Source organism: Stenotrophomonas sp. 96582_Sma (assembly GCF_056480905.1).
The window spans coordinates 1,629,372-1,740,877 of the sequence record NZ_CM151122.1; the positions used below are offsets into that span (position 1 = coordinate 1,629,372).

General features: G+C 66.4%; 104 protein-coding genes, 6 tRNA genes, 1 pseudogene and 1 riboswitch (1 of these 112 only partly in view). Of the genes and pseudogenes, 69 read left to right on the top strand and 42 right to left on the bottom strand.

Annotated features, from left to right (window positions below):
- Window positions 1-619, bottom strand: the 5' portion of a protein-coding gene (locus ACZK2R_RS07590; protein WP_180837487.1) for an alpha/beta hydrolase family protein. 458 nt of this gene lie to the left of the window's left edge; 619 of the gene's 1,077 nt are visible here — the first part of the coding sequence; the start codon lies at window positions 617-619; its stop codon lies off the left edge, out of view.
- Between the two features lie 261 nt (window positions 620-880).
- Here ACZK2R_RS07590 and ACZK2R_RS07595 point away from each other — a divergent pair, with 261 nt between their 5' ends.
- Window positions 881-1,393 carry a P-loop nucleotide/nucleoside kinase family protein gene (locus ACZK2R_RS07595; RefSeq protein WP_180837488.1) on the top strand — a complete coding sequence of 171 codons (513 nt, stop codon included), beginning with the start codon at window positions 881-883 and terminating at the stop codon, window positions 1,391-1,393.
- 96 nt (window positions 1,394-1,489) lie between these two features.
- Window positions 1,490-2,323: an AraC family transcriptional regulator gene (locus tag ACZK2R_RS07600; RefSeq protein ID WP_032128928.1), complete on the top strand. Its 834-nt coding sequence runs from the start codon at window positions 1,490-1,492 to the stop codon at window positions 2,321-2,323.
- A 3-nt stretch (window positions 2,324-2,326) separates the two neighbouring features.
- Here the strand turns inward: ACZK2R_RS07600 and crcB are convergent, their stop codons facing one another.
- Window positions 2,327-2,719 carry a fluoride efflux transporter CrcB gene (gene crcB / locus ACZK2R_RS07605; protein ID WP_032128929.1) on the bottom strand — a complete coding sequence of 131 codons (393 nt, stop codon included), beginning with the start codon at window positions 2,717-2,719 and terminating at the stop codon, window positions 2,327-2,329.
- Window positions 2,720-2,801: 82 nt separating this feature from the next.
- Window positions 2,802-2,865: riboswitch (Fluoride riboswitch) on the bottom strand.
- Window positions 2,866-2,887: 22 nt separating this feature from the next.
- The gene (locus ACZK2R_RS07610) at window positions 2,888-3,289 is read right to left on the bottom strand and encodes a transcriptional regulator (RefSeq protein WP_010486043.1); all 402 of its coding nucleotides are present in this window, start codon (window positions 3,287-3,289) and stop codon (window positions 2,888-2,890) included.
- A gap of 111 nt (window positions 3,290-3,400) precedes the next feature.
- Here ACZK2R_RS07610 and ACZK2R_RS07615 point away from each other — a divergent pair, with 111 nt between their 5' ends.
- Together ACZK2R_RS07615 and ACZK2R_RS07620 are read left to right on the top strand one after the other, a co-directional pair.
- Window positions 3,401-3,610: a helix-turn-helix domain-containing protein gene (locus ACZK2R_RS07615; protein ID WP_032128930.1), complete on the top strand. Its 210-nt coding sequence runs from the start codon at window positions 3,401-3,403 to the stop codon at window positions 3,608-3,610.
- Window positions 3,611-3,963: 353 nt separating this feature from the next.
- Complete coding sequence (locus tag ACZK2R_RS07620) at window positions 3,964-4,200, top strand: hypothetical protein (protein WP_032128931.1); 237 nt, start codon at window positions 3,964-3,966, stop codon at window positions 4,198-4,200.
- A 1-nt stretch (window position 4,201) separates the two neighbouring features.
- Here ACZK2R_RS07620 and ACZK2R_RS07625 read toward each other — a convergent pair whose 3' ends face one another.
- Window positions 4,202-5,251 carry a 4Fe-4S dicluster domain-containing protein gene (locus ACZK2R_RS07625; protein WP_180837489.1) on the bottom strand — a complete coding sequence of 350 codons (1,050 nt, stop codon included), beginning with the start codon at window positions 5,249-5,251 and terminating at the stop codon, window positions 4,202-4,204.
- Window positions 5,248-5,535 (bottom strand): hypothetical protein, encoded by a 288-nt coding sequence (locus ACZK2R_RS07630; protein ID WP_010486039.1) that lies wholly within the window; start codon window positions 5,533-5,535, stop codon window positions 5,248-5,250. The genes ACZK2R_RS07625 and ACZK2R_RS07630 overlap by 4 nt, the downstream gene beginning before the upstream one ends.
- Before the next feature lie 179 nt (window positions 5,536-5,714).
- Here ACZK2R_RS07630 and ACZK2R_RS07635 point away from each other — a divergent pair, with 179 nt between their 5' ends.
- Complete coding sequence (locus ACZK2R_RS07635) at window positions 5,715-6,155, top strand: group III truncated hemoglobin (protein WP_032128934.1); 441 nt, start codon at window positions 5,715-5,717, stop codon at window positions 6,153-6,155.
- A 44-nt stretch (window positions 6,156-6,199) separates the two neighbouring features.
- Window positions 6,200-7,609, top strand: coding sequence for an oxygen-independent coproporphyrinogen III oxidase (gene hemN, locus ACZK2R_RS07640; RefSeq protein WP_125894748.1), 1,410 nt, complete (start codon window positions 6,200-6,202; stop codon window positions 7,607-7,609).
- A 23-nt stretch (window positions 7,610-7,632) separates the two neighbouring features.
- Here hemN and ACZK2R_RS07645 read toward each other — a convergent pair.
- A tRNA-Leu gene (locus ACZK2R_RS07645) sits at window positions 7,633-7,719 on the bottom strand.
- 130 nt (window positions 7,720-7,849) lie between these two features.
- Here ACZK2R_RS07645 and ACZK2R_RS07650 point away from each other — a divergent pair.
- The 4 genes from ACZK2R_RS07650 (at window position 7,850) to ACZK2R_RS07665 (ending at window position 11,928) form a co-directional block, all read left to right on the top strand.
- Window positions 7,850-8,284 (top strand): BLUF domain-containing protein, encoded by a 435-nt coding sequence (locus ACZK2R_RS07650; protein ID WP_032128935.1) that lies wholly within the window; start codon window positions 7,850-7,852, stop codon window positions 8,282-8,284.
- Window positions 8,285-8,426: 142 nt separating this feature from the next.
- Window positions 8,427-9,713, top strand: coding sequence for a nucleotide sugar dehydrogenase (locus ACZK2R_RS07655; protein ID WP_032128936.1), 1,287 nt, complete (start codon window positions 8,427-8,429; stop codon window positions 9,711-9,713).
- Window positions 9,714-9,768: 55 nt separating this feature from the next.
- Complete coding sequence (locus tag ACZK2R_RS07660) at window positions 9,769-11,391, top strand: FMN-binding glutamate synthase family protein (protein ID WP_049420983.1); 1,623 nt, start codon at window positions 9,769-9,771, stop codon at window positions 11,389-11,391.
- A 75-nt stretch (window positions 11,392-11,466) separates the two neighbouring features.
- The gene (locus ACZK2R_RS07665; protein WP_132809775.1) at window positions 11,467-11,928 is read left to right on the top strand and encodes a GNAT family N-acetyltransferase; all 462 of its coding nucleotides are present in this window, start codon (window positions 11,467-11,469) and stop codon (window positions 11,926-11,928) included.
- Between the two features lie 108 nt (window positions 11,929-12,036).
- On the opposite strand, the gene ACZK2R_RS07670 is transcribed toward ACZK2R_RS07665, so the two are convergent.
- A complete protein-coding gene (locus ACZK2R_RS07670) occupies window positions 12,037-13,284 on the bottom strand; it encodes a TIGR03862 family flavoprotein (protein WP_180837490.1) in 1,248 nt (415 codons plus the stop codon).
- On the bottom strand, window positions 13,271-13,705 hold the full coding sequence (locus ACZK2R_RS07675; protein ID WP_180837491.1) for an FKBP-type peptidyl-prolyl cis-trans isomerase: 435 nt from the start codon (window positions 13,703-13,705) through the stop codon (window positions 13,271-13,273). Before ACZK2R_RS07675 ends, ACZK2R_RS07670 begins: the two co-directional genes overlap by 14 nt.
- A 70-nt stretch (window positions 13,706-13,775) precedes the next feature.
- Between ACZK2R_RS07675 and ACZK2R_RS07680 the strand changes: the two genes are divergently transcribed.
- The 4 genes from ACZK2R_RS07680 (at window position 13,776) to ACZK2R_RS07695 (ending at window position 17,020) form a co-directional block, all read left to right on the top strand.
- The gene (locus tag ACZK2R_RS07680) at window positions 13,776-14,141 is read left to right on the top strand and encodes a DUF6164 family protein (RefSeq protein WP_049396360.1); all 366 of its coding nucleotides are present in this window, start codon (window positions 13,776-13,778) and stop codon (window positions 14,139-14,141) included.
- 317 nt (window positions 14,142-14,458) lie between these two features.
- Window positions 14,459-15,226, top strand: coding sequence for a sulfurtransferase (locus ACZK2R_RS07685; RefSeq protein ID WP_005408988.1), 768 nt, complete (start codon window positions 14,459-14,461; stop codon window positions 15,224-15,226).
- A 232-nt stretch (window positions 15,227-15,458) separates the two neighbouring features.
- Window positions 15,459-16,454: an LLM class flavin-dependent oxidoreductase gene (locus tag ACZK2R_RS07690; RefSeq protein WP_049449161.1), complete on the top strand. Its 996-nt coding sequence runs from the start codon at window positions 15,459-15,461 to the stop codon at window positions 16,452-16,454.
- Between the two features lie 68 nt (window positions 16,455-16,522).
- Window positions 16,523-17,020 carry a pyridoxamine 5'-phosphate oxidase family protein gene (locus ACZK2R_RS07695; RefSeq protein WP_005412916.1) on the top strand — a complete coding sequence of 166 codons (498 nt, stop codon included), beginning with the start codon at window positions 16,523-16,525 and terminating at the stop codon, window positions 17,018-17,020.
- Window positions 17,021-17,112: 92 nt separating this feature from the next.
- On the opposite strand, the gene ACZK2R_RS07700 is transcribed toward ACZK2R_RS07695, so the two are convergent.
- Both ACZK2R_RS07700 and ACZK2R_RS07705 read right to left on the bottom strand, forming a co-directional pair.
- Window positions 17,113-17,772 carry an exopolysaccharide biosynthesis protein gene (locus ACZK2R_RS07700; RefSeq protein ID WP_043034336.1) on the bottom strand — a complete coding sequence of 220 codons (660 nt, stop codon included), beginning with the start codon at window positions 17,770-17,772 and terminating at the stop codon, window positions 17,113-17,115.
- Window positions 17,756-19,060, bottom strand: a complete 1,305-nt coding sequence (locus ACZK2R_RS07705) for a hemolysin family protein (protein ID WP_180837492.1) — start codon at window positions 19,058-19,060, stop codon at window positions 17,756-17,758. Before ACZK2R_RS07705 ends, ACZK2R_RS07700 begins: the two co-directional genes overlap by 17 nt.
- A 292-nt stretch (window positions 19,061-19,352) precedes the next feature.
- Between ACZK2R_RS07705 and ACZK2R_RS07710 the strand changes: the two genes are divergently transcribed.
- Window positions 19,353-19,979, top strand: coding sequence for a DUF47 domain-containing protein (locus ACZK2R_RS07710; protein WP_004152833.1), 627 nt, complete (start codon window positions 19,353-19,355; stop codon window positions 19,977-19,979).
- 13 nt (window positions 19,980-19,992) lie between these two features.
- Entirely contained in the window at window positions 19,993-21,114 is a 1,122-nt protein-coding gene (locus ACZK2R_RS07715; protein ID WP_180837493.1) for an inorganic phosphate transporter, read from the top strand.
- 375 nt (window positions 21,115-21,489) lie between these two features.
- Here ACZK2R_RS07715 and ACZK2R_RS07720 read toward each other — a convergent pair whose 3' ends face one another.
- The 3 genes from ACZK2R_RS07720 to parE form a co-directional block, all read right to left on the bottom strand.
- The gene (locus ACZK2R_RS07720; protein ID WP_180837494.1) at window positions 21,490-22,986 is read right to left on the bottom strand and encodes a S10 family peptidase; all 1,497 of its coding nucleotides are present in this window, start codon (window positions 22,984-22,986) and stop codon (window positions 21,490-21,492) included.
- A 109-nt stretch (window positions 22,987-23,095) separates the two neighbouring features.
- Window positions 23,096-23,674 carry a GNAT family N-acetyltransferase gene (locus tag ACZK2R_RS07725; RefSeq protein ID WP_107432345.1) on the bottom strand — a complete coding sequence of 193 codons (579 nt, stop codon included), beginning with the start codon at window positions 23,672-23,674 and terminating at the stop codon, window positions 23,096-23,098.
- A gap of 146 nt (window positions 23,675-23,820) precedes the next feature.
- A complete protein-coding gene (gene parE, locus ACZK2R_RS07730) occupies window positions 23,821-25,710 on the bottom strand; it encodes a DNA topoisomerase IV subunit B (protein WP_019338185.1) in 1,890 nt (629 codons plus the stop codon).
- A gap of 172 nt (window positions 25,711-25,882) precedes the next feature.
- Between parE and ACZK2R_RS07735 the strand changes: the two genes are divergently transcribed.
- The 10 genes from ACZK2R_RS07735 to truD all read left to right on the top strand — a co-directional run bounded on the left by ACZK2R_RS07735 (window position 25,883) and on the right by truD (window position 33,776).
- Window positions 25,883-26,116, top strand: coding sequence for a hypothetical protein (locus tag ACZK2R_RS07735; protein WP_005416022.1), 234 nt, complete (start codon window positions 25,883-25,885; stop codon window positions 26,114-26,116).
- Window positions 26,117-26,516: 400 nt separating this feature from the next.
- Complete coding sequence (locus ACZK2R_RS07740) at window positions 26,517-28,181, top strand: CTP synthase (protein ID WP_032130113.1); 1,665 nt, start codon at window positions 26,517-26,519, stop codon at window positions 28,179-28,181.
- Window positions 28,182-28,270: 89 nt separating this feature from the next.
- Window positions 28,271-29,101 carry a 3-deoxy-8-phosphooctulonate synthase gene (gene kdsA / locus ACZK2R_RS07745; protein WP_014036736.1) on the top strand — a complete coding sequence of 277 codons (831 nt, stop codon included), beginning with the start codon at window positions 28,271-28,273 and terminating at the stop codon, window positions 29,099-29,101.
- Window positions 29,098-29,445: a hypothetical protein gene (locus ACZK2R_RS07750; RefSeq protein WP_032130114.1), complete on the top strand. Its 348-nt coding sequence runs from the start codon at window positions 29,098-29,100 to the stop codon at window positions 29,443-29,445. Before kdsA ends, ACZK2R_RS07750 begins: the two co-directional genes overlap by 4 nt.
- Window positions 29,445-29,774 carry a hypothetical protein gene (locus ACZK2R_RS07755; protein ID WP_049400376.1) on the top strand — a complete coding sequence of 110 codons (330 nt, stop codon included), beginning with the start codon at window positions 29,445-29,447 and terminating at the stop codon, window positions 29,772-29,774. Before ACZK2R_RS07750 ends, ACZK2R_RS07755 begins: the two co-directional genes overlap by 1 nt.
- A 96-nt stretch (window positions 29,775-29,870) precedes the next feature.
- Window positions 29,871-31,163: a phosphopyruvate hydratase gene (eno, locus tag ACZK2R_RS07760; protein WP_032130116.1), complete on the top strand. Its 1,293-nt coding sequence runs from the start codon at window positions 29,871-29,873 to the stop codon at window positions 31,161-31,163.
- 4 nt (window positions 31,164-31,167) lie between these two features.
- On the top strand, window positions 31,168-31,521 hold the full coding sequence (gene ftsB, locus ACZK2R_RS07765; protein ID WP_032130117.1) for a cell division protein FtsB: 354 nt from the start codon (window positions 31,168-31,170) through the stop codon (window positions 31,519-31,521).
- Window positions 31,518-32,216, top strand: coding sequence for a 2-C-methyl-D-erythritol 4-phosphate cytidylyltransferase (ispD, locus tag ACZK2R_RS07770; RefSeq protein ID WP_049400377.1), 699 nt, complete (start codon window positions 31,518-31,520; stop codon window positions 32,214-32,216). Before ftsB ends, ispD begins: the two co-directional genes overlap by 4 nt.
- 34 nt (window positions 32,217-32,250) lie before the next feature.
- Window positions 32,251-32,748, top strand: coding sequence for a 2-C-methyl-D-erythritol 2,4-cyclodiphosphate synthase (ispF, locus tag ACZK2R_RS07775; RefSeq protein ID WP_005409005.1), 498 nt, complete (start codon window positions 32,251-32,253; stop codon window positions 32,746-32,748).
- Window positions 32,745-33,776 (top strand): tRNA pseudouridine(13) synthase TruD, encoded by a 1,032-nt coding sequence (truD, locus tag ACZK2R_RS07780; RefSeq protein WP_180837495.1) that lies wholly within the window; start codon window positions 32,745-32,747, stop codon window positions 33,774-33,776. Before ispF ends, truD begins: the two co-directional genes overlap by 4 nt.
- A 69-nt stretch (window positions 33,777-33,845) precedes the next feature.
- Here truD and ACZK2R_RS07785 read toward each other — a convergent pair whose 3' ends face one another.
- Window positions 33,846-34,385, bottom strand: coding sequence for a Smr/MutS family protein (locus tag ACZK2R_RS07785; protein WP_180837496.1), 540 nt, complete (start codon window positions 34,383-34,385; stop codon window positions 33,846-33,848).
- Window positions 34,386-34,594: 209 nt separating this feature from the next.
- Here ACZK2R_RS07785 and surE point away from each other — a divergent pair, with 209 nt between their 5' ends.
- The 5 genes from surE (at window position 34,595) to ACZK2R_RS07810 (ending at window position 38,126) form a co-directional block, all read left to right on the top strand.
- Entirely contained in the window at window positions 34,595-35,374 is a 780-nt protein-coding gene (surE, locus tag ACZK2R_RS07790) for a 5'/3'-nucleotidase SurE (RefSeq protein WP_180837497.1), read from the top strand.
- Complete coding sequence (locus ACZK2R_RS07795; protein WP_010485977.1) at window positions 35,371-36,048, top strand: protein-L-isoaspartate(D-aspartate) O-methyltransferase; 678 nt, start codon at window positions 35,371-35,373, stop codon at window positions 36,046-36,048. Before surE ends, ACZK2R_RS07795 begins: the two co-directional genes overlap by 4 nt.
- A gap of 18 nt (window positions 36,049-36,066) precedes the next feature.
- Window positions 36,067-36,681 (top strand): YqaA family protein, encoded by a 615-nt coding sequence (locus ACZK2R_RS07800; protein ID WP_014036746.1) that lies wholly within the window; start codon window positions 36,067-36,069, stop codon window positions 36,679-36,681.
- The gene (locus tag ACZK2R_RS07805; RefSeq protein WP_258015755.1) at window positions 36,678-37,463 is read left to right on the top strand and encodes a peptidoglycan DD-metalloendopeptidase family protein; all 786 of its coding nucleotides are present in this window, start codon (window positions 36,678-36,680) and stop codon (window positions 37,461-37,463) included. Before ACZK2R_RS07800 ends, ACZK2R_RS07805 begins: the two co-directional genes overlap by 4 nt.
- Before the next feature lie 174 nt (window positions 37,464-37,637).
- On the top strand, window positions 37,638-38,126 hold the full coding sequence (locus ACZK2R_RS07810; protein ID WP_180837499.1) for a hypothetical protein: 489 nt from the start codon (window positions 37,638-37,640) through the stop codon (window positions 38,124-38,126).
- Window positions 38,127-38,153: 27 nt separating this feature from the next.
- On the opposite strand, the gene ACZK2R_RS07815 is transcribed toward ACZK2R_RS07810, so the two are convergent.
- Window positions 38,154-38,528 carry an Mth938-like domain-containing protein gene (locus ACZK2R_RS07815; protein ID WP_012510659.1) on the bottom strand — a complete coding sequence of 125 codons (375 nt, stop codon included), beginning with the start codon at window positions 38,526-38,528 and terminating at the stop codon, window positions 38,154-38,156.
- Between the two features lie 13 nt (window positions 38,529-38,541).
- Window positions 38,542-38,847: a ribosome assembly RNA-binding protein YhbY gene (yhbY, locus tag ACZK2R_RS07820; RefSeq protein ID WP_004152868.1), complete on the bottom strand. Its 306-nt coding sequence runs from the start codon at window positions 38,845-38,847 to the stop codon at window positions 38,542-38,544.
- 65 nt (window positions 38,848-38,912) lie between these two features.
- Between yhbY and rlmE the strand changes: the two genes are divergently transcribed.
- The 15 genes from rlmE to ACZK2R_RS07895 all read left to right on the top strand — a co-directional run bounded on the left by rlmE (window position 38,913) and on the right by ACZK2R_RS07895 (window position 54,299).
- Complete coding sequence (gene rlmE / locus ACZK2R_RS07825; RefSeq protein WP_005409014.1) at window positions 38,913-39,545, top strand: 23S rRNA (uridine(2552)-2'-O)-methyltransferase RlmE; 633 nt, start codon at window positions 38,913-38,915, stop codon at window positions 39,543-39,545.
- A gap of 69 nt (window positions 39,546-39,614) precedes the next feature.
- Window positions 39,615-41,549 carry an ATP-dependent zinc metalloprotease FtsH gene (gene ftsH / locus ACZK2R_RS07830; protein ID WP_010485966.1) on the top strand — a complete coding sequence of 645 codons (1,935 nt, stop codon included), beginning with the start codon at window positions 39,615-39,617 and terminating at the stop codon, window positions 41,547-41,549.
- Window positions 41,550-41,651: 102 nt separating this feature from the next.
- The gene (locus ACZK2R_RS07835) at window positions 41,652-41,837 is read left to right on the top strand and encodes a hypothetical protein (protein ID WP_121503759.1); all 186 of its coding nucleotides are present in this window, start codon (window positions 41,652-41,654) and stop codon (window positions 41,835-41,837) included.
- Between the two features lie 609 nt (window positions 41,838-42,446).
- Complete coding sequence (gene folP, locus ACZK2R_RS07840) at window positions 42,447-43,343, top strand: dihydropteroate synthase (protein WP_180838533.1); 897 nt, start codon at window positions 42,447-42,449, stop codon at window positions 43,341-43,343.
- The gene (gene miaA, locus ACZK2R_RS07845; RefSeq protein WP_180838532.1) at window positions 43,343-44,296 is read left to right on the top strand and encodes a tRNA (adenosine(37)-N6)-dimethylallyltransferase MiaA; all 954 of its coding nucleotides are present in this window, start codon (window positions 43,343-43,345) and stop codon (window positions 44,294-44,296) included. The genes folP and miaA overlap by 1 nt, the downstream gene beginning before the upstream one ends.
- A gap of 96 nt (window positions 44,297-44,392) precedes the next feature.
- A complete protein-coding gene (gene hfq / locus ACZK2R_RS07850) occupies window positions 44,393-44,668 on the top strand; it encodes an RNA chaperone Hfq (RefSeq protein ID WP_004152891.1) in 276 nt (91 codons plus the stop codon).
- Between the two features lie 14 nt (window positions 44,669-44,682).
- Window positions 44,683-45,993, top strand: coding sequence for a ribosome rescue GTPase HflX (hflX, locus tag ACZK2R_RS07855; RefSeq protein WP_032128411.1), 1,311 nt, complete (start codon window positions 44,683-44,685; stop codon window positions 45,991-45,993).
- A gap of 122 nt (window positions 45,994-46,115) precedes the next feature.
- On the top strand, window positions 46,116-46,610 hold the full coding sequence (locus ACZK2R_RS07860; RefSeq protein ID WP_010484249.1) for a CinA family protein: 495 nt from the start codon (window positions 46,116-46,118) through the stop codon (window positions 46,608-46,610).
- 34 nt (window positions 46,611-46,644) lie between these two features.
- Window positions 46,645-48,327 carry a 2-polyprenylphenol 6-hydroxylase gene (ubiB, locus tag ACZK2R_RS07865; protein ID WP_110714292.1) on the top strand — a complete coding sequence of 561 codons (1,683 nt, stop codon included), beginning with the start codon at window positions 46,645-46,647 and terminating at the stop codon, window positions 48,325-48,327.
- A 212-nt stretch (window positions 48,328-48,539) separates the two neighbouring features.
- A complete protein-coding gene (gene lexA / locus ACZK2R_RS07870; protein ID WP_032128412.1) occupies window positions 48,540-49,175 on the top strand; it encodes a transcriptional repressor LexA in 636 nt (211 codons plus the stop codon).
- Window positions 49,176-49,379: 204 nt separating this feature from the next.
- Complete coding sequence (recA, locus tag ACZK2R_RS07875; protein WP_010484252.1) at window positions 49,380-50,417, top strand: recombinase RecA; 1,038 nt, start codon at window positions 49,380-49,382, stop codon at window positions 50,415-50,417.
- Window positions 50,418-50,527: 110 nt separating this feature from the next.
- Entirely contained in the window at window positions 50,528-51,019 is a 492-nt protein-coding gene (gene recX / locus ACZK2R_RS07880; RefSeq protein ID WP_125895284.1) for a recombination regulator RecX, read from the top strand.
- Window positions 51,020-51,128: 109 nt separating this feature from the next.
- Entirely contained in the window at window positions 51,129-53,777 is a 2,649-nt protein-coding gene (gene alaS, locus ACZK2R_RS07885) for an alanine--tRNA ligase (protein WP_125895286.1), read from the top strand.
- 147 nt (window positions 53,778-53,924) lie between these two features.
- The gene (gene csrA / locus ACZK2R_RS07890; RefSeq protein WP_004152909.1) at window positions 53,925-54,128 is read left to right on the top strand and encodes a carbon storage regulator CsrA; all 204 of its coding nucleotides are present in this window, start codon (window positions 53,925-53,927) and stop codon (window positions 54,126-54,128) included.
- A 78-nt stretch (window positions 54,129-54,206) separates the two neighbouring features.
- Window positions 54,207-54,299, top strand: a tRNA-Ser gene (locus tag ACZK2R_RS07895).
- An 84-nt stretch (window positions 54,300-54,383) separates the two neighbouring features.
- Here ACZK2R_RS07895 and ACZK2R_RS07900 read toward each other — a convergent pair.
- Window positions 54,384-54,839, bottom strand: coding sequence for a DUF4189 domain-containing protein (locus ACZK2R_RS07900; RefSeq protein WP_180838531.1), 456 nt, complete (start codon window positions 54,837-54,839; stop codon window positions 54,384-54,386).
- 121 nt (window positions 54,840-54,960) lie between these two features.
- On the bottom strand, window positions 54,961-57,291 hold the full coding sequence (locus ACZK2R_RS07905; protein WP_180838530.1) for a TonB-dependent receptor: 2,331 nt from the start codon (window positions 57,289-57,291) through the stop codon (window positions 54,961-54,963).
- A 139-nt stretch (window positions 57,292-57,430) separates the two neighbouring features.
- Here ACZK2R_RS07905 and ACZK2R_RS07910 point away from each other — a divergent pair, with 139 nt between their 5' ends.
- Both ACZK2R_RS07910 and fauA read left to right on the top strand, forming a co-directional pair.
- A complete protein-coding gene (locus ACZK2R_RS07910) occupies window positions 57,431-58,369 on the top strand; it encodes a helix-turn-helix transcriptional regulator (RefSeq protein WP_049422688.1) in 939 nt (312 codons plus the stop codon).
- 111 nt (window positions 58,370-58,480) lie between these two features.
- Window positions 58,481-60,652, top strand: a complete 2,172-nt coding sequence (fauA, locus tag ACZK2R_RS07915) for a TonB-dependent alcaligin siderophore receptor FauA (RefSeq protein ID WP_180838529.1) — start codon at window positions 58,481-58,483, stop codon at window positions 60,650-60,652.
- A gap of 17 nt (window positions 60,653-60,669) precedes the next feature.
- Here the strand turns inward: fauA and ACZK2R_RS07920 are convergent, their stop codons facing one another.
- The 4 genes from ACZK2R_RS07920 to ACZK2R_RS07935 all read right to left on the bottom strand — a co-directional run bounded on the left by ACZK2R_RS07920 (window position 60,670) and on the right by ACZK2R_RS07935 (window position 66,741).
- Window positions 60,670-61,776 (bottom strand): YdcF family protein, encoded by a 1,107-nt coding sequence (locus ACZK2R_RS07920; protein WP_180838528.1) that lies wholly within the window; start codon window positions 61,774-61,776, stop codon window positions 60,670-60,672.
- Window positions 61,776-64,271, bottom strand: coding sequence for a TonB-dependent receptor (locus ACZK2R_RS07925; RefSeq protein ID WP_180838527.1), 2,496 nt, complete (start codon window positions 64,269-64,271; stop codon window positions 61,776-61,778). The genes ACZK2R_RS07920 and ACZK2R_RS07925 overlap by 1 nt, the downstream gene beginning before the upstream one ends.
- Before the next feature lie 86 nt (window positions 64,272-64,357).
- Window positions 64,358-65,515, bottom strand: coding sequence for an ROK family protein (locus tag ACZK2R_RS07930; protein WP_125895295.1), 1,158 nt, complete (start codon window positions 65,513-65,515; stop codon window positions 64,358-64,360).
- Window positions 65,512-66,741, bottom strand: a complete 1,230-nt coding sequence (locus tag ACZK2R_RS07935; RefSeq protein WP_180838526.1) for an MFS transporter — start codon at window positions 66,739-66,741, stop codon at window positions 65,512-65,514. The genes ACZK2R_RS07930 and ACZK2R_RS07935 overlap by 4 nt, the downstream gene beginning before the upstream one ends.
- A 189-nt stretch (window positions 66,742-66,930) precedes the next feature.
- On the opposite strand from ACZK2R_RS07935, the gene ACZK2R_RS07940 reads away from it, so the two are divergent.
- Complete coding sequence (locus tag ACZK2R_RS07940; protein ID WP_125895297.1) at window positions 66,931-67,413, top strand: LuxR family transcriptional regulator; 483 nt, start codon at window positions 66,931-66,933, stop codon at window positions 67,411-67,413.
- Between the two features lie 51 nt (window positions 67,414-67,464).
- On the opposite strand, the gene aceE is transcribed toward ACZK2R_RS07940, so the two are convergent.
- Window positions 67,465-70,137 carry a pyruvate dehydrogenase (acetyl-transferring), homodimeric type gene (aceE, locus tag ACZK2R_RS07945; RefSeq protein WP_125895298.1) on the bottom strand — a complete coding sequence of 891 codons (2,673 nt, stop codon included), beginning with the start codon at window positions 70,135-70,137 and terminating at the stop codon, window positions 67,465-67,467.
- A 244-nt stretch (window positions 70,138-70,381) separates the two neighbouring features.
- Window positions 70,382-70,681: a hypothetical protein gene (locus ACZK2R_RS07950; RefSeq protein ID WP_032128423.1), complete on the bottom strand. Its 300-nt coding sequence runs from the start codon at window positions 70,679-70,681 to the stop codon at window positions 70,382-70,384.
- Between the two features lie 138 nt (window positions 70,682-70,819).
- On the opposite strand from ACZK2R_RS07950, the gene ACZK2R_RS07955 reads away from it, so the two are divergent.
- From ACZK2R_RS07955 to ACZK2R_RS07975, 5 genes are all read left to right on the top strand, one after another.
- Window positions 70,820-71,335 (top strand): RNA polymerase sigma factor, encoded by a 516-nt coding sequence (locus ACZK2R_RS07955; protein ID WP_180838525.1) that lies wholly within the window; start codon window positions 70,820-70,822, stop codon window positions 71,333-71,335.
- Window positions 71,332-72,354, top strand: a complete 1,023-nt coding sequence (locus ACZK2R_RS07960) for a FecR family protein (protein ID WP_125895299.1) — start codon at window positions 71,332-71,334, stop codon at window positions 72,352-72,354. The genes ACZK2R_RS07955 and ACZK2R_RS07960 overlap by 4 nt, the downstream gene beginning before the upstream one ends.
- Window positions 72,355-72,495: 141 nt before the next feature.
- Window positions 72,496-75,429, top strand: coding sequence for a TonB-dependent receptor (locus ACZK2R_RS07965; protein WP_180838524.1), 2,934 nt, complete (start codon window positions 72,496-72,498; stop codon window positions 75,427-75,429).
- Between the two features lie 10 nt (window positions 75,430-75,439).
- Complete coding sequence (locus tag ACZK2R_RS07970) at window positions 75,440-77,035, top strand: alkaline phosphatase D family protein (RefSeq protein ID WP_180838523.1); 1,596 nt, start codon at window positions 75,440-75,442, stop codon at window positions 77,033-77,035.
- A 313-nt stretch (window positions 77,036-77,348) separates the two neighbouring features.
- Complete coding sequence (locus tag ACZK2R_RS07975) at window positions 77,349-78,311, top strand: IS110 family transposase (protein WP_478487931.1); 963 nt, start codon at window positions 77,349-77,351, stop codon at window positions 78,309-78,311.
- A gap of 40 nt (window positions 78,312-78,351) precedes the next feature.
- Here the strand turns inward: ACZK2R_RS07975 and ACZK2R_RS07980 are convergent, their stop codons facing one another.
- Window positions 78,352-80,460, bottom strand: coding sequence for a phosphocholine-specific phospholipase C (locus ACZK2R_RS07980; protein WP_180838744.1), 2,109 nt, complete (start codon window positions 80,458-80,460; stop codon window positions 78,352-78,354).
- Window positions 80,461-80,468: 8 nt separating this feature from the next.
- Complete coding sequence (locus ACZK2R_RS07985) at window positions 80,469-82,847, bottom strand: TonB-dependent receptor (RefSeq protein WP_121503741.1); 2,379 nt, start codon at window positions 82,845-82,847, stop codon at window positions 80,469-80,471.
- 150 nt (window positions 82,848-82,997) lie between these two features.
- Here ACZK2R_RS07985 and ACZK2R_RS07990 point away from each other — a divergent pair, with 150 nt between their 5' ends.
- Entirely contained in the window at window positions 82,998-84,527 is a 1,530-nt protein-coding gene (locus ACZK2R_RS07990; protein ID WP_180838743.1) for an OmpA family protein, read from the top strand.
- 12 nt (window positions 84,528-84,539) lie between these two features.
- Here ACZK2R_RS07990 and ACZK2R_RS07995 read toward each other — a convergent pair whose 3' ends face one another.
- Together ACZK2R_RS07995 and ACZK2R_RS08000 are read right to left on the bottom strand one after the other, a co-directional pair.
- A complete protein-coding gene (locus tag ACZK2R_RS07995; RefSeq protein WP_032128430.1) occupies window positions 84,540-85,466 on the bottom strand; it encodes a c-type cytochrome in 927 nt (308 codons plus the stop codon).
- Window positions 85,463-86,809, bottom strand: coding sequence for a c-type cytochrome (locus ACZK2R_RS08000; protein ID WP_180838742.1), 1,347 nt, complete (start codon window positions 86,807-86,809; stop codon window positions 85,463-85,465). Before ACZK2R_RS08000 ends, ACZK2R_RS07995 begins: the two co-directional genes overlap by 4 nt.
- A 185-nt stretch (window positions 86,810-86,994) precedes the next feature.
- On the opposite strand from ACZK2R_RS08000, the gene ACZK2R_RS08005 reads away from it, so the two are divergent.
- On the top strand, window positions 86,995-88,113 hold the full coding sequence (locus ACZK2R_RS08005; protein WP_180838741.1) for an alpha/beta fold hydrolase: 1,119 nt from the start codon (window positions 86,995-86,997) through the stop codon (window positions 88,111-88,113).
- A gap of 82 nt (window positions 88,114-88,195) precedes the next feature.
- Here the strand turns inward: ACZK2R_RS08005 and ACZK2R_RS08010 are convergent, their stop codons facing one another.
- Window positions 88,196-89,335: an MFS transporter gene (locus tag ACZK2R_RS08010; protein WP_180838746.1), complete on the bottom strand. Its 1,140-nt coding sequence runs from the start codon at window positions 89,333-89,335 to the stop codon at window positions 88,196-88,198.
- Between the two features lie 184 nt (window positions 89,336-89,519).
- On the opposite strand from ACZK2R_RS08010, the gene ACZK2R_RS08015 reads away from it, so the two are divergent.
- A complete protein-coding gene (locus tag ACZK2R_RS08015; RefSeq protein WP_180838740.1) occupies window positions 89,520-90,215 on the top strand; it encodes an alpha/beta hydrolase in 696 nt (231 codons plus the stop codon).
- Between the two features lie 147 nt (window positions 90,216-90,362).
- Window positions 90,363-92,567: a TonB-dependent siderophore receptor gene (locus ACZK2R_RS08020; protein WP_180838739.1), complete on the top strand. Its 2,205-nt coding sequence runs from the start codon at window positions 90,363-90,365 to the stop codon at window positions 92,565-92,567.
- Window positions 92,568-92,619: 52 nt separating this feature from the next.
- Here ACZK2R_RS08020 and ACZK2R_RS08025 read toward each other — a convergent pair whose 3' ends face one another.
- Window positions 92,620-93,321 (bottom strand): pirin family protein, encoded by a 702-nt coding sequence (locus ACZK2R_RS08025; RefSeq protein WP_180838738.1) that lies wholly within the window; start codon window positions 93,319-93,321, stop codon window positions 92,620-92,622.
- A 140-nt stretch (window positions 93,322-93,461) separates the two neighbouring features.
- Between ACZK2R_RS08025 and ACZK2R_RS08030 the strand changes: the two genes are divergently transcribed.
- Window positions 93,462-94,382, top strand: coding sequence for a LysR family transcriptional regulator (locus tag ACZK2R_RS08030; protein WP_180838737.1), 921 nt, complete (start codon window positions 93,462-93,464; stop codon window positions 94,380-94,382).
- Between the two features lie 582 nt (window positions 94,383-94,964).
- Here the strand turns inward: ACZK2R_RS08030 and ACZK2R_RS08035 are convergent.
- The 10 genes and pseudogenes from ACZK2R_RS08035 to ACZK2R_RS08080 form a co-directional block, all read right to left on the bottom strand.
- Window positions 94,965-95,041 (bottom strand) — tRNA-Arg (locus tag ACZK2R_RS08035).
- A 32-nt stretch (window positions 95,042-95,073) separates the two neighbouring features.
- Window positions 95,074-95,150, bottom strand: a tRNA-Arg gene (locus ACZK2R_RS08040).
- A 69-nt stretch (window positions 95,151-95,219) separates the two neighbouring features.
- Window positions 95,220-95,296: transfer RNA gene (locus tag ACZK2R_RS08045), tRNA-Arg, on the bottom strand.
- Window positions 95,287-96,213, bottom strand: a complete 927-nt coding sequence (locus tag ACZK2R_RS08050) for an alpha/beta hydrolase family protein (RefSeq protein WP_125895931.1) — start codon at window positions 96,211-96,213, stop codon at window positions 95,287-95,289. The genes ACZK2R_RS08045 and ACZK2R_RS08050 overlap by 10 nt, the downstream gene beginning before the upstream one ends.
- The gene (gene thiD, locus ACZK2R_RS08055; RefSeq protein ID WP_478487935.1) at window positions 96,210-97,019 is read right to left on the bottom strand and encodes a bifunctional hydroxymethylpyrimidine kinase/phosphomethylpyrimidine kinase; all 810 of its coding nucleotides are present in this window, start codon (window positions 97,017-97,019) and stop codon (window positions 96,210-96,212) included. The genes ACZK2R_RS08050 and thiD overlap by 4 nt, the downstream gene beginning before the upstream one ends.
- Window positions 97,020-97,083: 64 nt before the next feature.
- Complete coding sequence (locus ACZK2R_RS08060; RefSeq protein ID WP_049463692.1) at window positions 97,084-97,752, bottom strand: YoaK family protein; 669 nt, start codon at window positions 97,750-97,752, stop codon at window positions 97,084-97,086.
- Window positions 97,753-97,764: 12 nt separating this feature from the next.
- On the bottom strand, window positions 97,765-98,271 hold the full coding sequence (locus ACZK2R_RS08065) for a hypothetical protein (RefSeq protein WP_478487936.1): 507 nt from the start codon (window positions 98,269-98,271) through the stop codon (window positions 97,765-97,767).
- A 346-nt stretch (window positions 98,272-98,617) separates the two neighbouring features.
- Window positions 98,618-99,628 (bottom strand): annotated as a pseudogene (locus ACZK2R_RS08070) (PhoH family protein); the annotation flags it as partial.
- An 84-nt stretch (window positions 99,629-99,712) separates the two neighbouring features.
- Complete coding sequence (locus ACZK2R_RS08075; protein WP_032128846.1) at window positions 99,713-100,192, bottom strand: peroxiredoxin; 480 nt, start codon at window positions 100,190-100,192, stop codon at window positions 99,713-99,715.
- A gap of 79 nt (window positions 100,193-100,271) precedes the next feature.
- Entirely contained in the window at window positions 100,272-100,832 is a 561-nt protein-coding gene (locus tag ACZK2R_RS08080; protein WP_005409051.1) for a glycine cleavage system transcriptional repressor, read from the bottom strand.
- Window positions 100,833-100,996: 164 nt separating this feature from the next.
- On the opposite strand from ACZK2R_RS08080, the gene dapA reads away from it, so the two are divergent.
- Window positions 100,997-101,890: a 4-hydroxy-tetrahydrodipicolinate synthase gene (gene dapA / locus ACZK2R_RS08085; protein ID WP_049423505.1), complete on the top strand. Its 894-nt coding sequence runs from the start codon at window positions 100,997-100,999 to the stop codon at window positions 101,888-101,890.
- 32 nt (window positions 101,891-101,922) lie between these two features.
- Window positions 101,923-102,438: a hypothetical protein gene (locus ACZK2R_RS08090; protein ID WP_180838572.1), complete on the top strand. Its 516-nt coding sequence runs from the start codon at window positions 101,923-101,925 to the stop codon at window positions 102,436-102,438.
- Between the two features lie 220 nt (window positions 102,439-102,658).
- Here ACZK2R_RS08090 and fdxA read toward each other — a convergent pair whose 3' ends face one another.
- Window positions 102,659-102,982: a ferredoxin FdxA gene (fdxA, locus tag ACZK2R_RS08095; RefSeq protein WP_004153066.1), complete on the bottom strand. Its 324-nt coding sequence runs from the start codon at window positions 102,980-102,982 to the stop codon at window positions 102,659-102,661.
- A gap of 192 nt (window positions 102,983-103,174) precedes the next feature.
- Between fdxA and ACZK2R_RS08100 the strand changes: the two genes are divergently transcribed.
- Window positions 103,175-104,599 carry a sugar porter family MFS transporter gene (locus ACZK2R_RS08100; protein ID WP_125895933.1) on the top strand — a complete coding sequence of 475 codons (1,425 nt, stop codon included), beginning with the start codon at window positions 103,175-103,177 and terminating at the stop codon, window positions 104,597-104,599.
- Window positions 104,600-104,977: 378 nt separating this feature from the next.
- Here the strand turns inward: ACZK2R_RS08100 and ACZK2R_RS08105 are convergent.
- Window positions 104,978-105,052 (bottom strand) — tRNA-Glu (locus ACZK2R_RS08105).
- Window positions 105,053-105,104: 52 nt separating this feature from the next.
- Here ACZK2R_RS08105 and pcnB point away from each other — a divergent pair.
- From pcnB to pgi, 7 genes are all read left to right on the top strand, one after another.
- Window positions 105,105-106,484, top strand: a complete 1,380-nt coding sequence (pcnB, locus tag ACZK2R_RS08110) for a polynucleotide adenylyltransferase PcnB (RefSeq protein WP_032128849.1) — start codon at window positions 105,105-105,107, stop codon at window positions 106,482-106,484.
- A 3-nt stretch (window positions 106,485-106,487) separates the two neighbouring features.
- On the top strand, window positions 106,488-106,973 hold the full coding sequence (gene folK / locus ACZK2R_RS08115) for a 2-amino-4-hydroxy-6-hydroxymethyldihydropteridine diphosphokinase (protein ID WP_253145929.1): 486 nt from the start codon (window positions 106,488-106,490) through the stop codon (window positions 106,971-106,973).
- 34 nt (window positions 106,974-107,007) lie between these two features.
- Window positions 107,008-107,823 carry a 3-methyl-2-oxobutanoate hydroxymethyltransferase gene (gene panB / locus ACZK2R_RS08120; protein WP_005416119.1) on the top strand — a complete coding sequence of 272 codons (816 nt, stop codon included), beginning with the start codon at window positions 107,008-107,010 and terminating at the stop codon, window positions 107,821-107,823.
- The gene (gene panC / locus ACZK2R_RS08125; protein ID WP_125895697.1) at window positions 107,820-108,659 is read left to right on the top strand and encodes a pantoate--beta-alanine ligase; all 840 of its coding nucleotides are present in this window, start codon (window positions 107,820-107,822) and stop codon (window positions 108,657-108,659) included. The genes panB and panC overlap by 4 nt, the downstream gene beginning before the upstream one ends.
- A gap of 66 nt (window positions 108,660-108,725) precedes the next feature.
- A complete protein-coding gene (locus ACZK2R_RS08130; RefSeq protein WP_180838574.1) occupies window positions 108,726-109,223 on the top strand; it encodes a hypothetical protein in 498 nt (165 codons plus the stop codon).
- Window positions 109,224-109,310: 87 nt separating this feature from the next.
- Window positions 109,311-109,691, top strand: a complete 381-nt coding sequence (panD, locus tag ACZK2R_RS08135) for an aspartate 1-decarboxylase (protein WP_032128853.1) — start codon at window positions 109,311-109,313, stop codon at window positions 109,689-109,691.
- Window positions 109,688-111,202, top strand: a complete 1,515-nt coding sequence (gene pgi / locus ACZK2R_RS08140; RefSeq protein ID WP_180838575.1) for a glucose-6-phosphate isomerase — start codon at window positions 109,688-109,690, stop codon at window positions 111,200-111,202. The genes panD and pgi overlap by 4 nt, the downstream gene beginning before the upstream one ends.
- Window positions 111,203-111,506: the final 304 nt, after the last annotated feature.

Consider the following 111,506-nt stretch of genomic DNA (forward strand, 5'->3'; position numbering starts at 1 on the left):
CGTCGGCGATGCCCTGATAGAGCACTCCCTGCGGCAGCACGGCCGCTTCATGCGAAGCCAGTCCGGTGGCCGGCAGGCCTGCAGCGTTGGGGAAGAAGTAATCGAAGGCGACCAGCGTGGTCAGCAGATCTGCGGCGATCTGTTCGCCACTGAGATTGGCACCGCACAGCGAGACGCCACCGGTGTAGTGCTGCGGGAAGCGTTCGAGGCTGGCGAGTGTCACCGCGCCGCCCATCGAGAATCCGAGCAGCCAGGTGTGGCGCACGCGCTTGAGTTCGCCCAGCGCGTGCTGGCGCAGGCGCTCCATGTCGGTGATCGCATCGGCCACTGCCCAGCCCTGGCTGGCGTAGGCACTCTGCGCGACGGCGTAGCCTGCGGACAGCAGCGTTGCGGTGCTGTCATTGGCGGTCATCGGCGTAGTGCGTGGCACGCCCACCGGCTCGTAGCCGTGCGCCAGCATCACCAGGTCGCCGTTCCAGTCAGCCGGCACGTCCAGCCGCCAGGGGGCGCCCTGCAGCTCGCCGCTGAGCATGCGTGGTGCCGTGGGTGGCGCGGCCAGCAGCGATGCCGCAGGCAGCAGAAGGCCGAGGGCGAGGGCGCATCGAAGCAAGGGTCGCATCGTGGTCATTCCATGCGGGAATGGCGCCGAGCATAGATCCCCGCAAAACCTTGCGCGCGCTGCACTGCCGCAGGGGATTGCCCGCCGGCCAGGCTGCGCTCTACGCTGGCGGCATGGTCCTGCACAGCACCGCGTCGATTATCCGCATTCCCCACGGGAAGGCGGGATAGCGCGCGGTCGCCACGGCCATGCAACCCGCCCGGGAAGGCGGGTTGCATGCGGCGCTCTCCCGGGTACTGGAATCCATCGAGGAGAACGCAGATGCATCATCTTTCATCGACCGACAATGCGCCGACCCTGCACCTGGTGTGCGGCAAGATCGGTGCCGGCAAATCCACCCTGTCGCAGCAGCTGGCGGCGCAGCCACGTCACGTGCTGATCAGCGAGGACGCCTGGCTGGCCGCGCTGTATCCCGACCAGATCCATTCCGTTGCCGATTACCTGCAGCGCGCGGCCGCGCTGCGCGGAGCGCTGATGCAGCATGTATGCGCAATCCTGCAGGTCGGCGTTTCGGTCGTGCTCGACGTTCCGTTCAACACGCCGGCCGCCCGTGCATGGGGCCGCGAACTGTTCGAGTCGGCCGGTGTTGCCCACCAGCTGCATTTTCTCGATGTTGCCGACGCCATCTGCAAGGCGCGGCTGCATGCCCGCAACGCGCGCGGCGAGCACCCGTTCCAGGCCAGCGACCAAGCCTTCGAGCAGATCACCCGTCACTTCGTGGCACCTGCGCAGGAAGAGGGCTTCGTGGTGATCCGTCATTCACAGGAGGCTTGAGGGCGCAGAGAGGGCGGCGTTCAGTCGACCATCTCGGTGGCGATTCCGATACGATCTGTCGCATTGAGCTCGCCTCGCTTGACCCGGAGTCCCGTCATGGTCGACCGTCTCGCCATACTGCTTGAACGTTTTGCGGTGACCGCCTCGGTATTCCATGCCGGTGCGCTGTGCGGCATCAACACGCTGGAGGGCGAAGACGAGGCGGGTCAGCTGCACCTGGTGCGGCGCGGGCCGGTGCAGGTCAGCCACGGGCAGCAGACCGTGCAGGTCGAAGTGCCGAGCCTGCTGCTGTATCCGCGGCCGATGCCGCATCGCTTCAGCACCGACCCGCAGCAGGGCGCCGACATGGCCTGCGCCAACCTGCATTTCGAGGGCGGTCGGCTCAATCCGATCAGCGCCGCGCTGCCTGATTTCATCTGCCTGCCGCTGGCCGATCTGTATGGCGGCAACGCGGCGCTGGAACTGCTGTTCGAAGAAGCGTTCGAGCAGCGTTGCGGGCGGGCGGCGATGGTCAACCGGCTGTTCGAGGTGGTGATGATCCAGGTGCTGCGTCAGCTGATGGAAGGCGGCGAGATGCGTGGCGGCCTGTTCGCCGGGCTGGGTCATCCGCGGCTGCGGTTGGCGCTGGTGGCGATGCATGAAGCGCCGGCGCAGGCGTGGACGCTGGAAGACCTGGCCGAAGTGGCCGGCATGTCACGCAGCGTGTTCGCCGCCAGCTTCCGCGAGGCGATGGGCACCACGCCGGGCCAGTACCTGCAGGGCTGGCGGGTGGGGCTGGCGCAGCAGGCACTGCGCCAAGGCAGACCGCTGAAGCGGATTGCCGACGATGTGGGGTACGGCAGCGAAGCGGCGCTGTCGCGCGCGTTCAAGGCGCACACCGGGCAGTCGCCGCGGGAATGGCGGGGACAGGCCCGTGCCAGTGCGGCCTGAGCGTCAGCCGAGCACCAGCCGGGCCAGCTTCATCCCACCGAACAGGCCGGCCAGGCCCAGTGCCACCGAGCCGCCGGCATACAGTGCCGCCAGCCCATGCTGGCCACGCTGCAGCAGCAGGCCGATCTCCAGCGCATAGGTGGAAAACGTGGTGTAGCCGCCGAGGATGCCGGTGGCCAGCAGCAGGCGCAGCTGCGGCGAGGCGCCATTGCGCATCGCGAAGACCTCGACCACCACGCCCATCAGCAGGGCGCCGCTGACGTTGATCAGGAAGGTCGACCAGGGCCAGGGACTGCCGACGGCCACCCGCGCGCCGATCAGGTTGCAGGCATGGCGCAGGCAGGCACCGATGCCGCCTCCGACGAAGACCAGGAAATAATTGTTCAGTGTTTGCATGGCGTGCCTCGAATGCGGGTTCGCAGGGTCAATGGCGAACGCCGAGGGCAGGCACGACCTGCCGTCGACGAACACCGGGTTCGTCCTGGCAGGAGCCATCAGCCTTCTCAGGCGGTTATCGGGGGAGCCCCATCCCCATCGCGGTCCATGCTACCAGCGGCGGTGCATTCACGTCATCGAAGTCGTCAGCACGCGGGCGACCTTGCTGCGGCTGAAGCCATCCATCAGCAGTTCGAACGCGAGCAGATCCAACGCTGCATGGCGGCGATGGTCGATCTCCAGCCCGTTCTCGGCCACCAGGTGACTGACCAGCTCGTAGGCGTCCTGCCAGACATCCAGATGGGCCTGGCTGGGGATGTAGGCACTGCCAGGCTCACCGACGCCGAGCCCGCTGACCCCGTACAGCAGCTCGCGTGCGTCCAGCTTGGCCGCATCGGCGATGCGGAACAGCTGTTCGGCTTTCACGTGCGAGGCGCTCACGTGGTCGTTGAGCCAGTTGCTGATGGTTGCTGTCGTTGATTTGGCGGCGCGTGCCAGATCGGCCGGGCGTGGGTGCCCGGCCTTCTTCATGGCTGCCGCGAGTCGTTGGCCGAGAGTATTCATCTATGCAAGCCAGCTTAACGCGTGGATTGCGAAGAAGCCTTGTCGCAAGAATCAGTCTGGTTAACAGAAGGACCGACCGTGACCGAATTCTGGAGCAAGCGGCAGGTGCGCACCCGGCTGGGATTCCAGACCGATGCCGAACTGGCCCGCTTCTTTGGCATCAGCCGTTCCGCAGTGTCGCAATGGCCGAAGGATTTCCCGATTCCGGCCCTGCGGCAGTACATCCTGCATCAGCGCTATCCGAACCTGTTCCCCACGACAGAAGCGTCGGCGGGCGAATCCATCTGACTTGCGCCGCCTTTTGTCGCATTTAGCACGCTAAGCGCAATTTGCTAAGTATGCTTAGAAAAATAGGCAAGATCGATCGATCTGAGGGTCACAATCGGCGCCATCTACTGGAGTCATCGGTCCATGGTTCCCGCGGCCTGTCGGCTTCACCCCATCCGGGGGCCCCGGGGTCCCGTATGTGGTTTCGTGAACGATTAATAATTTCAATCGCGAAAGTCGCCGCATGTAATTGACCTGTCGTGAAATCTATGACTAATTGGAGTCAACCAGGCGTGAAGCCTGGGAGCCTTTCAGTAGCACGCAAGTGAGTCGGTAGACCGTCAACGATGCAGAACAAGTCCAACGGAGGTCGTATGGAATACGGCATGCATGGCTTGGCTGAACGGGTACGCCGCGAACTGGAAGCCAGTTACCACAAACACGGATGCGGTCCGGCGTTCTGGGATACCTACCAGCAGGTGCTGGACCGTCTGGTCCCGCAGGGGACCGAGCGTACCGAAGTCACCAACGAAATGGCGCTGATCATCGAACAGCTGGGCATCGTCCGGCGTGCGCAGCTTGTGCCGCCGCACGCCAGCGGGTCGCGTTGATTCAGAGCAGGCGCCAGGCGCCGCAGGCAAGCAGCGCCAGCAGCAAGGACAGCAGCGCCAACGTCCGGGGTCGCCACAGGCGCTTCGGTTGTCCGGCCATTGCCTGCGGACTGCAGTAGCGCACCAGCGCCGGACCGAAACCGGCCCGGTGCTGCTGTTGTGCGCAGGCCTCCAGGCAGGCACCGCAGGCCAGGCAATCGGCGTGCGGTCCCTGGCGGATGTCCAGTTGCATCGGGCAGGCAATGACGCAGGCCGCGCAATCGGTGCAATCACCCAGACGGTCGGCGCTGAAGGTCGGCATCGGTCCAGCCAGCAGCGGATGCGCGGCGCGGAATACGTAGTCCTGCGCAGTGGTCGGGTCGAGCAGGCCGCGGCCACGGCCCAGCACCCCGCCCAGGCCGGATGGGCGAGGTCCGCGTGGCTCGCCGCGGCGGGCGTCGTACAGCATGCGCGGCGTATGTGGATCGGTCAGCAGCGGCTGCATGCGTGCGAACGGGCACAGCGAACGGCAGACCTGCTCGCGCAGGAAGCCGGCGTTTGCCCAGGTGGCGGCGGCATAGAACAGCACCCAGAACGTTTTCCAGCCGCTCCAGCCGGCGTTTGGCGCGGCGGCCAGCAAGCCGGTGATCGGGCTGAACAGGCCGACGAAGGTAATGCCGGTCCACACTGACAGCAGTCCCCAGGCCAGCTGGGTGACCGGGCGTACAGCAGGTGCCGGCAGCATGCGGGCCGCGCTGCGGGCGATCCAGTCGAAGGCGCGCCGCCACAGCGTCTGCGGGCAGGCATGGCCGCACCAGATGCGTCCGGCGAGGTGGGTAAGCAGCGCCAGGCCGACGGCCAGCACCGCCAGCAGGCCGATCAGTACGCCGACGTCGCCGGGCCACAGGGTCCAGCCGAACAGGTCGAATCGCCGCGCGTTGATGTCCAGCAGCAGCGCCTGGCGGCCCTCCCAGCGCAGCCACGGCAGTGCGTAGAACAGCGCCAGCAGGGCGGCGCTGAGCGTGCCGCGCCAGTGCCAGGGACGGGGAGTCCGGGTACATGACGTGCTCATCCCAGCGGCAGCTCGTCGTCGTCATCGCTCGGCATGGGCCGCTGCAGGTACCAGGTGACCGCGCTGGACAGTGCCGTCACCGACCAGAACATGAAGAATCCCGCCGTGTAACCCAGTTCGCGGCTGATTGCGGTGCCCGGGAAACTGATGGCCTGCAGGCGCAATGGATCGACGAAGGCGAAGAACACCACGCTGGCCACGCCGGCGGCGATGAAGCTGGGCCAGAGGATGGCGCCCCACTGCTGGATCAGCCGCTGGCGGCGGTTGGGAGAAGGTCTGTTCATGCTGTCCCGGATCGAAAAGTGGGCGGCGCGTATACTTCGCCAGGGTCGGCGCCGCATCCGCAGGGCATGCTTCCTGCAAGCGTGCCAGCCTAGGCGCAGCGGACTGCGCCGACATTGATCTGGATCAACGGTGGTGATGGCCGGCTGCGGCACACTGCCGGCACGCTTTGGGTACCCCGATGAACGCAACACCGCCGCCTGTCCTCCCCGTCGCCTCGCCCGAGTTGTGCACCGAGCAGGAAGTGACCCGCCTGGTTCACGACTTCTATGCGCGCGTGCGCGAGGAAGAGCGGCTGGGGCCGGTGTTCGGCGCGCACGTCCACGATTGGCCCGAGCACCTGGCGCAGCTGGTCGACTTCTGGTCGGCGATGTTGCGCGGCACCCGCCGGTTCAAGGGCTCGCCGATGTCCAAGCACATGGCCATCGAGCTGGACAAGGACCTGTTCGACCGCTGGCTGGTGCTGTTCCGGATCACCACCGCCGAATGCAACAACCCGCCGATGCAGGAGCTGGCCAACGACGTGGCCGCGCGCATCGGTGACACCTTCTGGAAGCGCTACCAGATGCTGCGCTGGCCGCAGGTCGGCCTGCCGGTGCTGGGCATCCCTGCCAAGGATTGATCTGGGTCAAGGCGGCGCAGGCCGCCCGGCGCGATGCTGGCGGCATGGACACGTTCTCTCCCGCCGCTGGTGGCCTGGCCTGGACCTTCGACCCCGATCTTCTGCGCCGGCACGACCGGCCGGGCCCGCGCTACACCTCGTACCCGACCGCGCCGCATTTCCATGATGGCTTCGACGCGCCGGCACTGCGCCAGGCGATCGCCGACAGCAACCAGCTGGCCCGTGCGCTTTCGCTTTACGTGCATGTGCCGTTCTGTTCCAGCCCCTGCTTCTACTGCGGCTGCAACCGGGTGATCACCCGTGATCGCGGTCGTGGCCACAGCTACGTCTCACGCGTGCTGGCCGAGGCCGACCTGCTGGCGCCGCAGTTCGATGACGGCCGCGAGGTGATCCAGCTGCACCTGGGTGGTGGTACGCCGAACTTCCTCGATGCCGAAGCGATGACCACGCTGGTGGAAGGGTTGCGCCGGCGCTTCGATTTCAGTGATTCGCCGCAGCGCGATTTCTCGATCGAACTCGATCCGCGCTTCATCGACACCCGCGACGTCGCCATGCTGGCGCGGCTGGGGTTCAACCGGGCCAGCCTGGGCGTGCAGGATTTCGATCCGCAGGTGCAGGAATCGATCAACCGCGTGCAGGGCGTGCAGCAGACGCTGGACATCCTGCGCGCCTGCCGCGACAGCGGCATGCGTTCGGTCAACGTCGATCTGATCTATGGGTTGCCGGGACAGAGCCTGGAAGGCTTCGGTCGCACCCTCGAGCTGGTGCTGGCGCTGCGCCCGGACCGTCTGGCGGTCTACGGCTACGCGCATCTGCCGCATCTGTTCCGCGCGCAGAAGCAGATCGACGAAAGCCGCTTGCCGTCACCGGAAGACAAGCTGGCGCTGCTGGGCCTGGCGGTGGAGAAGCTCTCCGCGGCGGGCTACCAGTACATCGGCATGGATCACTTTGCGTTGCCGGAAGAGGATCTGTCGCGCGCACAGCGCGCCGGCCAGCTGCATCGCAACTTCATGGGCTATACCACCCATGCCGATACCGATCTGCTCGGCCTGGGCGTGAGTGCGATCAGCCACATCGGTGCCACCTACAGCCAGAATCCGCGCGACCTGCCGTCGTGGGAGGACGCGGTGGACCAGGGCCAGCTGCCGGTCTGGCGCGGCGTGGCGTTGAGTGCCGACGACCAGTTGCGCGCGGAACTGATCCAGCAGCTGATGTGCCAGGGCGAGGTGGATGGCGTGCTGCTGGGGCAGCGTCACGGCTTGGATTTCGAGCAGTACTTTGCCGAGGACCTGCGTTCGGTACAGCGGCTGCAGGAAGATGGCCTGGCCGAATACCGCGATGGCGTGGTGCGTGCCAGCGAACCCGGGCGACCGTTGCTGCGGTTGCTGGCGATGTGCTTCGACCCGTATCTGCGTGCCGCGCACGAGCAACCACGTTATTCGCGGGCGATCTGAAAGCGGGATGTGCTGCGTGCGTGTGGTGCCCGGAGCCGGAATCGAACCGGCATGGGGTTGCCCCCGGCGGATTTTAAGTCCGATGCGTCTACCAGTTTCGCCATCCGGGCCTGCAGCGCGGCGCCGATTGTAGCCCACCTGCGGTTCCGCAACCGGATTGCATCATGGCCGCGGCGTGCTTAACTGTCGATCGCATTCATGTCATAGTCCCTGCCATCGTTCCCAGGGGGGAGCCACCTGATGTCGCTGCACGCGATTGCCTATGCCAGTGAGGCCCGCGCCGATCTGCAGACAACCGATCTTGACCGCCTGCTGGCCGACGCCACGGCATTCAATCGTGTAGCCGGTGTCACCGGTGTGCTGATGTTCGACGGAGCGCGCTTCCTGCAGTATCTCGAGGGCCCGGAGGACGGCATCGATTCGGTGTTCCAGCGCATCCTCAATGCGCGCAGCCACGGGCAGCTGAAAGTGTTGTGCCGTGCCCCCGTGGTGCAGCGCGCATTTCCGCGCTGGTCGATGGGCACGCGGCGGATCGAACCGGAGCTGCTGGCACAGATCGTCGACGCCGCGTGGCCCGGCTTCCTGCTTGGCAGCGGTGGATTCGAGCGCCTGCTGCAGGCCTGGACCGGCGCAGACGGCGAACTGGAACCGGCCGCGGTGGCGTTGGGGTCCTGAGCCCGCCTTGGCGGCAGGGCGCCGGGGCCGGTAGGCTGTAGCCTTTCTGGCGCAGGTTTTCCGGAGTGGTGCAGCAGATGAGTGTGTTGGCCGAGGCCATGGCAGCGTATGTGCGATCGCATCCGTTGCGCGGGATGTGCCGATGAGTGCGCCGGTAGCGGCGGCCAGCGCACCCCGGTTTGCGGTGATCGGCCTGGGCTACGTCGGCCTGCCGTTGGCGGTGGCGTTTGGCCGGCAGTGGCCGACGTTGGGTTTCGATATCGATGCCGGTCGCATCGCCGAGCTGCGCAACGGCCAGGACCACACGCTGGAAATGGAATCCGACGAGCTGGCCAGTGCGCAGCTGCTGCAGTACGGCAGCGATCCGGCACTGCTCGATGCCTGCAACGTCTACATCGTCACCGTGCCGACCCCGATCGATGCTTACGAGCAGCCCGACCTGGAGCCCCTGCGTTCGGCGACACGGCTGATTGCCAGTCATCTTCGCGCCGGCGACCTGGTGATCTACGAGTCCACGGTCTACCCCGGTACCACCGAGGAAGTGTGCGTGCCGCTGCTGGAGCAGGGTTCGGGCCTGCGCTTCAACGAAGACTTCTATTGCGGCTACAGCCCGGAACGGGTCAGCCCCGGCGACCGCCAGCGGCGCCTGGCCGACATCCGCAAGATCACTTCCGGCTCGACACCGGAAGTTGCTGCGGTGATTGATGGTCTGTACCAGCGCATCATCGCCGCCGGTACCTTCCCGGCACCGTCGATGCGGGTGGCCGAAGCGGCCAAGGTGGTCGAGAACATCCAGCGCGACGTCAACATTGCGCTGGTCAACGAGCTGGCCCTGATCTTCGACAGGCTGGGCATCGATACCCAGGACGTACTGGACGCCGCCGGCAGCAAGTGGAATTTCCTGCCGTTCCGGCCGGGGCTGGTCGGCGGCCACTGCATCGGCGTGGACCCGTACTATCTGCTGCACAAGTCCGAGAGCGTGGGCTATCACCCGGACCTGATCCACACCGCACGACAGGTCAACAACCGCGTCGGCGAGCACGTGGCGGCGCGGGTGCTGGCGATGCTGGCCGAGCGTGGCCGTGCGCCGGCGGACGCACGCATCCTGGTGCTGGGCGTGACCTTCAAGGAGGATTGCCCGGACCTGCGCAACAGCCGCGCGCTGGAACTGGCGCAACGCCTGCGTGATGCCGGTGCGCAGGTGGAGGTCAGCGACCCCTGGGTCGGCCCGGCGGCGCTGACCGGCGAGGGCCTGGATTGGCTGGCCGATCCCGGGGCGGGATGCTATGACGCGGTGGTGCTGGCAGTGGCCCACGCCCGTTTCAAGGCGATGGATGAATCCGCAATCCGGGGCCTGCTGGCGCCGGGAGGCCTGGTCTACGACGTGAAATCGGCCTGGCCGCGCAACGTGGTTGACGATCGCTTGTAAGCCTTGGCAGCGGGTGGCGCGGTAGACTCGGGGGCAGTTGCAACCGAGGAAAGCCATGCACCGGTATATCGTCTACCTGCTCGCCATCCTGATGTTCCCGATATGCCTGTGGCTGGCCACGATCTGGCCGGCCTGGTATTGGGGCGTCGGCCTGACTGCCGCGATGGTGGCGCTGGGGACCTGGGACCTGCTGCAGAAGCGCAGCACGCTGCGCCGCAACTATCCGGTGATGGCGCACTTCCGCTACGGGCTGGAATCGATCGGCCCGGAGATCCGCCAGTACTTCGTGCAGAGCGACCTGGAAGACGTGCCGTTCTCGCGCCAGCAGCGTGCACTGATCTACCAGCGCGCCAAGAACGAGATGGACACGGTGCCGTTCGGCACCCTGCGCAGCACCTATGCGGTGGATTACGAGTGGATCAACCATTCGCTGGCACCGACCGCCATCGCCAAGCATGACTTCCGTGTGTTGATCGGCCCGAACTGTGCCAAGCCTTATTCGGCCAGCGTGTTCAACATCTCGGCGATGAGCTTCGGTTCGCTGTCGGCTAATGCCATCCGCGCGCTGAACGAAGGCGCACGCCGCGGTGGCTTCTATCACGACACCGGCGAAGGTTCGATCTCGCCCTACCACCGCGAGATGGGCGGCGACCTGGTGTGGGAGATCGGCTCGGGCTACTTCGGTTGCCGTGACGAGAAGGGCGGATTCAGCGAGGAACGCTTCGTTGCCAATGCCACCCATGATCAGGTCAAGATGATCGAGATCAAGCTGTCGCAGGGCGCCAAGCCCGGCCACGGTGGCGTGCTGCCGGCGCCAAAGGTGACCGCCGAGATCTCGGTGACGCGTGGCGTGCCGATGGGTGTGGACTGCGTGTCACCGTCGCGTCACTCGGCGTTCTCGACGCCGGTCGAGCTGCTGCAGTTCGTTGCACGCCTGCGCGAGCTGTCCGGTGGCAAGCCGGTCGGTTTCAAGCTGGCCATCGGCCATCCATGGGAGTGGTTCGGCATTGCCAAGGCGATGCAGGAAACCGGGCTGCTGCCGGACTTCATCGTGGTCGACGGCGCCGAGGGTGGCACGGGTGCGGCACCGGCGGAGTTCGTCGACCATGTCGGCGTGCCGATGCACGAAGCGCTGCTGTTGGTGCACAACACCCTGGTCGGCCTGGATCTGCGCGATCGCATCCGCATCGGTGCGGCCGGCAAGATCACCAGCGCGTTCGACATCGCGCGGACCATCGCGCTGGGGGCTGACTGGTGCAATGCCGGCCGAGGCTTCATGTTCGCGCTGGGCTGCATCCAATCACTGAGCTGCCATACCGACAAGTGCCCGACCGGCATCGCGACCCAGGACCCTGCACGCTGGAAGCATCTGGATGCACCGGACAAGGCCACCCGTGTGTACAGCTACCACGAGCACACGCTGCACGCCCTGAAGGAGCTGCTGTGTGCGGCGGGCCTGAACGATCCTGCCGAGCTGGGGCCGGAGCACATCCTGCGCCGCGTCTCACCGGTGGAAATCCGTTCGCTGGCCTCGCTGTACCGCTACCTGGAACCAGGCGAACTGCTGCACAAGGTGCCCGACCATGCGGTGTTCCATGCGTTCTGGGCCGATGCACGCAGCGACTCGTTCCAGCCGCCGCCGAAGATCCAGGCGCTGCGCGCCAGCAAGTCGCGATAACGATTCTGTAGCGTCGAGCCATGCTCGACTGCTTTTCCACGCAGTCGAGCAAGCTCGACCCTACAAGGAGGCGTCATGCAGTTCAGGACCGGCACCATGGATGATGTGGCCAGGCTGTGGGCCCTGCGTACGCGCTGCGTGCGCGAGATCTGCAGCAGCCATTACCCTCCCGAGGTCATCGCGCCCTGGTCTGCCTCGCCGCCACCGTCGCAGTACGCGCGGCTGTTGTCGCAGGGGGGCTGCGTGGTGGCCGAGGACGGGCAGGGTGTCCTGCTCGGGTTCGGCGTGTTTGATACCGATGCCAACGAGGTTGATGCGTTGTTCGTCGATCCGGATCGCGGCGGCAAGGGCATCGGCCAGGCGCTGATGCAGCGCCTGCTGGCGATGGCCGATCGTGATCGTGAGGTAGTGCTGTCGGCCTCGCTCAACGCCGTGCCGTTCTATCAACGGCACGGGTTCATCAGCGTGCGCGAGGAGACCTATCCGCATCCCAGTGGCGTCGCGTTGGCGTCAGTGAGCATGCGCCGGCCGTGGTGATGTAGCGTCGAGCTTGCTCGATGGTTTTTGTAGAGTCGAGCCATGCTCGACTGCTCTATCGCCTGAATCAAAAGCAGTCGAGCATGGCTCGACTCTACAACGCAGGTGTCACCGCGCTGCCAGCCACCCGATCACGCCTTCCGCAGCACGCAGGCCACTGGCGTAGCACGCGGTCAGCAGGTAGCCACCTGTCGGCGCCTCCCAGTCCAGCATCTCGCCGGCACAGAACACGCCGGGCACTGCCCGCAGCATCAGGCCATCATCCAGCGCATCCAGGCGCACGCCACCGGCGGTGCTGATCACCTCGGCCATCGGCCGGGGGCGCAGCAGGCGCAGGGGCAGGCGCTTGAGCGTAGCTGCCACGGCAGGCAGGTCGTTGCCCGCTTCCTTGCCCAGCATCTCGAACACCAGTGCGGCTTTCACTGCATCCAGGCCGGCCTGGCGGCGCAGGTGCTCGCCGAAGCTGCGACCCTTGCGCGGGCGTGACAGGTCGGCCAGCAGGCGTGCTTCATCGCGGCCCGGTACCAGGTCCAGCCACAGCATCGCGTGGCCATCGCGGTTGATGGTCTCGCGCAGGTCTGCGGCCAATGCGTAGATCAGGCTGCCTTCGATGCCGTACTCGCTGGCCACGCACTCGCCCTGCAGCGACTGCGGTTGTCCCGCCAGGTCCAGCCAGTGCGCGACCACCGGCTTCAACGGTGCGCCGGCATTGCGCTCGGCGAAGAACGGCGTCCAGTCCACGTCGAAACCGCAGTTGGCCGACTGCAGCGGTGCGATGTCCACGCCACGTGCCTGCAGTGGCGAGACCCAGGCGCCGTCGCTGCCCAGCTGCGGCCAGCTGCCGCCGCCCATGGCCAGCACGGTAGCATCGGCATGCACTTCAACGGCGCCGTCTTCGGTTTCAAATCGCAGGGCGCCGTCGTCGCTCCATCCGATCCAGCGGTGGTTGGCGTGCAGGCGCACACCCTGTTCTTTCAGGCGGCGCACCCAGCCGCGCAGCAGCGGCGCGGCCTTGCGGTCGACCGGGAACACGCGACCGGAGCTGCCCACATAGGTCTCCACGCCAAAACCGCCGGCCCAGTCGCGCAATGCCTGCGCATCGAAGCCATCCAGCCAGCGGCCCACGGTCGTGGACTGCTCGCGGTAGCGGCTGTCGAACAGCGGACGCGGATCGGAATGGGTGAGGTTGAGCCCGCCCTTGCCGGCGATCAGGAACTTGCGGCCGGGCGAACCCTTGGCCTCGTACAGGTCCACCTCCAGACCGGCGGCGCGCAGGCGCTCGGCGGCGAACAGGCCGGCCGGGCCGCCGCCGATGACGGCGACCCGCGGAAGCGGTGCGGCATTACGGTTTGACATCGAGCAGCTCGACATCGAACACCAGCGACGAACCGGCCGGAATCGGGCCAACCCGGCGGTCGCCATAGCCGTAATCCGGCGGGATCATCAGGGTGCGCTTGCCACCGACCTTCATGCCGGCCACGCCCTCATCCCAGCCGCGGATGACCTGGCCGGCGCCGAGCGCGAAGGTGAACGGTTCGCCGTGCTTGAAGGAGCTGTCGAAGGTCTTGCCGTGCTTGGTTTCGGTGCGGTTGTCGTAGATCCAGCCGGTGTAGTGCACGGTCACCTTGTTGCCGGCAACGGCTTCGGCGCCGGTACCCGGGACGGTATCGATGCGCTCGAATGTGGTCAGGGTGCCACCCGGCGGCGGGCCGGACGGTTCGGTCGAGCAGCCAACGGCGGCGAGGGACAGCAGCAGGGGAAGCAGCAGGCGGCGCATCGGGCGTCTCCGGAAGGGCGCAGGGCGAGGGCGGCAAGGGTAGCGCATCGGCGCCGGGTATCATGGGGGCATGGCAAAACTCCTGCTCAATCTGCGCAATGTCGGCGACGACGAATACGCCGATGTCTGCACGCTGCTCGACCAGCACGGCATCGCCTGGTATCGCACCGAACCCAGCCCCTGGGGCATTTCCAACGGCGGCCTGTGGCTGCGCGAGGACGCCGATCATCCGCGTGCAAAGGCGCTGATGGCGGAATACCAGGCCGAACGCGGGCCGCGCATCCGTGCCGAGCGTGAGCAGGCATTGCGTGATGGCACGGCGGAGACCTTCGGCAGCCTGTTCCGGCGCCGGCCGGTGTATGTGGTGCTGGTGCTGCTGGCGATGGCCGGTGCGGCGGCGCTGGTGCTGCTGCCGTTCGTGCTGTTGCGGGGGTAAGGGGGGCTTCTGGCCGGGTTGCACCCGGCACCCGCCGATGCCAGGGCAACTACAACAGCAACTACAACAGCAACAGCAACAGCAACAGCAACAGCAGGCAATCCGTGGTGGGCAGGGCGGTGTGGGCAGGCGGGACACGCCGTAAACCCGTCCATGGGGGCTCGATGGCGCCATCCATGGCGCCAACGGTCCCGCCTGCCCACACCGCCCTGCCTCTGACAGGTTCCGGGTGCCTGCCGGGGTCGGATCCCTCTGCCGTGCAGAGGGATCCGACCCCTGAATCTGTCCGTGCGGGCGGGAGGCGCTAAAATGGCGGGATGATCGCCAATACCGCTGCCTATCATTTCGCCGTCATCGACGCTCCCCAGGCCCTGTGCGACCAGTTGCTGGCGCGTGCCGAGGCGGCGCAGTTGCGGGGCACGATCCTGGTGGCGGGCGAGGGGCTGAACCTGTTCCTGGCGGGTGCGCCGGAGGCGGTCGAGGGTTTCTACGCGGCGCTGCGTTCTGACGTGCGGTTTGCCGATATGCGGGTCAAGACCAGCTTCAGTGAACATCAGCCGTTCGCGCGGCTGAAGGCCAAGGTGAAGGACGAGATCATCAGCTTCCGCCGTGACGACGGTCAGCCGCTGGACTATCCGCGGGCGCCGGCGGTCGATCCGGCCACGGTGCAACGCTGGTTGCGGCAGGGGCATGACGACGCCGGCAAGCCGGTGGTGATGCTCGATACCCGCAACCTGCAGGAAGTGGAGTACGGCACCTTCAAGGATGCGCTGGTGCTGCCGATTCACAAGTTCACCGACCTGCCCGAGGCGCTGGCGCCGCACCGCGAGGCGCTGAAAGACAGCACGGTGGTCAGTTTCTGCACCGGCGGCATCCGCTGCGAGAAGGCCGCGCTGTGGATGGTCAACGACGGCATGGACAACGTGCTGCAGCTGGACGGTGGCATCCTCGGCTACTTCGAGGAGGTGGGCGGCGAAGGCTACGAAGGCCGCTGCTTCGTGTTCGACGAGCGCGTGGCGCTGGATGCCGAACTGAAGCCAATGGTCGACCAGCCGCTGCCGGAGCCGCGCCCCAGCGCGTTCTAAGCCGGGACGTCGATTCCCCGGTAGAGCCGGCCGCTGGCCGGCTGCGAAGCGATCTACCTGCATGCCGGCCAGCGGCCGGCACTACCAATCGCGCTTGGCGCGGATCAGGGCACCCCGGATCGGTCCGGCGGGCCCTGAACCCGTCCCACGGGAATCAGCATCCCGCCACCGTCACTGGCCGCCGCGCCCGACCGACCCCATGCATGGGGGATCCTGTGACGGAAAACCGCTGATGATCCCGTTGTCGATCCTTGACCTGGCCCCGGTCTGCGAGGGCAGTGACACCACCGCTGCCTTCGCCAACATGCTGGAACTGGCCCAGCACGCCGATGCGCTGGGCTACCGCCGCTACTGGCTGGCCGAACACCACAACATGCCCGGCATCGCCAGCGCGGCCACCGCCGTGCTGATCGGCCACGTGGCGGGTGGCACAAAGCGCATCCGCGTCGGTGCCGGCGGCATCATGCTGCCCAACCATGCCCCGCTGCAGGTGGCCGAGCAGTTCGGCACGCTGGCTTCGCTGTATCCGGACCGCATCGACCTCGGCCTGGGCCGTGCACCCGGTACCGACCAGCCGACCGCGCGTGCGCTGCGCCGCTACTTCGACAGCGCCGACCAGTTCCCGCAGGACGTGCGCGAGCTGCTGCATTACTTCGAGCCGGTACAACCCGGGCAGGCGGTGCAGGCGGTTCCGGGTGGCGGCCTGCGGGTGCCGACCTGGATCCTCGGTTCGAGCCTGTTCGGTGCGCGCATGGCCGCCTCGATGGGCCTGCCGTATGCGTTCGCCTCGCACTTCGCACCCGACGCGATGGATGAAGCCCTTGCCGTGTACCGCCGCGAGTTCCGCCCCTCGGCCACGCTGAAGCAGCCGCACGCGATGCTGGCCCTGAACGTCGTTGCCAGCGACAGCGAAACCGAATCGCGGCGCCTGTTCACCAGCCAGCAGCAGAGTTTCGTGAACCTGCGTCGCGGCCGACCGGGCAAGATTCCGGCACCGATCGACGACATCGAGTCCTTCTGGGAGCCGCACGAAAAACTGGGCGTGGAGCGGGCGCTGGCCTGCACCGTGCTGGGCGATCCGCAGCAGGTGGCGGAGGGCATCGCCGCGTTCGTCGAACGGCACAAGCCCGACGAGCTGATGCTCACCGCCAACCTGTACGACCACCGCGCGCGCCTGCGCTCGTTCGAACTCACCATGCAGGCTTGGCACGCCCGCCACGCGGGCTGAACAATTGCGTCACGGCCCATTGCGGCCGAACCGCGTCTGATGGGGGCTCATATCGAAGGAGTCCCCACATGGCCGACACCCGTGCCGAACACATCGCCCAGCTGGCCGAACTGATCAAGGACGTGGAGGTGGCGATGTTCACCACCACCGGCGTCGACGGCCGCCTCTACAGCCGGCCGTTGGCCACCCAGCAGGTCGCCTTCGACGGTGACCTGTGGTTCGTGATCACCGGCGACAGCCCCAAGGTGGCCGAGATCGCGCTCGACCCGCGGGTCAACGTGGCGTATGCCTCGCCCTCGAAGAACACCTATGTGTCGGTGGCGGGGCGGGCACGCGTGGTCGACGATCGCGCGAAGATCGAAGAGTTGTGGTCACCGGCGATGAAGCTGTTCTTCCCCGGTGGCAAGGATGACCCCAACCTTCGCCTGATCCATGTGCGCGCCGACAGTGCCGAGTACTGGGACGGTCCGGGCACGCTGCTGGGCAAGGCGTTGACGTTCGTGCTGTCGGCGGTGCAGGACGAACCGGCGGCGCTGGCCGACAACGGGTTCATCGATCTTCGGTGATGACCGATGTCCGGTATTGGTAGTGCCGGCCGCTGGCCGGCAAACCTGGAAACGTGGCAGCCGGCCAGCGGCCGGCTCTACCGGATTCCGGATCAGAACCAGCGCTGGAACAGCTCCACCGTATAACCCACCAGCTGCCCCGAACTGAAACCGAAGAAGGCGATCGCTGCCACGGCGGCGATCCAGTTGAACAGCATCAGCGCGCCATCGCGTTCCAGCAGCGCCAGCGAGAACAGCAGCAGCTGGAAGCCGAACAGGAAATTGGTGAAGGGAATCGGCAACGACAGCAGCAGGCCCAGCAGCACCAGCAGCAGGCCGGTGAAGGCGTGCGCCATCAGCGGTGTCAGCAGTTGCGGCAGGCGGGGTTTCAGCATCTTGTCCAGGCGCCGCAGCGGGCGGTCGATGCGGTCCAGGAAACGATGCATGGTGCCGCGCTTCGGCCCGCGGCGGGCAATGAAGCCGGGCAGCCAGGGCCGGCGCAGGCAGAACAGCATCTGCAGGCCGATCAGGACCACCAGTGGGCCGCTGACCGCGCCGCCCATGCCCGGGATCGGGATGAACGACGGCAGGATCGCCACGAACAGGAACACGCCGAACGCGCTCTGCTGCAGGTTGCCGAGGATCTGGCCCAGCGGCATGTGCTCGGCGGGATCGCCAGAGGCGAACATCTCCAGCAGGGTACGGATGCCCTCGTTGCGGTAGGCCGGGCGTTCGTCGCCCGGACCCTTGCCGGCCTCAGGCGGTGAGCTCATCGGCCTGCTCGTCGGACAACGTGCGCAGCAGCAGCTTGTCCACGCGCGCACCATCCAGGTCAACCACTTCGAAGCGCCAGCCCGCCCAGTCGAAGTACTCGCCTGCGTGCGGAATGCGGCCGAAGTAATGGATGCACATGCCGGCCAGCGTGTAGTAGTCGCCGTCCTCGGCGTCGGGCAGGTCGTTGCTGCCGATCAGTTCGCGCACGTCTTCGATCGGCAGCGAGCCGTCCACCAGCAGCGAGCCGTCTTCGCGGGTCACCACCAGCGCGTCCTCGTCGGCGTTCTCCACCGCCTGCAGGCGGCCGACCACCGCGCCCATCAGGTCGCTGATGGTCACCAGGCCCTGGATTTCGCCGTACTCGTCCACCACCAGCGCCATCGACTGCTGTTCCTCGCGGAAGATCTCCAGCAGCTTCATCGCGTGGGTGGATTCAGACACGTACAGCGGTTCGCGCAGGGTCTGGAACAGCGCGTTGTCGCCGCGCGCCATGCGTGTGGCCAGCGATTTCAGTTCCAGCACGCCGACCACGTCCATGTCGTTGTCGCGCAGCACCGGGTAGCGCGAGAACTCGTGCTCGGCCATGATTTCCAGGTTGCGCTCCAGCCCAGCCTGGGTATCCAGCCAGGCGATACGGTTGCGCGGGGTCATCAGGCTGTCGGCGGTGCGGTCGCCCAGGCGCATGACGCGGTTCATCATGTCGCGCTCGTGGGCGTCGATCACACCGGCCTCGTGGCTCTCGGCCACCAGCATGCGGATCTCTTCTTCAGTCACCGAGGCGACTTCATCCTTGCCCAGGCCGAACAGGCGCAGCACCAGCTGGGTGGTCTTGGACAGCAGCCAGACGAAGGGCAGGGCCAGCTTGGCCAGCCAGCTCATCGGCATCGCCACCAGGCCGGCAATGGCCTCCGAGCGGGTCAGTGCCAGGCGCTTGGGCACCAGTTCGCCGAAGATCAGCGTGATGAAGGTGATCAGGCTGACCGCCAGCGTGGTACCGACGTTGCCGGCGTAGGCAAAGCCCGGCATCAGGCCCTGGATCCAGCCGGCGAAGGCTTCACCCAGTGCTTCACCACCGAGGTAGCCGGTCAGCACGCCGATCACGGTGATGCCGATCTGCACAGTGGACAGGAAGCTCTCCGGCTTCTCCGACAGCTCCAGCGCCTTGGCGGCACGCTTGGAGGTGGCGGCCATCTGCTTCAGGCGGCTCTTGCGCGAGGTCATGACCGACATCTCGGACATGGCGAAGAAGCCGTTCAGCAGAACAAGCGCGAAGACAATCAGGATCATTTCAAACACGGGCGTCGTCCCCGGTTGGTGGCAGGGAGGGCGGGTGCTTGCGATGGCGGCTGGCGCTCAGGAACAGGGTCCGGCGCGGCGCAGGGGGGTAAGGGTCGTCGTCCATAAGGTGCGCCCGAAGGCGCGCTGGCATCTTAGCAAAGGGGCATGGCAGGGTGGCAACCGCCTGTTCAGGTTGGGGCTTCCAGAGCCCCGGAAGGGGGCAGGGATACCCGTGATGGTCATCTAGCCGTCATAATTCCGTCTGGTGCCGTCCTTCCCGCGACGGCTGACAGGTTTCTCAATGTTCTCTCTGCAGACCATTTTCGGTTCCGGCAAACAGTTTTACACCCTGCTCGATGAGGCTGCCGTCGCGGCTTCCGACGCCGCCAAGGCGCTGCATTCCATGCTGCGCGAGGCCGACCGCCAGCCCGCGCTGGACGCGTTCAAGCTGGCCCGCCTGCGCGAACGCGCGGCCTCGGACAAGATCAGCCAGGCGCTGGTGGACAGCTTCATGACCCCGATCGAGCGCGAAGACATCGAAGCGCTGGGCTCGGCGCTGTACAAGATTCCGAAGCAGATCGAGAAGTTCGCCGATCGCTATTCGCTGGCCACGACCCACCTGGAGCACATCGACTTCGCGCCGCGCGCGGCGATGCTGGAACAGGCTGCCGGCGTGGTGGTGGAGATGGTGGCCGACCTGCGCCACATGAACCTGGACCGGATGACCGCGCTCAACGAGAAGCTGCGTTCGCTGGAGAACGAGGCCGACCGCCTGATGCTCGAGCTGTACCGCGACATCTACTCGGGCCGCCTGGACAACCTGCAGATGTTCCTGCTGAAGGAATTCTTCGAGATCCTGGAAAAGGCCATCGACCGCTGCCGCGAGGCCGGCGTGGTGGCGTACCAGATCGTGTTGAAGAACAGCTGACGGACGCCGCCGCATGTTGACCCTTGTCCTGGTGGTGATCCTGGCCGCGCTCGTCTTCGAGTTCATCAACGGCTTCCACGACACCGCCAACTCCATTGCCACCGTGGTGGCGACCAAGGTGCTCTCGCCCGGCTGGGCGGTGATGCTGGCCGCCTTCATGAACCTCATCGGTGCACTGACCGGTACCGCGGTGGCGCTGACCATCGCTTCGGGCCTGCTCAACACCAACGTGGTCGACGTCACCCCGCAGGTGATCCTGTGCGCCCTGCTGGGCGGCATCATCTGGAACCTGATCACCTGGTGGAAGGGGCTGCCTTCCTCGTCCTCGCACGCCCTGATCGGTGGCCTCTGCGGCGCCGGCCTGGCCGCTGCCCACAACAACTGGGACGCCCTGATCTGGTCCGAGCGCCTGGGCAGCTGGGCGCAGAACAAGGGCCTGCTTTGGAAGGTGTTCGTGCCGATGATCACCTCGCCGATCGCCGGCTTCCTGCTCGGCGTCGTGGTGATGGTGCTGCTGTGGGGCCTGATTGCCGGCCTGGCCAAGATTGGTGGTGCCATTGGTCGCCTGGCCCGCCCGCGCATCGTCAACGCCTTCTTCGGCAAAGCGCAGATCGCCTCGGCGGCCTACATGGGCTTCGCCCACGGCCACAACGACGCGCAGAAGACCATGGGCATCATCGCCATGACCCTGATCGGCGCCGAAGCGACCGGTGCGCTGGATGACCTGCCGTCGTGGCTGGCCTTCATGCACCCGGACGCCAGCGCCGGTGACGGCATCGCGATGTGGATCGTGCTGACCTGTGCGGTGGTGATGGCCGCCGGTACCGCCTCGGGCGGCTGGAAGATCATCAAGACCCTGGGCCACAAGATGGTCAAGCTGCACCCGATCCACGGCTTCGCCGCGGAGACCAGCTCGGCCACCATCCTGACCCTGGCCGCCCACTTCGGCATGCCGGTCTCGACCACGCACAGCATCTCCACCGCGATCATGGGCGTCGGCTTCGCCAAGAACCCGCGCTCGCTGAAGTTCGGCGTCATCGAACGCATCGTCTGGGCCTGGATCCTGACCATCCCGGCCGCAGGTGGTTGTGCGTACCTGATCCTGAAGCTGTTCGAGCTGTTCGGCTGGACCTGATCGCCGCGCCAAGGTGCACACGAAAAAGCCCGCCGGATACCGGCGGGCTTTTTTCATGGGCAGAGAATTCTTCCGGACACATCGTGTCGACCAAGGTCGACACCTACCAGAGCAGAAACAGGGATCCGCCCTCGTGCCGACCAACGGTCGGCACCCACCAACAGCGCACGGAAACTGTCGAAGGCGGGGTGGGATGGGCAGGCGGGGGCGCAGAGCGCCATGGATGGCGCTCTACGAGGCACGCAGGAGCAGTTTTTGCCGTCCCCCGCCTGCCCATCCCACCCCGCCAACCCACGGAATGCCAGCTCTTGCTGTTGCAGTGGCAGTTGATCCCCAGCGGGTGCCGGGCCGCAGGCCCGGCCACCACCACCACCCTCAGTTACGCTGGAACAACGCCTGCACATCCCTGCGGAACGCCGCCTGGCTGTCCGCCCGGCTGTAGAACATGTGCCCGCCCGGATAGCTGCGCACCTGCACCCGGTCCGGATTGCTGCCCATCGCCGGCATCTGGTCCACCGTCAGGATCGACCCCATGAACGGGCACGACAGATCATTCCAGCCATGCACGATCAGCACCTGCAGATGCGGATCGATCGCCACCGCCTGGCGCAGCTGGGTCACCGCGCCCTGGCGCAGCTCGCCGTTGCGGTCCCACAACCGGTTCACGTCGTAGTTCAGCGCCTGGTAGCGTGCATCCACCTTCCAGCCAACCACCCGCGTCACGAAGTCGACCATCGCAGTGGTGGTCGGCGCAATGATGCTGTCCAGCAGCGGATCGTTGGCGCGCTGCTCCGGATCGTTCGGGAACGGATCGAACGCGGTCACGTTGGAGTCGTAGCGGCTGCCCAGCGTGCCCTTGTCGCGGAACACCTCACGCAGATAGGCCTGCGTCTCCAGTCGGCCACCGGCGCGGCGCACGAACTGCGGGTCCAGCCCGGTCAGCTCGGTCACCCGGCGCAGCATCGCCTCGGTCGCCTGCGGATCGCTGCGGCCCTTCATCAGCGCAGTGGCGTAGTCGCCCCGGGTGTATTCCACCACGTCGCGCATCGCCGCATCGGTCAGTTTGCCCTGGCGCTCCAGGTGCGCTGCAGCGATCGACGGCAGCGTCTGCATCCACGCCATCGGCGAGACATCGGCGTTGTCTTCCAGGGTCGGGCTCAGGTACGGCGACACCAGCACCAGGCCGTTCATCGCCACGCCCAGCCGGGTCTGCAGGAAGTGGGTGATGCGCGGGCCGCGGTAGCCGCCGTAGCTCTCGCCGGTCAGGTACTTGCGTGCACCCATGCGCTGGTTGCGCAGCAGCCAGTCGTAGATCGAGCGCGACAGGTATTCGATGTCGGCGCTGGGGTTGTACAGCTGCTTCTTCGCCTCGTCATCGCCGATGCGTGCACGGCTGAAGCCAGTGCCGACCGGGTCGATGAACACCAGGTCGGTGAAGTCCAGCCAGGTGCCGGGGTTGTCGTGCAGGGTGGCCGGCGCCGATGCGCTGTCCCCCTCCGAACCAAAGGTGACCACCTTGGGCCCGATCGCGCCCATGTTGAGGTAGACCGACGATGCACCCGGGCCGCCATTGAGCGCGAAGGTCACCGGCCGGTCCTTGCCCGGCATCGTGTAGGCGGTGAACACCACGTCGGCGATCACCTTGCCCTTGGCATCGCGTACCGGCAGGGTGCCGACGGTGGCGGTGTAGTCCAGGGTGCGGCCGGCCAGGCGCATGCTCTGGCGGGCCGACGCATCGGCGGGCAGCGCGGGCGCTTCGGTCTTGTCGTCTTTCGGGTCGGGCGTGGCCTCGGCGTCAGGCGCGGCCAGCACGCTGGCAGGGGCGATGAGCAGGCCGACGCAGAGCGCGGCAGTGTGCAGCAGGGACTTCATGGCACCGGATCGGCAGCGGAAGGGGGTTCCGATGCTAGGCCGGTGGAGGGCATGTCGTATGTGTCCAAAGGCATGGCCGCGCGTCGAGGCCGCCAGTGGCCAGATTGGGTCAAGCGGGCAGGGTGGTGCGCAGTTCGTCGTCAGCCAGCAGGCCGTATACCGCCGAATCGGACAGTTCGCCCTGGATGCGCCAGCGCTGCCGCAGCACGCCCTCCAGGTGGAAGCCCAGCCGTTCAAGCACGTGTGCCGAGGGCCGGTTGCGCGGGTCGACTTCGGCTTCCACGCGATGCAGGCGCAGGGTCTGGAACAGGTAGTCCAGCAGGTGCTGCAGCGCTTCGTGCATGTAGCCCTGGCCTTGCCTGTCGGGGGCCAGCAGGTAGCCGATCTCGGCACGAGCGGCATCGCGATCCAGGGCGAACACCACGCAGATGCCCAGCAACGGGCCGTCCAGCGTTTCGCGCACGGCCAGCTTGAGCTGGGTGCCGGTGGCCTGTGCAGCCAGGTCATCGTCGATCTGCGCGCGCGCTTCGGCCGGTCGTGTCCACGCCGGGTGGTTCCAGAACCGCATCACGTCCGGATCGGACTGGATCGCGAACAGGGCGGCCGCATCGTCGCGGCGGATCGGGCTCAGGACCAGGCGCGCGCTGTGCAGCGGCAGGCCCGGGAACAGCAGCGAGTGGCTGGCCAATACGATGGTCCACACAGATGGACGCGCATTATGGCGCCGCCGGGTTTGCCGATGGGGGCGTAATGCCAAGGCACATGAACCGGCATTACCGGGCGATGGGGCCAGAGCCGTTTCCCTGCAGGAAACGGATCCGGCCCCGCGTCGGGTCAGACTTCCAGCGAAGCCAGGTCGCCCTTGCTCTCCAGCCAGCCCTTGCGGTCGGAGGCGCGCTTCTTGGCCAGCAGCATGTCCATCAGCGAACGGGTCTGCTCGCCGTCGTCCACGGTCAGCTGCACCAGGCGACGGGTGTCGGGGTGGATGGTGGATTCACGCAGCTGTGGCGGATTCATCTCGCCCAGGCCCTTGAAGCGGGTGACGTTGATCGCGCCCTTGATCTTCTCGCGTTCGATCTTGTCCAGCATCGAGCGCTTCTCTTCTTCGTCCAGGGCATAGAACACCTGCTTGCCCACATCGATGCGGAACAGCGGTGGCATCGCCACGAACACGTGGCCGGCATCGACCAGCGCCGGGAAGTGCTTGAGGAACAGCGCGGTGAGCAGGGTGGCGATGTGCAGGCCGTCCGAGTCCGCGTCGGCCAGGATGATGACCTTGCCGTAGCGCAGGCCAGCAATGTCGTCCTTGCCGGGGTCGCAGCCGATGGCCACGGCCAGGTTGTGCACTTCTTCCGACGCCAGCACGCTGTTGGAGGACACTTCCCAGGTGTTGAGGATCTTGCCGCGCAGCGGCAGGATCGCCTGGAAGTCCTTGTCACGCGCCTGCTTGGCGCTGCCGCCTGCCGAGTCACCCTCCACCAGGAACAGCTCGGTGCGCGACAGGTCCTGGCTGATGCAGTCGGCCAGCTTGCCGGGCAGGGCCGGGCCCTGGGTGACTTTCTTGCGGACGACCAGCTTTTCGGTCTTCAGGCGCGCGCTGGCGCGCTCGATGGCGATCTGTGCGATCTTCTCGCCCAGCTCCACGTTCTGGTTCAGCAGCAGGCTGAACGCATCGTGGGCGGCGCCTTCGATGAAGCCGGCGGCCTGGCGCGAGGACAGGCGTTCCTTGGTCTGGCCGCTGAACTGCGGGTCGGTCATCTTCAGCGACAGCACGAACGACACGCGGTCCCACACGTCTTCCGGGGCCAGCTTGACGCCACGCGGCAGCAGGTTGCGGAAGTCGCAGAACTCGCGCAGCGCCTCGGTCAGGCCGGTGCGCAGGCCGTTGACGTGGGTGCCGTGCTGGGCAGTGGGGATCAGGTTGACGTAGCTTTCCTGCACCAGCTCGCCTTCCGGCAGCCAGGCCACGGCCCAGTCCACGATCTCGGTGTCTTTCTTCAGGTTGCCGACGAACAGTTCGGCCGGCAGCATCTCGCGATCGCCCAGCTCCAGCTTCAGGTAATCGCGCAGGCCGTCTTCGTAGTACCAGGTGTCGACTTCACCGGTGGCCTCGTCGGTCAGCTTCACGGTCAGGCCGGGGCACAGCACGGCCTTGGCGCGCAACAGGTGCTTGAGCGCGCGCACCGCGAACTTGGGCGTGTCGAAATACTTCGGGTCCGGCCAGAAGCGCACGCGGGTGCCGGTGTTCTTCTTGCCGACGCTGCCGACCACTTCCAGCGGGGTGGCGCGGTCGCCGTTGCGGAAGGTGATGCGGTGTTCGGCGCCTTCGCGCTTGATGTGCACTTCCACCAGGGTCGACAGCGCATTGACCACGCTGACGCCGACGCCGTGCAGGCCGCCGGAGAAGGTGTAGTTGTTGTTGCTGAACTTGCCGCCGGCATGCAGGCGGGTGAGGATCAGCTCGACGCCCGGGATCTTCTCTTCCGGATGGATGTCCACCGGCATGCCGCGGCCGTCATCGCTGACCTCCACGCTGCCGTCCTTGTACAGGGTGATCTCGATCGAGCGGGCGTGGCCGGCAAGGGCCTCGTCCACCGAGTTGTCGATCACTTCCTGCGCCAGGTGGTTCGGGCGCGCGGTGTCGGTATACATGCCGGGACGGCGCTTGACCGGGTCAAGGCCGGACAGGACTTCAATATCGGCGGCGTTATAACGGGCGTTCATCTGTCTTCGAAAGCTTGGAGCGACGGGCAAGTGTGGGGTCTGGCACGGGATTTTGCACGCCTGCGGTTCAGTCTCGGCGACGCAGAGGGGGTAAAATGGCAGCTGCTGGAATCTGAACACCGGCGACCCCCGTTGGGTCGAAACATCCAAGCCATACCGCGAGGAGGACCTCATGAAGAAGTTGCTGACCATTGCGATCCTGGCCGCTGCCGCCGTTGCAGTGCCGCTGGTGGTGGCGCAGAACGCCGGCCAGCCGGCCCCGCAGCAGGGTGACCAGGCCGACAAGGCGCAGGCCGAGGCCGATGCCAAGGCCAAGCGTCGGGCCCAGGCCAATGCCGAAATGAAGGCGCAGGGCCAGCCGGCCCCGCAGCAGGAAGAGGAAGAGGAAGCGCGCAAGAAGCGCTGATCCCGCCCCATGCCAGGCGCCCTTGCGACAAGGGTTGCGCTCCGGAACGCCCCGCTTTGCGGGGCGTTTCTTTTTAGTGGCGTGCCATCTGCCTCTTGGGTTGGCGGCCATCAATCTGTAAACTATGGCTTTCCGGGAGTAAGTGCGTGTCCACCATTTGCGAATGGGCTGGAGCGGCCAAGCGTGGCTTCCAGCATGGCGGGTCGCAGGTGACGGTCGATTTGACCGGCACGGCCACCCCGACCTCGCACGGTGGTCCCCGTCCGGCGCCTGCCGCCGCACGGATCAGCACCTCCCTCGCTGTCCCAGCGAACCGGAAAACCCCCTCTGAGCACCATGCCCGCCCTCCGGGTGCGCGTGGTGCTGCCGTTTTCCATTTCCAGACAGGATGCTTGCAGCCATGACTCCCTTGATTTTCGTAACCGGCGGCGTGGTGTCCTCGCTCGGCAAAGGCATTGCCGCCGCGTCGCTGGCCGCCATTCTCGAAGCCCGTGGCCTGAAGGTCACGATGATGAAGCTCGACCCGTACATCAACGTCGACCCCGGCACCATGAGCCCGTTCCAGCACGGTGAGGTCTACGTCACCGACGACGGCGCCGAGACCGACCTCGACCTGGGCCACTACGAGCGCTTCGTGCGCACCCGCCTGAGCCGCAAGAACTCGGTCACCACCGGTCGTATCTACGAGAACGTGATCCGCAAGGAACGCCGCGGCGACTACCTGGGTGCGACCGTGCAGGTCATTCCGCACATCACCGACGAGATCCGCCGCTGCATCGACGAAGCCACCGAAGGCTACGACGTGGCGCTGGTGGAGATCGGCGGTACTGTCGGCGACATCGAGTCGCTGCCGTTCCTGGAGGCGATCCGCCAGGTGCGCACCGAGCGTGGCCCGGAGAAGGCACTGTTCATGCACCTCACCCTGGTGCCGTACATCGGCGCCGCCGGTGAGCTGAAGACCAAGCCGACCCAGCACTCGGTGAAGGAACTGCGCTCGATCGGCATCCAGCCGGACGTGCTGCTGTGCCGTTCGGAACAGGCCGTGCCGGATTCGGAGCGCCGCAAGATCGCCCAGTTCACCAACGTTTCCGAGCGCGCGGTGATCAGCGTGCCGGACGTGGACGTCCTGTACCGCATTCCGTCAGGCCTGCATGCGCAGGGCCTGGACGAGATCGTCGTCAACCAGCTGAAGCTGGCCGACAAGGTCGGTCCGGTCGATCTGTCGATGTGGGAAGACGCGGTCGATGCGACCCTGCATCCGCTGGACGAAGTGACCATCGCCGTGGTCGGCAAGTACGTCGATCACCAGGATGCCTACAAGTCGGTCGGCGAAGCGCTCAAGCACGGCGGCCTGCGCCAGCGCACCAAGGTCAACCTGAAGTGGCTGGAAGCACAGGACCTGGAAGGCACCGACATGGCCGCACTGGCCGATGTCGACGGCATCCTGGTGCCGGGCGGCTTCGGTGACCGTGGTTTCGAAGGCAAGGTGCTGACCTCGAAGTTCGCCCGCGAGCAGCACGTGCCGTACTTCGGCATCTGCTACGGCATGCAGGCGGCCGTCGTCGATTACGCCCGCAACGTGGTCGGCCTGGAAGGTGCCAACAGCACCGAGAACGACCGCCAGTCGCCGAACCCGGTGATCGGCCTGATCACCGAATGGCGTACGGCAACCGGCGACGTCGAAAAGCGTGATGACAAGAGCGACCTCGGTGGCACCATGCGCCTGGGCCTGCAGGAACAGCGCCTGAAGCCGGGCACGCTGGCCCGTGAGCTGTACGGCAAGGACGTGGTTGCCGAGCGCCACCGCCACCGCTACGAGTTCAACAACCGCTACCGCACCCAGCTGGAGGATGCGGGCCTGGTGATCGCCGGCAAGTCGATGGACGACACCCTGGTGGAAGTGGTGGAGCTGCCGCGCGATGCGCACCCGTGGTTCCTGGCCTGCCAGGCGCACCCGGAATTCCTGTCCACGCCGCGTGACGGCCACCCGCTGTTCATCGGTTTCATCCGTGCCGCACGCGAGCGCAAGGCCGGCGGCAAGCTGCTGCAGGAAGCCCGCGCCTGACTTGTGATGGGGGCCGCCGGCCCCCATCTTGCACGCTTCAACCCCCAGCGCACCGGCCCGGCCGGTGCCGCGGACAACAAGGAAACGCCATGAAACTGTGTGGATTCGAGGTCGGGCTGGACCAGCCCCTGTTCCTGATCGCCGGCCCCTGCGTGATCGAGTCGATGCAGCTGCAGCTCGATACCGCCGGCAAGTTGAAGGAAGTCACCGACAAGCTCGGCGTCAACTTCATCTTCAAGTCCAGCTTCGACAAGGCCAACCGCACTTCGGGCACCGCATTCCGCGGCCCGGGCATGGAAGAGGGCCTGAAGGTCCTGGCCGAGGTCAAGAAGCAGATCGGCGTGCCGGTGCTGACCGACGTCCACGAATACACCCCGATGGACGAAGTGGCCTCGGTGGTGGACGTGCTGCAGACCCCGGCGTTCCTGGTCCGCCAGACCGACTTCATCCGCAAGGTGTGCTCGGCCGGCAAGCCGGTCAACATCAAGAAGGGCCAGTTCCTGGCGCCGTGGGACATGAAGCCGGTCGTGGAAAAGGCCAAGGCCACCGGCAACGAGCAGATCATGGTCTGCGAGCGCGGTGCCAGCTTCGGCTACAACAACCTGGTCAGCGACATGCGTTCGCTGGCGGTGATGCGCGATACCGGTTGCCCGGTGGTGTTTGACGCCACCCATTCGGTGCAGCTGCCGGGTGGGCAGGGCACCAGTTCCGGTGGCCAGCGTGAGCACGTGCCGGTGCTGGCCCGTGCCGCCGTGGCGGTGGGCATCTCCGGCCTGTTCGCCGAGACCCATCCGGACCCGTCCAAGGCGCTGTCCGATGGCCCCAATGCATGGCCGCTGGACCAGATGGAAGCGCTGCTCGAGACCCTGATGGAACTCGATGCGGTGACCAAGAAGCACGGCTTTTCGCGCTTCGCGTGAGTCGTGACCCGTGGCTGGCGCTGGAAACCCAGCGTCACCGCCGGCACTGGAAACAGTGGCCCTGGGGCGTGATCGCACTGGGTCTGGCCGTGCTGTTCACCGTGGGCATGTTCGGGCTGGTACTGATCGGCGCTGCGTCGGTGCGGCCCCCCGGTGATGGCAGCAGTGCGCTCGATCTGCGGGCGTACTTCATTGCGCTGCTGGTGGCGGAGCTGCTCGGTGCGGTGGGATGCGTCGCTGCCGCTGTGCTGGCCTGGCGGCTGAATCGCGGCAAGGTCACGGCTGGCCTGGCGATCATCCTGCTCTCGCTGTGGCTGGGCGCCCTGTTCTACGGATTGCTCTGATGAATACGACCACATCGGCGCGTGGCTGGCCCTGGGGCCTGATCGCCCTGGGGCTGTCCGTGTTGACCTGGATCGCCCTGGTGGTGGGCGTGCTGGCCTTCACGTCCGGTTTCCGGCCGCCGGGGGATGGAAACAACGGCGTGCAGGCCACGCAGTGGTGGCTGCTGGGCGCGCTGGTCACGATGGTGCTGTCCTTCCTGGGCAGTCCGGTGGCGATGGTGCTGGCCTGGCGACGGCGGCGTGGCCCCATCCTGGCAGCGATTGCCGGTGCATTGCTGGTGATGCTGGTGTCGATGATCCTGATCGTGATCGGGTCCAGTTGGGGCTGAAGCCGCCCACGCCATTTGGCAAGTGGCGGGCAGCCGGGGATAATCACGCGGCATTCGTTTTGTCGCCCCCTCTCCATACAGGTAACCGGCCCGACCATGAGTACGATCCGCAGCATCCACGCCCGTGAAATCCTCGACAGCCGTGGCAACCCCACGCTGGAAGCCGAAGTCATCCTGGAGGACGGTTCGTTCGGTCGTGCCGCGGTTCCCTCCGGCGCCTCGACCGGCACCAAGGAAGCGGTCGAGCTGCGTGATGGCGACAAGACCCGTTACCTGGGCAAGGGTGTGCGCAAGGCTGTCGACAATGTCAACACCACCATCGCCAATGCGCTGAAGGGCTTCGAAGCCACCGACCAGGCCGGCCTCGACCGTCGCCTGATCGACCTCGACGGCACCGAGAACAAAGGCCGCCTCGGCGCCAACGCGCTGCTGGGTGTTTCGATGGCCGCCGCGCACGCCGCCGCTGCATCGAACAAGCAGGCGCTGTGGCAGTACCTTGCCGCCAAGACCGGCGTGACCCCGTCGCTGCCGGTGCCGATGATGAACATCATCAACGGCGGCGCGCACGCCGACAACAACGTCGACTTCCAGGAGTTCATGGTGCTGCCGGTCGGCTTCACCTCGTTCTCCGAAGCGCTGCGCGCGGGCACCGAAATCTTCCATTCGCTGAAGTCGGTGCTGAAGGGCCACGGCCTGAGCACGGCGGTCGGCGACGAAGGCGGCTTCGCACCGGACTTCCGCAGCAACGTCGAAGCACTCGACACCATCCTCGAAGCGATCGGCAAGGCTGGCTACACCGCCGGTGAAGACGTGCTGCTGGGCCTGGACGTCGCCTCCAGCGAATTCTTCGAAAACGGCAAGTACAACCTGGTCGGCGAGAACAAGCGCCTGACCTCCGAGCAGTTCGTCGACTTCCTCGCCGACTGGGCCGCGCAGTACCCGATCATCACGATTGAAGATGGCCTGGCCGAGAACGACTGGGCCGGCTGGAAGCTGCTGACCGACCGCATCGGCAAGAAGGTGCAGCTGGTTGGCGACGACCTGTTCGTGACCAACCCGAAGATCTTCCAGGAAGGCATCGACTCGGGCACCGCCAACGCGATCCTGATCAAGGTCAACCAGATCGGCACGCTCAGCGAAACCCTGGAAGCGATCGCGATGGCCGACCGCGCCGGCTATGCCGCCGTCGTCTCGCACCGTTCGGGCGAAACGGAAGACACCACCATTGCCGATATCTCGGTGGCCACCACCGCCACCCAGATCAAGACCGGCTCGCTGTGCCGCAGCGATCGCGTGGCCAAGTACAACCAGCTGCTGCGCATCGAGGAAGCCCTCGGCGCCGGCGCGCGTTACGCCGGTCGTGACGCGTTCGTTTCGCTGAAGCGCTGAGCCGATGCGCGACTGGCGCTGGATGCTGCTGGTGCTGGCCCTGCTGCTGGGCTGGCTGCAGTACCGCTTCTGGTTCGGTCCGGGCAACTCGGGTGAAGTGATGATGCTCGAAGCCCAGGTCGCCAACCAGGAGCGGGACAATGAGGGTCTGCAGCAGCGCAACGACGCGCTCGCTGCCGAAGTGAAGGACCTCAAGGAAGGCCAGTCCGCCATCGAGGAACGCGCGCGCAGCGAGCTGGGCATGATCAAGCCTGGCGAGAAGTTCTACCGTGTGGTCGAGGATGCGCCGGTCCACCCGGCGCAGCCTGCTGCCGGCGTCACTGCCCAGGCGGGCGAACACCCGGCAGACGTGCCATGAGCGCGGCGATCTGGGTCGTCGTTCCTGCGGCCGGCCGTGGCACCCGCTTCGGTGCACCGCTGCCCAAGCAGTACCTGCAGGCGGGCGGGCAGATCCTGCTCGCCCACACGCTGGACGCGCTGCTGGCGCACCCCGCCGTGGCCGGAGCGATGGTGGTGATCGGCCAGGACGATGCCGACTGGCCGGGCTGGAATGAGTGGTCGGGCAAGCCGGTGCTGACCTGCATCGGCGGCGCGACCCGTGCCGCCTCGGTGCTGGCCGGGTTGCAGGCGCTGCCGGACACCGTGCGTGCCGATGAATTCGTGCTGGTTCACGATGCTGCACGGCCGAACCTGTCGCTGGCCGATCTCGGTCGTCTGCTTGAAGTCGGTCGTGCCGACCCGGTCGGGGCGATCCTGGCTGCGCCGGTGCGCGACACCCTCAAGCGCGCTGGCGACGACGGCGGCATCGATGGCACCGAGCCACGCGAGCGCCTGTGGCGCGCACTGACGCCGCAGCTGTTCCGCCGCCACCAGCTCAGCCGCGCGCTGTCTGACGCTGCGGCCGCCGGTGTTGACGTCACCGACGAGGCCATGGCCATGGAGCGCCAGGGCCAGCGCCCGCTGCTGGTGGAAGGCAGCGAGGACAACTTCAAGGTCACCACCCCGGCCGATCTGGACCGGTTCGAATTCGTACTTTCCCGCCGCGCCGGCTGACCGTCCGCGCGGCCCTGTTGCAAGGGTTGCATCCATGAGCACCGCACCGTTCCCGCCCGTCCGCATCGGCCAGGGCTACGACGTCCATGCCTTCGGTGAAGGCGATCACATCATGCTCGGCGGCGTGAACGTGCCGCACAGCTGCGGCGTGCTCGCGCACAGCGATGGCGACGTGATCCTGCACGCCCTGTGCGATGCGATGCTCGGTGCGCTGGCGCTGGGCGATATCGGCCAGCATTTCCCGCCGAGTGACGACCGCTGGAAGGGCGCCGACAGCAGTGATTTCGTGCGCCATTGCGACAGCCTGCTGCGCGAGCGTGGCTGGCGCGTCGGCAACACCGACATCACCGTGATCTGCGAGCGTCCGAAGGTCGGCCCGCATGCGCTGGCGATGCGTGAGCGCATCGGTGGGTTGCTGCAGTTGCCGCTGGATGCAGTCAGCGTCAAGGCCACCACGTCTGAGAAGCTGGGCTTCACCGGCCGTGGCGAAGGCATCGCCGCACAGGCGGTGGTGCTGCTGGTGGCGGCATGATCCCGCTGCCGTTGGCGTTTGGTGCACCGTTGCTGACGGCGCGCATCCGCACCACGCCGGACGATTTCCAGGTTGACGAACTGCCGGCCTTCGAGGCGACCGGTGAAGGCGAACACCTGCTGCTGCACATCCGCAAGCGTGGTGCCAACACCGTGCATGTGGCCAAGGTGCTGGCCAAGTGGGCAGGCCTGCCGGAAATGGCGGTGAGCTACGCCGGCATGAAGGATCGCCATGCGGTCACCACCCAGCGTTTCAGCGTGCACCTGCCCAAGCGCGTCGCGCCGGACCTGGCCGAGCTGGCCAGCGACGAGATCGAAGTGCTCGAAGCCACCTGGCACAACCGCAAGCTGCAGCGTGGCGCACTGGCCGGCAACCGCTTCAAGCTGGTGCTGCGCGAGGTGCAGGGTGATGCTGCAGCGATCAGCGAGCGCCTGCAGCAGATTGCCGAGCGCGGCCTGCCGAACTGGTTCGGCGAGCAGCGCTTTGGCCGCGACGGCGGCAATGTGCCGGCGGCACTGGCGATGTTCGGTGGCCGCCGCATGCGCAAGGACCAGCGTTCGCTGCTGCTCTCTGCAGCCCGTTCGGCGCTGTTCAACCGCGTGCTGGCCGCGCGCGTGGAGCAGGGCAACTGGGATCAGCCGCTCGATGGCGAAGTGTGGATGCTCGATGGCAGCCGCAGCGTGTTCGGACCCGAGCCGTACACCGAGGTGCTGGCCGAGCGACTGGCGCGTTTCGACATCCATCCCAGCGCACCGCTGTGGGGCGAAGGCGAGCTGCGCAGCGCCGACGCGGCACGTGAGCTGGAGCTGGCCGCGCTGGACGACGACGAGTCGAAGGCGCTGCGGGCCGGCCTGGAAGACGCGCGCCTGAAGCAGGAGCGCCGCGCGCTGCGCCTGCGCCCTGCGCTGCTGCAGCACCAGTGGCTGGCCGACGACGTGCTGGAGCTGTCATTCGCGCTGCCGCCAGGCTGCTACGCCACCGCCGTGCTGCACGAACTCGGCCCGGTCGAAGACGCCTCGCAGGCCTGACAGAAAAAGGGGACGGAGGGAATTAAGTCGTTTGTGCCACAAACGACTTAATTCCCTCCGTCCCCTTTTTCATCTACGGGCCAGCAGCACCAGCATCGCGCCGGTGCCGCCTTGTCCGGTCGGCGCCGAATGGAACGCCAGTACGTCGTTGCGCAGCCGCAGCAGGCGATCGACCAGATTCTTCAGCACCGGTGCACCGCCATCGGACTGCAGGCCCTTGCCGTGGATGATGCGCACGCAGCCATAGTCGTGTGCATGCGCTTCCAGCAGGAACTGGCGCAGCAGCGCCTCCGCCTGCGACGCAGTGGCGCCGTGCAGGTCCAGCTCGTCCTGCACCGAGTACTGGCCACGCTTGAGGCGCTGGAACAAGCGTGGTGGCAGGTTGTCGCGGCGATAGCTGGCCACGTCGCCGGCTTCCAGCGGCGTGCTGTCGCGCAGCAGCCGGGCGAATTCGCCGGCGGCTTCGGCCTCGTCACGTTCGGCCATGCGCGCGCGCGGCTTCGGCCGGGGCGCGGCAGGCGCCGGCTCGGCATCCTTGCGCAGCGGCGTCACTTCGCCGATGGCCGCACGGAACAATGCGGCCGGATCTTCGTCTTCAGGGTGCGACATGCGCACAGGGTAAACCGCCGGCGCATCTCTGCCTATGACGGTTCGATGTCGGTCATGACCGCCGACAGGGTAGGACCGGCGGCTCGCATGCGGCACAATAGACGATGCCCTTGCAGGGTCGACGGCTTCCGCAGGGGAGTACGGCGGTCCCGCCCACACTGCACGGTGACGGAATCGAATTCTTGGAAAATCAAGCGGTTAAATCGAAGATGCGAATCCTGGTCAGTAACGACGATGGCGTCGACGCCGCAGGCATCCGGATGCTTGCTTCGGTGCTGCGCGAGGCCGGACACGAAGTCACGGTGGTCGCGCCCGACCGTGATCGCTCCGGCGCCAGCAATTCGCTGACCCTGGACCTGCCGATCCGCCTCAAGCGCATCGACCATTACACCGTCTCGGTGGCCGGCACTCCGACCGACTGCGTGCACCTGGCGCTGACCGGGCTGCTCGAGTTCGAACCGGACATTGTCGTGTCCGGCATCAACAATGCCGCCAACCTCGGCGATGACGTGATCTACTCCGGCACCGTCTCGGCGGCGATGGAAGGTCGCTTCCTCGGGCTGCCGGCGGTGGCGGTCTCGCTGGTTACCCGCAACCACGATCCGAAACACTTCGAGACCGCCGCGCGCGCTGCCGTGGAGATCGTTGCCCGGCTCAAGGCCGATCCGTTGCCGGCTGACACCATCCTCAACGTCAACGTGCCTGATCTGCCGTGGAGCGAGGTCGAGGGCTTCGAGGTCACCCGCCTCGGCAACCGCCACCGCGCCGAAGGCTGCATCGCGCAGAAAGACCCGCGCGGCAACGAGGTGTACTGGATCGGCCCGGCCGGCCGTGAGCAGGACTCCGGCCCCGGTACCGACTTCCATGCGGTGCGCACCGGGCATATCTCGATCACCCCGATCCAGGTCGACCTGACCCGCTACCAGGCACTGGAGAAAGTGGCCAGCTGGGTCGGCGGCCTCAGTGCCGCGCTGGACCGGCCGGCATGAGTCCACGCCTGCGCCTGCAACCGGAAGCCGTCGGTATCGGCATGACCTCGCAGCGTGTGCGTGACCGCCTGGTCGACCGCCTGCGCGAAGCCGGCATCGTTGACGAGCCGACCTTGAATGCGATCCGGGTGGTGCCGCGCCATCTGTTCATCGACGAGGCACTGGCCTCGCGCGCGTATGAAGACACTGCGCTGCCGATCGGCCACGGCCAGACCATCTCGCAGCCCTGGGTGGTCGCGCGGATGACCGAGGCGGTCCTCCAGGTTGCACCGAAACGGGTGCTGGAAGTCGGCACCGGTTCCGGTTACCAAGCCGCAATCCTCGGTGCGCTGGGCCTGGAGGTCTACACCGTGGAGCGCATCGGTGATCTGCTGCGGCAGGCCCGCAAGCGCTTCCGTGCGCTGGGCATGAACATCCGCACCAAGCATGACGACGGTCGCGTCGGCTGGGCCGAGCACGGTCCGTTCGATGCCATCGTGGTTACTGCGGCGGCGCCGGCACTGGTCGACGCCCTGATCGAGCAACTGGCCGAGGGCGGCCGCCTGGTGGCGCCGGTCGGTGGCCCCGGGGCGCAGTCGCTGGTACAGCTGGACCGCAAGGCCGACGGCAGCATCGAACAACACGTGCTGGCGCCGGTCACGTTCGTGCCGCTGCTGTCTGGCATGCTCGACTAATCCACGGAGCAGGGTTGCATGAAGATTTTCGGGCCGCTGTACGAGCGGGCGATGAAGTGGGCGGCGCACGAACGCGCGCCGACCTACCTGACGGTGTTGAGCTTCTTCGAGGCGATCATCTTCCCGGTGATGCCGGAGGTGATGCTGGCGCCGATGTGCGTGGCCCAGCCCAAGCGCGGTTGGTGGTTCGCCACCCTGAGCCTGGCCGGCTCGATGGTCGGCGCACTGGTTGGCTACGCGCTGGGTCATTACGCCTTCGAGGCGATCAAGCCGCTGTTCGAGGCGCTGGGCATGCTGCCGGCCATCGAGCAGGGCATCACCACCGTGCAGGCGAAGATGGCCGAGTCGCCGTGGGCAGTGTTCACCTTCCTGGTGCTGGGCGGATTCATGCCCATCCCGATGAAGGTCTTCACGTGGGCATCGGGTATCGTCGGTGTACCGATGCCGCAGTACCTGTTGAGCATGCTGATCGGTCGTGGCAAGCGCGTGTTCGTGCTGGCTGCGGTCATCCGTATCGGTGGTGCGCGTGCTGAAGCGGCACTGCGTCGCTGGATTGAACCGCTGGGCTGGATCGCCACCGCGCTGGTGGTGGTGCTGATCGCCTGGCTTGTATGGAGGTCGAAGTTCGCATGAGTCCTGATCGTCTGAGCAAGGGAGTGCGCATCGGCGCGCTGGCGTTGCTGGTTTCCACCCTGGCCGCCTGCGGCACCGCCACCGTGGTTCGTCCTGGTGGTGGCAGCACCGGTGGCGGTGTGACCACGCCGAAGACCTCGGTACCCAAGCCGGGGCAGACCGTGGTGGTGCGCAAGGGCGACACCATCTATGCGCTGGCCCGCATCCATGACATCACCCCGGCCGACCTGATTGCCTGGAACAGCCTGGACAACCCCTCGACGATCTATCCGGGGCAGGTGATCCGGCTGTATCCGGCCGGTGCCAGCGGCGGCCGCGCGCCCACCACGGTGGTCACCCCGCCGCGTTCCGGTGGCAACAGTGGCGGCAGCACCACGCCGGTCCCGGCGCCGGTCGGTCCGGTGAAAAGCAACATCGCCTGGCGCTGGCCGGCTGATGGCGCCATCGTTGGCCGTTACGTGGCTGGTGATGCGACCAAGCAGGGCGTCGACATCGCCGGCACCAGCGGCCAGGCGGTCAAGGCCACCGCCAATGGCGTGGTGGTGTATTCCGGCGCCGGCCTGGTCGGCTACGGCGAGCTGATCATCATCAAGCACAGCGACCAGTGGCTGTCGGCCTATGGCCACAACCGCAAGCGCCTGGTGAATGAAGGCCAGAGCGTGAAGGCCGGTGAGCAGATCGCCGAAATGGGCCGTACCGGTGCGAACCGCGACATGGTCCACTTCGAGATTCGCTACAACGGCAAGCCGGTCGACCCGCAGCAGTACCTGCCGGCACGCTGATCGTCAGATGCGATAGCGCCGGGCCATGCCCGGCGTTCCTGGCCTGTAGAGTCGAGCCATGCTCGACCCGGGTACCGCAGAGTGGTCATTTGCGATCTTGTGTGTCGCAGGATCACCTTCACGGCGGACGGGATACCCGGCATTCTTGAGCGGTCCCAGTCAATCCGGTACCCCATGCTCCGTCCTGCTTCCACTCTCGCGTTGCTCATCGTCGCGCCGCTGGCCTCCGCAGCCAGCGATCCGCGCGACGTGGTCACCCGTCTTTACGCGGCCGTCCAGGCGCCGGCTTCGGACGAAGCGACCATTCCGACGTTGCTGGGCGATGCGCTGCGCTCAGCCATCGATGCGCAGCGCGCTTACGAGCGGGCCTGTGCGGTGCTGGCCGCGCATGACGAGAAGCCGCACATGCTGGACCAGAGCCCGTATCTCATGGCGCCGGATCGGCCGGAAACGGTAAAGGTGGGGCTGCCCGCGACGAGCGGCGATGGCAGTTGGGTACCCGTCGAAATGGCGATAGGCGACTATCGCTGGACCGACCGTGTCCTGCTGCAAAGGCAGGGTCAGGACTGGAAGGTCATGGACATCCGCTGGGGCCAGAGCGGCAACCTGATCGGGCGGCTGAAGCAGTTCTCGGCCTTCCGCTGCACCGCTTCTGGCGGCTAGCGCCGGGGCGCGCCCGACGCCTCGACCTCAGCCTTCCAGAATGAAAGCGGCCGCGACCTTGCGGCCTTCGCCCGCCAGGATGTTGAAGGTGCGCGCGGCGGCCGGATTGTTCATCACTTCCAGGCCGATGCCGCGTGACAGGCAGGCAGCCATCACCACTGCCGGCGGGAATACCTGGCGGTCACCCGTGCCGAGCACGATCAGCGCCGGGTTCAGCGCCAGGATCGGCTCCAGGTCAGCCAGCTGCAGCGCGGTGGCGCTCACTACCGGCCATTGCGTGACCAGCTGGTCCGGGGTCAGGAAGAAACTGCTGCCCAGCACCTGGTCATTCACCTTGGCCGAGCGGCCATCGGCGGCGCGCAGGCTGTAGGCGTAATCGGGCGGTTCGTGGTTCAGCTGCATGGCAGTAAGGCGATCAGCCGCGCGGCAGCACGATCTGGCGCTGTTCCTTGCTCGGGCGGTACAGCACGGCGACGTGGCCGATGCGCTGTACCAACGCGCTCTCGGTGGCTTCGACGATCTCGCCGATCATCACGTCACGGGCGTCGCGGTCTTCGGCAGCGACCTTCACCTTGACCAGCTCGTGGCGCTCCAGCACTTCGTTCAGCTCAGCGATGAAGGCCGGGGTCACGCCCTTGCCGCCGGTCTGCAGCAGGGCCTTCAGGTCGTGGGCTTGGCCGCGCAGGAAACGGGTCTGGGAAGCGGTCAGGGCGATGGACATGCAGGAAAACACGGTTGAATGGGGCGATCAGGGTATCATGAGGACCCCATCAGCCCCTATTTTCAATGGCTACCCGCAGCAAAAGCAGCCAGCGCTGGCTCAAGGAACACTTCTCCGACCCCTTCGTGAAGAAGGCCCAGGCCGAAGGCATGCGCTCGCGCGCGGCCTACAAGCTCGAAGAGCTGCTGGAACGTGACCGGTTGCTGAAGCCGCACATGGTGGTGGTCGACCTTGGCGCGGCCCCGGGCGGCTGGTCTCAGCAGGTTAGGAGACAGATCGGCGATACCGGCCGCGTGCTGGCACTGGATATCCTGGACATGCCGCCGCTGGCCGGCGTGGAGTTCCTTCATGGTGACTTCAGGGAAGAAGCCGTTCTATCGCAGTTTGAAGCCATGCTCGGGGATCAGCCGGTAGACCTTGTGCTGTCGGACATGGCCCCCAATAAGAGTGGTGTAGGCGCGGTCGACCAGCCGCGGATGATGCACCTGGCGGAGCTGGCTCTGGATTTTGCCGACAACCACCTGAAGACCGGTGGCGCATTCCTGATCAAGCTGTTCCAGGGCGAGGGCTTTGACGACTACGTGCGCGACATGCGCCGCCGGTACGACAAGGTCTCCATCCGCAAGCCGGAAGCCTCGCGCAAGCGCTCTCCCGAGGTGTATGCCTTGGGTCAGGGAAAACGCGCCCACATGAAGTAAGCTCGCAACGTACGCAAGTTCGACCCCAACGCAACGCCAGCACTGAGAGGAACACCGGAGCCAATGAGGATGAACGACTTGACCAAGAACCTCCTGCTATGGGTGGTCGTCGCCGTCGTGCTGATGGTGGTCTTCCAGAGCTTCTCGCCGAAGTCCTCCGGGGCCGGCGCGCAGGGCGCGTCGTACTCGCAGTTCCTGGACCAGGTGGACAGCGGCAACGTGCAGAAGGTCGCCTTTGGCGGCGACATGCGCGGCGGCACCAGCCAGCTGACCTACACCACCCGCGGTGGGCAGTCGTCCACCATCACCGCACCGTTCGATCGTGACCTGATCAACGTGCTGCGTACCAAGAACGTGGAGATCGTGCAGGAGGAGCCGTCCAGCGGCATTTCCCTCGGCGCGATCCTGATGAATTTCCTGCCGGTCATCCTGATCATCGGCTTCTGGTTGTTCATCATGCGCCAGATGCAGGGCGGTGGCGGCGGTGCCAAGGGCGCGATGTCCTTCGGCAAGTCGCGCGCCAAGCTGCAGGGCGAAGACCAGATCAAGGTCACCTTCGCCGACGTCGCTGGCTGCGACGAGGCCAAGGAAGAAGTGGGCGAGCTGGTCGACTTCCTGCGCGACCCGTCCAAGTTCACCAAGCTGGGCGGCAAGATTCCGCGCGGCGTGCTGATGGTCGGCCCGCCGGGTACCGGCAAGACGCTGCTGGCCAAGGCCATCGCCGGCGAAGCCAAGGTGCCGTTCTTCTCGATCTCCGGTTCGGACTTCGTGGAAATGTTCGTCGGCGTCGGCGCCAGCCGCGTGCGCGACATGTTCGAGCAGGCCAAGAAGCACGCCCCCTGCATCATCTTCATCGACGAAATCGACGCCGTCGGTCGTCACCGTGGCGCCGGCCTGGGCGGCGGTCATGACGAGCGCGAGCAGACCCTGAACCAGCTGCTGGTCGAAATGGACGGTTTTGAAGGTGGCGAAGGCGTGATCGTGATCGCCGCGACCAACCGTCCGGACGTGCTGGATCCGGCGCTGCTGCGCCCGGGCCGTTTCGATCGCCAGGTCGTGGTCGGCCTGCCGGACGTGAAGGGTCGCGAGCACATCCTGAAGGTGCACATGCGTAAGCTGCCGCTGGCCGACGACGTCGAGCCGATGGTGATCGCGCGTGGTACCCCGGGCTTCTCCGGCGCCGACCTGGCCAACCTCTGCAACGAGGCTGCCCTGTTCGCCGCGCGTGGCAACGAGAAGGAGGTCCGCATGGACCACTTCGACCGTGCCCGCGACAAGATCCTGATGGGTGCCGAGCGCCGCTCGATGGCCATGAGCGAGGAGGAGAAGACCCTCACCGCCTACCACGAAGCCGGCCACGCCATCGTCGGCCGCCTGGTGCCCGAGCATGACCCGGTCTACAAGGTCACCATCATTCCGCGCGGCCGTGCGCTGGGTGTGACCATGTACCTGCCGGAAGGCGACAAGTACTCGATGAACCGCGTGGCGATCAAGTCGCAGCTGTGCTCGCTGTACGGTGGCCGCGTGGCCGAGGAGCTGATCTTCGGTGCCGACAAGGTCACCACCGGCGCCTCCAACGACATCGAGCGCGCCACCAAGATGGCCCGCAACATGGTCACCAAGTGGGGCCTGTCCGACCAGCTCGGCCCGATCGCCTATGGCGAAGAGGACGACGAGGTGTTCCTGGGCCGTTCGGTCACCCAGCACAAGAGCGTGTCCAACGACACCGCGCGCCGCATCGACGAGGAAGTGCGCAACATCCTCGACGAGGCTTACGCACGCACCACCGAGCTGATGACGGCCAACCTGGACAAGCTGCACGCGATGTCCCAGCTGTTGCTGCAGTACGAGACCATCGACGCGCCGCAGATCGACGCCATCATGGAAGGCCGTGATCCGCCGCCGCCGGCCGGTTGGAACAAGTCGAACAAGGATGGTGGCAACGACAAGGGCGGCGACGCCCGTCCGCTGCCGCCGATCGCAGGCCCGGCCGAATCGCACTGACGGCCCGCTGCACGTGACACCAGACGAGGCCGGGGCAACCCGGCTTCGTCGTTTCCGGGCCACTGGCCCATCCCGAAGAACTGATCTGACGCTGGAGCCCGCATGTCCGCCCCGAAGCCCGAACCGATTTCCCACACCGCCGAAATGGTCATCGCCACCGTGGTCGGCGTGGGTGTGGGCCTGGGGGCCGACAATCTGCTGCTGGGCTGCGTGGTGGGTATCGGTGTCGGCATCGTGCTGAGCATCGTCAGGACCCTGTACGTGGACCGAAAGCGCCGCCGCCGTTAAGGGTGTTGGCAGGGCTGCGCCCTGCACCCGCGGTAGTGCCGGTCGCTGGCCGGCAACCTCAGCAGCAACAGCAACAGCGGGCTTTCCGTAGGATGGCGGGGCGGTGTCGGAGTGCGGGGACGCTGCAAGTACGTCCCTGTAAGCTTGGCAGCCGCTTGCTCGCGTGCGCATTCCTGCGCACACGGCAAGACCGGGGTTGGGCGTCCTGCCCAACCCGCCCGAGGCATGCCTCGGGCCCATGCGGCTGACACCCCGCACTCCGACACCGCCCCACCTCTGACAGATCTCCGCGGCTGTTGGTAGGTGTCGACCTTGGTCGACACATCTGTCAGATATCGAATGAGTCATCCACGCATGGCGTGGATCTACTGCAGATCGCAGAAAACTGTCGAAGGCGGGGTGGGTCCGGTTGCGGGGGCGTGAGCGCCATGGATGGCGCGACCGAGCCTCCATGGACGGATTCACGGCGTCCCCCGCAACCGGACCCACCCCGCCATCCCTCAGTAAACCCGCTGTTGCTCCGGCTCTTGCTGTAGCTCTGGCCTCTGCGGGTGCAGGGCGCCGCCCTGCCGAACTAAACTACCCGCCGTTGTCCCTGCAGGATTGCCCATGTTCGATACCTCGCCCCAGCTCGATTGCGCCGGCCGCATCCTGCGCCTCGACCGTGCCCGGGTCATGGGCATCGTCAATGTCACCCCGGACTCGTTCTCCGATGGCGGCGCGCACGACACCACCGAGGCCGCGGTCGCACATGGCCTGAAACTGGTCGAGGACGGCGCGGACCTGCTCGATATCGGTGGCGAATCCACCCGCCCCGGCGCCGCGCCGGTATCGGTCGAGGACGAGCTGCGCCGGGTGCTTCCGGTGATCGAGCAGCTGGCCGCCCGTACGCAGGTTCCGATTAGTATCGATACCTTCAAGCCGGAGGTGATGCGTGCGGCCGTGGCCGCCGGCGCGGGCATGATCAATGACATCTTCGGCCTGCGCCAGGACGGGGCGCTGGACGCCGCCGCTGCAACCGGCGTGCCGGTGGTGCTGATGCACATGCAGGGCGAGCCGGGCCACATGCAGGCTGACCCACACTACGATGACGTGGTCGCCGAGGTGCACGGTTTCCTGGTGCAGCGCCTGTTCGCTGCAGAAATGGCCGGCATCGCGAAGAAGAACCTGCTGGTCGACCTCGGTTTCGGCTTCGGCAAGACCACGGCCCACAACATGACCCTGCTGGCGCGCTCGGAACGCTTCCTGGAACTGGGCGTGCCGATGCTGGCTGGCTTGTCGCGCAAGCGCAGCCTGGGCGAACTGACCGGCCGCGACACGCCGTCCGAACGCGTGGCCGCGTCGGTGGCCGCGCACCTGATTGCGGTGCAGCGTGGTGCGCGCATCGTGCGCGTGCATGACGTGGCGGCCACCGTCGATGCGCTGAAGATCTGGCAAGCGGTCGAGGCGGTGCCGACGCCGCGCGCCGACGCCACGCCGACGATCCGCTGGCCGGACGAAGACTGATGGGCATCGACCGGCGGCCGCTGGCGATCGCCGTGATGGGGCCGACCGCCAGTGGCAAGACCGCCACCGCGATCGCTCTGGCACAGCAGCTGGATGGCGAAATCGTCAGCGTCGATTCGGCGCTGGTGTACCGCCACCTGGATATCGGTTCGGCCAAGCCCGATGCGGCAGAGCGTGCGCAGGCGCCGCACCATCTGCTGGACCTGCGCGATCCCTGGCAGACCTACTCGGCAGCCGAATTCGCCGCCGATGCCGGCCGGGTCGTGGCCGACATCGTGGCACGCGGCAAGATGCCGATCCTGGCCGGTGGCACTGGCCTGTACTTCCGCGCCCTGTTGCAGGGCCTGTCGCCGATGCCCGAGGCCGATCCGGCGACGCGCGAAGCGCTCAGCGCCGAGGCGGCCGAGCGTGGCTGGGCGGCGCTGCACGCAGAGTTGGCCAAGGTCGATCCAGCAGCAGCGGCACGCATCCATGCCACCGACCCGCAGCGCATCCAGCGGGCGCTGGAGGTCTATCGCCTGACCGGCACCCCCATCACTGAATGGCAGCGCCGGCCGGGCGTGGCGCCGTTGCCGGTGCGCACCCTCAAGCTGATCCTGGCGCCGCGTGACCGCGCGGTGCTGCACCAGCGCATCGAGGCGCGCTTCGACGCCATGCTGGCGCAGGGCTTCCTCGACGAGGTGCGGGCGTTGCGCGCGATGCCGGAAATGGCTGCCGTGGAGGCGCCGCTGGACCTGCCGGCAGTGCGCGCGGTCGGCTATCGGCAGGCCTGGGAATACCTGGAGGGGGAGGGCGATGCCGCCCGCTTCCGTGACAAGGCGATCTTCGCCACCCGCCAGCTGGCCAAGCGCCAGCTGACCTGGCTGCGCGGCGAGCTTGATGCGCGCTGGTTCGACCCCCATATCGACCACGAGCGCCTGGCCGGCGCGGTGTCGACCTTCGTCGCACGCTGAACCCCCGCCAGCCGTGTAACATCATCGGTCGGCGGGCGGCTCGGGGGCCGTGGCAACCGTCGGCAACCCAATAAGAACAATAATCAGGAGTGTGCAATGTCCAAGGGGCAATCGCTGCAGGATCCTTTCTTGAATGCACTGCGGCGCGAACGCGTGCCGGTTTCGGTGTACCTGGTGAACGGCATCAAGCTGCAGGGCACGATCGAGTCGTTCGACCAGTTCGTGGTCCTGCTGCGCAACACGGTCAGTCAGATGGTCTACAAGCACGCCATTTCCACGGTCGTTCCGGCACGCAACGTGAAGGTCGGTCCGGGCGGTGGTTATGTGCAGTCGGGTGAAGGTGGTCAGGCAGGTGATGAAGCAGACGAATAATACCGGAGCGGTGAATGTTTGACCGCTCGAAGAAGGGCGAACACGCCCTGTTGATCCAGCCCCATTTCGGCAAGCTGGAAGACGATGTGCTTGAAGAGTTCGGTGATCTGGCCCGCTCGGCTGGGGCCAGCATCGCCGCGACGATCACCGCACGCCTGGATCGTCCGAATCCGTCGACCCTGATCGGCAGCGGCAAGCTGGACGAGATCAAGGCCGCGGCCGATGCCAGCGGTGCCGACCTGATCCTGGTCAACCATGCGTTGAGCCCGGGCCAGGAGCGCAACCTGGAACGCTTCCTCGAGCGCCGGGTGATCGACCGTACCGGCCTGATCCTGGACATCTTCGCCCAGCGTGCGCACAGCCACGAAGGCAAGCTGCAGGTCGAGCTGGCGCAGCTGCGTCACCTGGCCACGCGGCTGGTGCGCGGCTGGACCCACCTGGAGCGCCAGCGCGGTGGTTCGATCGGCCTGCGTGGCCCGGGTGAAACCCAGCTGGAAACCGACCGCCGCCTGTTGCAGAAGCGTGTCGAGCAGCTGCAGAAGCGGCTGGAAAAGGTCGAGGTGCAGCGCACCCAGATGCGCCGTGCGCGCGTGCGCAGCGAGCTGCCGCGCGTGGCCCTGGTCGGCTACACCAACGCCGGCAAGTCGACCCTGTTCAACGCCATGACCGGCGCCGAGGCGTACGCCGCCGACCAGCTGTTCGCGACGCTGGACCCGACCGTGCGCCGCATCGCGGTGCCGGGCGGCAACGTGGTGCTGGCCGACACCGTCGGCTTCGTCCGTGATCTGCCGCATGACCTGGTCGCTGCGTTCCGCTCGACCCTGTCCGAGGCGCGCGAGGCCGATTTCCTGCTGCACGTGGTCGACGCCGCCGATCCGCACCGCGAGGAGCGCATCGCCCAGGTGGACGAGGTACTGACCGCGGTCGGTGCCGGTGACCTGCCGCAGTTGCTGGTGTTCAACAAGATTGACCGGATCGAGGGCGCCGACGTTCGCCACGATGGCCAGGACGGTATCCCGGATGAGTCGCGTCGCGAGCGGGTGTGGATTTCCGCGCGTGACGGGCAGGGCCTGGAGCTGCTGCAGGCAGTGCTGGGCAAGCGCCTGGGCCTGCAGCATGTCACCGGCGAACTGCGCCTGCCGCCGGATGCCGGCCGCCTGCGTGCGCGCCTGCACCAGCTGGAAGTGATCCGCAGCGAGCAGGCCGACGAAGACGGCTGGCTGCTGCAGGTCGACCTGCCGATCGCAGAAGCCGAAAAGCTGGCTGCCAGTGCCGACGGCGCGCCGATCCGGGCGCTGCTGCCGGAGAAACTGCCGGAGTGGTGAGGTAGCGGCCCATGCCCGGTGGTGCCGGCCGCTGGCCGGCAGCGCAACCGTGCCGGAGGGGCGCGACATCCAGCTGTCATCTGCGGTACAACGTGCAGGTTCTTCACCCCACCGTCATGCCGATGTCCATTCCCACCGACGCTGAACTCAATGCCCAGTCCGCCGCGCTCGGGCAGCGCCTGCAGCAGGCTTCGCTGCAGCTGGTGACCGCTGAAAGCTGCAGTGGTGGCTGGATCGCCAAGTGCATGACTGATATCGCCGGTTCCTCGGCGTTCTTCGACTGCGGCATGGTGGTCTACAGCTACGAGGCCAAGCAGCGCCTGCTGGGCGTGCGTGCGCAGACCCTGGAGCAGTTCGGCGCGGTCAGCCGCGAAACCGTGCTGGAAATGGTGTCCGGCGCGCTGGTCAATTCCGGCGCCGGTATCGCCGTGGCGGTGACCGGCATTGCCGGACCCGGCGGTGGCAGCCCGGACAAGCCCGTCGGCAGTGTCTGGATCGGCTGGAAGCGCCGCGGTGGCTACGCCCGTGCCGAGCTGTTCCAGTTCGATGGCGACCGCGAAGCCATCCGCCGGCAAACCGTGGCGGCGGCATTGCGCGGTATCGACGCCCAGCTGTGACATGCTGATCCGGTAATCGTCCGGAGCACGCATGATGTGGGAAACGCTGGGCACGGTCCGTGACCTGGGCCGACTGCAGGAAATCGCCGTCGTCCTGATCCGCTATGGCTTCGGCGATGTGGTGCGGCGCATCGGCCTGGCCAGCACGCTGGAGCGGGCAGGGCGCCTGCTGCACTGGAACGAGGAGCGGCAGGAACTGTTGCGGATGACCGCGCCGGTGCGCGTGCGCAGCGCGATGCAGGATCTCGGCCCGACCTTCGTCAAGCTCGGCCAGGTGCTGGCGACGCGCGTCGACCTGCTGCCGCCGGAATGGATCGCCGAGCTCTCTGAACTGCAGAACGCAGTACCGGCGCTGCCGTACGCGGATATCCGTGAGCAGCTCGAGGCCGATCTTGGCGCATCGCCTTCAGAAGTGTTCGCCTTCCTTGATGAAACCCCGATGGCCGCCGCCTCGCTGGCGCAGGCCCATCGCGCGCGCCTGCATGACGGTCGCGAGGTGGTGCTGAAGGTGCGTCGCCCCGGCATCCGCGATGTGGTCGAAGCGGACCTGCGGCTGCTGGCCCGCCTGGCCGAAATCGTTGAAGCCCGGCTTCCGGACCTGCGTCGTTACCGCCCGGCCGAGGTGGTGCAGCAGTTCACGGTGTCGCTGCGCCGCGAGCTGGATTTCGCCGCCGAGTGCCGCAATGCCGAGCGCATCGCGCGCAACTTCAAGGGCCGCGACGACATCCTGATTCCCGACGTGCACTGGCAGTGGACCTGCGAAAGCCTGAACGTGCAGGACTTCGTCGACGGCATTCCAGGGCGTGATCTGGCCGGCGTCGATGCGGCGGGGCTGGACCGGCGCGAACTGGCGCGACGCGGTGCGGACATCGTGCTGAAGATGGTGCTGGAGGACGGCAGCTTCCACGCCGATCCGCATCCCGGCAACATCATCTACCTGCGCGACGGCCGTATCGGCGTGATCGATTTCGGCATGGTCGGTGCGCTGTCCGAAGTGCGTCGTTTCCAGGTTGCGCAGCTGCTGCACGGGCTGGTCGAGCAGGACCCGCAGGGTGTGGCCGACGTGCTGCTGGACTGGGCCGGCGGCGTGGAAGTGGACGAGAACCGGCTGCAGCACGACATCAGCCAGTTCGTCGACCAGTACCGTGGCGTGCCGCTGAAGGACCTGCGCATCGGTCTGATGCTGGGCGACATCACCCAGCTGCTGCGCAGCTACAGCCTGACCCTGCCGGCCGACCTGGCGCTGATGATCAAGGCGTTCCTGACACTGGAAGGGATGGGGCGGCAGCTGGACCCGGATTTCGACATGGCCAGCGCCGCGCGCCCGTTCCTGGAACGGGTGGTACTGCAGCGCTATGCGCCCAAGGCCCTGCTCAAGCGCGGCCGCCGCAGCTTGCTGGGCCTGGTCGACTTCGCCGGTGAACTGCCCCGCGACCTGCGCAAGCTGGTCCAGGCCGCCCGCCGTGGGCGCCTGCAGCTGAAGGTGGAAACCACGGCGCTGCAGGGCTTCGGCGAGCAGGTGAACCGTGCGGCGAACCGGCTGGTGATGGGCATCGTCACTGCTGCCCTGATCATCGGCTCATCCATCGTGATGCACAGTGTAGGTGGCGTCTCCAGCCGCTGGCTGCTGGCGCTGGGCGTATGCGGCTTCATCGGCGCCGGCTTCTGCGGCGTCTGGATCCTGTTTTCGATCTGGAGAAGCGGCAAACACACATAGTGTGCTTGCCGCAGCGGTTCCCAACGGGAACCGCGGAATCGCTGCGCGATCCCTGTAGAGCCGACCGCTGGTCGGCTGCTTTTGCTCCGCCTTTGTCTCTGCCAGCCAGGCCAAGCCCAGCGACGATCGCCGAGCACGGCTCGGCACCACAGATGCCGCCGTGTCGCCCCCGGCACTTGCAGTCCTGCTCATTAGTAGTAATACTACTAACCATGGACCTGACCGACACCCAGCAGGCGATCCTGCAGTTGATCGCCGAGCGTATCGAGAGCGAAGGCGCGCCGCCGTCGCAGACTGAAATCGCACGTGCGTTCGGCTTCAAGGGCGTGCGCGCGGCCCAGTACCACCTGGAGGCCCTGGAGCAGGCCGGTGCGATCCGTCGCATCCCGGGCCAGGCCCGCGGCATCCGCCTGGTACAGGCGCCACCGGTCGAGAAGCTGGCCGAGCCGGGCCTGCCCGACAGCGTCCTGCGCCTGCCGGTATTGGGCCGTGTCGCAGCCGGCCTGCCGATCGGTGCCGATATCGGCTCGGACGACTTCGTGGTGCTGGACCGGGTGTTCTTCTCGCCGGCACCGGATTACCTGTTGAAGGTGCAGGGCGATTCGATGATCGACGAGGGCATCTTCGACGGTGACCTGATCGGCGTGCACCGCACCCGCGATGCTCATTCCGGACAGATCGTCGTGGCCCGCATCGATGACGAGATCACCGTCAAGCTGCTGAAGATCGCCAAGGATCGTATCCGCCTGCTGCCGCGCAATCCCGACTACAAGCCGATCGAGGTGCTGCCTGACCAGGACTTCTCGATTGAGGGCCTCTATTGCGGCCTGTTGCGACCCAACCGTTGACCCGTTCCATAGCGCATTACCCCGCGGTCTTTTGTGGCGATTCTCTGGTTCCACTGAGGTTGGTACGGATGTCCGATAATTCTTTTCAGAGCGCCGGGCAGAATCTCAGCCTGTGCGATACGTCCGACTTAAAGTGAACCCATGGCAAAGAAGACCCCCAAAGACAGCACCTCCAACGACACGACCTCTGCAAGGACCAATCCGATGGACGAGAACAAGAAGCGCGCCCTCGCTGCAGCTCTGGGCCAGATCGAAAAGCAGTTCGGCAAGGGCTCGGTGATGCGCATGGGCGACCGCGTGGTCGAGCCCGTCGAAGCCATCCCGACCGGTTCGCTGATGCTCGACATCGCGCTGGGCATTGGCGGTCTGCCGAAGGGCCGTGTCGTTGAAATCTACGGGCCGGAATCCTCGGGCAAGACCACGCTGACCCTGCAGGCCATCGCTGAATGCCAGAAGATGGGCGGCACCGCGGCCTTCATCGACGCCGAGCACGCGCTGGACCCGATCTACGCCGCCAAGCTGGGCGTGAACGTGGACGACCTGCTGCTGTCGCAGCCGGATACCGGCGAGCAGGCGCTGGAAATCGCCGACATGCTGGTCCGTTCGGGTTCGGTGGACATCCTGGTGATCGACTCGGTCGCCGCGCTGACCCCGAAGGCCGAAATCGAAGGCGAGATGGGCGACCAGCTGCCGGGCCTGCAGGCCCGCCTGATGAGCCAGGCGCTGCGCAAGCTGACCGGCAACATCAAGCGCTCCAACACCCTGGTGGTCTTCATCAACCAGCTGCGCATGAAGATCGGCGTGATGATGCCGGGCCAGAGCCCGGAAACCACCACCGGCGGCAACGCGCTGAAGTTCTACGCTTCGGTGCGCCTGGACATCCGCCGTATCGGCGCGATCAAGAAGGGCGACGAGATCATTGGCAACCAGACCAAGATCAAGGTCGTCAAGAACAAGCTGGCGCCTCCGTTCAAGCAGGTCATCACCGAGATCCTGTACGGCGAAGGCATCAGCCGCGAGGGCGAGCTGATCGACATGGGTGTGGACGCCAAGCTGGTCGAGAAGGCCGGCGCCTGGTACAGCTACGGTGAGGAGCGCATCGGCCAGGGCAAGGACAACGCCCGTGGCTACCTGCGCGACAACCCGACGGTCGCTGCCAAGCTTGAAGCCGAGCTGCGCGAGAAGTTCCAGCCGACCGAAGCCAGCCGTGAGGAAGGCGACGACGAAGGCGACGACGAATAAGGCTTGCTGTGGGGCAGGGCGGCGCCGTCAGTGACGTCGCCCTGTCCCGCAGGTTCGAATCGCCCAGGGATGGGCAGGGCGCCACGGATGGCGCCACCCTTGGAGCACCGATGTCCGACGCCGACGACATTCCCACCGGCCGCAAGCGCCGGCCGCGCGAGCAGACGCCCGTGCAACGCGCTCTGGGCCTGCTGGTCCGCCGCGAGCACTCGCGCAAGGAGCTCACCCGCAAGCTGACCTCACGCGGTATCGAAGACGAAGCCGCGCAGGCGGCTGTGGCCAAGTTGACAGAGGCCGGCTGGCAGGACGACACCCGTTTCGCCGAGAACCTGGTGCGGATGCGCGCCAACACCGGTTATGGGCCGATCCATGTCCGCGCCGAGCTGGGCACTCACGGCCTGGACAGTGCCGCGATTGCCGCGGCGATGGACAGCTACGAAGGCGACTGGCAGGAAAATGCCCGTGATCTGGTCCGCCGACGCTTTGGCGAGGCCGGTCCGCAGGACCTGACGCAGCGGCGCAAGGCCGCCGATCTGCTGGCCCGACGGGGCTTCGACGGCGACAGCATCCGCCGTGCGACCCGCTACGACCCGGATGACTGAGACTGGCGGCGCCGGGCCTGATACCCTTTAGGTTTTCGGCGGTCCCTCGCGACCCTGGCCAACGCGGCCGGTGGTCCGGGCCCGCCGGCCCGCAGACTGCCAGCCCCCAATGAACGCATCCGCCAAATTCACGACTTCCCAGATCCGCAGCGACTTCCTTGAATTCTTCAAGGGCAAAGGCCACACCATCGTGCCGTCGGCGCCGCTGGTGCCGGGCAATGATCCGACCCTGCTGTTCACCAACTCCGGCATGGTGCAGTTCAAGGACGTGTTCCTTGGCGCGGAGAAGCGCAGCTACGTGCGCGCGGCCGACGTGCAGCGCTGCCTGCGCGCGGGCGGCAAACACAACGACCTCGACCAGGTCGGCTACACCGCACGCCACCACACTTTCTTCGAAATGCTGGGCAACTGGTCGTTCGGCGACTACTTCAAGAAGGATGCGATCGCCTGGGCCTGGGAACTACTGACCCAGGTCTGGAAGCTGCCGGCCGAGCGCCTGCTGGTCACCGTCTACCAGACCGATGACGAAGCGTACGCACTGTGGCGCGACATGGTCGGCGTGCCGGAAGAGCGCATCGTGCGCATTGGCGACAACAAGGGCGCACCGTTCGCTTCGGACAACTTCTGGCAGATGGCCGACACCGGTCCGTGCGGCCCGTGCACCGAGATCTTCTACGACCACGGCGACCATATCGCCGGCGGCCCCCCGGGCTCCCCGGATGAGGACGGCGACCGCTTCATCGAAATCTGGAACCTGGTGTTCATGCAGTTTGACCGCCAGCCCGACGGCACCCTGGTGCCGCTGCCGGCGCCGTGCGTGGATACCGGCATGGGCCTGGAGCGCCTGGCGGCGATCCTGCAGCACGTGCACACCAACTACGAGATCGACCTGTTCCAGGCGCTGATCCGCAAGGCGTCCGAGCTGACCGGCACCGCCGACCTGGAAAACAAGTCGCTGCGCGTGATCGCCGACCACATCCGTGCCTGTTCGTTCCTGATCGTCGACGGCGTGCTGCCGTCCAACGAAGGCCGCGGCTACGTGCTGCGCCGTATCATCCGCCGCGCCCTGCGCCACGGCTGGATGCTGGGTGTGCGCCAGCCGTTCTTCAGCAAGCTGGTGCCGACCCTGGTCGAGCAGATGGGCGAGGCCTATCCGGAACTGCCGGCGGCGGTCGATACCGTCACCCGTGCGCTGCAGGCCGAAGAAGAGCGTTTCGCTGAAACCCTCGACGCCGGCATGAAGATCTTCGAAGACGTTGCCGGCAAGGCCAGCAATGGCGTGATCCCCGGCGTTGATGCGTTCCGCCTGTACGACACCTATGGCTTCCCGCTCGACCTGACCCAGGACATCGCCCGCGAGCGCGACCTGACCGTCGACATCGCCGGCTTCGATGCGGCGATGGAGCAGCAGCGCGAGACCGCGCGCGCGGCCGGCAAGTTCGGTGGCGGCGTGACCCTGCCGGCCGAGCTGGTGGCGACCCTCAGCCCGACCGTGTTCCTGGGGTATGACCGCCTGCAGGCCGACGGCCTGACCGTGCTGGCCCTGCTCAAGGACGGTCGTCCGGTGCAGTCGGCCGATGCCGGTGATGCGGTCATCGTGATCACCAACCAGACCCCGTTCTACGCCGAGTCCGGCGGCCAGGTCGGCGACACCGGCGTGCTCACCGGCAACGGCGTGCGCCTGGCGGTAGAAGACACCCAGAAGTTCGCCGGCCAGTTCCATGGCCACGTCGGCACCCTGTCCGAAGGCGGCCTGAAGGTCGGTGATGTGCTGTCCGGCCAGGTCGATGGCGAGCGCCGTGGCGCCACCATCCTCAACCACTCCGCCACCCACCTGCTGCATGCCGCCCTGCGCGAAGTGCTGGGCACCCACGTGCAGCAGAAGGGCTCGCTGGTGGCGCCGGACCGCCTGCGCTTCGACTTCTCGCACTTCCAGCCGATCAGCGCGGAAGAGCTGGCCGTGATCGAGCGCAAGGTCAACCAGCAGGTGCGTGCCAACAACGCTGCCGAAGTGCACAACATGGGCATGCAGGAAGCGCTGGACTTCGGCGCGATGGCCCTGTTCGGCGAGAAGTACGGCGAACACGTGCGCGTGCTGAAGATGGGTGACTACTCCACCGAGCTGTGCGGCGGTACCCACGTCAACCGCACCGGCGACATCGGCCTGTTCAAGATCACCTCCGAGGGTGGTGTCTCCGCTGGCGTGCGCCGTATCGAAGCGGTCACCGGCCAGGGCGCCCTGGACTACGTGGACGCCGAAGAGGCTCGCCTGGCCGAAGCCGCCGACCTGCTCGGTGGCAGCGCTGCCGACGTGGTCGAGAAGATCCGTGCCCTCGGCCAGCGCCAGAAGCAGCTGGAGCGCGAACTGGACGCCGTGAAGGCCAAGGTTGCCGCCGGTGCTACCGCCGACCTGTCCGGCCAGGCGGTCGAGGTTGCCGGTGTGAAGGTGCTGGCCGCCCGTCTGGAGGGCTTCGATGCCAAGGCCCTGCGTGACGCCATGGACCGCCTGAAGCAGCAGCTGGGCGATGCGGTGATCGTGCTGGCCGGCGCCCAGGACGGCAAGGCTGCCCTGGTCGCAGGTGTGAACGGCAGCGCAATGGGCAAGGTCAAGGCCGGGGAACTGTTGTCCCATATCGCCGGTCAGATCGGGGGCAAGGGCGGCGGACGCCCGGACCTCGCCCAGGGTGGTGGCGAGGACGGGCCCGCCCTTGCCACTGCGCTGGCTGCAGTCGTCGAATGGGTCAGCCCCCGCCTGTGATGAACCTGGCCGTCCCCCTCCTTGTAGGAGCGGGACGGCTGACGGTACCATTGCGAATCTTTTCCCTTTGTCGTGGTAGCGCTTCTTGACGGAGCGTCAAGCCGGTGGGGGATACCCTTCCACACGGTTCCATGGAGACTTACAAAAATGTTGATCCTGACTCGCCGCGTCGGCGAAACCCTGATGATCGGAGACTCGGTGAGCGTCACCGTGCTTGGCGTCAAGGGTAACCAGGTGCGTATCGGCATCACCGCGCCGAAGGACGTCGCTGTGCATCGCGAAGAGATCTATCAGCGCATCCAGCGCGGTGACGAAGCCGGTGGCACCGGTAGCGAAAATTCTGCCGAATAACGCTTTACCTTCGCACTCGATTAACGTTATGATTCACGCCCCGCTGAGGTGCAACGCACCAGACGCGGAGAAAACCCCGGAGTGATGCCCGAGTGGCCGAAGGGGCTCCCCTGCTAAGGGAGTATAGGGTCAAAAGCTCTATCGAGGGTTCGAATCCCTCTCACTCCGCCAGATACAAAGAAGCGCCTGCAGATCCTCGATCTGCAGGCGTTTTTCTTTATCCGACACTCGAAAGTACAGCCGGCGTGGAGCTGGCTATCCTGGCTGATCCGTACGGGTGGCAGGCACTGGCGCGGGCGTCGCCGCTGGTGCCGGAGCGGGCGCACCGGGCAGCTGTGGCGGTTCAAGATAGCGAGTTGAGGTTTCCCGCCACAGCAAGGCAAGCGTGCAGTCGTTGGCACGTTCCCTGCACATTCTTTCGGCCTTCCGCTGCGCGGCGTCCGCGGTCTTCTCACCCAGTGCAAAGCCCAACGCAATCGTGCCGGTCGCTATGGCCGAATAGCCTTCGCTGCTGGTGCTGGCGGACTGACCGCAATTGCGCGATCGCGCTGCGCAGTAGTGCAGCGACTGCTGCATCGCAGTGGTGAGGGAAGATTGGTTCATCGAATAGCCGTAGCGGCCATCCTTGTCGTAGGTGATCGCAGACGCAGCACTTGCGCCTGATGAAACGGACAACAACAGCGCCAGTGAAACCGCATGCTTCCAGTTCATCACGCTCTCCTTTTCTGCCGATGGTGAATCAACCGGGGAGCGTGGCGCAACCACGCAGGGGGGGCGATGGACGACGCCTGCAGGCCGTCTGCCTGCAGGCGTGTACCGATGCATCCGGTTGTCAGAGCTTCACCGTCACACCCACCTGGAAGCCCCGCCCGGGCAACGGTGCGATGTACTTCAACGGCGAATTGTGCGGCCGTGCTTCTTCATTGAGCAGGTTGCTGCCGTTGACGAACACCTCCACGCCGGCGATGTAGCTGTTGCGCACCGGCAGTTCGCGGCTGACCTGCAGGTCGACCATGTTGAACGCATCCAGTGGCACTTCCTCGCTGACATTGCGGCCGAGGTACTTCTGGGTGTCGTAGTAGGTGCTGGACAGCTGCGCCTTCCAGCCCTCGCGCTGCCATTGCAGGTTGGCACCGTAGCGGTTGGTCGGCATGTTCGGCAGGTACTCGCCGTCATTGTGGGCACGCAGCGAATCGGGGCGGTCGGCCTTGTTCTTCACCAGGTCGGCGAAGGCGGACACATTCAACGTGCCGAAGCGGCCCAGGTCCAATGCCTGCGAAGCATCGATCTCGAAGCCCTTCACCGTGGTGTCGGTCTGCTTCCAGTACTTCAGTGGCAGGCGGTTGGCGGTCTGCAGGCCGGAGTAGCCGAGGTAGAGATAATTCTCGTACTTCATCCGGTACGCGGTGGCGGAGAGCTCGAAACCGCCGAGATGGAACAGGCCGGTCAGTTCCAGGTTCTTCGCGCGTTCCGGTTCCAGATTCTGGTTGCCTTCTTCCTGGGTCATCACCGAGTAGTGTGCGTTGCTGGCATACAGCTCGTTGATCTCCGGGGCACGTTGCGAAGACGAGTAGCGCACCTTGGCCGCGAACATCGGCCCCAGCTCGACATACGAACCCAGGCTGTAGCTGTTGAGCCGGTAGTCGCGGTCCTGCAGTTTGGTGTTGGCGGCATTGCGCGCGGTCTTGAAGCGGCTTGGTTGCAGGTCATGGTCAACGCGCTCGTGGCGCACGCCAGCGTCGAAACTGGCCCAGCCGAAGTCGAGCGTTTCCTTCAGGAACACCGCATTGCTGCGGGTGTCCACGTCCGGCAGGTAGCGCTGAGAACCACTGCCGGTGACATCACGCGACTGATGGCTGAAACCGAGCAGGCCGCTGAGCGGGCCGATGCGTTGATGGCTGAGCAGCAGCTCGGCCTGGGTGCTCTCGAAATCGTAGTCGTTGGCCTTGGTGGCGCCCAGCCGCTCGCCTGAGGTGTTGTCCAGCTTGGAAACGCGGAGTTCCGCGCGCTCGAACCACGGTAGTGGATCACGCAGCAGGGCTTCCAGCGCGTAGCGCTGTTGCTTGATCACCACGCCCACCGGCAGGCCATCGGCATAGTTGGAACCGAACGACAGGTTCTGCATCGAGAAGCCTGGAACGCCGTACTCGCTGTCCTTGGCATCAATGCTGACACCGACGTAACCGCGGTCGAAGAACAGCGTCGAACCGAAGGCCACCTGCGAATTGCGTGCATAGCTGTTGCCCAGCCGGTGGTGGTAATCGGGAGTCACATCGTTGTTGATCTGCTTCTGCACGTATGAAGGCGTGCCTGCGACGTAGGCCGGGTTGACCGGATTGACGTAGGTACGGCGCTGCCAGACCGATGTCGGATTGTTGGTGTAGAACGAGAAATCACCATCGGCCCAGTCCGGGTTCTCGGTCATGAACTGGTCGATGTATGGCTGCGAGGCCTTGTTGTAGATCTGCTGGACGCGCGCCTCTTTCTGGCAGGCGTCGGCCAGTGCCGAGTTGACGCCCCCGCCTGCCGGGAACAGCCCGGTGTTGCAGACGCTGGCCTTGCTGTTGCCGGGGATGTCGTAGTGCGAGATGCGCTGCCGCGACACCTGCAGATTGGTGGAGATGTTGCGCTGATTGTTGAAGTTCATGCGGAAGCCCTGCGCGTCGGCCGCGTTGAAGCCCTTGCGCAGGACCAGTTCCATCGACTGATCCCTGTCTTCCATGCTGCGCGAGATCAGGCCCGAGTCGATCTCCACGCTGCCGCCGATCGCATTGCCCCCATAGCGCACGGTGTCGGAGGACTTGTTGACGGTGACGCTGCGCACGAACAGCGGATCGAACGGGATGTTGATGTCACCGCTGATCGCGTTCATGCCCAGAATCGATTGGCCGTCCTGCAGGATCTGCACACGGTTGCCGCTGAGGCTGCGGATGACCGGAGCGCCCGCGTTTGGCCCGAAGGCGCTGCTCTGCACACCGGAGACGTGTTCGAGCAGGCCGCCGAGGGTGCGGTTCTGCGCCTGCGGATTGTCGACGGTGACCCGGCTGTCGATGCGCGAGGGTTGGGAGGCCTGGACCTGGAGGGTGGGGAGGGTGGGTTCGTCCGCGGCCTGGGCGGTGTGGACGACGAACAGAATGGCTGCAGCAAGGAGATGGCGGCGCATGACACGATCCGTGAAGTTGATGTGAAATGTTATAACGTAACTATTTGTATCGACAAGGGCGGATTGGGCCTTGCCACCAGGGCTGGATATGAGAACGGTTCTCATATGAGAATGGCGGGTGATTTTTCACGGGCGCACCATGCACAGCCTCACCCTCGCCGACCTGGACCGCTTGGGCCGCAGCAGTGGTTTCCGCTATCGGCTGCCAGCACTCGCGTCCGCCGCCGATTCGGGCGCGCTGTGCGTGGTCGAGGGCAGGGTGGAACAGCGCTGCTTGCGCCCTGGCATCAGCCTGGCGCTGTCGGACGTGGTCGCGCATCAGCCGTTCGAGGCGACTTCGGAGGCACCCCCGCCGTTCGCTGCGATCGTGATGCTGGAAGGTCGTGCCGGAGCACGCCTGGAAGGGCAGGCTGTGATCGGCATGAACCGCGGCGCCGGCGCGATGGTGTTGGCCGATGCCACGCCGATGACTGCGATTCATCCGGCCGGTCAACGGATGCGCAGTCTGAATGTCTCGCTGGATGCACCGGCCGAGATGGATGATCCGGTGATCAGCGAACTGCTGTTGCAGGCGCATCGCCATGGTCGCCGGCGGCTGCACAGCTGGCAGGTACCCGCGCATCTTGAACATGCCGCCGAACAGTTGCTGTCGGGGACCTGGCAGGGCGCAATGCATGCGCTGCTGTGCGAGGGTGTGGGCCTGCAGATGCTGGCGATGGCGTTGGGTGCGCCTGCCCAGGAGGCATCGCCGGACCAGCGTGTTTCAGCACGTGATCGCCGCATGCTGCAACGGGTGATCGACTGCCTGCAGGCATCACCTGCGGCTGACCACAGTCTGGAGGATCTGGCGCGCCTGGCCTGCATGAGCCCGAGCAGCCTGCGGCTGAAGTTCCAGCAGGTGCACCGGTGTTCGGTGTTCGCCTGGCTGCGCGAGCGGCGCCTGCAGCTGGCCTGCGAGCAGCTGCGGCAGGGCTGCAGCGTGCAGCAGGCCGCACATTTCGTCGGCTACCGGCACGCCACCAATTTCGCGACCGCATTCCGCGCGCGCTACGGCATCGCGCCCAGCGAGCTTCGCTGAGTCCGGACCACCGTCGGCAGTGCGCATACGCCTGCTGCGTCCGCGCATACGTACGCTCACGCTCAAATGACAATAATTCTCATCCAGCCTTTCCTTCCCGCTGGATCTCCCATGCCTGCCTGTTTCCGCCCGTGTGCCCTGGCTAGCGCCATCGGCACGACCCTGGCGCTGTTCAACGCTGCCCACGCCGCCGAACGCACTCCGTCCGTAACGCCTTCCCAGCTTCCAACCGTGCAGGTCACGGCCGACCTCGATGGCAGCACGGAAACGTCGCGTTCCTACACCACCGACTCGATGGGCACGGCGACCGGACTGTCGCTGACCTCGCGGCAGACCCCGCAATCCGTCAGCGTGGTCACCCGCCAGCAGATCGAGGACCGTGGCCTGCTCAGCACCGCCGATGCCTTGGCGACCGCACCTGGCATCTCGGTCACGCGCAGCGACGCCAACCGCTACTCGTTCTCCGCACGCGGCTTCGACATCGACAACTACCAGTTCGATGGCGTGGTGATGCCGGTGCTGTCGCCGTGGAATTTCGGCGAGAACAACCTGGACATGGTGGTGTATGACCGCATCGAGATCGTGCGCGGCGCCAACGGCCTGATGACCGGCGCCGGCAATCCCTCGGCGGCAGTGAACTACGTGCGCAAGCGCCCGCTGCGCGAGTTCGCTGCCAGTGGTGGCATCAGCCTCGGCAGCTGGGACGCACGGCGCGCGTGGGCGGATGTGTCCAGCCCGCTGAGCCGGGAAGGGCGTGTGCGTGGTCGCCTGGTGGCCGCGCAGGCAGAGGGCGACAGCTACACCGCTGGCCTGGACAGTACGGCGAAGACGCTCTACGGCGTGGTCAGCGTGGACTTGGGCGAGGACACCGGGTTGATCGCCGGCATCTCCTACCAAGGCAACGACAACCGTGGCTTCGGCAGCGGCTTCGCGCTGTTCAACGCCGATGGCACGCGCACCCGTTTCGACCGCTCGTTATCAGCCACCGCGCCGTGGGCACGGATGACCACCGACACCCGCAATGGCTTCTTCGACTTCAACCATCGTTTCGGCAACGACTGGCAGGCGCGCGTGTCCTACAGCCGCTCGCATACCGACATGGAAATGAAGCATCTCTATCGCGGTGGCTACCCCGATCCGGTTACCGGCGCCATGCCCAATGGCAACAGCTTCACCCGCTACGACGGTCCGGTGCGCCGCGAAGCGATCAGTGCCAGCCTGTCCGGTCCGTTCCAGCTGTTCGGCCGCCAGCACACTGCGTCCATCGGCTGGTCGCGCTCACGTGATGAAATCGCGCTGGGGCAGTACCGCGCGCTGGCGCCGCTGCCGCCGCTGGCCAGCTATCTGGACTGGCACGGGCCGGGCACGCCGGAGCCGATGTGGGCCAGCAGCAAGACCCAGGCCGACGATCTGGACAACCATCAGAGCGGTGCCTACGCGGTGGCGCGGTTGTCACTGGCCGATCCGCTGCACGTGATCGTCGGTGGCCGCATGAGCAACTGGGAGACCGACCAGGTCTACTTTGGCACCAAGCGGAAGTACCGCTACCGCAACGAGTTCGTACCGTATGCCGGCGTGGTCTGGGACCTCAACAGCTACAGCAGCGTGTACGCCAGCTACACCGGCATCTTCAAGCCGCAGAACAACCGCAATGAATCCGGGCAGATCCTCGATCCGGTCAGTGGCCGCAGCTATGAGCTGGGCCTCAAGGGCAGCTGGCTGCAGGAGCGTTTGAATGCTTCGGCCGCGCTGTTCCGCACCCAGCAGGACAACCTGGCCGAGGCCACTGGTGGTCTGGTCGAAGGCAGCACGCAGGCGGCCTACCGTGCGGTGAAGGGCGCAACCGTGGATGGCCTGGAACTGGAGCTGGCCGGCGAGCCGCTACCGGGCTGGAGCCTGGGTACCAGCTTCACCACCTTCATCGCGCAGGATGCACAGGGACGGGCGATCAACACCGCCAAGCCGCGCAGCCTGTTCAAGCTGTTCACCACCTGGCGGCTGCCGGGTGCCTGGGACCGGCTGACGATCGGCGGTGGCGTTGACTGGCAGAACCGCATGTACCAGACCGCCACCGCGCCAGGGAATCGCCGTGTGCCCGTGGAGCAGCCCAGCTACGCACTGGTCAACCTGATGGCGCGCTACCAGTTCAGTTCCAACGTGTCGGCGGCGGTCAACATCAACAATCTGTTCGACCGCCACTATTACTCGCAGATCGGCTTCTACAACCAGGGCTGGTACGGTGCACCGCGAAACGTGATGTTCACGCTGAAGGTCGGCTACTGAGGATGACGTCGCGCCTTTCAGGGGTCCAATGGATCCATCGGGTCGATGCGAAGTGATTCGGGCGCTGGCACGAACGTGATCGCGTACGGCGAAATGCGTGAACCGACCGTGCCGGGAACGTAGCCCAGCTCACGACGGTTGCGCTCATTGAACCCGTTGCTGGCGACCGAATCGATATGCGATGGACTGCTGACCACCAGTGCCGGTTGCTGCGGCGGTGCCTGCAGCGCGGTCAGCAGCCGCGCCGCGTTGCGCAGGTTGGTGGTGGTGTGGCGGGCATACGGTTCGATGATGATCGCATCTGCGGGAATGCCGAAGCGCGCGATCAGCGCTTCGCGCATCTGCACCGCTTCGACGCTTCGGGTGCCGCGTGGATGCACGGCGCCACCGGAGACGATGATGAAAGGTGCATCGCCCGCCGCATAGCGCTGCGCAGCGGCTTTCAGGCGCAGCTTGCTGCCAGCGCTGAGTGGGGTGGTCAGCTCGTCCGGTCCCTGGCCCAGCACGATGATCGCTGTGTACGGATGCGCATTCCAATCGAACTGCCGCGCGCGCGCGACTGGCGCGGCGTTCATTCCCGCGTTGAGGGGCTCGAAGCGGATCGCATCGAGGCGGTCATTGGCATCAAGCAGGCCCACCGCCACGGCGATGCTGCGATCGAATGCGGTGTAGGCCGCGCCGGCGTCCACTTCGCTCATCTGCATGGCAATGGCAACATCTCCGGCCAGTCGCGTGCTGCCTGCCGCGCCGACGGGGCCGTCGATGGCGTCGTAGCGGGGCGGCTGGCCCTGGCCATAGACGGAGAGAATGTTGTTGAGGCCCGCCAGCTCTCTTTCGATGGCATCGGCGCGCGCCGGAACCGTGGTGGCCAGCAGATCGGCCTGCGCCGGCGTCCAGCGCGCGGCCTCGAGTGTGCAGGCCGCCGTCCGGCAGCCAGTCATGCGCTGCGTGCGTTCGACCATGAGGGCGCGCGCAGGGGCGGGCAGTGCGTCGTGCTTCAGCTGCACCAGGGTTGGAAACAAGCGCCCGGCCAGTGCCGCGCTGTCACGGTCGTCAGCGGCCGCTGCAAGCGGTAGCACAGCCGTGGCCAGCAGGGCGAGGGACAAGCTCAATCGTCGGTGCATCACCAGCTCCTGCTGACCATCAGGCGGACGTTGCGGCCGAACAGCGGCCGTCCATAGATTGCCTCGGCCGAACCCTGTCCGGCCAGGGCGTCGGTGCGGGTGTTGCCCTCGGTGAGCCCCTTTTCATTGGTCAGGTTGTCGCCCACCAGCTGTGCGCCCCAGTTGCCGCGCTTCCATGAAACGCCCAGGCCCAGGGTCTGGTAGGCAGGCAGCGCTGTCTGGTTGAACAGATCGACGTAGGACTTGCCGACTACGTCATAGCGCAGCCAGGTCTCGAACTGGTCCTGGCCGTGCTGGAAACTGAAAGTCGGTCGCAGGTTGCCGTAGAGCTTGGGTTCGCGAACGATCTGCTTGCCATTGACCGCCGCCGGATCGGCACCGGAATCGTTCTGCAGGCTGTCGTACTGCGGATCGCTGACCGTGATCGAACCGGCGATGCTGAACCAGTCCAGCGGCCGGAACAGGCCATCCAGTTCGATGCCCTTGGAGACGGCGGTACCGATGAAGGGCACCGACTGGTCATTGCGGCCGGTCGTCGGATTGAAGGCAACGAAGGACGCGTTGAGTGGATCGAACTTCGTGTAGAACGCGGTCAGGTACAGGTAGGACCGGCCAAAAGCCGCCTTCAGGCCCAGCTCGTACTGGTCCAGCTGGGTCTGCACGATGGTCGGATCGATCGAGCGCGCCACCGACGAGTTGGGAACGATCTCCATGTGCGACACGCGGGCGTAGGCGCCCACTGCAGGGGTGAAGTCGAAGTTCGCACCGACCGTCCAGTTGGTGGCGGACGGATTCAGGCGATGGTTCTGGACGACGCCGGTGAAACGGCGTGTGGTGTTGTCGGCCAGTGTGCTGCGATCGCCGAGGTCGACCTGGGCGGTCTGCTCCGCATAGCCTTCGTAGCGGTAGCGTTCATGGCGGATGCCGGCATCAAGCTTGAAGCGATCCGTCAGTGCCCACGTGTCATTGGCGTAGACCGCGAACATGCGGGCATCGACCTTGCCGCGATTGAGGGTGGTGGTATAGCGCAGCGTGCCCTTGTCGGTGACATATCCCAGCGGCGCGCCATCGTTGCCGTAGGCCACCAGATCCAGCAGGCGTGGCTTGCCGCGCATCTCCATCAGCATGTCCTGGTACAGGCTGAAGGACGTGGTGCCGAAGAAGGCGGTGTACGCACCGATGTTCAGATCGTGGCTGCCCCAGGCCGTTTCAAACAGCCGAGTCGCGCTGAAGTCGGCTTGCCCGGAGTAGAAGTCCGAATCTGCGGCACGGTACTGCGCCGAGATCACCAGGCCAGAGTCGGCGTAGGGATCGTAGGCGCTGGCGCCGTTGCTGCCGGCCAGCGCGTAGCCCATCCGCGCGACGCCGGCACCGAAGGCGCTGCGGGCCGCACCCAGATAGCCGTTGGCGAAAGTGCGTGCGTCGACCGGGTTGGTGGTCGAGTACAGCGCGTCGAACGTATTGCGGCCCTTGGTGTAGCCGGTTTTCAGCGAGATCGTCCAATCGCTGGCGGTGTTCTCGTACTGGAAGCCGATGTTGCCGAAGCGCATGTGGCGGCCATCGGCCAGGTCGCGGTTCATGCCCTGCAGGACACCGCCGCCATCGAGGTACTTCAGGTTGACGCTGCGCAGTGACGGCGAGTTCAGCGTACCGTCGAAGTAGTCGATGTAGGGATCCAGCGACACGCTGGGATTGCGAGGGTCGGCGACCGGGATCGGCAGGTAGAACGTATTGTGGTCGTCAACGAAGGTGCCGCTGACCTTGAACCAACTGGTGTCGTCGAAGTAGTGCTTGATGTTGCCACGGATCTGCCCGCCCTTGTCGTTCGGGAAGCCGTTGTCGCGGTACCCATCGTTCTGGCGCAGGAAGCCACCGACGGCGTAGAAGGTGTCCTTGCCCAGCGCGCCGGACTGGTACATCTCGCCGCGGTACAGCCCGGTATCGCCGATGGTCAGCTGCGCCTTGCCGTGGGTCTCTTCCGAGCCCTCGGCCAGGATGTTGTTGACGATGGCGCCGCCGCTGCTGGCATAGATCGGCGCCGGCCCGCCGCGCACGATCTCCACCCGCTGGTTCATCACGTCGAACCGGTTCATGCCGTCGCCGGAATTGAAGAAGTGGCCATCCAGCTCCTGGTAGAGCGGCAGGCCGTCCTGCTGGAAGGCGATGAAGCCACGATCGGTGGGAATGCCGCGCAGCCGGGTGATGTTCTGCACCTCGCCGCCGGTGGCCTCGACATGGATGCCGGGAACCGAGCCGAGCAGGTCGGCGTAGCTTTTCGGTGCGAGCTTCTGCACGTCTTCGCGGCTGAGTGAATTGACGGCGAAGGACGCATCGAAGCGACGCTGGGTGCGTGCCGCGCCGGTGACCACCACCGCATCAAGTGTTGCGGCATCGGCGCTGTCCTTGTTCTGGACGGGGGCGTCCTGCGCAGACGCGCTGCCGTGCAGGGAGATCAGGGCCAGGGAGATGCCCAGGACCAGGGGGCTGATGTTCATCGGAGGGCGGCCATGCAGGGAAGGGGGACCGCTGCACGGTAGGTCCGGGCGATGACGGAATTGTTTACTTCAGCGGAAATAAACAATTAAGCGATGGCGTCGGCGCCCAGCTGATGGATCGGCAGCAGCGCCGCGCCCACCGATACCGCGGATCCTCCCAGCCGTGACACATGCACCTGTGGCAGGCGCAGGCTGTCCAGCGCACTGCTCCAGCGTGCCGGTTGCTGCAGGTGTTGCCCCAACACTTCCAGCACCTGCCTCGGCAGTGAGCCGGACAGGATCACGGCGCCAGGATCGAGCCATGCCACACCGGTATTGGCCGCCACGCCCAGCTGGTTGCCCGCACGTTCTGCCCAGGCATTGATGATGCCGGCATGGGTTTCCAGGCAGGACTCCAGTTCGAACAGTGAAGGAATGCCGGCGCCGGCGTCGCGCAGCGTGGCCAGCAGGTCGATGCCCGAGGGGCGCGGCGCGTCCATGCGGAACAGGCGACCGATATCCCCGGCATTGCCGAACTCACCGCGCATCACATCACGTCGATGGATCACGCCACCGCCCACGCCGTGGCCGACATACAGCAACAGCGCCGACGCGCAGTCGCGGATCAGTCCGCTGTCGTAGTACTCCGCCAGCGCCGCCAGGGTCGCATCGTTCTCCACCCAGACCGGGAAACCGAAGTAGTCTTCGAAGAACTGGTCGTTGTCGATATCGCGCCAACCGTGCAGCCAGTCCACCGCGTGCCTGCGTGCCGGCCCGGTTTCGACCACGGGCCCGGGAACCGCCACGCCGAGGCCCAGGAAGCGCGCGCGCATGAGCCCGGTGCGGCTGGTAAGGCTGCGCAGGCGCTGGTCCACTGCGTGCACGAAGTCGTAGGGATCTGCGCTGTCGAATGCGGTTGCATCGCGGGCGATGACCTGGCCGGCAAAATCCACCAGCGCGATCTCCAGCCAACCGGGATGTACCGTGGCACCGGCGGCATAGCCGCCCCGCCCGGACAGCGCCAGTGGCACCGAGGGTCGGCCGCGCTGGCCATCGGACAGTTGCCCCTGTTCCTCGATCACCTCCAGCATCAGCAGTTCACGCGCCAGGCGGGTCAACGCGCCGTTGTGCATGCCCAGCTGGTGGGCAATGGTGATGCGGGGAACGGCGCCCATCGTGCGCAACAGCCAGATGATGCGCTTGTGGTCGGCATCCAGCGCGATCAGCGGTTTGCGGCGCAACCGCGATGTGGGAGCCAGGTTCATGGGTGCAGGCCCTCGGTACGTGGCAGCGCGACCGGCCAGGCCAATGCGGCCAGCGACAGCAGACTGCCGACGGCAACCAGCGAGACCAGTGCGGCAGAGGTGCCCGGATCACCGGCCTGTATGCCGGGCAGCAGCTGGCCCAGCAGCAATGAGGAGGCGGCAATGGACAGTTTCATGGTTCCAGTGAGCAGCGCAAAACAGCTAAGGTCATCCTCGCGCCCGCTGCGGGCGGCATGGCGACGGGCGATCAGCGCGGTGCGCCGCCACAGCACCAGGCCGACACTGGCTACCGCCGCCCCATGGACAGCGGCACACGCAATCGCTACAGGCAGGGAGGGCTTGGCCTGGTAAACGCAGACGGCAGCGATGACCAGCACCGACATCAGCGCGATCAGGCCTGTCTCGCTGCACAGCGGGGGGCGCAGGCGCAGATCGAGCCAAGGCGCGACCACCATGCCAGCCACCATCGCGAAGGTCAGTGCTGCCCCATGTTCGGCGAAGGGGAACAGACGCCCGGCCAGGCCAACCAACGCGGTCTCCGCCGCCGCGGCCAGCAGAACCGGCAGCAGTGCCGGCAGCGGCAGGGCGCCGGCAACGGGCCTGCTGGTTGTGGCGGGCTGTGCGGGCGTGGCGACGCAGGCCAGGGGAAGCGCGGCGGCCGCGATCAGGATGCCGATGATCATGCAGATCAGCAGCGCGCTGCCACTGCCTGCGGATGCAGGTGCACCGACCACGCCGAACAGTGCTGCAGCGATGCACAGCTTGGAGATCGGTACCACTACCGCGCGAGCGGAAACGTAGCGCATGGCCTCGTTCTCGTCGCGGGGCAACAGCGAAGTCAATGCATTCTGGGCCACGTCGTAAACCGCGTAGCAGGTACGGAACAAGAGCGAGGCGGCCAGCAGCGGCAGGAAGGCGGGCTCGGTCGCGGTGCTGGGGCTGAACAGCAGGCAGGCGCTGGCGGCGGTGCCGAGCCCGCCGATCAACTGCAGGCGCAAGGCGAGGCGACGCTGGTCGTGCAGGCGGGTGAACACGGCGGCCAGCAGCAGGTCGAGCACGCTGCTGTAGGCCAGGGAGATCGCCAGCAGTTGGCCGGTGTGGGCAGCCGACAGCCCCAGCCGCGCGTGCAGGTAGTAGCCGAGTGACAGGTCCACGAACGACCAGACCAGAGTGCGGGCGAAGTGGCCGGCGGCATAGAGCTGCCGCAGCGATGGCTGCGCGTTCAACGCTGTTTTTGGGGGAGGAGGCCGGAGATCCGGGATCGTTCTACTACCCCTGTGTGACAGCGGTCTGACATGGTGCGAGGTCGGCCATTCAGCGAGTGGCTTGCAGCGCACGCCGTGGGCGAGCAGCATTGACCGTGCTGCGCGCCACAACGCCTCACGCAGAGCCTTCTTCGCCGAATGGAGCAACGTATGAAGCTGTTGTCCGCTGTGTTGTTGTCTGCGCTTTCATTCCCCGCCGTTCCGGCGCTGGCAGTGGAGGCGTCTCCTTCACCGCTGTTGGGGCGCTGGTCGCTGGATATCGCTACGTCTGCGTTGCCCGAGGCGCAGCGCCCGAAGCAGGTGGTGCTGGAGTTCAAGGACGCCGGTGCGGGGCGTTGGAGTTCACATGTGGACATCGTCCTGCACGATGGCAAGACCATGAAATCCGACGGCACGCTGGCGCTGGATGGTACGCCGGGCGCCCTGTCCGGCACCTATGGCGCGGACAAGGCCAACCTGAAACTGCCGGCGCCGAACACCCTGGTGATGCAGCTGGTGGACCACGGCACGCCGGCCTCCACCCGTATCTATACTGTGGCGGCTGACCGCTCGACGATGACCGAGACCAAGGCGTTCTACAGCCACGATGGTACGCCGATCCTGCAGACCAATCTGTTCAAGCGGATGCCCTAGCGTTGCCACCGGCACCACGCCCGCAGAACGGGCGTGGTGAATGCTGCAGCCTTACACCGCGGCCGGGTCGCGCTTGCCGGTGTCGATGCCGTACTTGTCGATGGCGTCCTGCATCCGCGCGCGCTCGATGCGGCCTTCGTCGGCCAGCGACTTCAGGGCGGCCAGCACGATGAAGTGGCGATCCACTTCGAAGAACGTGCGCAGCGACTCACGCGTGTCGGAGCGGCCGAAGCCATCGGTACCGAGTGCGGTGAAGCGGCGGTCGTTGATGAAGGGACGGATCTGGTCGCCGACGATCTTCATGTAGTCGGTGGCCACCACCACCGGGCCTTCATGGCCCCGCAGGCACTGCTGCAGGTAGGGCACGCGGGGCTCCTCGGCCGGATGCAGCAGGTTCCAGCGCTCGGCGGCCAGGCCATCGCGGCGCAGTTCGGTCAGGCTGGTCGCGCTCCACACATCGCTGGCGATGCCGAAGTCCTGCTGCAGCAGTTCTGCCGCGGCTTCCACTTCGCGCAGGATCGAACCGCTGCCCATCAGCTGCACGCGTGGCTGCGAGTCGCTGTCGGCGGCCGCCGGGTGCAGCAGGTACAGGCCCTTCAGGATGCCGGCCTCGGCGCCCTCGGGCAGCGCCGGCTGCGGATAGTTCTCGTTGAGTACGGTGATGTAGTAGTAGATGTCTTCCTGCTCGACGTACATGCGGCGCAGGCCGTCGTGGATGATCACCGCCAGCTCGTAGTTGTAGGTCGGGTCGTAGGATACGCAGCTCGGGATGACCGACGACAGCACGTGGCTGTGGCCGTCGTCATGCTGCAGGCCTTCGCCCATCAGCGTGGTGCGGCCGGAGGTGGCACCCAGCAGGAATCCACGGGTGCGCGCATCGGCGGCGGCCCAGGCCAGGTCACCGACGCGCTGCAGGCCGAACATCGAGTAGAAGATGTAGAACGGGATCGTCGCCAGGCCGTGGTTGCTGTAGGCGGTGCCGGCGGCGATCCACGAGCAGATCGCGCCGGATTCGTTGATGCCTTCCTGCAGGATCTGGCCGTCCTTGGCTTCCTTGTAATAGCTCAGCTGGCCGGCATCCTGCGGGGTATACAGCTGGCCCAGGTAGGAGTGGATGCCGATCTGGCGGAACAGGCCTTCCATGCCGAAGGTGCGCGATTCATCGGGCACGATCGGAATCACCAGCTTGCCCAGTTCCGGGTCCTTCAGCAGGCTGGTGAGAATGCGCACGAAGCCCATGGTGGTGGACTGTCCGCGATCGCCGCTGCCCTGCAGCTGGGTGTTGAAGATCGACAGCGGCGGCAGCGGCAGCGGATCGACCTTGGCCAGGCGCGCGGGTAGTTGCCCGCCCTGGATGCGGCGGCGCTCGGCGAAGTAGATGGCTTCGGCGCTGCCCGGTTCCGGGCGCAGATAGGGCATCTCTTCCAGCTGTTCGTCGCTGACCGGCAGGTTGAAGCGGTCACGGAAGGCGCGCACCGCGTCGGCGCTCATTTTCTTCAGCTGGTGGTTGATGTTCTGGCCTTCACCGGCTTCACCCATGCCGAAACCCTTGACCGTCTTGGCCAGGATCACCGTCGGCCGGCCGCTGGTGTTCACCGCCTGCTGGTAGGCGGCGAACACCTTCTGCGGATCATGGCCACCACGTGCCAGCGCCCAGATGTCGTCGTCGCTCATGTGCGCGACCAGCTCCAGCAGCTCGGGGTAGCGGCCGAAGAAATGCTCGCGCACGTAGGCACCGTTCTGCGACTTGAAGGTCTGGTAGTCGCCGTCCACGCATTCCATCATGCGCTGGCGCAGCAGGCCGCTGTGGTCGCGGGCGAGCAGGTCGTCCCAGCCGCTGCCCCAGATCAGCTTGATCACGTTCCAGCCGGCCGCGCGGAAGGTGCCTTCCAGTTCCTGGATGACCTTGGCGTTGCCGCGCACCGGACCGTCCAGGCGCTGCAGGTTGCAGTTGACCACGAACACGATGTTGTCCAGCCGCTCGCGACCGGCCAGGGAAATTGCCGCCAGCGATTCGGGCTGATCCATCTCGCCGTCGCCGAGGAAGGCCCAGACCTTGCGGCCCTGGTGTTCTTTCAGGCCGCGATACTCGAGGTAACGCATGTAGCGCGCCTGGTAGGCGGCGGTCAGCGGGCCCAGCCCCATCGACACGGTGGGGAACTGCCAGAACTCCGGCATCAATCGCGGGTGTGGATACGAGGACAGGCCTTCGCGCCCGGCTTCACGGCGGAAGTTGTCCATGCGCGCCGGATCGATGCGGCCTTCCACGTACGCGCGGCCATAGATGCCCGGCGCGGAGTGGCCCTGGATGTAGATCATGTCGCCGTCGAAGGTGTCGGTACGGCCACGGAAGAAATGATCGAAGCCCACGTCGTACAGTACTGCCGCCGACTGGTAGGTGGCGATGTGGCCACCGACGTTGGAATGCTTGCCGGCACGCAGCACCATCACCATCGCGTTCCAGCGGATCATCGCGTTCAGGCGGCGCTCGATGGCCAGGTCACCCGGGTAGGCCGGCTGGCGCTCGGGCGGGATGGTGTTGACGTAGGCGGTCCAGGCACGGGTATGCAGGTCGCCGTGCTGCTGTGCATCCAGCTCGCTGAGCTGGTCGATCAGGTAGTGCGCGCGCGGCCGGCCACCGGTCTGCATCACCGCTTCCAGTGATTCACGCCACTCGCGGGTTTCCAGCGGATCGGTGTCGAAGGGAATGAGCGCTTGGTTCATGACTGTCTCCAGAGGGCGCCGGTCGGACTTCTGCCTGGGCGACAACACCGGCAGGGCGCACAGCACTGGAGCGGGGTCGCAACGGCGGGGCCGTGACGCGAAGGGCGACCGTGGCGGCCGCCGAGAAGACAAGCGTAGGCCCGGCCCCCCGGCTTCGATAGGCGGGCAGGGCTTGGGTCTCTGGCAAGCAAGGGTTGGCACGGGGCGCCGTATCATGGCCGGGCGCGCCGGGTGCGGCCGCTGATCAGGCCGGGGACAGGCCCGGGAAGAACATCGGGATGACCGCCACACCAACCCCCAGCAGGCACCAGGCCACGATCGGCAGCCAGCCTGAGAGCTGCTGGCAGCGTTCCGGCAAGCGGCGTCCTCCGATCCACAGCAGCAGGGTGAGCAGGCCCAGCGCGTAGGCGAGGGCGACGACCACCGGATGCACGTGGACGACACGGCTGGGCGGCCACATCTGCTGCTGGTAGGCGGTGGTGTGGGCGACCAGCAGCAGGAACAGCAGGCTGCTGAGGGTGTTGATGGCGGTGCGGGCGTTCATTGCGGGGCACTCCTTGTGCCGGCTGCCGGAAACTGCAAGGGCGGCATTCTAGCGGCTGCCTGCCGGCAGTTGAAACGCCACTGTCATCGATGGCCGTCACCCTGCGGGGCTTTCCAGCCTTGGGGTGGTTGGCCGGCCGTGAACAGCGTGAGGATCTGGGAGAAGAGCTATGCGCTGCGGCGGCGGCTGCTGCGCGGCTTCTTCCTGCGCCGGGGTTCTGCCAGTGAAGATGCCGAGGATCTGGCGCAGGAGGTTTACCTGCGGCTGCTGCGCAGCACCGGTGAGCATGCCGACGCGGTCGAGAACCCGGAAGCCTACCTGTTCACCGTGGCCGCCAATCTTGCACGGGAGCACGCGCGCGCGCGTTCGTCGCTGCCGCCGCTGGAGGACGTCGACCTCCTGGCCGAAGTGTTGAAGAGCGAAGAAGACATCGAAGGCGAATTCGAGCGCGCGCAGCGCTGGAGCGATACCCGCAGCACCATCGCACGGCTGCCGGCGACCACGCGGCGGGTGATGGAGCTGCATTATCGCGACGGGCTGGACTGCCCGGCAATCAGCCAGCAGCTGCAGGTCTCGGTGCACATGGTGCGCAAGCATATCGGCAAGGGGCTGGACGCCTGCAGGAAGGCGCTGGGCGCCAGGGAGCTCACATGAAACGGAATCCATCGGGTGCGGCCGACGACGTGATCGCCAGCGAGGCCATGGACTGGTTCCAGCGCAATCGCGAGGGCGTGCTGGGCGAAGCCGAGCGGGTTGCGTTGCTGGACTGGATGAAGCGCTCGCCGGAGCATGTGCGCGCCTATATGCACGCGCTCGCACTGCACCGGCAGGTTGGTGAGGCGCTGCAATCGGCATTGGCTGAAGAGGCCTCGGTGCCGCCACAGCAGGCCGCTGACAAGGTCGTGCCGCTGTTCGGACACGCACAGGCCCCGCTGCGCAGTGCGCCGCACAGCCGTCGCACGCGTTGGTGGGTGGCGGCTGCCGCAGCCTGTATCGCCCTGCTCGGCGTGGGCCTGGTACCGCAGCTGATGCCTACCGAGCAGCTTTACAGCGCCGGACATGGAGAAATTCGCGACCTGGTGCTGCCCGACCAGACCCAGGTGCGGCTCAACGCGGACAGCCGCCTGCGGGTGCGCATGGGCGGGTTCAGCCGCAGGGTGGAGCTGCTGCAGGGCGAGGCCACGTTCGACATCGCCCAGGACCGACGGCCGTTCGAGGTGCAGGTGAACGGACTGCAGATCCGCGATATCGGCACGGTGTTCGACGTGTCGCGAAGGCTGCAGGGCACCCGCATCGGAGTGGTTTCCGGCGAGGTGGAAGTGTGGAGCCACGGTGCGGATGCGCGGCGTCTTGCACAACTGGGTAAAGGCCAGGTGGTGCAGGTCGACGCGCGCAGCCATGCGGTCGAGTCGTTGGATGTGCCGTTGTCGATGCTGCTGGACTGGCAGCAACGCAAGGTCTCTTTCCTGGACGAGCGGCTGGATGAGGTGGCCGCCGCTTTCAACCGCCACAACCAGGTGCAGGTGCGGGTGCTGGATGAAGGTGCGGCGTCGGCGCGGTTGTCCGGCAGCCTGGACGCGCATCGCATCGGTGCGCTGCAGGCCTTCCTCGAGCGCGACCCGCGCTTCGTGGTGCGGCGCGAAGGCGACACCGTGCGGGTTGGCAGTCGCTGAGGTCGACATGGCCGTGGGTTGTCAGAAAAAATTCATCAAATCCGCGTTCTCCACTTCGGTGGATGCGGGCTCTTACTTGGGAGAAGCCGCTGCCGAGTCACGCAGCGGCACCTGCTGCCTTCTCTCTTCCAAGGACCCGTGATGCGCAACACGCTCTACCTGTCGATCATCCTCGCCCTGTCTCCCTGCAGCGTGCCGCTGGCGGCTGCGGCCACTGCCGATGGCCTCGAGGCCCGCGTTTCGGCGCCGATCGCGGCGCAGCCGCTGGCGCGCGCGCTGGAGCAGTTGTCGCGCAGTTCCGGCGTGCAGTTCCTGTATTCGGGCAGTGGTGAAGTGCACATGGCCGGGGCGGTGCCGCGCGGTGCCACCGTCAAGCAGGCGCTGGACGCGCTGCTGGCAGGGACCGGCCTGGGCTACACCGTGGTGGATGGCAACGTCATCGCCATTGATCCTGCGCCGGCACACAACGATCCGAAGCCGGCCGCGCCGAAGCCGCGCGAGGCCGAAGCGGTGGTGGCGCCGACCCTGGGCACGGTGAAGGTGATTGCTGCGCATGAGGTGATCGACCAGAAGAAGACCTCGCCGGTGATCAAGGATTCGGTGGTCTACGACGAGATGGACAGCTACGGCGACGAGACACTGGCCGAGAGCCTGATGGCCGCGCCGGGCCTGAGTGCCGTGGAGGATGCCGGTGAGCCCCGTTACGTGACGGTGCGTGGCGTGCAGGCCAACCTCAACTACACCACCATCGACGGCATCGCGATTGCCAGCGTGGGTGGCAGTGGCTCGGGTGAGCGCATGAACAACCTGCAGCTGATTCCCAGCGACATCGGCACCCGCACCGACATCTACAAGAGCTTAAGCGCAGAGCAGGCGCCGGATGCGATCGGCGGCGTGATCGACATCATCAGCCGCAGTGCCTTCGACCGGTCCGGCAGGTACGTGTTCGCCGATGTGGCTGGTATCTACTCCACGGCCGAGACCAATGTCGAGCGCAGTGCCGGTGGCAACCACGAGACCCTGGGGCATTTCGGCAAGAGCGCCAAGATGGTGTTCTCCAACCAGTTCGGTGCCGACCAGGAATTCGGCCTTGTTGCGGTAGCGCGCTATGAGCAGCGTTCGCGCAACAGCGTCAAGCGCTGGGTGGAGTCGAACTACTACTACAACGACGCCGGCAAGTACCTCACCGACGGCACCACCGGGCCGGACGAGGCCAAGGGCTGGAACGGACTGCGTGCGCCGGGCAACTTCAGCACCGGCACCTACACCAACTTCATCACCAACTTCGGTGGCTCGGCCAAGCTGGAATGGAAGCCATCCGACGATCCTTTCTACGCATCGTTGCTGCTGTACTCGTACCGGTTCTACGAGAACTCGACGATGAACAAGACCGATCTGTACGGCAACGCCAAGTTTCCGATCCGCAACCAGACCGAAGACAGTGGCACCACCCAGATCAACAGCATCTACATCAAGAACCGCCACGACCGCTGGGACCGCAGCAACCGTGGCGCCATCGCCAGCTTCAACTGGGATATCGGTGATCGCTCGCGGCTGACCCTGCGCGGTGGCCACACCGAAGAGACCTTCCACAACAACCAGGTCTACTGGGGTGTGCGCGCCTACCCAAGCAACCTGTTCGTCGACTACGAGAACGACAGCCACGGCTTCCCGAACGCAGTGGCGGTTTCCGATTCCAGCCTGCTGACCAGCTCGGCGTTCAAACTCAACCCGGCACAGGCCTATGTCTCGCCGCGCGACGCCAAGGAGAGCATCGACAACCTGCGTGCCGACTTCAGCTACAACATCGACGCCGATGCGCGTGGCTTCGGCCTGGCCGCCGGCGCCGAATACCGCCATCTGAAGATCTGGCAGGACATCGACTTCGACTACTTCAAGAGCAGTGCCACGCTCAACGATTACCTGTATCCGGGTTCGACGCTGCTGGGCAGCGTGCCGGGCTTCCCGCTGATCGACAACCGCAAGTGGAACGAGGAACTGCTGCCGAAACTGGGCAACAACAATGCGGCGTATCCAAATGCCAACTTCACCAGCGACTACAAGTACGTGGAGGACATCACCAATGCCTACGTGTCCGCACACTACGCCTGGGACCGACTGCTGCTGATCGGCGGCCTGCGCTACGACCACACCCGCTTCGATGCCTACAGCCCATTCAGCGATGATGGCGGCACTACGTATACCTCTGCCTTCCGCAATACGAGCGGTGGCTACAACAACCTGCTGCCTTCATTGAATGCGACGTTCAAGTTGAGCGAGGACCAGCGCCTGCGCTTCTCCGCCAGCCGAACGCTGGGCCGGCCGACACCCAGCAACATCGCCCAGGCCACCAGCACCAGCTGTGGTGATGACGAGGAGGGCAGGGGCTTCTGCACCATCAAGCAGGGCAACGCCAACCTGCAGCCGCGCCGTTCCACCAACATCGACCTGGCGTGGGACCTGTACTTCAACGGCAACAACGGCCTGGTCTCGGTGGCACTGTTCGACAAGGTGATCAAGGACGACATCTACACCCTGACCACCTTCGAGAACGTGGGTGACACGCGCTACCGGGTCACCCAGCCGATGAACACCGATGAGTCCAGGCTGCGCGGCGTCGAGTTCGCGGTCGCCAATCGCAACCTGCAGTGGGGCCGTCAGCGCTTCGACATGTACTTCAACGCCACGCGGCTGGAAGGCCAGACCAACTACCGCATCAGTGATGGCACCGAACGCCGCCTGGACCGCCTGCTGTACCAGCCGGACTGGTCGCTCAATGGGTCGGTGATCTGGCGCATGCCGTGGAAGAGCGCACAGCTGCGCCTGTCCGGTACCTACCGCAGCCGGATGCTGGTCGACTTCGGTGATACCCAGTGGCTGGACTCGTACTACGACCCATACATGACCTTCAACTTGGCCTTCAGCCACAAGGTCAGCAAGCACGTGACGCTGAAGTACGAGGCCAAGAACCTGTTCAACACGCAGCCGACCTACAGCACTGGTCCCAATGGTCGCTTCCGCACCGAGATCGACGACTACGGCCGCTTCTTCTACTTCCACATCATCTACAACTGAGGGCGCATCCGTGGATACGATCAATCGCAGGCGATTCCTGGCCCTGGCCGGTCTGTCCGCCGCCGGCGCCTGGATGGGCACGGCACGGGCGCTGGCCGCGCAGACCGATTCCACCGCGCTGAACCCGCGCAACCTGCTGGCATCGCCGCGGTTCGCCAGTACACCGTTCACCCTGGGCGTGGCCTCGGGTGATTCTTCGGCCGATGGCATGGTGCTGTGGACACGGCTGGCGACCGAGCCGCTGGTGTTCGGCGGTGGCATGCCGACCCGGCCGATGGTGGTCGAATGGCAGCTGGCGGCGGACGAGGGCATGCGCAAGGTGGTACGCCAGGGTTCGGCGATGGCGCATCCCGAACTCGGCCACGCTGTGCACGTGGAGCTGGGTGGGTTGGCGCCCGCACGGCCTTACTGGTACCGCTTCACCGTAGGCGGCCACGCCAGTGCGGTCGGTTGCACCCGCACGCTGCCCGCAGCCACGGCCGCAGTGGATCGCGTGCGCTTTGCGGTGGCCGGTTGCCAGCACTACGAAGAAGGCCACTACACCGCGTGGCGGCGCATTGCCGAGGAATCGCTGGATTTCGTTTTCCACTACGGTGATTACATCTACGAAGGCGAAAGCCAGCCGGGCCTGCGGAGAATGAACGGCCAGCCGTTCACCAACCTGCGCAATCATGTCGGGCCGCAGACCTACACGCTGGACGACTACCGTCGCCGCTACGCCCAGTACAAGAGCGATGCCGACCTGCAGGCCGCGCATGCGTCGGCGCCGTGGTTCGTCACCTTCGATGACCACGAAGTGGACAACAACTGGGCCAGCGCCGAAGACCAGGACGATACGCCCAGCGAAGTGTTCCTGCTGCGCCGCGCACAGGCGTTCCAGGCCTACTACGAGAACATGCCACTGCGCCGATCGGCATTCCCGCGCGATGGCCACATGCAGATGTACCGGCGTGCACGCTACGGCACGCTGATGGACCTGCACCTGCTCGACACCCGCCAGTACCGCAGCAAGCAGGTGAACATGGCGCTGCGTGAGGAGGTGGAATCGTCGGAGCGCAGCATTGTGGGGGCGAAGCAGGAGCGCTGGCTGTTCGATGGCCTGGCCGATGCCGCGCCGCGCTGGCACACCATCGCCCACCAGGTGGCACTGGGCAACTACATGCGCGAGAAGGACGGCGTGGTGCAGTCGTCCGATGACCAGTGGTCGGGTTATCTGGACAGCCGCCGGCGCCTGCTCGACCACATCCAGAAGGTGGGCTTCGGCAACGTGGTGACGGCGTGTGGCGACGCGCACCGGCATTACGCCAGCGACCTGGTGCAGGACCATCGTGATTCGGGCGTGGTCTCCAGTGAGTTCCTCGCCACTTCGATCACTTCCGGCGCCGACGGCCAGGGCGTGGATGCGTACGCAAGGAATCAGCTCGCGCACAGCCCTTATCTGAGGGCGACCACCGACAAGCGTGGCTATGTGCTGTGCGATGTCACCCGTGATGCGTGGATCGGCGACATGAAGACGCTGGATACCGTGATGCAGCCGAACGGAACGGTGCAGAGCTGGAAGCGCTACGCGGTGGAACACGGCCGGCCGGGGTTGCAGGAGGCCTGATCAGCCAGCACCACTGTAGAGTCGAGCCATGCTCGACTGCTTTTCGATCGTTCTTCGATCATTGACCGGAAAAAGCAGTCGAGCATGGCTTGTATGTTCCTCCCGGCTCCTACGCGGTATGTAGGAGCCAGGGTGGAGGGACCGTCAAGCATGCATCTGCGGATACTAGCCGACAGACGAGTCGAGCGATCCCCATCCCGCACACGAACGTCGATAAAGGATCGTACGGCCCCCAAGGGGATCGTCGATGTAGGCAAGCTAACGTCGGTGCGGTACCACCCCAGCCCCTTAAAGATAGCTGGGAGCCGTACAAATGTCTGATTCTCTCGATATTGGCGTGGACGTGGACTCCAAGGAGTTGGTACCGGCAGTGGCCGACCGCAAGGCCGGCGACAGGATCGCCAACACCCGGGCCGGCATAGCCCAGTGGCTCAACACCTTGCCCCAGCGATGCCGGATTGGCATGGAGGCGACGGGGCGGTACTACGAATTGTTGGCTCGGATGGCTGGCCAGGCAGGCCACGTTGTCTATGTGATCAATCCACGTCTGATCAAGCACTACGGCCGGGCGACGGGCTCGCGTGGCAAGACGGACGCCATGGACGCCGAAGCGATCGCCCGGTACGTGAAGAAGGAGAACGATCGCCTGCGTGAATACGTACCGCGTACCGATGAGCAGCAGCAGATGCACGATTTGCTGCGCAAGCGGCAGACGCTGGTAAAGACACGCGCGCGCCTGGAGCAATCCTTCGGGGTAAGCAAAAGTGCCCCCGGGGAGCTGTCAGATCTGTTCTGCGCTCTGGCTGGGACGCTGTCCGAGCTGGAAAGCGAACTGCAGCGCTTGGGGCGCGATGGAGAGCATGGCACGCTCTACAAGCGCCTGTTGACCATCCCTGGTATCGGCCCCGCCGTCGCCGCTCACCTGATTTACTACATGACGCGCTGGCCGTTGGCCAACGCCAACGCGTGGATCGCCTGCACGGGCCTGGATCCCCGGCCCAACGAGTCTGGCGGCAGAACGGGACGGCGTCGGCTGTCCAAACAGGGCGCGCCAGTGCTGCGCCAGATGCTCTACATGGCCGCCATGGGGCTCAAGCGGTGTCGCCAGGGGCAACCGCTCTACGACGAGCTGTCAAAACGCGGTCACCCCAGCACCGCCGTCTTCAACATTCTGGCAAGGAAACTAGCCAAGATCGCCTGGGGCGTGTTCAAGAGCGGCCGGGACTTCGATCCGGCCATGCTGAAGGTGGGTCAAGCCTGCTTCCAGCAGGCTTGACCGCGAACATAGGATCTCGACTCTACAAGGGCGGAGCGGCTCAATCGTGCTCGAAGCGCAGTGGTTCGCTGCCCATCGCCGGGTCACTGGTGCCAGGACGCCCATCCTCGGCGCGGCCCGCCAGGCGCAGCACACTCTCACCGGCGTTGACCTGCAGGTCATACCAGCCGGCGGTAGGCGTTGCATCCCACGCCAACGAAGTCTCTGCATGCGCCGGCAGTGCCAGCGTCTGCTCGGGCATGTGCCCGGCATAGGCACCGGCATGCACGCGCAGCTGCTGTGCGGTATCGCTGAGATTGCGCAGGTGCAGCCGCAGCTGGCCGTCGGCGCGCTCGACCGACGCCTGCACGATGGGCCCTTTGGCAGCACCCTGGAAGTGACGGTGGAAGCCGTTCGGGCCAAGCAGCCACAGGTCGTAACGCCCCTGTGCATCCAGCGCCCAGCGTTCGCGCAGCGGCGTGCCCGGTACCAGCGTATAGCGGCGTGGCACCGCACCCAGCCGCAGTCGGTCGTACACATGCAGCACCGCCGCTGCACCTTCGCAGGACAACGTCAGATCCAGGCCCGATGCGTCGATCGCAGCAATCGATGCCTGCGGCCGATAGGGCAGGGCACGCGCCGGACGTACGCCACGTTCCTGTTGCGCCGGTTCCAGCCCCTCCGGCAACGCTGGCACGGTGCGTCCTGGCAGGGCGGCGGCACGTGCGGCCGCCGCGCTCACGTCGGGCAGGCCGCGTACGAACGGACGGGTATCGCGCTGGGCGAAGTCGAAGGCGTTGCTCAGGTCTCCGCAGACCGCACGGCGCCAGGGTGAGATATCCGGTGCGGCCACGCCGAAGCGGCGTTCGATCAGCCGTATGACCGAGGTGTGGTCGTACACCTGCGAATCGACCCAGCCACCGCGGCTCCAGGGCGAGATCACGTACAGCGGCACGCGCGGACCCAGCCCATAGGGGCGGCCGCGCAGCTCGGCGGCGTCGTACTTCTCGTCGCCCGGTGCCGGATGGCGGTGGTACTCGCCTTCGGTACTGACCGAAGACATACCCGCCCAGCCACCGTTTATAGGTGAAGGCGGTGCCGGTGGCGGCATGTGGTCGAAGAAGCCGTCGTTCTCGTCGAACATCAGCAGCAGGGCAGTGCGGCTCCACACTTCTGGATCGGCGGTCAGTGCATCCAGCACGCGAGCGGTGTACGCCGCGCCCTGGGCCGGGCTGGAAGGGCCGGGATGCTCGCTGCCGGCCGCGTCGGCGATGATGAAGCTGACCTGCGGCAGGCGCCCGTCGACCACGTCCTGGCGCAGCTGTGCCAGCCCGCGCGTGCTGACCCCACGCGCGCGCAGCTGCGGGTCATGCCCCGGCGCAGCGCGGTAGGCCTGGCGGAATGCCTCGAAGCCGGCCAGCGGGTTGTCGGTGAAGTTGTCGGCCATGTCCTGGTAGATCTGCCAGGAGACGCCCGCCTTCTGCAGGCGTTCGACATAGCTGGTCCAGCGATACGACGCCGGATGCCCGCCGTGCTCGGGGAAGTTGTCGTGTGAGTTGGCGATCACCGGGCCGCCAGCACGCGCGTGTGCATCATTGTGACCGGTCCACAGGAACACCCGGTTCGGGTTGGTTCCGGCCTGCATCGCGCAGTGGTAGGCGTCGCAGATGGTGAAGGCATCGGCCAGCGCGAACTGGAAGGGCAGGTCGCTGCGCTGGAAGTAGCCCATCGAGTGGTTCTGCTTGGCCTTCGGCCATTGCCCCATGCGGCCGTGGTCCCAGGCGCGCTGTGCGTCCGGCCAGGTGTGTGGTGTGCCCTCCACCCGCATGTAGCCGAAGTGCGCAGCGGTATCCAGCGGGAACGGTGCGATCGCGCGCGTGCCGCTGGCATCGGGTTGCAGCCACAGGCTGCGCGTGCGGCCGCCGGTCTGCAGTGCCGGCGCGGGAGCCACGAAGCGATCGCCGAACCCCCGTACGCCCGGCAGCGTGCCGAAGTAGTGGTCGAACGAGCGGTTCTCCTGCATGAACACCACGATGTGCTGCAGGTCTTCGAGGCTGCGCGTCTGCGCGGCGGGGGCGATCGCTGCGGCCCGGGCGATGCTGGGCAGCAGCGGGGAAAGGCCGGCGGCAACGCCGGCCTGCAACAACCGGCGTCGGCCGATATCAGTCACGGGCTCACTCACAGGTCCACACGGAAGGAGATGCCGACAGTGCGCGGGGCGCCGATGAAGGCATTGTCGCGGCCGTCCACCCCTGCAAGATACCGCTTGTCGGTGAGGTTGCTCACCACCAGGTTGGCACCCATGCCCTTCAGGCGCGGCGACAGGCCCTGCAGGTCGAAGCCGATATTGGCGTTGAACACGGTGGCCGAGGGCAGCTTGTTGACGTTGGCGGCATCGAGGTAGCGCGTGCCCAGGTAGCGACCGGACAGGCCGAAGTTCCAGTTTTCGCCCTGCCAGTCGGCCGACAGCACCAGGGTCTGCTCGGGCTGGCCGATCACCTTGGCACCGTCGACGATGCCCAGCTGGGTATCACGTGCGGCATCGCCACTGCCCAGGTACTTGGAGCGGTTGTAGGTATAGGCGGCGTTGAGACGCCAGCCGTTGTCCCAGCCATAGCCGAACGCCGCCTCCAGGCCGTTGCTTTCCACGCCACCGAAGTTCTCGTAGACACCGTCGGTCTCGCCCAGGTAGTCGATGCCGCTGACGAAACCGGCCGGCAGATAGACGATGCGGTTGTCGAACTTGATGTTGTACAGGGTGACCGACGCGGTCAGCGGCCAGCGGCTGATGCGCATGCCGACTTCGATGTTGTCGGCGGTCTCCGGCTCGACGTTGCGGAAGCGCTGCGGGTCGGTCTCGCCGAGCACGCCGGAGGGAATGGCGGCGAAGTTCTGCGAGAAGCCAGCGAACAGCTCCATGCCTTCCACACCGGGCGCCCAGGTGAAGCCGGTGGACAGCAGCGGATCGGACTTGGAATCGGATTTGACGTGCTCGCTGGCACCGATCACGCGGCGGCGCGACTGGTCGACGAAGAACTGCTTCACGCCCAGGCGTGCGCTGAACGGCCCGAAGCGGGCCACGTCCTCGACGTAGTACATCTGCTCGTCAACCTTGTACTTGTCCTCGAACTGCACCCAGTAAGGCTGGTGGTCGAAGGCGATGTCCTGGCCGACGTTGAGCAGGCGGTGCCAGTCGCGGCGCGCCGAGCGGTCCAGCTTCTCCACCCACAGGCCGCCGCGGATCGTGTTGTCGACGGCACCGAAGGTCTGCCGCCATTCGACGTCGGCGGTCACGCCCATGCGGTCGTTGTCGTAGTGGGTGTGGCGGTAGGACTGCGCGCCCAGCACGTTGCCGGCGTAGCAGTTCGGATCGTACTCGGCGGTGAAGCCCAGCCGTGGGGTGCAGCTGGCCAGGCGCTGCGCGGCGCTGCCATCGGGATTGACGAAGAAAATCTGGCCGCGGTTACTGCCGCCGTACACGGTCTTTCCACCGATGTACTCCGATTCCGGGCGACCGGCACCATCATCGCTGACCTGCGCCAGGTAGGGGGGCAGCCAGTCGCCACGACCTTCCATGCGGTGCCCGTAAGCCGCCACCGAGGCCTTGAAGCCGTTGCCGCCGTCGAAGGCCGCGCGCAGGTAGCCGAAGGTGTTCTCGCGCAGCGCACGCGAGCCGGAACGGTAGTTCTGGTCCAGGTACGGAATGCCGGTGAGGGTGCCGACCAGGTTGTCGCGGTCCGGATTGGTGGCGAAGCCCTTCGGCGAGACGCTGGTGTACTCCGGCTCGTCGGCATCGTTGTAGGACAGGTAGCCGGTCAGCGTCCAGCGATCCAGCTCGGTGATGAACTTGCCGGCGATGTGGTCATTGCTGGTCTTGCCGCTGCCATCGATCCAGTCGTGCACACGTGCGGAAGAAGCGCTGACCCAGGCGCGGGTATGGCCGCCGAGCAGGCCGGTGTCGTAGCGCACGTAGTACTTGCGCGCCTCGTTGTCACCGGCACCGACCACGAAGCGCAGGCGGCTGTCCTGCAGCGGATCGCTGGTGAGGAAGTTCAGGGTGCCGCCGAGGGCTTCGTTCGAGCGCGAGGAGATATCGGCGGTGCCCTGGCTGACTTCCACTGTTTCCAGGTCCAGGGTATCGATGTAGCGGTTGGCCAGCGAACCGCCACCGTAGCCCGAGCCGCCATTGGGCAGGCCGTCGATGGTGGTGCCGATCTGCTGGGTGTCACGGTTGGTGACGAAGCCGCGCATGCTGATCTGCGTGCCCCACACCGACGAACCGGTGGCATCGGCCTCGCTGACCACCACGCCGGGCACTTCGTTGAGCGCGTCGTTGACGCTGCTCATCACCGTCTGCCGGTTCAGTGTTTCCGCGCGCACCGAAGTCTTCGCGTAGCTGGTGGCCTGACCAATCACCTGTACCTGGTCGAGGGTACGCGCATCGCTGCTGCGCGCTTCGCCCGTATCGCCCTGCGGTGCTTCTGCGAGGGCGTCCAGGGCGGGGGCGATCAGCAGGGCCAGCAGCGAGACACGGGGAAAACGCGCAATCGTTCGCATCGAAACCGGACCTTCAGAGGGAGGAAACCCCGGAGTGTCGGCAGCGCCAATGACATCGGCATGACGTGGCAGCGCAGGAACGATGGCACTGTGGGGGCGGTCACGGCCTTCGGGTATGCTCGGCGCTTCAATGGACCTGAGGTGGTGGCGATGCAGAAGCGATCGAAGATCTGGCTGGGAGGTGCAGCCCTGGTGCTGCTGGCAGGGTGCAACCGGACGCCCTCGGATGGAGAGGTGGCACCGCCTGCGCCAGCCACGGCGGACGAGGCCGCAGCACCGGCCGCCGCCCCAGCGGGTTCAACGGCCGCCGCCGACGGCACCGCACTCACCGACCGCGATGGCAAGCCGGTGCCGCTGGTGCCTTTCGACACCAGCAGCGTGCCGCTGAGCGACACCGCGCTGGGCGGACTGCCGTTCTTCAGCCTGCCGCAGGGCTACGCGCCGCAGAACGCCCCGCACCCGCGCGCCTGGGCGCGCTTCCCGTTCCGGATGGGCGAGGGTGTGCATTGGGCGGAAGGTCCGAGCTGGTCGGCACGCATCGTGACCGACAGTGAGGCGGCCCCCGACAAGGCGTTCTCCGCGCTGGAAGTGCAGCGCAACTTCGACGGCGTGATCACCGCCGCCGGCGGCCGCAAGGTCTTTGAAGGCAAGCTGCTGCGCGACATCTACTACGGCCCGCAACTGGAAGGCGAGATCGGGGGTGGCTTCATCGATGTGGTGAACGGTGAACAGGACGCACCCACCACCGTCTACGTGCTGCGCCAGGTCAACCGCACCGTGTGGGTGCAGCTGGCAGTGGACAGCAACGGCGCCGGTCTGGTGGTCGTGGATGACGTGCCGTTCAAGGCCACCGCGCAGTGGTCGGACCGTTTCCCGCACCTGTCCCTGCCGGCCGGCTATCGCGAGCGCAACACGCCCGAGCAGCGTGATTTCGATGCCTTCCCGTTCTGGACCGGAGATCACTTCGAACCGGTCGAGGGCCGCACCTTCGCTGCCGATTTCGACAAGGGCGAGCGCGAATACTCGATGCATGAAGTCCGTCGCAACCTTGAGGCGATGATGGCCCAGGTCAACGGCACCAAGGTGTTCGAGGGGCGCATCCCGCACGAGGCGGCCGAGGGTGTGTCGAAGCAGGTGCAGTCGTCCTACGGCAACGCGGCCAGCTACAGCTGGGACAACTACGACACCGTTGTCTATCGCGTCGATCTGGCTGACGGCCGCCAGGTGTGGGTACATGCTCGCCTCGAATACCTCAGCGCTGGCTGGGTCGTGGTCGAGCGCAAGGGTTTCACCCAGACCGCGGCGCTGCTGCCGGCCGATGCGTTGAAGAAGAAGCTGGACAGCGACGGCCGCGTGGCGATCCAGGTCAACTTCGCCACCGACAAGGCGCAGATCCTGTCGACGTCCGAACCGCAACTGGCGCAAGTGCTGGACCTGCTGCGTGCCGACCCGTCGCTGAAACTGTCGATTGAAGGCCACACCGACAACAGCGGCGCGGCCGCGCACAACCGCAGCTTGTCCGAGGATCGTGCGCGGTCGGTGGTGGCGGCGTTGACCGCCAAGGGCATCGCCGCCGACCGCCTGCAGGCGGCCGGCTTCGGTGCCGACAGGCCGGTAGCCGACAATGGCAGCGAGCAAGGCAAAGCGCGCAATCGCCGGGTCGAGCTGGTCAAGCGCTGAACCACGCCCTCCTCAGTACCGCGCGTCCTTGGGTTTCGGGTCGCGCGGCCAGTCCTTGGCCTTGTTGGCGAAGTCCGGCCGCGGTTGGTTGATGAAGTAGCTGGCGATGTCCACCGCATCCTGGTCGGGCATCACCTGCTGCCCCAGTGGCGGCTCGCGGGTCACCGCCGGCGGCATGTTGTGCTTGACGAAACCGGCCGCCTTGTACAGGCGCGCCATGCCGGCGCCGATGTTGAAGCTGTGGTCGCCCCACAGCGGCGGGAAGGCGATATCACCGCTGGCGTCGCGCCTGCCTTCGCCGTTGTCGCCATGGCAGGCGGCACACTGCACGGCGTACAGCGCCTGGCCACGGATCGGGTCCGGGGTCAGCGTGCTGTCGATGGGGCCCTCGCTGGGGGCGGCCACCTTTGCACCGTCTGGCACGGGACTGCTCAGCCACGCCATGTAGTCGAGCATGGCGCGCATCTGCGGTGAGTCCTTCGGTAGCGGCTTGCCGTTCATCGAGCGCTGCAGGCAGCCATTGATGCGCTCGGTCAGCCCGATCACCTTGCCCGGGCGCGGCATGTAACGCGGATAGGCGCCGCCGCCCGTATTGAAGTAGTGGTTGCCGAACGGTCGCTTGCCCTCGGCCATGTGGCACGAATTGCAGTTCAGATCGTTGCCGACGTTGTCCGGCAGCAGGCGCGCGGTCTCGTTGAGGAGGCGGCGGCCAAGCATCACCGATTCGGCATTGCCGAGCCCGGCGATCTCCTCGGCGCTGGGTGCGTGGTAGTGGCCGACCACCTTGCCCTGCGCATCGAGGATATCGATCGTGCTGGCTACGGCAGCATCCAGGTCCGGGTACAGATGGCGATAGGCGAGGGTGCCGGCGCCGGCCAGCAGCACGAGGGTGACCACGCTGCCGACCAGCAGGCGGGAGCGTTTGCGCGAACGTTTCATCGTGCGGCCTCCTGCGGAACGTAGTGCACCGGCTTGTCACGCACCACCCGGCGCATGCGCGCCACGTCGACCTCGCTCACGGCGCTGGCCTGGTTGCCCCAGCTGCTGCGGATGAAGGTCAGGATCTGTGCCAGCTGTGCATTCGGCAGCTGCTCGAAACCGGGCATGGTGAAGGCCATGCGGTCGTGCGGGGTATGCGGCGTGCGGCCGCCGATCAGGGTTACCTGTACCAGCGAGCTGGGATCATCGGCGAACACGATCGAGTTGCCGGCCAGCGCCGGGTAGACCCGTGGCATGCCGCGGCCGTCGGCGCGATGGCAGGCCTGGCAATGCTCGGCATAGGCCAGCGAGCCGGCCACGCGATAGTCGCCACTGCGTAGTGCGGCGGTGGAGGTGTCGGTACCCGGTGACCACTGTGCACTGCGGCCCTCGCGCGCCGGCAGCTGTTTCAGGTAGCGGGCCATCGCCAGCAGGTCGGCGTCGGACAGGTACTGCGTGCTGTGCTCGACCACGTCGGCCATGCCGCCGAAGGCCGCGGAGCGATCGGTGCGTCCGGTGCGCAGGAAGTCGACGATCTCGCCCTCGTTCCAGCTGGCCAGACCGGTTGATTCATTGCGCAGGTTCTTCGCATACCAGCCTTCCAGCACCGAGCCGGACAGGAACTGGCGGCTGCCATCATCGGCCATCGCCTTTTCCTGGAACGCGAGGCCACGTGGCGTGTGGCAGGCGCCGCAGTGGGCCAGGCCTTCCACCAGTTCGGCGCCGCGCTGCTGGCTGGCATCCAGCGACGGATCCGGGTTGAACGTACGCGGGCGTGCGAACAGCAGCTGCCACCAGGCCAGTGGCCAGCGCATGTTGGCCGGCCACGGGATCGTGCTGTCGGCGTTGCCCTGCTTCACCGGCTGCACCGAGCCCATGAAGTAGGCGTACAGCGCCTTGATCTCGGCATCGCTGGCGATCACGTATGAGGCATACGGCATTGCCGGATACAACGGCTGCCCATCGTGACGGATGCCGCGACGTACCGCGCGCTCGAAGTCGGCGTAGTCGTAGGCGCCAATGCCGGTGTCCGGATCGGGCGTGATGTTGGTCGAGTAGATCGTGCCCATCGGCGTCTGCATACCGAGGCCACCGGCGAACGGCTTGCCGCCCGGCGCAGTGTGGCAGGCGGCGCAGTCGGCGGCGCGCGACAGGTACTGTCCCTGCGCGATCAGCGTCGGATCGTGGATGTCGACCTGCGCCGTCTGTCGCGGTGCGAACCAGTAGGGCGTGGTGCGGGCGATGCCGTAGGCGGCGGCAAACGTGGCGGCCAGGGCAATGGCGAGCTTGAGCGAGGTGCGCATGGCGGCACTGTGGGCAATCCCGCGCGCGCGTTCATTGATCCGGATCAATGACTGAACGGATACAGCTTGTACACCAAGCTGAATCGTTCCTGCGTTGTCATCAAGCCGTCATCCGCGCGCGATAGATGGCCGGTCTATCGAGGCGTTAACGTCCCAGCCTGTCTGATTCACCCCTATGACGTGATATGAAGCGCCTGCTGCTGCTGTTGCTGGCGTGCGCCGGCCTGTGGCTGGCTGCATGCTCCTCCTCCATCAATGCCTCGTCCACCTCGCTCGCCGACAGGCTGATCGCGCCAGGTGGCGTATCGACCCTGCTCGATCGCCCGCGTATTGCCGCGGCCATCGCCGAACTGCCCAACCGCCATGGCTTCGCGCCGGGCCGCGATGGCGTGCCGATCTTCTGGCGTGTGTTCGATCCCGGCGACTACGGCGCGCGTTATCACTACCTGCCGCAGCGCCACGAGAACGGCCTGCCGCTGGATACCGGCCTGAGCCTGGCGGTGCCGCAGCCGTTCCGTGCGCAGGCACCGCGCGGCACCGTAGTGCTGCTGCACGGCTGGATGATGAACGGCGATTCGATGCTGCCGTGGTCGCTGCAGCTGGCCGAATCCGGCTATCGCGTGATCACCCTGGACCTGCGCAACCATGGACAGTCCGGTGCAGGTCCGTCCGGATACGGCACCTATGAATCCGACGATGTGGTGGATGTAATCGGCGAGCTGCGTGCACGTGGTGAAGTAACCGGCCCGCTGTACCTGTTCGGCGTGTCCTATGGCGCCGCCACAGCGGTGTTCACCGCCGACAAGCTGGGCGACCAGGTGGAAGGCGTGGTGGCGATGGAATCGTTCGCCAATGCCGGTGTGGCGATCCGCACGATGATTCCGCACCTGATGGGACTGCAGCCGGAAGGCCTGAAGGCGCAGGCGGTGGCGTCGTACGCGCGCTGGCGCTACGGCGGTCAGGACATCAACCAGGTGATCGCCGCCGCCAGCCGCCGCATCGACGTCGATCTGGACCGCGTGGATGTAGCGCGCGCGCTGGCCGATACCCGCGCCTGCGTGCTGCTGCTGCACGGGCAGGGCGACCAGCACATTCCGGTCAGCCAGGGCCGCGAACTGGCCCAGGCCAACCCGCGCGCACACTACATCGAGATGCTCGGCGAGGACCACATCACCCTGCCGCTGCGGCTGGACCTGCTGGCCGGCGTGGTCGATGACTGGATGGCGCGCGACCAGCACCACCCGCAGAGCGCGTGCCCCGCACCGCAGCTGCCGGCCCAGGCCGAGTGGCTGACACGCAGCTGAGAAAAGGGGACGGAGGGGATTAAGTCGTTTCCCGCACAGCTGGGCCAGAAACGACTTAATCCCCTCCGTCCCTTTTTTTCTGTCAGGCCACCCGTCTTGCCAGCGAGCGCGCAGACGCCGCGACGCCCAGCAGCAGCGCGGCCACGCACAGGAAGGCGAAGCCGAGGCTGGTAGCGTGTGCGAGTGCGCCGATCGCTGCCGGACCGGCGAGGATGCCGGCGTAGCCCAGCGTGGTGACCGCAGTGATGGCGATGCTCTCCGGCATCACCCGCTGTTGGCCGGCCATCGAGAACAGCGCCGGCACGATGTTGGCGCAGCCCAGCCCGACCAGTATGTAACCGGCCAGCGCCACCGGAAACGATGGCACCAGCGTCGCCAGGGTGAAACCCGCAGCAGCGGTGATGCCGCCGAAGACCAGGGTGCGGGTCCGGCCGAGGCGCTCGACGATGCCGTCGCCGAACAGGCGCATCGCGGTCATCGCCAGGGTGAACAGCGCGAAGCCGGCGCCAGCCTGGTCGCGTGGCACCTGCCGCACTTCGGCGAGGAACACCGCGCTCCAGTCCAGCATCGAGCCCTCGGCGAGGAACACCACGAAGGCCAGCACGCCGATGAACAGCACCACGCCATGCGGCAGTGCCAGCAGGGGGCCTTCATGCAGGATCCGTTGCGGGCGCCAGTGCGGTGCCGACAGCACTGCCACCAGCAGCAGAGCGGCCACCGAAACCAACGCGGCCAGCCACAGCGGCGTACCCAGGATCAGCATGCCGGTCATGCAGCCGGCACCGACGAAGCCGCCGATGCTGTAGAAGGCATGGAATCCGGACATCATCGCGCGCCCGGCGTCGCGCTCGACCGCGACCGCCTGCATGTTCATCGCACAATCCAGTGCACCGACGCCGGCGCCGAACACGAACAGGGCCGCGCCCAGCGCTACCGGAGAGGGCGCCAGCACCAGCAAGGGCAGGGCGCACAGCATCGTCGCGCAGGTGATCACCATCACCCGGCGGCATCCCAGCCGCCCGGTCAGCGCACCTGCCAGTGGCATCGCCAGCAGTGAGCCGAGCCCGAGGCACAGCAGCACGGCGCCGAGGCTGGCGTCGGACAGCCCGGCCTTGGCCTTGGCGTAGGGCACCATCGGCGCCCAGGCGGCGGTGGCGAATCCGGGAATGAAGAAGGCGGCACGGGTGGCGTCCTGCTGGGCACGTGGGGATGAGGGCGTCATGCGCGGTGCGAAGCTCCAGGGGGTGTTCATGAAAACGTTTTCAGGCTGGTTCGGCAAGTGCCCTGCATGACATCGAGCGACGCATACGATTGCAGTGACCCGAATGCGTCACCGCTGATTAACGCCAAAGACGGACAGTGGCGACACGGTCGGCATTCCGCCGGCCGCTGCCGGAGATCCGTACATGAGCACGACACCGACCATCCTCCTCGTCCATGGTTTCTGGGGTGGGGCCGCACACTGGGCCAAAGTGATCCTGGAGCTGCATCGCAACGGCCATGACCGCGTGCAGGCGGTGGAACTGCCACTCACCTCGCTGGCCGACGATGCCGGCCGCACCCAGAACATGATCCGGCAGATCGACGGGCCGGTGCTGCTGGTCGGCCACTCCTACGGTGGTGCGGTGATCAGCCAGGCCGGCAACGAGGCCAACGTGAAGGGCCTGGTCTATATCGCAGCGTTCGCCCCGGATGCCGGCGAGAGCCCCGGTGGCATCACCCAGCAGCATCTGCCGGAAGCGGCACCGAACCTGGCGCCGGACAGTGATGGTTACCTGTGGCTGCGCGCCGACAAGTTCCATGAAAGCTTCTGCCAGGACCTGAGCGACGATGAGGGCCGGGTGATGGCGGTGACCCAGAAGGCGCCGCTGGCCAGCACTTTCGGTGATGCGGTGAGCGACCCGGCGTGGAAGCACAAGCCGAGCTGGTACCAGCTGTCCCGCCATGATCGGATGATCGCGCCGGAGAACCAGAGGGCAATGGCCACGCGCATGCAGCCCAAGCGACTGCTGGAGCTGGACGCCAGCCATGCCTCGCTGGCCTCGCAGCCGAAGGAAGTGACCGCGCTGATCCTGGAGGCCTGCGCCGCCATCGGCGGCTGAGCCTGCGGCAGCGCGCCGCACCACAGAACACCGCACGACAGCCGGGGCGAAGGGGAGTACACTCCTGCGCCTGCGGCCATCCGGCCGCGTCCCCGTCTTCCCTCCAGCCGCCGCCAGAGGATCCCACTCGATCGTGGAGGTCCCGTCGTGCTGTCTGTGCCTGATGCCCGTATTCCGTCCCCATTGCCGCGTCGCCGTGCGTTGCCGCAGGCGCTTGCCCGGGGCCTGCTGATCACCGCACTGGCCAGCAGCGGCATCGCAGCCGCGCAGTCCGCCGCCGAGCCGGACAAGGCCGCCGAGGCCCCGGCGTCGAAGACCCTGCAGACCGTGCAGGTCACCGCCAACCTGCTCGGCACCATCACCGAGGGCAGCGGCGCGTACACGCCCGGCACCATCGCCACCGCCACCCGCCTGGTGCTGACGCCACGGCAGACCCCGCAGACCATCAGCGTCATTACCCGCGCTCAGATGGACGACTTTGGCCTGAACGGCATCGATGACGTGATGCGGGTGACCCCGGGCATCAGCATCGTCACCTACGACAGCGAGCGCACCGAGTACTACGCGCGCGGCTTCGCCGTGCAGAACTTCCAGTACGACGGCATCCCGATGTCGCGTGACTCGGCCTATTCGGCGGGCAACACGCTCAGCGATACCGCGATCTATGACCGCATCGAAGTGCTCAAGGGCGCGACCGGCCTGCTCACCGGCATGGGCGATCCGGGCGCGACCATCAACCTGGTGCGCAAGAAGCCGGGCAAGGAGTTCGCCGGCAGTGCGACGCTGGGTGTGGGCCGCTGGGATGACTATCGTGCCGAGATCGATGTTGGCGGCCCGTTGACCGCCGATGGACGCGTGCGCGGTCGTGCGGTGGGCGCCTGGCAGGACAAGCATTCCAATCTCGACTTCTACCAGCGCACCAGCAAGGTGGGCTACGCAGTGCTGGAAGCCGATCTGGGCGAGCGCACGCTGCTGACCGTGGGTGGCGATACGATGGACAGCGACCCGAAGGGCTCGACCTGGGGTGGCATCCCTCTTCTGGACAGTGCCGGCAACTTCAATGACATGCCGCGTTCGTTCAACAACGGCACGCGCTGGAGTGGCTGGCGCCAGTATGTGCGCACCGGCTTCGCCACGCTCGAGCACACCTTCGCCAACGACTGGGTGGCCAAGCTGCAGCTCAACCACCAGGTCAACGGCTATGACGCGGCACTGGCCGGTGCCGCCGCCGGCAATCCCGATCCGTTGACCGGCGAGGGCGTCAGCCTGTGGCTCGGCAAGTACGTTGGCAAGACCGTCAGCAATGCGGCCGACTTCTACCTGAGCGGTCATTTCGGCCTGTTCGGCCGCGAGCATGAGCTGGTCGTCGGTGGCAGCGCCTCGCGCAAGCGCTGGACCAACACCGGCTACGGCCCGCAGGCGGAGTTCCCGGATACCGTGCCGGACTACAGAACCTGGAATGGCGACATTCCCGAGCCGGAGTGGCAGCGCAGCTACAGCAACAACGAAGTGACGCGTGAGAACGGCCTGTACGTGGTCGGCCGCTTCGACGTGGCCGATCCACTGAAGGTGATCGTCGGCAGCCGCCTGGCCAGCTACCGCTCGCCGCAGACGCGCGAAACCGGCGTGTTCGTACCGTATGCCGGCGTGGTCTACGACCTTGGCGAGCACTATTCGGTGTATGCCAGCTACAGCACCATCTTCAAACCGCATAGCGAACGCGACGAGCAGGGCAAGGCACTGGATCCGCTGGAAGGCCGCAGCTACGAGATGGGCCTGAAGGCCGAGTTCCTCGATGGGCGCTTCAACGCCAGTGCGGCGCTGTTCCAGCTCGACCAGGACAACTTCGCCCAGCCCACCGGCGGCAAGACGCCGGACGGGCAGGATGCGTATCGCGCCCTGATGGGCGTGCGTACCAAGGGCTACGAGCTGGAAATGTCGGGCCAGCTGGCCGAGGGCTGGCAGGTGCAGGGTGGGTTCTCGCACAAGATCGCCCGCCAGGCCGGTGCCAAGGTGACCACACTGGAGCCGGAAAACCAGTTCAGCCTGCACACCAGCTACCGCCTGCGCGGCGACTGGAAGGGGCTGACGCTGGGCGGTGGCGCGCGCTGGCAGGATTCCACTTTCGGCGAGATCACCAACCCGGCCACGCAGGCCAAGGTGGTGCATCGCACCCAACCCTACTGGCTGCTCGATGCAATGGCGCGCTATGAATTCAACGATCGCCTGTCGGCCACGCTCAACGTCAACAACCTGCTGGACAAGCGGTACTACACGATCTTCAGCTGGTACAGCACCTACACCTGGGGTGAGCCGCGCAATGTGCGGTTGAGCTTGAATTACAGGTTCTGACGCGGCTCTACACATGCGCCCGCGATGCTTTTCGGCATCGCGGGCGTTGTCGTTACAGCGGCAGGTCGAACACCAGCACTTCGGCGTCGTTGCCGTTCTCCAGGGTCAGCTGCGCTTCGTCGCTGACCTGCAGTGCATCACCGGCTTCCAGGGTGATGCCATTGACCTGCAGCTGGCCTCGGGCCACCTGCACATAGGCGCCACGGCCGTTGCCGAGGGCGTGGTGCAGCTTCTGGCCGCCATCGAGGATGGTGGCGAAGATGCGGGCATCCTGGTGGATGCGCAGCGAACCATCGGCACCGTCCGGCGAAGCGATCAGGCGCAGCTGGCCGCGCTTGGTTTCCGGTGCGAAGTGGGTCTCTTCGTACGACGGAGTAATGTTCTCCGCGTCCGGGAAGATCCAGATCTGCAGGAAGTGCACGGTCTCGTCGGCCGAGTGGTTGAATTCACTATGGCTGACACCGCTGCCGGCGCTCATGCGCTGCACGTCGCCATAACGCAGCACCGAGCCGGTGCCCATCGAGTCCTTGTGCTCCAGCGCGCCGCCCAGCACATAGGAAACGATCTCCATGTTGCTGTGGCTGTGGGTGCCGAAGCCCTGGCCGCCCATCACCTTGTCTTCGTTGATCACCCGCAGCGGTCCGAAGCTGACGTAGCGGGGGTCGTAGTAGTTGGCGAAGGAGAAGGTATGGCGCGAGGACAGCCAGCCATGCTCGGCCAGGCCACGGGTAGCGCTCTTGCGGATCTGCAGCACGATGGAATCTCCTTGTTCGATGGTTTCGATGGGGCGGGGTGGGCCGGTAGCCGCTGTGTTTCCCCGTTGGAGAGAAGTATCCGCTTGCGCCCGGGGTTTGAAAAACGGATAGTTTTGACAGTCATCATCGAAAAATTCGAATGCTCAAGCTCAGCCTCGATGCCCTGCAGATCCTGGACGCCATCGACCGCCGCGGCTCGTTCGCCGGCGCCGGCAAGGCTCTGCACAAAGTGCCTTCGACCATCTCCTACACCGTGGCCAAGCTGGAGGAGGACCTGGGCGTACAACTGTTCGACCGGGTCGGCCCGCGCGCCGAGCCGACCGAGGCTGGCCGCGCGCTGCTGGACGAAGGACGGCACCTGCTGCGCGCGGCCCGGGAGCTGGAACTGCGGGTGCGCCGGGTGGCGTCGGGCTGGGAGGCCGAACTGACCCTGGCGGTGGACTCGGTGTTCCCGACCTGGCTGCTCGGCCCGGACATCGCCGCGTTTCGTGAGGCCGAGGCACCGACCCGGCTGCGGTTGATCGGCGAAGCCCTGTCCGGTACCTGGGAGGCCTTGCTGGACCGCCGTGCCGACCTGCTGGTTGGTGCGCCGGGCGAGGGTCCCAGCGGCGGCGGTTACGTGGTCGAGCCGCTGGGTACGGTGGAGTTCGTGTTCGCGGTCGCGCCCGGTCATCCGTTGGCCGCAGTGCCGGGTGTGCTGGGTCGCGAGCAGCTGGTCGAGCACTGCGCGATCGCGGTCTCTGATTCCGCGCGCAGGCTGCTGCCGCGCACGGTCGGCTTGTTGATGGGGCAGGAGATGCTGACGGTGCCGGACATGGCCAGCAAGCTGAAGCTGCAGTGCGAAGGCGTGGGCTTCGGTTTCCTGCCCGAGCCGTGCGCGCGCGCGGCGGTGGCGCGTGGCCAGCTGGTGATCCGCGAGGTGGAGGAGCACAAGCCGGAGGAAACCTTCTGGCTGGCCTGGCGCACCGGTGAGGATGGCGCCGCTCTGCGCTGGTGGCGCGAGCGCCTGCGCAGGCCGGAGCTGCTGTCACAGTGGTGGCAGTCAATGGCCAGGGGGTAGGGATTTGGCAGGGCTGCGCCCTGCACCCGCCGAGGCCAAAGCAACAGCAACAGCGTGCATTCCGTGAGATGGCGGGGTGGGTCCGGTTGCGGGGGCCGCTGCAAGTACGTCCATGTAAGCTCGGTCGCCGCATCCATGCGGCTCACGCCCCCGCAACCGGACCCACCCCGCCTTCGATAGTTTTCCGCGATCTGTCGGAACGGCGTACTGCTCTGGTAGGTGTCGACCTTGGTCGACACGGTAGATCCACGCCATGCGTGGATGCTCTTCGATCAATTATCGAAATACTCGAACTCGATGGAGTCATCCACGCATGGCGTGGATCTACCAGATCGCGGAAATCTGTCAGAGGTGGGGCGGCATGGGCAGGCAGGACCGTTGGCGGCATGGATGCCGCCATCGAGCCCCCATGGATGGGTTTACGGCGTGTCCTGCCTGTCCATGTCGCCCCGCCAACCCACGGAATGCCAGCTTTTGCTGTTGCCGTTGCCTTGGCTTGAAGCATCTGCAGGTGCAGGGCGCAGCCCTGCCGAAAAACACACATAAAAAAACAGCAGGCCGAGGCCTGCTGTTTCGGTGTAATGGTGCGCCCGGAGAGATTCGAACTCCCGACCGCCTGGTTCGTAGCCAGGTACTCTATCCAACTGAGCTACGGGCGCCAATTACATAAACTTGTTGTGCTGACTGTGTATGGTGCGCCCGGAGAGATTCGAACTCCCGACCGCCTGGTTCGTAGCCAGGTACTCTATCCAACTGAGCTACGGGCGCGCGGTACACAATCAACTTACTGCTTAATTTTACTGCATTTCCAGCGGCGGATGCTGGAAACCTGTCGAGTGGTGCGCCCGGAGAGATTCGAACTCCCGACCGCCTGGTTCGTAGCCAGGTACTCTATCCAACTGAGCTACGGGCGCCCTGCGACAGGAGCGGAATTATGCGGATGTCGGCGCGTACCGTCAACAGTTTTGTGAAAATTTTCATCCAACTGAATGAAAAAGCTGTCAGCTACGGCCTCCGGCGCCTTCAGCCACGCGAAATGATCGGCGCGCGTGCCCAGTTCCTGCGCGGACAGCACGCGCAGCTGCGCGTCCACATTCGGCAGCTTCGCCAGCAGCGTCTGCATCGATCCGGTCGGTGCCAACCAGTCGTGCTCCATCAACACGGCCTGCGCGCTGCCATGCACGCGCGCCATCTGCGCATCGAGGTCTTCGTTCATGCCGGCCGCGGCGTAGTGGTTGTTCAGGCCAACGCGCGCCCAGTCGGCGATCAGCCCGCGCGCTTCGGTGCCACCAAAGCCGAGGCGCCGACCATGCAGCACGCCCTGGCGTTGCGCGATCCACGGCAGGAAACGATAGACCAGCGGCAGCAGCCAGCCGCGCGGTGGTGGGAAGCCACGCCAGAACGGTGAGCCGCTGGCCGCCAGCCACAGCCGGTTGAAGTGCTGCGGGTTGCGGCCGGCATGCACGCAGGCCAGCTGCCCGCCCAGACTGTGTCCACCGATGATCCAGGGCAGGGCGTCGGCGGCGTCATCGGCTGCGGCCAGGACGGCCTGGCTGGCCGGCAGATCCTGTTCGAGTACCTCGCGATAGCCCCAGTCCTGCGTGCGCGACGGGCGCAGTGAGCTGCTGCCGTTGCCGCGCCACTCATGCAGGTAGACCGCCACGCCCTTCGCCGCCAGCGCCGATGCCAGTGGCAGGTAGTGACGCGCGGCCACGCCCAGCGCTGGCAGCCACAGCAGGCGCGCGATGGGCTGTGCAGGCACGCAGGCGATCACTTCGTAGCGATGGCCGTCGTCGCACTGCACGGCGAGGACGCTCGACGTCAGGCTCATGCGCGCGGTGCCGCGCCGAAGTGATCGAGCACCAGCACCTCGCTGCGGCCAGGCGCGTAGCCCTGCTGCAGGCCGCGCGCAACGTAGTCGATGCCGGCTTCGCAGGCATTGGCCAGGCTCAGGCCGTTGCACAGCTGCGCGGCGATGGCCGAGGCGAGCGTGCAGCCTGTGCCATGTGCGTCCAGCGGCAGGCGGGCGTGGATGAATTCTTCGCTGCTGACGCCGTCGAAGTAGCGATCGATCACGCGGTTGCCTTCCTGCAGGTGGCCACCCTTGAGCAGGACTGCGCCGGCTCCGAGATCGAGCAGGGCAGAGGCAGCCTGTTCGGCGTCATCGCCGTTGGCGATCTTCCGGCCGATCAGGAGTTCTGCTTCCGGGGTATTGGGCGTAACCAGCGTCGCCAACGGCAGCAGGCGTTCGCGCATGGCCTTGAGCGCACTTTCCTCCAGCAGGCGCGCGCCGCTGGTGGCGACCATCACCGGGTCCAGCACCACGTGCGGCGGGCGATGCTTTTCCAGTGCGTCGGCGACGGCATAGATCACCTCGGCGTTGGCCAGCATGCCGAGTTTCACGGCATGGATATCGAAGTCATCGAAGCAGGCTTCGATCTGCGCCTGCAGGAATGCGATCGGTGGCACATGCACGGCGGTGACGCCACGGGTGTTCTGTGCAGTCAGCGCGGCGAACACGGCCAGGCCATGCACGCGGTGCGCGGCGAAGGCCTTGAGATCGGCAGGGACACCGGCGCCACCGCCGGAGTCGGAGCCGGCGATGGTGAGGGCGGAAACGGGAGTGGTCGGGCTCATCAGTTGATTGTGCCGTGGTCCCGCAGGGGAAGGTAGATCCACGCCATGCGTGGATGTCCTTGATTCAATGCCGCCAACGCGCCCACTGCTGGTACACCACATAACCCAGCCCGGTCAGGCCGGTCAGCAGGGCGGGGGCGAGCAGGGCGTCGTATTGCCAGCGCATGAACAACCAGGCGCCGAGGATGCCGCCGGCGAGGAAGCCGCTGATGATCAGGCCGCTGAGGGTCAGCCGCCGTACCTGCAGCGGCAGTCCGCGCAGCAGGTGGCCCAGGCCGATGCCGAGGTCGGTGAACATGCCGCTGAGGTGGGTGGTGCGCACCACCGCGCCACTGAAGGTGGTCGCCATCGCATTCTGCAGGCCGCAGGCCATGGCGGCGGCCAGTGCACCCCAGATCTGATGCTGTTCGAACAGCGGAATGGCCACCAGCAGCAGTGCCGATTCCAGCGCCAGCGCGACACCGTAGCGGCGGCCCAGCTGCAATGCGCTGTCCTGGATCAGCAGGCCGCTGAGCATCGCGCCCAGCGAAAACGCGATCAGCAATCCCCACAGGTGGCCGACCGCGCGCCAGTCACCCTGGGCCAGCGCCATGCCCAGCTGGCTGGTGCTGCCGGTCATGTGGCTGACCGCCTGGTGCTCGAAACCGAGGAAGCCGACCACGTTGACCATGCCGGCAACGCACGAGAGCGCGACCGCGCCGATCCAGACCCAGGTGGGCAGGCGTATTCCCATCGGCGGGGCCCCTCAGGGCCCGCCGAAGCCGCCGTTGAACTGCAGCTCGCTGAAGGTGTTGCTGGCCGGGTCGAATACCGCGCCCCAGAACTGCGTGCCGCCGTCACAGACGCGGATCGCTTCCCGTGCCGGGTTGATGCCGCTGTCGTCGGGCAGATGGAAGGCGTTGATGTAGATCAGACGCTTGCCGGCGCTTTCGATGCCGACGTACTGGCGGTCGAAGTCCAGCACCTTCGGTACCTGTGATTCCAGCGACGACAGCTGCGCTTCCAGCTGGTCGATCTGCTGCCGGCTGGGCGCCCAGTAACCACTGACCCGCCCGGCCTCGCGGCCGGGACTGGGGCGCGAGCAGGTATCGAGTACCTGCGCGGCGATGATCGGGCGGGTGACCACCCAGGATTGGCCGGTACGCTCGGCGGTCGGCACGCTGGCGGGGCCGCGCGTGGTGGTGCAGGCACCCAGGACGGCTGCGAGGGCGATCGCAGCCGTGGGCAGCGGCGGGGGGGGGCAGCGGTTCACAACCCCTCCGGAGGGTAGGGGGGGGGGGGGGGGGGGGCGGCGGGGGGGGGGGGGGGGGGGGGGGGGGGGGGGGTTTTTGGGGGGCGGGGGGGGGGGGGGGGGGGGGGGGGGGGGGGGGGGGGGGGGGGGGGGGGGGGGGGGGGGGGGGGGGGGGGGGGGGGGGGGGGGGGGGGGGGGGGGGGGGGGGGGTTTTTGGGGGGGGGGGGGGGGGGGGGGGGGGGGGGGGGGGGGGGGGGGGGGGGGGGGGGGGGGGGGGGGGGGGGGGGGGGGGGGGGGGGGGGGGGGGGGGGGGGGGGGGGGGCGGGGGGGGCGCGGGGGGGGGGGGGGGGGGGGGGGGGGGGGGGGGTGCACCCATCCACGGCGTCATCTTCTCTTCCTCGGTGCCGGGCAGGAAGCCGATGTCCTCGCCGACGCTGACCGTGGCGCGGGTCATGATGATCTCGCGGTAGCGCTGCTGGTCCATCGTCTGCGCCAGGCCGGCGGCCAGCGCCAGCAGGGTCTTGCCGGTGCCGGCGGTACCCAGCAGCGTGACGAAGTCGATCTCCGGATCCATCAGTGCGTTGAGCGCGAAGTTCTGTTCTCGGTTGCGTGCGCTGATGCCCCACACGGCGTGGCTGCCGTGGCGGAAATCATCGACCAGTGACAGCACCACCTTGCCGTCGCCGACCACGCGGCTGACGCGCAGCTCGACTTCATCTTCGCCAGGCAGGTAGACGTACTGGTTCGGGTACCACTCCTCGCCATCCTGCGCCAGGATTTCGTAATGCGTGCGGCCCTTGTCGCTCCAGCTGCGCAGGTCATCGCCGTGGCGCTTCCAGAAGTCTTCCGGCAGCTCGGTGGCGCCGGTGTAGAGCAGGCTGAAATCGTCCAGCGCACGGTCGTTCTCGTAGTCCTCGGACACGATGCCGGCGATTGCGGCCTTGATCCGCAGGTTGATGTCCTTGGAAACGAACACCACCGGCAGGTCCGGGGTTTCTTCCTTCAGCGCCAGGATCGCGCCGAGGATGGCGTTGTCCGGGATGACCTTGCCGAAGCTCTTGCCGGCGTCGAAATGGCTGGTCTGGAAGCGCAGCTTGCCGGCGCTCTGCTTGCCGCGCAGCTGCAGGCCATTGGGTCGCTGCAGCGGAATGCCGTCGGCCAGGTTGTCCAGGCCGGATTCCTGCACCAGCTCGTTGAGGAAGCGGCTCACCTGGCGGGCGTTGCGGCTCGCTTCGGAGGTGCCCTTCTTGCCGTTGTCCAGCTCCTCGATCACCTGCATGGGCAGGTAGACGTCGTGCTCCTCGAATTTGAACAGCGCGGTGGGATCGTGCATCAGCACGTTGGTATCCAGCACGTAGATGCGCTTGCCTCGGGTCATCGTCGATTCCTGGTTACGGACAGGGAAAAACCACCACGGCCTGCTGCGGGGCAGGGTGATGGCAGACACAGTAGGCAGTGGGACTCACTTGGACTGGGAGGCCTTCAGTTCGGCGAGAACGGCATCGGCATGGCCGGCAACCTTGACCTTGCGCCAGGACTGCACGATGCGGCTGTCGGGGGAAATCAGGAAGGTGCTGCGTTCGATGCCACGTACCTGCTTGCCGTACATGTTCTTCATCTTGATCACGTCGAAGGCGCCGCACAGCGCTTCGTCGCCATCGCTGACCAAGGGGAAGTTGAAGCCCTGCTTGGCACAGAAGTTGTCGTGCGACTTCACCGAGTCGCGCGAGACACCGAGTACCACCGCGCCTGCCTTCTTGAATTTGGGCAGCAGTGCGTTGAAGTCGATGCCTTCGGTGGTGCAGCCGGGGGTGCTGTCCTTGGGATAGAAGTACAGCACCAGCCAGTGGCCGGCGTAGTCGCCGAGAGTGGCCTGTTCGCCACCGGACAGCGCCAGCGGCAGGGAGAGGGTGGTGCTGTCCAGGGTATCGCCGTTGTTCATGAGGTCCTTCTGTCGAGCCTGGGTTCTTTCTACGACAATTGCATGAAACGCCACGCGCCCGTGAGAGGCGCGCGAAGAATCAGAATTTCATCGGGTCCATGATCGCGTCCAGGTTCAGGTGGTCGCAGAATTCAAGGAAATCGTCGCGCAGCGCGGCGATGTGCATGTTGGCCGGCACGCCGATGGTGACCTGCGCGCTGAACATCTCCGCACCGGTCTGCATGGCGCGGTAGCGCGTGCTCTGCAGGTTCTCGATGGTGATGCCCTGGCGGTCGAAGAAATCGGCCAGCTGGAACAGGATGCCGGGCTTGTCGGCGGCGATCACTTCGACGATGTACGGCAGCAGGTTGGACTGCGCCTGCTTGGCGGCAGTGCGGTACCAGACCAGCTTCAGGCCCTCTTCGCGCTCCAGCCGGGTCAGCATCGCTTCCAGCTTGGCCACCGAGTCCCAGGAGCCGGTGGCCAGGGCGGTGACCGAGACATCGCGGCCGACCGTGGCCAGGCGTGCGTCCACCAGATTGCAGCCGCTGTCGGCAATGCGGCGGGTGACGGACAGCAGGGGGGACTCCGGATGCGTCGTGTAGGCGTTGATCAGGAGGTGGTTTTCGCTCGGCGCGGGGCGCGGGGTGGTGTCGGTCAAGGCGATTCCGGGTAATGCATGCGTTAGTCTGAATGCCCGCCAGAGGCGGGGATCCACCGGTGTCCAGCATACTTGCCCGTGCTTTCGCGCCGCAAGTAACATTCAGGTCGCCCCCGGCCTTTCGTGGCGGGCGTTTTCCCTTTCCAGCCAAGAGCAGCACGTCCTTGTCCCTTTCCGGCCTCATCACCGCGCTGGCGACCCCGTTCCGGGCCGACGGCGCCCTCGATCCCGACGGTTGGCAGCGCCTGCTGCACCTGCAACTGGAAGGTGGCGTCCATGGCGTTGTCGTAGCCGGCTCGACCGGTGAAGCAGCGACCCTCACCGATGCCGAGTACGACCTGCTGCTGGCCAGCGCGGTCGAGCGCATCGGCGGCCGCATCCCGGTCATGGCCGGTACCGGCCTGTCGGGCACCGCCAAGACCATCGAACAGACCCGCCGTGCCGCCGCGCTTGGCGCCAGCCACGCGCTGGTGGTCACCCCGCCGTACGTGCGGCCGACCCAGGCTGGCCTGATCGCCCACTACCGCGCGGTTGCCGACCAGGGCGGGCTACCGGTCGTGCTGTACAACGTGCCCGGCCGTACCGGGTGCGACATGCAGCCGGAGACCGTGGCCGAACTGGCCAGCCATCCCAACATCGTCGGCATCAAGGAGGCGGTGGGTGACACCGGCCGGGTGCAGGCGCTGCTCGCCCTGCGCAGCCCGCAGTTTGCCGTGTTCAGTGGCGACGACGGTACGGCCGCGCGCTCGATCCAGGCCGGTATCGATGGCCTGATCTCGGTCGGCTCCAACGTGCTGCCCGGCGCCTACCGCCGGATGTGCGAGCTGGCTGCCGCCCACGACCACGAAGCCACCGGGTCCTGGGATGCGCGCCTGCAGCCGTTCCATGATTTCTGCGGCGTTGAGCCGAACCCGATTCCGGTCAAGGCGTTGCTGCGCCGTATCGGCATCGGTCACGACCTGCGCCTGCCGCTGCTGCCGCTGTCGGTGGCGCACCATCCGGCGGCCGATCACCTTGCCGGCGACATCGCCGCCCTCGAAGCCCTTTCCAGCCACTGACCTTCCGTCTTGGTCTGACCCAGGAGATTCACATGCGTCAATCCGTATCCACCGTCCGCGTGCTGTCCTACGCCCTGCTTGCGGTGGCCGTTGCCGCCGGCACCACCGGCTGCTTCAAGCGTGGCGTCAAGGGCGACTACGCCCTGGTCCCGGAAATGCGTCCGCTGGAAGTGCCGCCGGACCTGAACCTGCCCAACGCCACCAGTGACAACAAGGTGCCGACCCTTGCCTCGGCGACCAAGCCGGCGGCCCCGGTGGCTGCGGCCCCGGCCGTGGGCAACACCGGTTTCACCATCGCCGGCGGCAAGGACGAGGCTTTCGCCAAGGTCGGCACCGCGCTGGAAGGCGTGGAAGGCGTGACCATCGCCAGCCGCGCGCAGCTGCTGGGCTCGTATGACGTGGCCTACGAAGGCAGCAACTTCCTGGTCCGCGTGGTCGCCGTCGATGCCGGCGCCTACATCTCCGCGGTCGACCCGCGTGGCCTGCCGGCCACTGCAGAAGCGCCGGTGAAGCTGATCGCCGCGCTCAAGGCAAAGCTGGCCCAGTAAGGGCCGGTCGGGTGGGTGCGGGCCCAGGTCCGCACGTGCCCGGGTAGAGGCCGACCTTGGTCGGCGCTTCGGTGCCAACCAAGGTTGGCACCTACCGGATCCTGCGGTTGGCAGCTACCGGATCTTGCGGTTGGCACCTATCGGATCGCGCGGATGCTATCTGCCGAGCAACGAAAAAGGGCGCCATAGGCGCCCTTTTCGTTGCCGCAAGAGGCGCTTCTCAGCGCTCCAGCAGCTTCAGCTTGTCCGGCTTGCCGTCCCATTCGCCGGCGTCGGCGGGCGGGTCCTTGCGCACGGTCAGTACCGGCCACTCCTTCGCCAGCTCGGCGTTGAGGGCGACGAAGCTCTCCTGGCCGGCAGGAACATCGTCCTCCGGGAAGATCGCGTTGACCGGGCATTCCGGTTCGCAGAGGGTGCAGTCGATGCACTCATCCGGGTCGATCACCAGGAAGTTCGGGCCTTCGTGGAAGCAATCCACGGGGCATACTTCCACGCAATCGGTGTGTTTGCACTTGATGCAGTTTTCGGTGACGACAAAGGGCATGGGCTGGGGGTGGATCGATTCCTGAACCCGCCAATTCTAGAACAGGTTGGCCCCCGGTGTCGGCGCGGGGCGGAAATCGGGCGTCTGGCAGGCGCGGCCGTGGTGGTCGTTGGCGGCAGGGTGAGGCCTGTGCGACGCTGCGGGTCAGCCGGCTGCGTTGGATGGCCGGACCCCTTCCCAGCAGGATCGTTCATGTCCCCAGCTCAGCCCTACATCGCCTCCCATGGTGGTGAGAACACTGCATTCATCGTCCTGATCAGCTGCGTGGCCACGCTGGGTGGATTCCTGTTCGGCTTCGACAGTGGTGTCATCAATGGCACGGTCGACGGCCTGCGCCAGGCCTTCAACTCCAGCGAGGCGGCGCTCGGTTTCGAAGTGGCCTCGATGCTGCTGGGCTGCGCGATCGGTGCCTTCCTGGCCGGCTGGCTGGGGGATCGCCTGGGCCGTCGTGGCGTGCTGATCGCCTCGGCACTGATGTTCCTGGTCTCGGCGCTGGGCGCCGGTGCCGCTCACGCTTCCTGGCTGTTCATCGCCGCACGCGTGCTCGGCGGCTTCGCGGTGGGCGCGGCCAGCGTGATGTCGCCGGCCTACATTGCCGAGGTGGCCTCGGCGCGCTATCGCGGGCGTTTGGCCACGGTGCAGCAGATGGCGATCATCTGCGGCCTGTTCGCCGCCTTCCTCAGCAATTACCTGCTGGCCCGAGCTGCTGGGGCGTCAACCGAGCCGCTATGGCTGGGCCATGAGGCCTGGCGCTGGATGTTCTGGATGCAGGCGCTGCCGTCCGGGCTGTTCCTGCTGTTGTTGCTGGTGATTCCGGAAAGCCCGCGCTTCCTGGTCCTGAAGGGGCGTCAGCAGCAGGCGAGGGCGGTACTGTCGCGGCTGTACGGCGAGGCGGCAGCGGCGACCAAGCAGGCCGAGATCGAAGCCAGCTTGGCCCAGGATCAGCACAAGCCGCGCTTCAGCGACCTGCGCGACACGGTCACCGGCAAGCTGCGCCCGATCCTCTGGGTAGGCATTGGCCTGGCCATGTTCCAGCAGCTGGTCGGCATCAACGTGGTGTTCTATTACGGCGCGGTGCTGTGGCAGGCGGTGGGCTTCTCGGAAAGCGACGCGCTGCTGATCAACGTGCTGTCCGGCGCGCTGAGCATCGGCGCCTGCCTGCTGACGGTGCTGTTGATCGACCGCATCGGGCGCAAGCCGCTGCTGTGGATCGGCTCGGTTGGGATGTCGGTGGCGCTGGTGCTGATGGTGGTCGCCTTCGCCAGTGGCAGCCTGGCCGATGGTCGCCTGCAGCTGTCCGACGGCATGGGCCGGCTGGCGCTGGTTGCGGCCAACGTCTACGTGGTGTTCTTCAACATGTCCTGGGGCCCGGTGATGTGGGTGATGCTGGGCGAAATGTTCCCGAACCAGATCCGCGGCCCGGCGTTGGCCGTTGCCGGTGCGGCGCAGTGGACGTCGAATTTCGCGATCACCGTGACCTTCCCGATGCTGCTGGCCGGCATCGGCCTGGCCGGGGCCTACGGCATCTACGCTGTCGTTGCGATCCTCTCGATCTTCTTCGTGGTCCGTTACGTGCGCGAGACCAAGGGCAAGGAGCTGGAGCAGATGGAAGGCTGACGGCCGGCCTGTGTTTCAGCGCCTCCTTTCTCCGTGGGGAGGCTGCAGGCCAGCCGATCCAGGACACGCCGTAAACCCATCCATGGGGGCTCGATGGCGCCATCCATGGCGCCAACGGTCCTGGATCGGCTGGCCTGCAGCCTCTCGACACATTGCGGGTGGCGGACGCAGGTCTGCGCGTCGGGATTGAATTGGCTGCGGAGGAGCGAGGCTGTTCGTGCCGCCGTCGCGGGAAATCGTCTGGAGGGGGTGGCCCGCCCCCTCCCGCGCAGGAACAGGAAGGCGCTACTGCGACCAGGCCGACCGATGCCAATGCAATCCCCGGAAAACAGAAAAGCCCGCACAAAGGCGGGCTTTTTCGGTTCCTGCTGCGGCGACTGGCGCTCCCTAGGGGACTCGAACCCCTGTTTTAGCCTTGAGAGGGCCACGTCCTAACCACTAGACGAAGGGAGCGTAACTGTGTCGCTGCCGAGGCAGGAGCGCTAGTATATGCACCTCGATGCCATTGGGCAATCCCGAAACTTCAACCGGAAGCGCCAACATCATTTCCTCTGCTACATCACCGTTCAGCCTGCGCGTCATCCCGCGCGACCAGCACACGATCTCCCGCAAGGACATCAGCCCGAACGCCCTGCGCGTGCTTTATCGCCTGCGCGATGCCGGCTTCGGCGCCTACCTTGTCGGCGGCGCGGTGCGCGATCTGCTGGTCAATGGCCAACCCAAGGATTTCGACGTGGCCACCGACGCCACGCCCGAACAGGTCAAGCAGCTGTTCCGCAACTGCCGCCTGATCGGTCGCCGGTTCCGCCTCGCCCATGTGGTGTTCGGCCGCGAAATCATCGAAGTCGCCACCTTCCGTGCCAACAGCGATGACGGCAGCGGCGACCGCGAGATGGAAAACGGCATGCTCGTGCGCGACAACGTGTACGGCACCATCGAAGACGACGCCATCCGCCGCGACTTCACCTGCAACGCCCTGTACTACGCCATCGAGGACTTCTCGGTGCGTGATTACACCGGCGGCTTCGAGGACGTCCAGGCGCGCCTGATGAAGCTGATCGGCGACCCCGAGCAGCGTTATCGCGAAGATCCGGTGCGCATGCTGCGTGCGGTGCGCCTGGCGGCCAAACTCGGCTTCCAGATCGAAGAGGGCACCGCCGCGCCGATCCCGCACCTGGCCGGCCTGCTCAACGAAGCCGCACCGGCGCGCCTGTTCGAAGAAGTGCTCAAGCTGTTCCTGTCCGGGCACGGCGTGGCCAGCTTCGAAGGCCTTGAGCGCTACGGCCTGCTGGACGTGCTGTTCCCGGAGAGCGCCAAGGCACTGAAGTCCAACCGCACCGGCGCGCTGCGCCGCATGCTGGTGGAGGGCCTGGCCAACACCGATGCCCGCGTGGCCAACGATGAACCAGTCTCGCCCGCGTTCCTGTTTGCGCTGCTGCTGTGGCCGGCGTTCTGCCGCGCCCAGGCAACCCTGCTCAAGCAGGGCGTGGCACCGGAAGAGGCGCAGCGCCGTGCCGCCGATCGCGTCACGGTGCAGCAGCTGAGCACCATCGCGCTGCCGCGCCGCTTCTCGCTGCCGATGCAGGAAATCTGGCTGCTGCAGTCGCGCTTCAGCTCGCGCCAGCGCAAGCGCGTGTTCCGTACCCTGACCCATCCGCGCTTCCGCGCTGCGTTCGACTTCCTCAGCCTGCGCCAGGTGGCCTCGGCCGAGCACGCCGCCGATGTCGAGTTCTGGCGTGAGGCGCAGGCGCAGTCCGGTCGTGAGCTGGAGTCGTCGCTGGACGTGATGCACAGCGAAGAGGGGGATGACGAGAGCGGGGCACCGCGCAAGCGCCGCCGTCGCCGCCGTCGTCCGGGTGCCCCGGCCGGTGCGGCTGGCGAGTAAACGATGACCCTTGCCTGGATCGGCCTCGGCGCCAACCTTGGCGACGCGGCCGTCACCGTCGGCGCGGCGATTGCCGCGCTCGACGGACTGCCCGATACCCGCCTGCGCCAAGCCTCAAGGCTGTACGCCACGCCGGCCTGGGGCAATGAAGACCAGCCGCCGTTCGTCAACGCGGTGGCTGCGGTCGAGACCACGCTGCCCGCCGATACGCTGCTGCAGGCGATGCTGGCGCTGGAGCAGCGTTTTGGTCGCGTACGCGATCCGGCGGTGCACTGGGGCCCGCGCGCGCTGGACCTGGACCTGCTGCTGTATGGCGCGCAGATGCTCGACCAGCCTGGTCTGCAGGTGCCGCATCCTTACCTGCACGAGCGTGCCTTCGTGTTGGTGCCGCTGGCCGAAATCGCGCCGGATCTGGCCATTCCCGGCCATGGCCGCGTGCGGGATGCAGTGATGCGGGTGGATGCCTGCGGGATTGCGCCGATAGGGTGATAATGCCCGGGTTATCTCCCCCGGTTATCAGCACATGAGCACCCACGCAGACAGCAAGCCCTGGACCGTTCCCGCCCTGGCCGAGGCCAAGCGCAATGGCCAGAAGCTGGTCATGTTGACCGCCTACGACGCCGGCTTCGCCCGCACTTTCGATGCCAACGGCGTCGACCTGATCCTGATCGGCGATTCGCTGGGCATGGTCGTGCAGGGCCATGATTCGACCTTGCCGGTGACCGTGGCCGACATGGTCTACCACACCCGCGCCGTGGCCCGCGTGCTGCAGCGTGCGTTGCTGGTGGCCGACCTGCCGTTCGGCGCCGATGCCACCCCGGAGCGCGCGCTGGATGCCTCGTTGCAGCTGCTGCAGGCGGGCGCGGAGATGGTCAAGATCGAAGGTGCCGGCTTCAAGGTCGACATCATCCGCTACCTGGTGGAGCGCGAGATTCCGGTCTGCGCGCATCTGGGCCTGACCCCGCAGTCGGTGCTGCGACTGGGCGGCTTCAAGATCCAGGGTCGTGGCGATGCCGCGCGCCAGCTGGTGGAAGATGCCAAGGCTGTGGCCGCTGCCGGCGCCAGCATCATGGTGCTCGAATGCGTGCCGACTCCGGTCGCCGCCGAAGTGACCGCTGCGGTGGATGTGCCGACCATCGGCATTGGCGCAGGCCCGCAGTGCGATGGCCAGGTGCTGGTGCTGCATGATTTCCTCGGCCTGGACAGTGGTCATCGCCGTCCCAAGTTCGTCAAGGATTTCCTTGCCGAAGGCGGTTCGGTGGCCGGTGCCACCCGCGCCTATGCCGACGCGGTGCGCGACGGCAGCTTCCCCGACGAACAGCACGCCTACGCCCAATGATCCAGACCTTCAACGAGCTCGGCGCACTGCGCGGGCAGATCGCCCAGTGGAAGCGCGAGGGCCTGCGGGTGGCGCTGGTGCCGACCATGGGCAACCTGCATGGAGGTCACCATTCGCTGGTGACCCTGGCCCGCCAGTACGCCGACAAGGTGGTGGCGAGCATCTTCGTCAACCCGACCCAGTTCGGGCCGAACGAGGATTTCAGCCGCTACCCGCGCACGCCAGAGGCCGATGTGGCCGGGCTGGAGCAGGCCGGCTGCGATGCGGTGTGGCTGCCCAGCGTCGAGGTGATGTACCCGCTGGGGGTGGACAAGACCACGCGCATGCACGCGCCGGGCGTGAGTGAAGTGCTGGAAGGCGCCAGCCGTCCGGGGCACTTCGATGGCGTCTGCACGGTGGTCGCGCGCCTGTTCCTGCAGGTGCAGCCGGACGTGGCCGTGTTTGGCCGCAAGGACTACCAGCAGCTGGCCGTCATCAAGCAGATGGTGGCCGAACTGTCGTTCCCGATCCAGATCGTCGGTGCGGACATCGTGCGCGACGAGGATGGCCTGGCCAAGAGTTCGCGCAACCAGTACCTGAGCGCCGAACAGCGCCCGGTCGCGACCAGCATCCACCGCACCCTGCTGGGCATGCGCGAGGGTTACGTGGCTGGCCAGTCGCGCGCGCAGATCGAGGCCGACGCAACGGCCGCGCTGCAGGCGGATGGTTTCCAGGTCGACTACGCCGTGTTGCGCACGCCGGAACTGGCCGAGCCGACCTTCGACGGCGGTGGCCGCGTGGCGCTGATCGCCGCACGCCTGGGCAGCACGCGCCTGATCGACAACCTGGAGTTCTGAGCCGCATGCGGCTCCGGGGCGCCCGCAACGGGCGCCTCTCGACTTCCCACGGACGGGAGACCGGAAATGAAGACCCCCAGCACTGATACCGGCCGTCTTGCCCAGGCCTCGATCCTGGCGGTGCTGGCCGCCGGCATGCTGCCGGCCCAGCTGTTTGGCGGCCTGTTGTTCGCGCTTGAATTCCGGCGCACGCCGATGCCTGCGCTCACCGGCGGTGGGCTGATGTTCGTGTTGGCCGTGTGCAATGCGATCGCGGTGTTGCTGCCGATGGCGCTGATCCTGCAATCTCAACAGCGGCTGCGCCGGACTGGATTCGTGCTGGTCGGCTTCGGACTGGGCGCGCTGGCCATGGCCACCTGCACCTGGCCGGGCGCGGACAATGGTCCGCTGCTGCAGCGCCTGCGCTATGTCGACACCTTCGACGTGATCAGCTATGCCTTGCAGGTGCTGGCCGCAGGTGGCTTCGGCCTGGTCGCCGGGCTGGCCTTCCATACGGTGTTCCGGCTGTCTCTGGAGGGCCGTTCCGGGCATGCCGCGCCGCCGCCGCGGGGGGAGGGGGCCTGAACAGCCCTCAGCGTCCTGCTGCGGCCCCCTGACGATGGCCAAGCGGGTGCTAGAATCCGCTCTTTCCTTTGCCGTTGCAGCGCCCCCATGCACCTGTCCCTGCTCAAGACCAAGATCCACCGCGCCACCGTCACCCATTCCGAGCTGAACTACGAAGGCTCGATCGCCATCGATGACAACCTGCTGGCTGCCACCGGCATCCGCGAGTTCGAGCAGGTGCACATCTGGGACGTGACCAACGGTGCGCGCTTCTCGACCTACGCCATCCGCGCCGAAGCCGGCAGCGGCGTCGTCTCGCTCAACGGTGGCGCTGCGCGTCACGTGCAGGTCGGTGACATCATCATCATCGCCGCGTTCGCCAGCATGACCGAGCAGGAAGCTGACAGCTTCAAGCCGAAGCTGGTGTACGTTGATGGCAAGAACCAGATCTCCCACACCAACGACACGATCCCGACCCAGGCCGCATGACAACGAACAACGGATTCGACTCGCTGCATTCCCACGCCCAGCGCCTGAAGGGCGCAAGCATTCCCAGCCTGCTCGCCGCCGAACCCGGCCGCGTGCAGGACCTGGCGCTGCGGGTCGGTCCGTTGTACGTCAACTTCGCGCGGCAGAAATACGATGCCGCGGCGTTGCAGGCCCTGCTCACGTTGGCCGCCGACCGTGATGTCGGTGGTGCCATCACCCGCTTGTTCCGTGGCGAGCAGGTCAACCTGACCGAAGGTCGCGCCGCGCTGCATACCGCGCTGCGCGGCGACGTGGTCGATGCGCCGGTTGCAGCCGAGGCCTATGCCACCGCGCGCGGGATCCGCCAGCGCATGGGCGTGCTGGTGCGTGCGCTGGAAGACAGCGGCGTCACTGACGTGGTCAGCGTCGGCATCGGTGGTTCCGATCTCGGTCCGCGCCTGGTCGCCGATGCGTTGCGCCCGGTCACCGGCGCGCGCCTGCGCGTGCATTTCGTATCGAACGTGGACGGCGCCGCCATGCAGCGCACGCTGGCCACGCTGGATCCGGCGAAGACCGCCGGCATCCTCATCTCCAAGACCTTCGGTACCCAGGAAACCCTGCTCAACGGCCAGATCCTGCACGACTGGCTGGGTGGCAGCGAGCGCCTGTATGCAGTCAGCGCCAATCCGGATCGCGCCGCCAAGGCCTTCGCGATCGCCGCCGATCGCGTACTGCCGATGTGGGACTGGGTCGGTGGCCGTTATTCGCTGTGGTCGGCCGTTGGTTTCCCGATCGCGCTTGCGATCGGTTTCGAGCGCTTCGAGCAGCTGCTGGAAGGCGCCGCGCAGATGGATGCGCACGCGCTGGATGCACCGCTGGAGCGCAACCTGCCGGTGCTGCACGGCCTGACCGACATCTGGAACCGCAACCTGCTGGGCCATGCCACGCACGCGGTGATGACTTACGACCAGCGCCTGGCGCTGCTGCCGGCCTACCTGCAGCAGCTGGTGATGGAAAGCCTGGGCAAGCGCGTGCAGCGTGACGGCCAGCCGGTCACCACCGACACCGTGCCGGTGTGGTGGGGCGGCGCGGGCACCGATGTGCAGCACAGCTTCTTCCAGGCACTGCATCAGGGCACCAGCATCGTTCCGGCCGACTTCATCGGCTGCGTACACAACGACGATCCCTACACGATCAATCATCAGGCCCTGCTGGCCAATCTGCTGGCGCAGACCGAAGCACTGGCCAATGGCCAGAGCAGCGACGACCCGCACCGTGATTACCCGGGCGGCCGCCCGAGCACGCTGATCCTGCTCGACGCGCTGACCCCGCAGGCGCTGGGTGCGCTGATCGCCATGTACGAACACGCCGTGTACTTGCAGTCGGTGATCTGGAACATCAATGCCTTCGACCAGTTCGGTGTCGAGCTTGGCAAGCAGCTGGCCAGTGGTCTGCTGCCGGCGCTGCAGGGTGAGGATGTGGCGATTGCCGATCCGATGACCCGCGAGATCCTGGCGCAGCTGAAGGGCTGACCGGGCCTGCGGATGTGCCGGCGCCGGCCGGCCATCCGATGCCTCTCCGGTTGCCTTCGATCCGGTCGCGCAGGAATGGCGGCGCGGCCACTCATTCCGTGTCGTTACCGTGCTGCGCATGCAGCGCATCCGCGTGCCTGCCGCAGCGCAGCTTGACTGTGCATCGCGTGCCAATGCAGTGTGCACAGGCGGCTGTACCTGTCATCCAGTATCGCTCGCAGCATGATGTTGATGCCAGGGACTGGCCGTATCCGAAGGGACGTGGAATCGATCCATGTCCTCAACGCCTCATGTTGTGAATGAC

What these genes read in the sequence shown, in the direction of transcription:
- ACZK2R_RS07900 (WP_180838531.1), bottom strand. Translation starts at nt 54,839, where the DNA reads ATGAACTGGAAGCATGCGGTTTCACTGGCGCTGTTGTTGTCCGTTTCA.
- ftsB (WP_032130117.1), top strand. Translation starts at nt 31,168, where the DNA reads ATGCGCGACTGGCGCTGGATGCTGCTGGTGCTGGCCCTGCTGCTGGGC.
- ACZK2R_RS07920 (WP_180838528.1), bottom strand. Translation starts at nt 61,776, where the DNA reads ATGCACCGACGATTGAGCTTGTCCCTCGCCCTGCTGGCCACGGCTGTG.
- ACZK2R_RS07700 (WP_043034336.1), bottom strand. Translation starts at nt 17,772, where the DNA reads ATGAGCTCACCGCCTGAGGCCGGCAAGGGTCCGGGCGACGAACGCCCG.
- ACZK2R_RS07810 (WP_180837499.1), top strand. Translation starts at nt 37,638, where the DNA reads ATGCTCCGTCCTGCTTCCACTCTCGCGTTGCTCATCGTCGCGCCGCTG.
- ACZK2R_RS07735 (WP_005416022.1), top strand. Translation starts at nt 25,883, where the DNA reads ATGAAGAAGTTGCTGACCATTGCGATCCTGGCCGCTGCCGCCGTTGCA.
- lexA (WP_032128412.1), top strand. Translation starts at nt 48,540, where the DNA reads ATGGACCTGACCGACACCCAGCAGGCGATCCTGCAGTTGATCGCCGAG.
- ACZK2R_RS07755 (WP_049400376.1), top strand. Translation starts at nt 29,445, where the DNA reads ATGAATACGACCACATCGGCGCGTGGCTGGCCCTGGGGCCTGATCGCC.
- miaA (WP_180838532.1), top strand. Translation starts at nt 43,343, where the DNA reads ATGGGCATCGACCGGCGGCCGCTGGCGATCGCCGTGATGGGGCCGACC.
- ACZK2R_RS08000 (WP_180838742.1), bottom strand. Translation starts at nt 86,809, where the DNA reads ATGCGCACCTCGCTCAAGCTCGCCATTGCCCTGGCCGCCACGTTTGCC.
- ACZK2R_RS07655 (WP_032128936.1), top strand. Translation starts at nt 8,427, where the DNA reads ATGAGTGCGCCGGTAGCGGCGGCCAGCGCACCCCGGTTTGCGGTGATC.
- panB (WP_005416119.1), top strand. Translation starts at nt 107,008, where the DNA reads ATGAGCACCCACGCAGACAGCAAGCCCTGGACCGTTCCCGCCCTGGCC.
- panC (WP_125895697.1), top strand. Translation starts at nt 107,820, where the DNA reads ATGATCCAGACCTTCAACGAGCTCGGCGCACTGCGCGGGCAGATCGCC.
- ACZK2R_RS08060 (WP_049463692.1), bottom strand. Translation starts at nt 97,752, where the DNA reads ATGGGAATACGCCTGCCCACCTGGGTCTGGATCGGCGCGGTCGCGCTC.
- ftsH (WP_010485966.1), top strand. Translation starts at nt 39,615, where the DNA reads ATGAACGACTTGACCAAGAACCTCCTGCTATGGGTGGTCGTCGCCGTC.
- ACZK2R_RS07910 (WP_049422688.1), top strand. Translation starts at nt 57,431, where the DNA reads ATGCACAGCCTCACCCTCGCCGACCTGGACCGCTTGGGCCGCAGCAGT.
- ACZK2R_RS07795 (WP_010485977.1), top strand. Translation starts at nt 35,371, where the DNA reads ATGAGTCCACGCCTGCGCCTGCAACCGGAAGCCGTCGGTATCGGCATG.
- eno (WP_032130116.1), top strand. Translation starts at nt 29,871, where the DNA reads ATGAGTACGATCCGCAGCATCCACGCCCGTGAAATCCTCGACAGCCGT.
- hemN (WP_125894748.1), top strand. Translation starts at nt 6,200, where the DNA reads ATGGACACGTTCTCTCCCGCCGCTGGTGGCCTGGCCTGGACCTTCGAC.
- parE (WP_019338185.1), bottom strand. Translation starts at nt 25,710, where the DNA reads ATGAACGCCCGTTATAACGCCGCCGATATTGAAGTCCTGTCCGGCCTT.
- ACZK2R_RS07905 (WP_180838530.1), bottom strand. Translation starts at nt 57,291, where the DNA reads ATGCGCCGCCATCTCCTTGCTGCAGCCATTCTGTTCGTCGTCCACACC.
- ACZK2R_RS07620 (WP_032128931.1), top strand. Translation starts at nt 3,964, where the DNA reads ATGGAATACGGCATGCATGGCTTGGCTGAACGGGTACGCCGCGAACTG.
- ACZK2R_RS07785 (WP_180837496.1), bottom strand. Translation starts at nt 34,385, where the DNA reads ATGTCGCACCCTGAAGACGAAGATCCGGCCGCATTGTTCCGTGCGGCC.
- ACZK2R_RS07965 (WP_180838524.1), top strand. Translation starts at nt 72,496, where the DNA reads ATGCGCAACACGCTCTACCTGTCGATCATCCTCGCCCTGTCTCCCTGC.
- hflX (WP_032128411.1), top strand. Translation starts at nt 44,683, where the DNA reads ATGTTTGACCGCTCGAAGAAGGGCGAACACGCCCTGTTGATCCAGCCC.
- ACZK2R_RS07720 (WP_180837494.1), bottom strand. Translation starts at nt 22,986, where the DNA reads ATGAAGTCCCTGCTGCACACTGCCGCGCTCTGCGTCGGCCTGCTCATC.
- surE (WP_180837497.1), top strand. Translation starts at nt 34,595, where the DNA reads ATGCGAATCCTGGTCAGTAACGACGATGGCGTCGACGCCGCAGGCATC.
- ACZK2R_RS07995 (WP_032128430.1), bottom strand. Translation starts at nt 85,466, where the DNA reads ATGAAACGTTCGCGCAAACGCTCCCGCCTGCTGGTCGGCAGCGTGGTC.
- ACZK2R_RS07950 (WP_032128423.1), bottom strand. Translation starts at nt 70,681, where the DNA reads ATGAACGCCCGCACCGCCATCAACACCCTCAGCAGCCTGCTGTTCCTG.
- recX (WP_125895284.1), top strand. Translation starts at nt 50,528, where the DNA reads ATGTCCGACGCCGACGACATTCCCACCGGCCGCAAGCGCCGGCCGCGC.
- ACZK2R_RS08030 (WP_180838737.1), top strand. Translation starts at nt 93,462, where the DNA reads ATGCTCAAGCTCAGCCTCGATGCCCTGCAGATCCTGGACGCCATCGAC.
- ACZK2R_RS07805 (WP_258015755.1), top strand. Translation starts at nt 36,678, where the DNA reads ATGAGTCCTGATCGTCTGAGCAAGGGAGTGCGCATCGGCGCGCTGGCG.
- ACZK2R_RS08050 (WP_125895931.1), bottom strand. Translation starts at nt 96,213, where the DNA reads ATGAGCCTGACGTCGAGCGTCCTCGCCGTGCAGTGCGACGACGGCCAT.
- ACZK2R_RS07685 (WP_005408988.1), top strand. Translation starts at nt 14,459, where the DNA reads ATGATCGCCAATACCGCTGCCTATCATTTCGCCGTCATCGACGCTCCC.
- ACZK2R_RS07960 (WP_125895299.1), top strand. Translation starts at nt 71,332, where the DNA reads ATGAAACGGAATCCATCGGGTGCGGCCGACGACGTGATCGCCAGCGAG.
- ACZK2R_RS07815 (WP_012510659.1), bottom strand. Translation starts at nt 38,528, where the DNA reads ATGCAGCTGAACCACGAACCGCCCGATTACGCCTACAGCCTGCGCGCC.
- ACZK2R_RS07680 (WP_049396360.1), top strand. Translation starts at nt 13,776, where the DNA reads ATGGCAAAACTCCTGCTCAATCTGCGCAATGTCGGCGACGACGAATAC.
- kdsA (WP_014036736.1), top strand. Translation starts at nt 28,271, where the DNA reads ATGAAACTGTGTGGATTCGAGGTCGGGCTGGACCAGCCCCTGTTCCTG.
- ispD (WP_049400377.1), top strand. Translation starts at nt 31,518, where the DNA reads ATGAGCGCGGCGATCTGGGTCGTCGTTCCTGCGGCCGGCCGTGGCACC.
- ubiB (WP_110714292.1), top strand. Translation starts at nt 46,645, where the DNA reads ATGTGGGAAACGCTGGGCACGGTCCGTGACCTGGGCCGACTGCAGGAA.
- ACZK2R_RS07650 (WP_032128935.1), top strand. Translation starts at nt 7,850, where the DNA reads ATGTCGCTGCACGCGATTGCCTATGCCAGTGAGGCCCGCGCCGATCTG.
- hfq (WP_004152891.1), top strand. Translation starts at nt 44,393, where the DNA reads ATGTCCAAGGGGCAATCGCTGCAGGATCCTTTCTTGAATGCACTGCGG.
- ACZK2R_RS07600 (WP_032128928.1), top strand. Translation starts at nt 1,490, where the DNA reads ATGGTCGACCGTCTCGCCATACTGCTTGAACGTTTTGCGGTGACCGCC.
- ACZK2R_RS07595 (WP_180837488.1), top strand. Translation starts at nt 881, where the DNA reads ATGCATCATCTTTCATCGACCGACAATGCGCCGACCCTGCACCTGGTG.
- ACZK2R_RS07940 (WP_125895297.1), top strand. Translation starts at nt 66,931, where the DNA reads ATGAAGCTGTTGTCCGCTGTGTTGTTGTCTGCGCTTTCATTCCCCGCC.
- ACZK2R_RS07740 (WP_032130113.1), top strand. Translation starts at nt 26,517, where the DNA reads ATGACTCCCTTGATTTTCGTAACCGGCGGCGTGGTGTCCTCGCTCGGC.
- ACZK2R_RS08090 (WP_180838572.1), top strand. Translation starts at nt 101,923, where the DNA reads ATGCGTCAATCCGTATCCACCGTCCGCGTGCTGTCCTACGCCCTGCTT.
- ACZK2R_RS07695 (WP_005412916.1), top strand. Translation starts at nt 16,523, where the DNA reads ATGGCCGACACCCGTGCCGAACACATCGCCCAGCTGGCCGAACTGATC.
- ispF (WP_005409005.1), top strand. Translation starts at nt 32,251, where the DNA reads ATGAGCACCGCACCGTTCCCGCCCGTCCGCATCGGCCAGGGCTACGAC.
- ACZK2R_RS07800 (WP_014036746.1), top strand. Translation starts at nt 36,067, where the DNA reads ATGAAGATTTTCGGGCCGCTGTACGAGCGGGCGATGAAGTGGGCGGCG.
- csrA (WP_004152909.1), top strand. Translation starts at nt 53,925, where the DNA reads ATGTTGATCCTGACTCGCCGCGTCGGCGAAACCCTGATGATCGGAGAC.
- rlmE (WP_005409014.1), top strand. Translation starts at nt 38,913, where the DNA reads ATGGCTACCCGCAGCAAAAGCAGCCAGCGCTGGCTCAAGGAACACTTC.
- fdxA (WP_004153066.1), bottom strand. Translation starts at nt 102,982, where the DNA reads ATGCCCTTTGTCGTCACCGAAAACTGCATCAAGTGCAAACACACCGAT.
- ACZK2R_RS07930 (WP_125895295.1), bottom strand. Translation starts at nt 65,515, where the DNA reads ATGAACCTGGCTCCCACATCGCGGTTGCGCCGCAAACCGCTGATCGCG.
- ACZK2R_RS08130 (WP_180838574.1), top strand. Translation starts at nt 108,726, where the DNA reads ATGAAGACCCCCAGCACTGATACCGGCCGTCTTGCCCAGGCCTCGATC.
- ACZK2R_RS07670 (WP_180837490.1), bottom strand. Translation starts at nt 13,284, where the DNA reads ATGTCAAACCGTAATGCCGCACCGCTTCCGCGGGTCGCCGTCATCGGC.
- aceE (WP_125895298.1), bottom strand. Translation starts at nt 70,137, where the DNA reads ATGAACCAAGCGCTCATTCCCTTCGACACCGATCCGCTGGAAACCCGC.
- fauA (WP_180838529.1), top strand. Translation starts at nt 58,481, where the DNA reads ATGCCTGCCTGTTTCCGCCCGTGTGCCCTGGCTAGCGCCATCGGCACG.
- pgi (WP_180838575.1), top strand. Translation starts at nt 109,688, where the DNA reads ATGACAACGAACAACGGATTCGACTCGCTGCATTCCCACGCCCAGCGC.
- ACZK2R_RS08015 (WP_180838740.1), top strand. Translation starts at nt 89,520, where the DNA reads ATGAGCACGACACCGACCATCCTCCTCGTCCATGGTTTCTGGGGTGGG.
- ACZK2R_RS07635 (WP_032128934.1), top strand. Translation starts at nt 5,715, where the DNA reads ATGAACGCAACACCGCCGCCTGTCCTCCCCGTCGCCTCGCCCGAGTTG.
- ACZK2R_RS08075 (WP_032128846.1), bottom strand. Translation starts at nt 100,192, where the DNA reads ATGAACAACGGCGATACCCTGGACAGCACCACCCTCTCCCTGCCGCTG.
- ACZK2R_RS07975 (WP_478487931.1), top strand. Translation starts at nt 77,349, where the DNA reads ATGTCTGATTCTCTCGATATTGGCGTGGACGTGGACTCCAAGGAGTTG.
- ACZK2R_RS08100 (WP_125895933.1), top strand. Translation starts at nt 103,175, where the DNA reads ATGTCCCCAGCTCAGCCCTACATCGCCTCCCATGGTGGTGAGAACACT.
- ACZK2R_RS07925 (WP_180838527.1), bottom strand. Translation starts at nt 64,271, where the DNA reads ATGAACATCAGCCCCCTGGTCCTGGGCATCTCCCTGGCCCTGATCTCC.
- ACZK2R_RS07715 (WP_180837493.1), top strand. Translation starts at nt 19,993, where the DNA reads ATGTTGACCCTTGTCCTGGTGGTGATCCTGGCCGCGCTCGTCTTCGAG.
- truD (WP_180837495.1), top strand. Translation starts at nt 32,745, where the DNA reads ATGATCCCGCTGCCGTTGGCGTTTGGTGCACCGTTGCTGACGGCGCGC.
- ACZK2R_RS07690 (WP_049449161.1), top strand. Translation starts at nt 15,459, where the DNA reads ATGATCCCGTTGTCGATCCTTGACCTGGCCCCGGTCTGCGAGGGCAGT.
- alaS (WP_125895286.1), top strand. Translation starts at nt 51,129, where the DNA reads ATGAACGCATCCGCCAAATTCACGACTTCCCAGATCCGCAGCGACTTC.
- ACZK2R_RS07835 (WP_121503759.1), top strand. Translation starts at nt 41,652, where the DNA reads ATGTCCGCCCCGAAGCCCGAACCGATTTCCCACACCGCCGAAATGGTC.
- ACZK2R_RS07610 (WP_010486043.1), bottom strand. Translation starts at nt 3,289, where the DNA reads ATGAAGAAGGCCGGGCACCCACGCCCGGCCGATCTGGCACGCGCCGCC.
- folK (WP_253145929.1), top strand. Translation starts at nt 106,488, where the DNA reads ATGACCCTTGCCTGGATCGGCCTCGGCGCCAACCTTGGCGACGCGGCC.
- recA (WP_010484252.1), top strand. Translation starts at nt 49,380, where the DNA reads ATGGACGAGAACAAGAAGCGCGCCCTCGCTGCAGCTCTGGGCCAGATC.
- yhbY (WP_004152868.1), bottom strand. Translation starts at nt 38,847, where the DNA reads ATGTCCATCGCCCTGACCGCTTCCCAGACCCGTTTCCTGCGCGGCCAA.
- ACZK2R_RS07705 (WP_180837492.1), bottom strand. Translation starts at nt 19,060, where the DNA reads ATGATCCTGATTGTCTTCGCGCTTGTTCTGCTGAACGGCTTCTTCGCC.
- ACZK2R_RS07990 (WP_180838743.1), top strand. Translation starts at nt 82,998, where the DNA reads ATGCAGAAGCGATCGAAGATCTGGCTGGGAGGTGCAGCCCTGGTGCTG.
- ACZK2R_RS07630 (WP_010486039.1), bottom strand. Translation starts at nt 5,535, where the DNA reads ATGAACAGACCTTCTCCCAACCGCCGCCAGCGGCTGATCCAGCAGTGG.
- thiD (WP_478487935.1), bottom strand. Translation starts at nt 97,019, where the DNA reads ATGAGCCCGACCACTCCCGTTTCCGCCCTCACCATCGCCGGCTCCGAC.
- ACZK2R_RS07710 (WP_004152833.1), top strand. Translation starts at nt 19,353, where the DNA reads ATGTTCTCTCTGCAGACCATTTTCGGTTCCGGCAAACAGTTTTACACC.
- ACZK2R_RS08005 (WP_180838741.1), top strand. Translation starts at nt 86,995, where the DNA reads ATGAAGCGCCTGCTGCTGCTGTTGCTGGCGTGCGCCGGCCTGTGGCTG.
- ACZK2R_RS07860 (WP_010484249.1), top strand. Translation starts at nt 46,116, where the DNA reads ATGTCCATTCCCACCGACGCTGAACTCAATGCCCAGTCCGCCGCGCTC.
- crcB (WP_032128929.1), bottom strand. Translation starts at nt 2,719, where the DNA reads ATGCAAACACTGAACAATTATTTCCTGGTCTTCGTCGGAGGCGGCATC.
- panD (WP_032128853.1), top strand. Translation starts at nt 109,311, where the DNA reads ATGCACCTGTCCCTGCTCAAGACCAAGATCCACCGCGCCACCGTCACC.
- ACZK2R_RS07675 (WP_180837491.1), bottom strand. Translation starts at nt 13,705, where the DNA reads ATGCGCCGCCTGCTGCTTCCCCTGCTGCTGTCCCTCGCCGCCGTTGGC.
- folP (WP_180838533.1), top strand. Translation starts at nt 42,447, where the DNA reads ATGTTCGATACCTCGCCCCAGCTCGATTGCGCCGGCCGCATCCTGCGC.
- ACZK2R_RS07660 (WP_049420983.1), top strand. Translation starts at nt 9,769, where the DNA reads ATGCACCGGTATATCGTCTACCTGCTCGCCATCCTGATGTTCCCGATA.
- ACZK2R_RS07985 (WP_121503741.1), bottom strand. Translation starts at nt 82,847, where the DNA reads ATGCGAACGATTGCGCGTTTTCCCCGTGTCTCGCTGCTGGCCCTGCTG.
- ACZK2R_RS08010 (WP_180838746.1), bottom strand. Translation starts at nt 89,335, where the DNA reads ATGACGCCCTCATCCCCACGTGCCCAGCAGGACGCCACCCGTGCCGCC.
- ACZK2R_RS07665 (WP_132809775.1), top strand. Translation starts at nt 11,467, where the DNA reads ATGCAGTTCAGGACCGGCACCATGGATGATGTGGCCAGGCTGTGGGCC.
- ACZK2R_RS07625 (WP_180837489.1), bottom strand. Translation starts at nt 5,251, where the DNA reads ATGAGCACGTCATGTACCCGGACTCCCCGTCCCTGGCACTGGCGCGGC.